The sequence below is a fragment of the Hyphomicrobium zavarzinii ATCC 27496 genome, from assembly GCF_000383415.1.
In the GTDB taxonomy this organism is placed as follows: Bacteria; Pseudomonadota; Alphaproteobacteria; order Rhizobiales; family Hyphomicrobiaceae; genus Hyphomicrobium_C; species Hyphomicrobium_C zavarzinii.
Genome location: NZ_KB911260.1, coordinates 159,255 through 242,936, shown reverse-complemented (window position 1 = coordinate 242,936; position 83,682 = coordinate 159,255). Strand labels below are relative to the sequence as shown.

The following is an 83,682-nucleotide window of genomic DNA, read 5'->3' as shown; positions in this document are numbered from 1 at the left end:
CGCTTCATTCATCAGGAGCCTGATCCCGCGCCCCGCGAGCGCTTCCATCAGGCCGTCCCGCAGATCCTCGTCGAAGCCGCGCAGCACCTTGTCCCGGCGATGAACCAGCGTCGTCTCCACGCCGAGCCCGGCGAAAATCGAGGCGAACTCGACCGCAATATAACCGCCGCCGCACACCACGATGCGCTTCGGCAGATCCTCCAGCTCGAACACCTCGTTCGAGGTGACGATGTGATTGGCGCCCGGAATATCGCCGTAACGGCTCGGCCGCCCGCCGGTCGCGATCAGGATAGTCCGCGCCGTGATCCGCTGCCCGTCGGAAAGCTTCACCGCACCGGGGCCAATCAGCTCCGCGCGCGTCTTGAGCGTCACCACGCCCTTGGCCTTGAGATTGCTTTCGTAGATCTGCTCCAGACGGGCGATCTCGCGATCCTTATTGGCGATCAGCGTCCGCCAGTCGAACGTCGCAGGCCCGCTCGTCCACCCAAAGCCGCGCGCATCCTCGAACTCGTCGCCGTAGCGCGACGCATAGACGAGCAGCTTCTTCGGCACGCACCCGCGGATGACGCACGTGCCCCCGTAGCGGTCCTCCTCCGCGATCGCGACCTTCGCTCCATAGCCGGCCGCGATGCGCGCCGCGCGAACGCCACCGGATCCGCCACCGATGACGAAGAGATCATAGTCCGTCGCTGTCATGTTTTAAGGCTCGGGCTCATGGGTCCGTAAGTCGGCGTAAACCTGACTGAACTGCGCCACCCGCGCAACCTGCCCGGCCGCCGCAGCGCCGGCCAAGACCGGGATCAGACCGCCTCTTCGTGGCTCTCCCCGTAGCTGGCCTCGATCACCGCGACCCCGTCGGGACCGCCGATGATGGCCGCATCGGCAATGCCGAGGAACAAGCCGTTCTCCACCACGCCCGGAATGAACTTCAATGCCTCGTCGAGGGATTCGGGATCGTCGAGACGCCCGAAGGCGCAGTCGAAGATGTAGTTGCCGCCGTCCGTCACGAACGGCTGTCCATCCGCACCCAGACGAAGCCTGATCTCGCCATGGCAGCCCGCGTCTGCGGCCAGCATCTCGATCATGTTGCGCGTGGCCGTCACACCGAAGCGGACCACCTCGACCGGAAGCGGGAATGCTCCGAGCTTTTCCACGCGCTTCGAAGAATCCGCGATCACGATCATGCGGTCGGACGCCGTGGCGACGATCTTCTCACGCAGCAGTGCGCCGCCCCCGCCCTTGATCAGCCGCAGCTCGCCGTCGAGCTCGTCCGCCCCATCGATCGTGAGATCGAGCAGCGGCGTCTCGTCGAGCGTCGTCAGGGGAATGCCGAAGCGCGCGGCCTTGATCCGCGTCTCCTCCGAGGTCGGCACGCAGATGACGGAAAGTCCCTTCTGAACCTCCGCGCCCAGCAGCTCTACGAACAGTGAAGCCGTCGAGCCCGTACCCAGGCCGAGCCGCATCCTGGGCTCCACGAAGCTCAGCGCCCGGCGCGCTGCGTCCAGCTTGTAGGTATCGACCGACGACATTCCGTTGTCCTTCCGAAAATACCTTTGTCTGCCAGCCGATCAGCGCGAGGGCAAGCTTGAAGAACGGCCGGAAGAGGCTCAGACGGAAGAATGCGGCGGATGTGCGCCTTGCGAGCCCTATCTTAAGCGCATAAACGAGGACCATGCAAAATGCGACCCTCGTTTTCGACCTGGACGGAACGCTCGTCGATACGGCGCCCGATCTGGTCGCCGCCACCAACCACGCCCTCGCCGACCTCGATCTGCCTCCCATCCCTGCCGAAACGCTGCGTCACGCCATCGGGTTCGGCGCCCGCCGCATGATTGTGGAGGGGCTGAAGCAGACCGGCCTCACGCTGCCGGACGCCGAGCTGGACCGCCTCCTGGCGCTCTTTCTCGATTACTACGAGCCGAACATCGCCCGCGAGAGCCGCCCCTTCGAAGGCGCCGTGGAGGTGCTCGAGCGCTTGAAGGGAGAAGGCGCCCGCCTGGCCATCTGCACCAACAAGCGCCTCGCGCTCGCCGAGCGCCTGCTGCGGGAGCTGCGCATCGATGGCCTCTTCGCCGCCATCGCAGGGCGAGACAGCTTCCCGGTCTACAAGCCCCACCCCGATCACCTGACCGGCGCCGTGCGCATGGCGGGCGGTGACGTGAGGAACGCGGTCATGGTGGGCGACACCAGCATCGACATCGCAGCCGCCCGCGCCGCCATCGTGCCGGTCATTGGCTGCACCTTCGGCTATTCGGATGCGCCGATGGATACCCTCGCGCCGGACGCCATCATCACGGGCTATGGCGAGTTGGAACCCGCCGTCCGCGCGCTCCTCGCCAATTTTTCCGCGGGAGCCGCGGCCGGAGCTGCAAAGCCACAAATTTAACAGATGGCACGCCTAGGACGTTTGCCGTCGAGGAGGCGGTCAGGGGCTGGCCTGGCGGCACAACGCCGGGCTGTCAGGGACAACGAGACAACTCAACACGTTAGAATGCGCCGGCGCCATACGGCCGCGTTCGAGACCTGCGACAGGTCACAAGGACAAAGGATACGTCATATGCTGAAATCACTGACTGCCGCTCTTGCGATCTCCGCGGCCCTCGCCACTGCGTCGTTCGCGGCCGATGCGCCGAAGGACTCGGACGAGTGCCTGAAGCGTGCCATCGACCTGGCCGAATCCGCCGAGCAAAAGAAGCTCCCGGAGGACAAGCTGGCCAAGATCGAGGATCTGCTGACCAAGCTCGAAGGCCATTGCGAGCAGAGCCAGTTCACCGAGGCCGCCGCCGTCGCCACGGAGATCGAAGGCGCGATCGGAAAATAATCCTCCGGGCGCCATCGCCGGAGCGAAAATATCCAATGATTTCGGGAGAGCGGCCCCTGTGCCGCTCTCTTTATATTAGGGCTTTGGAAAGGCTCTGAGACGGTAGGCCGTTTGACAGCGGGCCGATCCTCTCCCATGTTCCCGGCCCGAGTTTGAAGCATGGAACCGTCCCGCGCAGCGCACCGCGTCGGACAATTTAAAGTGGAGCGCGGCGGGAAATCCCAGGCGCCGGAACGGTCAAGGCCCGCAATATTATGAACGTCGTTATCGTGGAATCGGCCGCCAAGGCCAAAACGATCAACAAATATTTAGGCAGCAACTACAAGGTGCTGGCGTCCTTCGGTCACGTCCGCGACCTGCCGTCGAAGGACGGCTCCGTGGTCCCCGACAAGGACTTCGAGATGACCTGGGAGATCGACGGCGGCTCCCAGAAAATCATCCGCGAGATCGCAGACGCGGTCAAAAACGCCGACAAACTGATTCTCGCCACCGACCCTGATCGCGAGGGCGAGGCCATCTCCTGGCACCTGCTGGAGATCCTCGGCCAGAAGAAAGCCCTCAAGAAGGGTCTCGAGATCGAGCGCGTGGCTTTCAACGCGGTCACCAAGCAGGCGATCCTCGCCGCACTCGCCGAACCGCGCCAGATCGACGAGCCTCTGGTGGACGCCTACCTGGCCCGCCGCGCCCTCGACTATCTCGTGGGCTTCACGCTCTCTCCTGTGCTCTGGCGCAAGCTGCCGGGCGCGCGCTCTGCCGGCCGCGTGCAATCCGTGGCGCTGCGCCTGGTCTGTGACCGCGAGGCCGAGATCGAGGCCTTCAAGACCGACGAATACTGGACCATTGAGGCCACCCTGGCCACTGCGAAGGGCGAGGAGTTTCCGGCTCGCTTGAACGCGATCGGCGGCGAAACGCTGAAGAAGCTCGGCATCAAGGACGAGGCGACCGCGTTCGCCATCAAGCGCGCCATCGAGAAGGGCGAGTTCCGCGTTGTCTCCGTCGAGAGCAAGGACGTCAAGCGCAACCCCTATGCGCCGTTCGCGACCTCCACGCTGCAGATGGATGCCTCTCGCAAGCTCGGCTTCTCCGCGAAGCAGACCATGCAGGTCGCCCAGCGCCTCTACGAAGGCGTCGACGTCGGCGGCGAGACGGTCGGCCTCATCACCTATATGCGAACCGACGGCGTCACCATCGTGCCGGAGGCGATCAACGCCATCCGCGGTCTCGTGGCGCGCGAATACTCGCAGAAGTACGTCGCTCCCTTCGTCCGCGAGTACAAGACCAAGGCGAAGAACGCGCAGGAAGCACACGAGGCTATCCGCCCCACCGACGTGACGCGCAAGCCGTCCGATGTCGCGCGCTATCTCGACAAGGACCAGGCTCGCCTCTACGAGCTTGTCTGGAAACGCGCCGTCGCGAGCCAGATGGCCTCGGCGGAGTTCAAGCAGACAACCGCCGATATCGAGATCAAGGGCCGCGACGGCAAGACGTACACGCTGCGCGCAACGGGCTCCGTCATTCAGTTCGACGGCTTCCTCAAGGTCTACGACGAAGGCCGTGACGATCGCGTCATGACCCTGAACAAGGGCAAGGAAGATACCTCCGAGGAGGAGGATACCAGCCGCCGCCTGCCCCAGCTCCGCGAGGGGGACCGCGTCACCGACCGCGCGATCGAGGCCGAGCAGCACTTCACGCAGCCCCCGCCGCGCTACTCGGAAGCCACCCTCGTCAAGAAGATGGAGGAGCTCGGCATCGGGCGCCCCTCTACCTACGCCTCCACGCTCGCCGTGCTGCAGGAGCGCGACTACGTCCGCATCGACAAGAAGCGCCTCATCCCCGAGGACAAGGGCCGCCTCGTCATCGCCTTCCTCGAAAGCTTCTTCCGCAAGTATGTGGAGTTCGATTTCACCGCCGCGCTCGAGGAGAAGCTCGATCTCATCTCCTCCGGAGAGATGGAGTACAAAGAGGTGCTGCGCGATTTCTGGCGCGATTTCACCACCGCCATCGACGGCATCAAGGACCTGCGCGTCGGCGATGTGCTCGAAGCGCTGAACGAGATGCTCGGGCCGCACATCTTCCCCGCCAAGGAGGACGGATCCGATCCGCGCGCCTGCCCCAAGTGCGGCACCGGCCGCCTGTCGCTCAAGATCTCGGGCAAGTCCGGCGCTTTCATCGGCTGCGGCAACTATCCCGACTGCAAATACACCCGCCAGCTCACGGGCGATGCCTCGGGCGCTACGGGTGACCGCGAGCTTGGCTTCGATCCCGAGACCGGGCTCCCCGTGCTCGTCAAATCCGGCCGGTTCGGGCCCTATCTCCAGCTCGGTGAAGCCGAAGGCGACGAGAAGCCGAAGCGCTCCTCGATCCCGCGCGGCATCGATGCGGCCACCATCGATTTCGAGAAGGCCATGCAGCTTCTCTCTCTGCCGCGCGAGGTGGGCATCCATCCGGAGACCGGCACGCCGATCCTCGCCGGCCTCGGCCGTTACGGCCCCTTCGTGCAGCACGACGGCACCTATGCCAACGTCGACAGCATTGAGGATGTCTTCACCATCGGCTTGAACCGCGCGGTCACGCTGATTGCGGAGAAGCGCGCGGGCAAGGGCAATCGCTTCGGTCGCGCGGCAGCCAAGACCGTCTTGAAGGATCTCGGAGAGCATCCCGGCGGCGGCGGCAAGATCCAGGTGCTGGAAGGCAAGTACGGCCCCTACGTCAGCCACGACAAGGTCAACGCCACGGTGCCCAAGGGCACCGATCCCGCAACCCTCACGATCGACGACGCGATCCGCCTCTTGCAGGAGCGCATCGCCAAGGGCGGCGGCAAGAAGCCTGCGAGGAAGGCAGCTGGCAAGGCGAAGTCTTCAAAGACAGCCGCGGCCGACGCCGAAGCGGAGGGCGAGAAGAAGCCCGCCAAGGCCAAGGCTGCAAAGCCCAAGTCCTCAACCGCCGCCAAAGCCAAGCCAGCCGCCAAGAAGAAAGCCGCCTCGAAGGCCTCCACCGAAAGCTGATGGCGACGAAGATCTCCGCATAAGGTCAGTCATGGCACGCAAGCCGCCCACGCGACGCTCGATGCCGAAAGGTGGCAAAGGGTTTCGCAGAGAGCCCGTAAGGCGGCAGCGCGACGAGGGTTTGCCCTCGCGCGAGGAGATCCTTCAGTTTCTGCGCGAAAGCGACAGCACTGCGGGCAAACGTGAGATCACCCGCGCCTTCAACATCAAGGGCGAGGCGCGCATCGGCTTGAAGCGCCTGCTCTCCGAAATGGCAGCCGAAGGCTTGCTCTCGGGCACCCGCAAGGAGCTGCGCGAGGTCGGCAAGCTTCCTCCCGTCACCGTGCTCGAAGTGACGGGCCGCGACAGCGACGGCGATCTCATCGCGCGCCCGGCCGTCTGGAATGCGGCCGACGGCGAAGCCCCCGCCGTGCTCGTCCTCACCCATCGCGCACGCGCCGAGGAGCGCGACGCCATCATCGGCGTCGGCGACCGCATTCTTGCTCGCGTGACGGAGCTCGCCGAGCCCGATGTCGAAGGCCTCAAATACGAGGCCGAGCCCATCAAGGTTCTCCCGCGCGACAAACGCCGCATGCTCGGCATCTATCGCACCCATGCGCGCGGCGGCGGCACCATCGAGCCCGTGGACCGCCGCGAGCTGCGCGCCTGGCAGGTGCGCCAGGGCAACGACGGCAACGCGAAGGACGGCGACCTCGTCCGCTTCGATCTTTCGGCGCGCAACCGCCAGTCCGTTTCCGAAGCGCGCGTGCTCGAAAGCCTGGGCAACCCGCACGACCAGCGCAAGATCAGCCTGATCGCCGTCCACGCCCACGGCTTGCCAGACGATTTCCCCGCCCCCGTCATGGCGGAGAGCGAAGCGCTGGAGCCGTTCTCGGCAGACGACCGCACGGACCTGCGCTCACTGCCCCTCCTCACCATCGACCCCGTCGATGCGCGTGACCACGACGACGCCGTTTACGCCGAGCCCGATGCCGATCCGCGCAACCGCGGCGGCTTCGTCGTCATCGTCGCCATCGCCGACGTCGCGCACTACGTCCGCCCCGGAACCCGCCTCGACAAGGAAGCCCAGCTTCGCGGCAATTCGGTCTACTTTCCCGACCGCGTCGTGCCCATGCTGCCAGAGCGCATCTCGAACAATCTCTGCTCGCTGCGCGAAGGCGAAGACCGGCCCTGCCTCGCCGTCCGCATGATCTTCAACGCGCACGGCCAGAAGCGCCGCCACGAGTTCCTGCGCGCGGTGATGAAGAGTGCGGCCAAGCTCAGCTACCAGGAAGCCCAGGCTGCCATCGACGGACGCGTCAGTGAGAAATGCGCCCCTCTCATGGAGCGCGCGCTCGCGCCGTTGTGGGAAGCCTACGGCGCGCTTGCCCGCGCCCGAGACCAGCGCCAGCCGCTCGACCTCGATCTTCCGGAGCGCAAGATCCTTCTCGATCAGGAAGGCCGTGTGGCCCGCGTCGTCGTACCCGAACGCCTCGATGCCCACCGCCTGATCGAGGAGTTCATGATCCAGGCGAACGTCGCGGCCGCCGAGACGCTCGAGCAGATGAAGACCCCGCTCGTCTATCGCACGCACGACGTGCCCTCGAAGGAGAAGCTCAAGAGCCTGCGCGATTTCCTCGAAACGCTCGACATGAGGCTGCCCGCCAGCAACGTCCTCAAGCCTGAGGCGTTCAACAAGATCCTCGCGCAAGCCAAGTCGCTACCCGTGCCGGAGCTCGTGAACGAGGTCGTCCTCCGCTCTCAAGCACAGGCCGAATACACGCCGCAGAACATCGGCCACTTCGGATTGAACCTAGCGAAATACGCCCACTTCACCTCGCCAATCCGCCGTTACGCCGATCTCATCGTGCACCGCGCCTTGATCCGCGCGCTGAAGCTTGGCCCGGATGGCCTCGATGACCAGGAGATCACGCGCCTCGCCGATACCGCCAAGGAGATCTCCGACGCCGAGCGGCGCGCCATGGCCGCGGAACGCGAGACCGTCGACCGCCTGATCGCCTCTCACCTGGCCGAGCGCATCAACGCGACGTTCGAAGGACGCATCGCGGGCGTCACGCGCTCGGGTCTCTTCGTCAAGCTGAAGGAGACGGGCGCCGACGGCTTCGTGCCGGTCTCGACGCTGGGACAGGACTTCTACAACCACGTTGAGGAAGCCCACGCCCTCGTCGGCAGCCGCAGCAACGAGACCTATCAGCTCGGCGACGAGGTGACGGTGCGCCTCGTAGAGGCCGTGCCCACCGCCGGCGCCCTGCGTTTCGAGATGTTGACGCCGGGTAAGAAAGGCACGCTCAGCCACCTCAAGGGCGCCCACAAATTCCGCAAGCGCCCTCGCCAGCGGCGCAGATGAGGCGGATAAGAGAGACAATGCCACGTTGAGAGCGAGCATAGGCCCGCTTAGAGTGAGCAGCGAGAGGTCACCGAGCCCCTGCCGGGGATCCCGCCTCCGCCCCCAGGAAGACGTACCATGATCGAATTCGACACCGCCTCCCCGCAGCCCGGCTCACGCCCGGCAGAGAGCGCCGAGCCCCGTTCCGTCACCACCGCCATGATGCGCGGCTTCGCACAGAAATGCCCTGCCTGCGGAGAAGGCGCGCTGTTCCACAAATACCTCAAGGTCTCGGATGTCTGCCCCGTATGCGGCGAGGAATTGCACCATCAGCGCGCAGATGACGCGCCGCCGTACTTCACCATGGTCGTCGTCGGACACGTGGTGGTGGGCGGCGTGCTGGCGCTCGAGCAGACTTACGCACCGCCGAGCTGGGTGCACCTCGTCATCTGGCTGCCGACGATCATCATCATGAGCCTGCTTCTGCTCCCGCGTGTCAAAGGCGCGCTCGTCGGCCTGCAATGGGCGCTTCGCATGCACGGCTTTGGCGGCCACGCCGACGAGGTCGAGCCTCTGCCCGATCCCGAGCGGCAATGACCGGCCCGAGACGAAACGGCATGCCGAAGCCCGGGCGCGACACCGGCGATACATCGCGCGCGCATCAGAGGCCGCGAGACGCCGCCACCCTCGTCATCGTCGATCGCACAACGTCCTCCCCTCGCATCCTGATGGGACGGCGCAGGCCCGATCAGGTGTTCCTGCCCAACACCTTCGTGTTCCCAGGCGGACGCGTGGAGGCAGCCGACCGCGCATTCGCGCGTCACCACGCACTCGCACCGAGCGAGACGGAGCGCTTGAAAATCGCCATGCGTGGACGCCCCACGGACACGCGCGCCGCCGCCCTCGCACTTGCAGCCATTCGCGAGACGTTCGAGGAGACGGGCATCGTTGTTGGAGAGGCCGCAGGCGCAGTCCCGCAGGACCCTGAGGGCGGCTGGAGCGATTTCCTGGCGGCAGGCTTCCGGCCGCGTCTCGACAGGCTTGCGTTCTTTGCACGGGCCATCACCCCGCCCGGGCGCCCACGCCGTTATGACACGCGCTTCTTCATCGTCGATGCCTCGGAGGTCGCCCATCGCGCCGAGCGCGTCGACGGCGAGTTGCTCGACATCGATTGGTACACCATCGAACGCGCGAAAACGCTCGATCTCCCGTCCATCACGCGCCATGTGATGGAGGACATCGCGACACTCGTAAACATGCATGGAAAACATCGTCAAAAGAACGGTGTTCCGTTCTATGTGGAGCGCCACGGCCGCCTTGAACGCAAGATTATCTAACGCGCCCATTCTACAGCTTGACACTCAAGGCGCGGTCAGTATGGTGCCCAATCCGAATTTAAGAGTTATTCCACTTCGAGGTCTCTAGGCCAATGGCTAAGCAGATTACCCAGAAGATCAAGCTGCTCTCCACGGCGGGAACCGGCTTCTTCTACGTGACGAAAAAGAACCCGCGCACGTCCACCGAGAAGCTCGTTTTCAAGCGCTACGACCCCGTCGTTCGCAAGCACGTCGAGTTCAAAGAGACGAAGATCAAGTAATGCGCCGCCGCTCGCCTTCGAGCGGCGCAAAGGCCAGACGCACGATGGCCCGGCCCCCGATCAGCGCACGGGATGCCAGCAGGCTTTGACAGATCTGATTTCGGAAAAGGCCCTCAACCAGGGTCCGTAACCGCTCGGCAGCGGGGTAAGCATTCCGAGATAGCCACGGACCCTGGCCTAGTGACCAGATGGCGTCAAAGAGGGCGTTGACTTACCACCTGGTGTCGTAGTGGACCCAGAAACGGTGTAACTGAGGAGGTGACTCCAAGCCGTCGCGGACCCCACTACAATTTCCCGCTCCATCAGGAGATGCGGCGGACCCAATGGGCTGCGGGAACCGTTGGGCTTGAACGATCGGCAAAACGCAAACTCGCGCCAATCGGTATCAAGACCAATATTGTGTGATCTCCCTCCACTAAATATAAGTCTGGCAGAACAGATCGGCGATTGCAAGTTTAGAGCTTGACCATTGCGTGGCAACCACGGCCACAATCCGATTCGGAGTTAATTCCCCCGAAGGCTGATCGAGATAGCAGATTATAGTCCGTGGACTGCACTTATGCGCACAGCAGCATTGAACATTGCTCGCTTATGCAGCAATCCAGTTTTCTGAAATTCTTTAAAAGGGTTGTCGCCTACGGCTCTCACGCCGCATCCGCGACGACCTGATTGCGCCCCTGCCTTTTGGCAGCATAAAGAGCATTGTCTGCCCGTTTGAAGAGCGCTTCGGGGGTATCCCCGTCTCCCTCCCAGGTTGCAAGCCCGACGCTTGCGGTGACCCAGATTTCGCGATCTTGCCCAATTTGGAAGGGCTGGACTGCGACACACTCACGCACCCTCTCCCCCACTTGACGGGCAAGGATCTTGTCGGTGTCGGGCATGATGATCAGAAATTCTTCTCCGCCGAGCCGGCACGCCATGTCCACGCCGCGGGTATAGCGGCGGAAGCGCTCAGAGAATTCCTTTAGCACCAGGTCGCCGGCATCGTGGCCATAGGTATCGTTGACGTTCTTGAAGTGATCGATGTCGGCGATCAGCACCGAGAGCGAGCGGCCGGTGCGTTTCGCATCCGTAATCAGCGTCTTCAGATGGCGCTCCATGTAGCGCCTGTTGTGGAGCCCCGTGAGCGGATCGGTGATGGAGAGCTCCACGCTCTCGCGGATCTGGTTCCTCAGATAGTCCGAGAAGCGCTTGCGACGGATCTGCGTCTTCACCCGCGCCAAAAGCTCGTGCCGGTCCACCGGCCGCATCAGGTAGTCGTTCACGCCCATGTCCAGGCCGCGCAGCAGACGCGCCTCGTCGCCGGGATCGACCATGATCAGGATCGGAAGATGGCGCGTGCGGTCCAGGGAGCGAACCTGCGAGCAGAGCCTCAGCCCATCCGAATGCTCGAGATTGAGCGCCACCACGAGAAGGTCGAACGGCTGATCGGCAAGATGCAGAAGCGCCGCCTGCGGATCCGTCTCGATGTAGGCATCATGCGCCTTGGCGAGCGCAGACATCACGCGCTGAGACGAGCGGGGATGGTCGTCCACCACCAGCACGCGCCCCGGCCGGTCGGCCAGGATGCGCCCCAGCGTGTCCTCGTCCGCGAGCCCCATCTGCCGGCTCGTCGTCACGCGCATCAGCATCTCGTCGTTCAGCATCTTGAGCCGCGCGAGACTCTTGACGCGTGTGACGAGCGCGATGTCGTCCACCGGCTTTGTCAGAAAATCGTCGGCGCCGCTGTCGAGGCCCTGAATCCGGTCTGACGCCTGGTCCAGCGCCGTCACCATCACCACGGGAATGTGCAGCGTCTGCGGAGACGCCTTGAGCCTGCGGCAGACTTCGAAGCCGTCCATGCCCGGCATCATCACGTCGAGCAGCACCACGTCGACGCGCTCACGCTGACAGATCTCGAGGGCGTCGCGCCCGTTCGTTGCCGTGACGATCTCGAAGTACTCGGCTTCGAGCCTGGCCTGCAGAAGTTTGATGTTGGCCAATATGTCGTCGACGACAAGAACTCTGGCAGTCATGACTAACTCTCAAAACACCGACGCCCGTTCCGCAATCCACGCGCGGATCAAGCATCCCCCACGAAACGCCGCACCGTATCGAGAAACACCGCGACCGAGATCGGCTTCGAAACGTAAGCCTCACATCCCCCGGACCGAATGCGCTCCTCGTCCCCCTTCATGGCAAAGGCCGTCACCGCAACGACGGGAATGTCGCGCAGCTCCTCGTCTTCCTTCAGCCATTTGGTCACCTCGAGCCCGGAGACTTCCGGAAGCTGGATGTCCATCAGAATAAGATCTGGCCGGTGCACCCGGGCGAGCGTCAGAGCATCGAGCCCATTGCGGGTTTGGACGGTGAGATATCCATAAGCGTCGAGCAGGTCGTGGAAGAGCTTCATATTGAGCTCGTTGTCCTCCACGATCAGCACGGTCTTCGCAGCACGACGAACGCCCTGCGTCTGGCCCTCGACGGCCATTCTCGTCTCCTGATAGGTCATCGTCGAAGGTCTTCACCTTGCCCCGCCTTTAACTGCACCGATTCTGCGGGCCATATGGAGAGCAGTGTGCCCGAGTTAGCTTAAGCAACTGTTGAAACATGGCGCCTAGAGACCGATGGTGCGCTAACTAGCGGAAAATAAAAGAAAAGGGAGAAAGCGCAGGAATGAGAAAAACGGGCTCGAAACCGACGGCCGAAAGCGCCTCGACACTGGCTCTGACGGGCCTCTCCTTCCTCGCCGAGGACGGCCCCCGGCTTGGCCGCTTCCTCGCCCTCACCGGCATCGGCCCTGACCAGCTCCGCGCCGCGGCAGGAGCCCCCGAGACCCTGCTCGCAGTGCTCGACTACCTGCTCGGAGACGAATCCCTTCTTCTTGTATTTACAGCGTCCAAAGGCTTCGCGCCGGAGAGCGTGGAGCCGTCGCGCGCCGCGCTGGCGCAATCGCTCGGCATCGAGGCCGCCCGTGAGTAGCCCGGTGATCCCGAGCCTCCGCATCGGCATCGATCTCGGAGGCACCAAAATCGAGGGCCGCGTGCTGGCCGTCGATGGCGAGGAGATCACCCGCTACCGTATCCTGGCGCCCCAGGGCGATTATCAGAACACGGTGACGGCGCTGACGGACGTTGTCCGCCACCTTGAGGCCCAGGCCGGCTCCCGCGCCACCGTCGGCATCGGCATGCCGGGCTCCCTCTCCCCCACCACCGGTCTCGTCCGCAACGCCAACTCCACCTGGCTCAACGGCCGCCCCTTGCGTCAGGATCTGGAGGCCGCACTCGAACGCGAGGTGCGAATGGCCAACGACGCCAACTGCTTCGCGCTCTCGGAAGCCGTCGACGGCGCGGGAGCCGGCGCCCGAACAGTCTTCGGCGTCATCGTCGGCACCGGATGCGGCGGAGGCATCGTCATCGACGGCCGTGTTCTGGAAGGAGCGCGCGGCATCGGCGGCGAATGGGGCCACAATCCCCTTCCCTGGTCCGAGCCGGACGAGCATCCCGGCCCCGAATGCTGGTGCGGCCGCAAGGGCTGCATGGAGATGTGGGCCTCCGGGACCGGCCTTTCGGCCGACTACAAGAGACGGACCGGCGAGCTGGTGTCGGGCCACGAGATCGTCTCGCGCGCCGAGCTGGGAGAGGCCGCCGCGCAGACCAGCCTAGACCGCCACGCCTCCCGCCTCGCGCGCGGGCTCGCGCACATCGTCAACGTCATCGATCCGGAAATCATCGTGCTCGGCGGCGGCCTCTCGAAGCTGCCGCACCTCTACGAGGTGCTGCCCCGCCTCGCGGCGCCCTACGTCTTCTCCGACGTCGTAGCCCTCGACATCCGTCCCCCCAAATGGGGAGACGCCAGCGGCGTGCGCGGCGCCGCCTGGCTATGGAACACGTGAGAAGAGTGCCTCAGGGCGCAGGATGCTTGCAGGGCGACGGCGGGAAGTAGGTGAGCTCCTTGAGCTCGCCCGCAATGGCGAAATCGCCATGGTTGATGCGCAGACTGCCCGTCACGCCGTTTTCGTGGAAGCGGTACGACATCTCGTAGAGCGGCACCGCATCGCCCGGCTCCTGCGTGGATGCAAAATAGCTGACCGAGATCGGCCACGACGGCACGCGGTCGAGACCATCGACGCCCTTCGCGAGCGAGACCACCGGCCCCGTGCCCGGCTTGATCTGCCGGCCGATCGCGGTCGAGGTGGAATAGATCTTGTCGCCGGTCTCGGATCCGTCGAACAGGTCCGCGGCAAGGATCGTCCGCCCAGCCCGCGCCGCCTGGATGATCGCCATCGAATGCTGGATCGGGAAGTAGATGTTCCCCTTGAGATTGGCTTTGCGCTCGTTGGGGCGCGTTAGCTCCACCGTCGCGGGACCGTTCGGCTGCGCGCGCTTGGCCATGCCCTGCGTCTGCTCCGCCGGCATCTCGTTCTGATAGGTGCTCGTGCTGAACCGCAGCTTGCGCGCCGGCACCTCTTCCCAGCTCGACGTCCTGAGGTCCGTCGTCTGCATCTCGCCTTCTTGATTGAGCGTCTGCGTCACGAACCGCATGCTCTGCGCATAGCCCTCGCAGGCATTGCCGCTGAGCTCATAGACGATGCGCCCGGTGACGCCCGCCACGCCGGAGCCGGACTTCGCGCCGTCGAGCGACAGATCGTAGACAGCCCGATGGGGCGCGAACACGACCTCCTTGAGCGCGGCCTGCGCATAGGCACCCGTTACAGGCACGGACCAAACCGCGAACGCCATAAGTCCCAGCGCCGACGCCGCATTCAAGACGCCGCCCGCCCGGCTTCGAGTCCGATCCTGCATTCTGCTCATCCTGTTCATCGCGAAGGCGGCGCGAGCCGCCCTGCCCTCAGTCCCTGGAATCTAGGGTACTGTCAGGCCGTTGCAAAGTCCGTTCGACGCGGTAACAAGGAACCCTGACCATTCTGCGGCCGGTGCCCCCGAAAACGGCACCGGCGCACCGTTTCACCCGCCCGTTAACACCCGGAGACACGTTCCCATGACCGGAACCATCGAAGCCCGCCTCGCCGAGCTTGGCCTCACCCTGCCCGCAGCGCCCAATCCGGTCGCCAACTACGTGCCCTTCGCTATCTCCGGAAACCTGCTGTTCATTTCCGGACAGATTTCCAAGGCCGCAGACGGCACCGTCGTCACCGGCGCCCTCGGCCGCGACGTCAGCGTCGAGATCGGCCAGCAGGCCGCGCGCCATTGCGCCCTCAACATCCTCGCCCAGGCCAAATCCGCCCTCGGCAGCCTCGACCGCATCGGCCAGGTGCTGAAGCTCACCGGGTTCGTCAACGCCACCGCCGACTTCGCCGACCATCCTAAGGTCGTGAACGGCGCATCCGATCTTATGGTGGAAGTGCTCGGCGACAAGGGACGCCACACCCGCGCCGCCGTCGGCGTATCGAGCTTGCCGCTCAACTGCGCCGTCGAGGTGGACGCCATCATCGCCATCGCCGGGTAAAGTGGATGCTCGACCGCGCGGCTTTCCTGCGTCCCATCGCGCATCGCGGTCTCCACGACGCGGCGAAGGGCGTTGTCGAGAACACGAGGCCCGCGTTCGAGGCGGCCATCGCCAAGGGCTACGGCATCGAATGCGATCTGCAGCCCGCCGCAACTGGCCTGCCGCTCGTCTTCCATGACCTCGAGCTTGATCGGCTCACGCGCGGCAGCGGCCTGATCACGGATCTCCAGCCCGCCTGCGCGGCCAAGCTTCCGTTCAAAGGCGCGGACCTGACCGGCATCCTGACGTTTGCCGATCTGCTCGCGCTGATCGCCGGACGCGTGCCGCTGCTCGCCGAGGTGAAGAGCGAATGGGACCCGCCGGACCGCATTTTTCTTGCCGAGATCGCACGTCTCGCCGCGGGCTACGAAGGCCCGCTTGCACTCATGTCGTTCGACCCCGGCGTGATGGCCGTGCTGAAAGACCTCGCGCCCGCCGTGCCGCGCGGCATCGTCTCGGGCTCCTATTTCGAGGACGATGGCGAAGGCTGGTGGCCGGGCTCGTCGCTCACGGACGAGCGTCGCCGCAGCTTGGCGCGTCTGGAGGAAAGCGCCGCCGTCGATCCCGCATTCTATGCGTATGAAATCGCCGCGCTGCCCACGCCCGAAACCGAGCGCGCCCGCGCCTCAGGGCTTCCGCTCTTCACCTGGACTGTCCGCACGGACGAAGACCGCCGCATCGCGGCCCGCCACGCCGACGCGCCGATTTTCGAAGGCTTCGAACCCTAGATCAGGCCACGCACTCGGCCAGCCCTGCGCCTACCTATCGATCTCGCCGAACACGATGTCGAGCGAGCCGAGGATCGCTGACACGTCGGCCAGCATGTGGCCGCGGTTCAGGAAGTCCATGGCCGCGAGATGCGGGAAGCCGGGCGCACGGATCTTGCAGCGGTACGGCTTGTTGGACCCATCGGCCACCAGATAGACGCCGAACTCGCCCTTGGGAGCTTCCACCGCCGCGTAGATCTCGCCGGCGGGAACGTGGAAACCCTCGGTGTACAGCTTGAAGTGATTGATGAGCGCTTCCATGGAGCGTTTCATCTCGCCGCGCCGCGGCGGTACCACCTTGGTGTTGGGAGCCGTCACCGGCCCCGCGCCATCGGCGCTTTTGAGCTTCTCGCAGCACTGCTTCATGATCTTCACGCTCTCGCGCATTTCGAGAATGCGGATCAGGTAACGATCGTAGCAGTCGCCGTTCTTGCCCACCGGAATATCGAAATCGAGCTCCGCGTAGCATTCGTAGGGCTGCGACTTCCTGAGATCCCAGGCCGCGCCCGAGCCGCGCACCATCACGCCCGAGAATCCCCACGCGAACGCGTCGTCCAGGCTCACGACGCCGATGTCGACGTTGCGCTGCTTGAAGATGCGGTTCTCGGTCAGAAGCCCTTCGATGTCGTCGAGCACCTTCAGGAACGGGTCGCACCACGCATAGATGTCGTCGATCAGCTCCGGCGGAAGATCCTGGTGCACGCCGCCGACGCGGAAATACTTGGCGTGCATGCGGCTGCCCGACGCGCGCTCGTAGAACACCATCAGCTTCTCGCGCTCCTCGAAGCCCCACAGCGGCGGCGTCAGCGCGCCAACGTCCATGGCCTGCGTCGTCACGTTGAGAAGATGCGAGAGGTGCCGCCCGATCTCGGAATAGAGCACGCGGATGAGCTGCGCGCGGCGCGGAACCGTGATGCCGAGCAGCCGCTCCGCCGCGAGGCAGAACGCGTGCTCCTGGTTCATCGGCGCCACGTAATCGAGCCGGTCGAAATAGCCGATCGCCTGCAGATAGGTCTTCGCCTCGATCAGCTTCTCGGTGCCGCGATGCAGCAGCCCCACGTGCGGATCGACGCGCTCCACCACCTCGCCGTCGAGCTCGAGCACGAGGCGCAGCACGCCATGCGCCGCCGGATGCTGCGGGCCGAAGTTGATGTTGAACGGGCGGATCTCTGTCTCAGCCATGTCGCAGTCTCACTTGGGTTCGTCGCCGGTATAGGCCGACATCGCATCCGATCCGCGCAGCTTCTCGGTCGGATTGGCAAACTCATAGAACGCGGGCTTGTCCTCGACGAAGATTTCCTTCGTGAGGATAAGCCCCGAGGGCGTATCGAGCGATCCCGCCGTGAACGTATAGCGATCCTCGCCCGCAACCTTCCAGAACAGCACCGAGCCGCAGCGCTTACAGAAGCCGCGCTCGCCGACATCGGACGACTTGTAGATGCCGATCGACTCGGCGCCTTCGATCACGGGCGCCCCCTCGACATCGAAATACATCAGCGGCCCGCCGGTCCAGCGCCGGCACATGCCGCAGTGGCATACGCTGACGTCATGCGATACGGCCGTTGCGTTGTAGCTCACGGCCCCGCAGAGGCAGTGCCCGGAGACATCAAGGGAGGCGGCCATCGTCAGCTCTCCCCTCCCTTGCTGGCCTCGAACGCCGCGACGACTTCCACTCCCGTCAGTTTCGGCGTGTCGTTGGCGAACTCGTAGAAGCCGGGCTTCTCGTCGATGAAAATCTGCGAGGTCAGCACCAGCCCGCTCTGGTCGTCGAGCGTGTTTGCCGAGAGTGCATAGTGATCGGTGCCGACGAGATGCCAGAAGAGCGACGTCCCACAGGTTTGGCAGAAGCTGCGCTCGCCCCACTCGGACGAGCGATAGGTGGCGAGATGATCCTTGCCCGTGATGCGCAGCTCGCCGTCACAGGAAAGCGCGATGAACGGCCCGCCAGCCCAGCGCCGGCACATGCTGCAGTGACAGGCATCGACCTCGAGCTTCGCCACGTCCGCCGAGAACGCGACGGCCCCGCAGAGGCAGTGCCCTTTGACCGTGTGACCTGCCGACGCCATCGCTCAAGCCCCCACGCTTTCGACGGCGGCAATGGGCGCGGCTCCCGCGCGCTTGGCCTTCTCGTTCACCCGTCCGACGAAGCGATCCCACGGCACGATCATCCGCTCGTGACTGCCCGCGCCGATCACCTCGACGCCGTCGTGCGCCGTGACCTTGAACGCCACCCTGCGCCCGGCCACGCTCGTGCATTCGGCATCCACCGTCACGGTCTGCCCCGGCACGGTCGCCGCGCTGTGCGAGACGTTGATGTGAATGCCGAGCGAGCCCTCCCCCGCATCGAGATGCGGCTTCATCGCCTCGAGGCAGGCCCATTCCATGAGCCCCACCATGAAGCCAGTGGCGAACACGCCCGGCATGGCGCGAAAGTCAGGCGATTCCGGATAGAGATTGGGCACCGTCTTCTCGGGCGGCACCGTGAACACCAGTTGCGCCTTGGCGCCGGGCTGAAGCGTGGCCTTCATGACCGCTCCCCTGCCGGCGCGGCGTCGCGCAATCCTCCGACCGCGATGTAGCTCACGGCCACCGTATAGAAGCTCAGGATCGACTCGCCGCCCGCAACGCCCATGTCGAACTGCTTTTCGACCTTGGTGAAGGGAAAGACGATATCGCCGTTCGGAAAGGCGACGCCCAAGCCGCCGGCCTCGTCTTCGACCCACTGTCCATTGGTCTCGGCGATGATCGCCTCACCGAGATAGCTGCCGATCAATCCGATGAGCCCGCTCGGCACGCCACCGTCCACGCCGACGTAGCGGCCACGCGCGCTCTCGATGAAGCCCTCGACCCACGCAACCGAATCTGCGTCGAGCGAGACATCCTTGTCAGCCAGCTCGCGAAACTCTTGCAGGGCAAATTCGACGTTCGCCTTGATCTGCGCCAGACGCTCCGCCTCGAGGGTCATTGCGGTCCGGCCTTCTCATCGCCCGGAAGCACGTAATGCGGCCCCTCCCAGGGGCTCTCGAAATCGAACGAACGGAAGTCCTGCACGAGCTTCACCGGCTCGTAGACCACGCGCTTTGCGGCGTCGTCGTAGCGAACCTCCACATAGCCCGTCAGCGGGAAATCCTTGCGTAGCGGATAGCCCTGGAAGCCGTAGTCCGTAAGCAGGCGGCGCAAATCCGGATGGCCCGTAAACAGGATGCCGTACATGTCGTAGGCTTCCCGCTCATACCAGTTGGCAGCCGGATAGACGCCGATCACGCTCGGCACCGGCGTCTCCTCGTCGGTCAGCACTTTCACGCGGACACGCTGATTGAGCCGCGGCGACAGCAGATGGTAGACCACGTCAAAGCGCTGCGCCCGCGCGGGCCAGTCCACGCCGCAGATGTCGATCAGGACCTCGAAGCGGCACCCTGCATCGTCGCGGAGGAAGGTGAGCACGTCCACGATCCGGTCGCCGGATACTGTGAGCGTCAGCTCTCCAACCGCGATCCGCCGGTCGAGAACCTTGTCGCCGAGCTTGGACGAAATGTGCGCGTCGAGTTCGTTCAGCATGTCAGATCCTGGGCAACAGGCCTTAAGGCAGTAGGCAGTGCGTGATCGAAGCAGGTGAGGCCCTACTGCCGCCTATCTCTCAATCGTTCCCGTGCGCCGGATCTTCCGCTGAAGCAGCAGCACGCCATAGACGAGTGCTTCCGCCGTCGGCGGGCAGCCCGGCACGTACACGTCCACCGGCACGACGCGATCGCAACCGCGCACCACCGCGTAGGAATAGTGGTAGTAGCCACCGCCGTTGGCGCAGCTTCCCATGGAGATGACGTAGCGGGGCTCCGGCATCTGGTCGTAGACCTTGCGCAGCGCCGGGGCCATCTTGTTGGTGAGCGTGCCAGCGACGATCATCACGTCGGACTGGCGGGGCGAAGCGCGCGGCGCAAAGCCGAAGCGCTCGAGGTCATAACGCGGCATCGACGCCTGCATCATCTCCACAGCGCAGCACGCGAGGCCGAACGTCATCCACATCAGCGAGCCCGTGCGCGCCCAGTTGATGAGATCGTCGGTCGTGGTGACGAGGAAGCCCTTGTCGCCGAGCTCGTTGGAAAGCTCCGTGAAGAACGGATCACCCGGCTTCACCAGCGCGCCCTGAGACCCGCCAGCGCCTTCCTTGGCGCGGTCGAGCTGAAACTCCGGCGGAACGATCAATCCCATTCGAGCGCTCCCGTTCTCCACTCGTAGATGAAGCCTACAGTCAACACCCCGAGGAACAGCATCATCGACCAGAAGCCGAACAGACCCACATTGCCGAAGGCAGCCGCCCACGGAAACAGGAACGCGATCTCGAGATCGAAGATGATGAACAGAATAGACACGAGGTAGAAGCGCACGTCGAACTTCATGCGCGCATCGTCGAAGGCGTTGAAGCCGCACTCGTAAGCCGAGACCTTCTCGGGGTCGGGGTTGCGAACGGCGACCAGGAACGGCGCGATCATGAGCGCTGCACCTATAGCGAGCGCGACGCCGATGAAGACGGCAAGAGGCAGGTAGTCAGTGAGCAGCTCGTTCATGAAGTCCCGTCCTTCCGGAGCCCGCACGTCCGCTTTTGCGAGGACTTATCGCGACGCAAAATCACGCCCTTGGTGTTAACCCATAGCCCGTCGGACACGCAACAGCTACCGAGGGAAATCCTGGCTCTCTGCCGGCCTTTTTTGCCGCGAACCAAAGGCCAGGATGCGGGGACCATGGCGGCTCCGAATCCCCCAGTCTTTGATCTGGGTTGAGCCCTGCGAAGAAATTTGCGGATGAAGCGAGCCCGGCCACAGCTCAGGCGCCAAGCAGGCTCGAAGAGCCGCGAGTACGCGTCACAACCCCAGGTGCGGCCCAGGGCGAGATCGGTCATGGCATCGAGGTTCGGAAAAATGGCGCGAGAGACGGGACTTGAACCCGCGGCCTCCGCCGTGACAGGGCGGCGCTCTAACCAACTGAGCTACTCCCGCAATCCGCGTCCCGGCACGACTTGGCGGCCGAACGACGCAAAAGCGAAGGGTGAGATACGTGTTCGCGTGGCCTAAGTCAAGCGAAGCGAACGACCTATTTTAGGTGTTTTTACCGGAGGGCGCCATTGCCGCAGAGCGCAGCGGCGGCCGAGCACCGTTCCGCCCCTCACCCGATCCGCGACAGCACGAAGCGCACCCGCTCCGCAACCGGCACCCGCGGCAGTGGCACGAGGCCGTACCCGCAGCGCTCATAGGCGCCCGCGAGGGCATGATAGGTTGCTTCCGCCTCATTGAGCGACTATTTGCGCTCGGCGTCCTGCGTGAAGATCTCGGGCCAAGGCGGCGCAATGAACACCTCACGCCGATAGCGGTGAAGCTCTGCCGCACGCGCGACGTGATCTCCGACAGGAAGCCCGCAGAGCGACAGATAGCCGATCACGTCCGGCACACCGCGGTCGAACACGACAGGCCCATAGTGCGCCTGCGCCTCGCGGTAGGAGCGCAGCTCCCAGCCGAGCATCAGCTCGGAGAACGCAAGCCGGTCGGCCCAGGGAAGGGCCGCCCCGCCGATCGCCACCTGGTCCTGAATGATCGCGCGCCCCGCTTCGGGCATGGCCTGAAAGCCTTGCGCCCGAAGCGCATCGATCAATGTCGTCTTCCCAGACCCAGGTCCGCCGGTCACCACGAGAAACCGCTCAATCCCGCCGCCGCTGCTCACAGCCTGCAGCCCCTTACGCGGGAGGCATGCGCCGCATGAAATCGCGCTTTCCGATCTCGAGCCCGTTGTGGCGCAGGATTCCGTAGGCCGTGGCGCAGTGGAAATAGAAGTTGGGAAGCGCGAAGTGGAGCAGATACTCGCGCCCCGTGAACGTCAGCTCGCGCGGACCCGCCTTGATCTTCACCTCCTGGTCCGCAGCGGCTTCCATCGGCTCGGGGCGCGCGGCCTTGAGCACCGCAAGCGTCTCCGCGATACGCGTCTTGAGCTCCGCGAACGTCGTCTCGCTGTCGTCGTGCCCGGGAGCCGAGATCCCCGCGAGACGCGCCACCGACAGCTTCGCGAAATCGCAGGCCGACTGCACCTGCTTGGTGAACGTGTACATGTCCGGATAGAGCCGCGCCGAGAGCAGCGCGTTGGGATCGATCTTCTTCGCCTCTGCGTAAGCCGCCGCCTTGTCGAGGATCGCGTCGAGCGCCTCGAGATGCTTGGTAAACGACGGAACGGCGATTTCGTGCATCGTGATGGACATGCGTTTCCTCATGGTTAGAGCGCCTTTACCATCGCACGCGATCGGGCCGCCGCGCACGTGCCATGGTCATCTTCTGTGCCTAGTCTCGACAGCGATCATCATCGGGAAGGACCGGGCATGCGTATATCTGTACTCCACCTGCTTTTTGCCATCACAGCCGGGACGGCATTTTCGACGGCCCCCCCCCGCGCGCAAGCCTCCGACGCCGCACGCGCCGTTGAAGTCACGGTCAGCTACAACATGTCCGTTCCCCTCAAATCCGACGATCCGGAGGTCCAGAAGGACGCGATGGAGAAGGGCCGCCGGATGCTCTACGAGATGGCCGGAAACGAATGCACCAACCTGACCGCGACGATCGCGGACACATGCGAGCTCGCGCGACTGAATGTGCAGGTCAACGCGCTACGGGGATCACGTGCTCAGGAGTTCGCGTCGGCCACGGCGAACGCATCCTATCGTATTCGCTTGAAGCAGGCGAAGTAGGGAATGGTGGGCGGTGAGAGGGTCGAACTCCCGACATCTTCGGTGTAAACGAAGCGCTCTACCACTGAGCTAACCGCCCCAACTCATCTCCTACAGGCCAAGGGCCTTGGCCGCAAGGCGGCTCGGCGCAAGCGCCGCCCCCGCGGAGCGCGCCCGGTCGCGAAAGCGAACGGATCAGCGCGCGTGAGCGATAAAAGATCAGCGCTCTACCACTGAGCTAACCGCCCGACACGCATTCCATAACGGCACGCGACGCAATCGGCAATCGCCAATCGGTCCGCAAGCTCGAATTGCCGCCTGCTGCCGTTGTCTGCTGCCGCAAATGAAAAGCGCGCCGCAGACCGACCGCGACGCGCTTCCTCAAACCGGTTCGAACGCGCTTAGTTCAGCGCGTCCTTGAGGCCCTTCGAGGGGCTGAACTTCGGAACGCGCGAAGCGGGAATCTTGATCGTGGCGCCAGTCGCGGGGTTGCGACCCTCGCGCGCCTTGCGCTTGGTCACCTTGAACGTGCCGAAATCGGGAATGCGCACTTCCTCGTCGTTCTTGAGCGAGTTCCTGATGTGCGCGAGCACTGCATCGACTGCCGTCCCAGCCTTCTCCTTGGTCAGCTCGGTTTCCTTGGCAACGGCGTCGATCAAATCTTTCTTGCTCATTTTTCCGTCCTCGTGACTGGAATAAATTTGGATTGGCTTGGTCTCTGGATCTCGCGCCGCTGGCGCACACCGATGCGGTTCAATTCTTACTTTTGGAGACCGTTGCATCGGCGATAGTGGCCGCACAAAAGCCCCTAATGACAGGGCGCGTCAAGGGGCAAAACGCCCCTTTAGGCCTTAAAAATCGGCGCATCCGAGCATCGCTGAGGCAGCGCACTGCGTAGAAAATACGCACACGATTAACCAAAGAAGTGCGGGCGCTTTCGAGGAGTGAACCATCGAAAAACACCCGCACGCCGTTCATTCAAATTTGCGTCTGCTCGCTAGGACAAATTTATCCTCAAAGAGAGCATCGGCATTCGGATCAATGCGCGACGCCGGTCAATGCGCCGTCACGCGAGGTCCGCCGGTCGAGCCGTCGGAAGGAACCGTCGTCGCCTCCGCCTGCTCGTCCCACTGGATCGGCTCGGGCACGCTGACGAGCGCGGTCTTCACCACGTCCTCCATGCGCGCCACAGGCACGAGCTCCAGCTTCTTCTTCACCTCTTCGGGGATCTCAGCGAGATCCTTCACGTTGTCCTCGGGGATCAGCACGGTCTTGATGCCGCCGCGCAGTGCCGCGAGCAGTTTCTCCTTCAAGCCGCCGATCGGAAGCACGCGTCCGCGCAGCGTGATCTCGCCCGTCATCGCCACGTCCTTGCGGACTGCGATGCCGGTGAGCACCGAGATGATCGCAGTCGCCATCGCGACACCGGCCGAGGGACCATCCTTCGGCGTCGCGCCTTCCGGCACGTGCACGTGGATGTCCTTCTTCTCGAACAGGCTCGGATGGATTCCGAACTCGACCGAGCGCGAGCGCACGTAGGCGTTCGCGGCCTGGATCGACTCCTTCATCACGTCGCGCAGGTTGCCCGTGACCGTCATCTTGCCCTTGCCGGGCATCATGACACCTTCGATCGTGAGCAACTCGCCGCCGACTTCCGTCCAAGCGAGGCCCGTGACGATACCCACCTGGTCCTCGACCTCGGCCTCGCCGAAGCGATACTTCGGCACGCCGAGATAATCGCTGACGTTGGCAGCCGTCACGACGACCTTCTTCTTGTCGGACGTCAGGATCTCCTTCACCGCCTTGCGCGCGAGCTTGGCGACCTCGCGCTCGAGCGAGCGCACGCCGGCTTCCCGCGTATAGCGGCGGATGATCTCGAGCAACGCGCCGTCCTCGACCTCCCACTCGCCGTCCTCGAGGCCATGGGCCTGACGCTGCTCGGTGAGCAGATGGCGCTTGGCGATCTCGACCTTCTCGTCCTCGGTGTAACCCGCAAGACGGATGATCTCCATGCGGTCCATGAGAGCCGGCGGAATGTTCAGCGTGTTGGCCGTCGTCACGAACATCACGTTCGAAAGGTCATAGTCGACCTCGAGATAGTGATCGTTGAACGTGCCGTTCTGCTCCGGATCGAGCACCTCGAGCAGAGCCGCCGCCGGATCGCCTCGGAAGTCCTGGCCCATCTTGTCGATCTCGTCGAGAAGGAACAGCGGATTGGTCCGCTTCGCCTTCTTCATCGACTGGATCACCTTGCCCGGCATGGAGCCGATGTAGGTGCGCCGGTGACCGCGGATCTCCGCCTCGTCACGCACGCCGCCGAGGCTCATGCGAACGAACTCGCGGCCCGTAGCGTTGGCGATCGACTTGCCGAGCGAGGTCTTGCCCACGCCGGGCGGGCCGACGAGGCACAGGATGGGACCCTTGAGCTTGTTGGTGCGCGCCTGCACCGCGAGATACTCGAGAATGCGCTCCTTGACCTTCCCGAGACCGTAGTGCTCGGCATCAAGCACCTGCTGGGCCTCTTCGAGGTCCTTCTTGACCTTGCCCTTGATGCCCCACGGGATCGAGAGCAGCCAGTCGAGGTAGTTGCGCACCACCGTCGCCTCGGCCGACATCGGGCTCATCTGCTTGAGCTTCTTGAGCTCGGCAGTGGCCTTGTCCTTGGCCTCCTTCGACAGCTTGGTGTTGTCGATCTTCTCCTCGAACTCCGCGATGTCGTCGCGCTCTTCAGTGTCGCCGAGCTCCTTCTGAATGGCCTTCATCTGCTCATTCAGATAGTACTCGCGCTGCGTCTTCTCCATCTGCCGCTTCACGCGCGAACGGATCTTGCGCTCCACCTGCAGCACGGAGATTTCGCTCTCCATGAGCGTATAGACCTTCTCGAGACGGTCGGAGACGACCGTAGTCTCGAGCACGTCCTGCTTGTCCGCAATCTTGACTGCGAGATGCGAGGCGATCGTGTCGGCGAGCTTCGAGTAGTCCTCGATCTGCGCGACGGTGCCGAGCACCTCCGGCGAGATCTTCTTGTTGAGCTTGACGTAGTTCTCGAACTGAGAGACCGCCGAGCGCGCAAGCGCCTCGATCTCGGCCTTGGTGCCGATCGTCTCCGAGATGCGCTCGACCTCGGCTTCGAAATAGTTGGCGTTGTCGGTGTAGCGCAGCACGCGTGCGCGCGCCGTGCCCTCGACGAGCACCTTCACCGTGCCGTCGGGCAGCTTGAGGAGCTGCAGCACCGAGGCGAGCGTACCGACCTGATAGATCGCATCCGTCGCCGGATCGTCGTCACCCGCGTTCTTCTGCGCGGCAAGCAGGATGTGCTTGTCGGCGCGCATCACTTCCTCGAGCGCGTTGATCGATTTCTCGCGCCCGACGAACAGCGGCACGATCATGTAGGGGAACACGACAATGTCGCGCAGCGGCAGAACGGGATAATGATCCCGCGCGCCCGGCTTGTCCTTTGTCTGTTTTTCTTCGCTCATCATCGTCACCCATTCGCGTTGCGCTGCGCGGCCGTTGACCGGCCTTCGAAGCCCACTGTAGTCCCCAAGGCTCGCGCCATTATGGCCGAAACCGGGAAACCCACGCCGCATCTTTCATTTTGAAATCCCCAGAACCGAGCCGGCCCATGGGAAGCGTCGCTGAGGAAAGATGGGGACGGTCCCCGGCCTAATCAATAATGAGCCTCGCCTCCCCCGCCGCACCACGGGCACAGAGGTGCCCGCGGCCACATATCCACGTCAGACGCCTTGTTTCAGGGCAGCCCGCCGGCTTAGGAGGCTGTGGAGCCCTTCTCCTCGGCCCTGTCCGAATAGATCCGGAGCGGACGCGCGCCGCCCTCGACGACCTCCGGCCCGATCACGACCTCCTCGACGCCCTTGAGCGCCGGCAGATCGAACATCGTGTCGAGCAGGATGCCTTCCATGATCGAGCGGAGACCGCGTGCGCCCGTCTTGCGCTCGATAGCCTTGCGCGCAATCGCCCGCAGCGCATCCTGCGTCAGCGTGAGCTTCACGTCCTCCATCTCGAAGAGGCGCTGATACTGCTTCACGAGCGCATTCTTCGGCTCGTTGAGGATCTGCACCAGAGCCGCCTCGTCGAGATCCTCGAGGGTGGCGATGACGGGCAGACGGCCAATGAACTCGGGAATGAGGCCGAACTTCAGCAGATCCTCGGGCTCCACCTCGCGCAGCACCTCGCCGGTGCGCCGCTCGTCGGGACCCATCACCCGCGCGCCGAAGCCGATCGACGTCCCCTTGCCGCGACGCGCGATGATCTTCTCGAGACCAGCGAACGCACCGCCGCAGATGAAGAGGATGTTCGATGTATCGACCTGCAGGAACTCCTGCTGCGGATGCTTACGGCCGCCCTGGGGCGGCACGCTGGCAACCGTGCCTTCCATGATCTTCAGAAGCGCCTGCTGCACGCCCTCGCCCGAGACATCGCGCGTGATGGACGGGTTGTCGGACTTGCGGCTGATCTTGTCGATCTCGTCGATGTAGACGATGCCGCGCTGCGCCCGCTCGACGTTGTAGTCGGCGTTCTGCAGAAGCTTGAGGATGATGTTCTCGACATCCTCGCCCACATAGCCCGCTTCCGTGAGCGTCGTAGCGTCGGCCATCGTGAACGGAACATCGAGGATGCGCGCGAGCGTCTGCGCGAGCAGCGTCTTGCCGCAACCCGTGGGGCCGACCAAGAGGATGTTCGACTTCGCGAGCTCGACGTCGTTGTTCTTCGCCGCGTGGTTAAGGCGCTTGTAGTGGTTATGGACGGCCACCGACAGCACGCGCTTCGCGTGGAACTGACCGATCACATAGGAATCAAGCACCGTGCAGATTTCCTGCGGCGTTGGCACACCGTCGCGCGACTTGACGAGGGTGTTCTTGTTCTCCTCGCGGATAATGTCCATGCACAGCTCGACGCATTCATCGCAGATGAATACCGTCGGGCCGGCGATCAGCTTCCTGACCTCGTGCTGGCTTTTTCCGCAGAAAGAGCAGTAAAGGGTGTTCTTTTCCTGAGCCATTCTGTTCTCTCACCCGCAGTCAGGAAGTACGCCCGGAAGATCCGGATTAATTAAGGCCGGCAAAGGCCTTTCGGAGCGTCTACGGCGTAGCCCGCCGCGAGGTACACGAAACTGTTACACCCGATCTCAACACGCTAGCGTTCCCGAGATCAAGATTCGATTAATGCCTCTCCCGTCCCCGTCTGAACCTTTCGGCCTGATTACCACAGAGTTGATGCCGAAAAGTCGAACGGATCAAACCGGTTAAGAGGGCAACAATATCCTGCCAACCTTGCGTGGACCCAACCCGGGGCCCGGCACGGTCGCCGCGGCCGGTGGGCCTGTCTCGACCAAGCATAGCAAAGTCTGCAAGGGGTGGCCGGAAACCGGGCCGGGTGCGACGGTGGGGCACACCGCCGCTCCCAAACCCCTGCAAACAAAGACTATCAGGTCGTCTTGGCCTCGTCAGCCTTGGTGTCCACATCGTCGCGCTTGTTGAGCACGCGGTCGATGAGACCGAAATCCTTGGCCTGATCGGCAGTCATGAAGTAGTCGCGGTCCAGCGTCCGCTCGATCGTCTCATACGGCTGCCCCGTATGCTTGACGTAAACTTCGTTCAGACGCCGCTTCATCTTAATGATGTCTTCGGCATGCCGCTCGATATCCGAAGCCTGGCCCGAGAACCCGCCCGAGGGCTGGTGAACCATGATGCGCGCGTTCGGGAGCGCATAGCGCATGTCCTTGTTGCCGGCGCAGAGCAGCAGCGAGCCCATCGAGGCGGCCTGGCCGATGCACAGGGTCGCGATCGGCGGCTTCACGAACTGCATGGTGTCGTAGATCGCCATGCCGGCAGTCACCACGCCACCAGGCGAGTTGATGTACATGGAGATCTCTTTCTTGGGGTTTTCCGCCTCCAGGAAGAGAAGCTGCATGCAGATCGACGCGGCCATCTGATCCTCGACCGGACCCGTCACGAAGATGATGCGCTCCTTGAGAAGCCGCGAAGGCAGGTCATAGCCCCGCTCGCCGCGAGCCGTCTGCTCGACGACCATGGGCCAGAAGGAACCGGTGAGAGTAGCGACGGGATCGCGCATGGGGTCTTAGCTCCTCAGAGTGCTTCGGGAAAAGCCTGTCCCGGCAAGGACCGGAATGGAAGCGGTTTTCCGACAAGAAGCACGATCAAACTCAGATTGCTTCCAGAACACCAGCCCCTCTCGAGGCAGCCCGGCATTCCGACAAGAAGCCCGATCAAACAAAAGACTAGGCCCCGCTCGAGGACGAGTCGAGGCCCGGCACCGCCGAATCGGCCGGCAGCAGAGACATCAGATCAGCATAGCGGAGCGTGACTTCAAGCCCCCCGGCGGCATGTGGTGTGCGCAACGGTAACCCACGCAGAAGGCACGCGCGCCTCACGGAGGCAACCACCTCAAAATCACAGGCGCAACGCTCGGGACGGGACCGTCCGGAACGTAGCGCCTGCAATCAAGTCACAGCCTATTTCCCGCTCGCCTCGGCGCGCGGAAACAATCCGCCTCAGGCGTTGCTGACCTTCTCGAGGCTGTCGAGCAGCTCCTGCCGCGACACCTTCTTCTCGGCCGGCTTCGCGAGTTCGATGACGAAATCGATCACCTTGTCCTCGAAGATCGGCGCTCTCAGCTCCTGTAGCGCGCCCGGCGTCTTCTCGAAGTACTCGTAGACGTTCTTCTCCTGGCCTGGGAAGCGGCGGGCGTGCTCGATGAGCGCGCGGCGCATCTCGTCCTGCGTGACCTCGATCTTGTTCTTGTCGCCGATCTCACCGACCACCAGGCCGAGGCGCACGCGGCGCTCCGCGATGGTGCGGTATTCGGCCTTCGCCTCGTCCTCTGTCTTGCCTTCGTCGGCGAACGTCTTGTTCTCGCGGGCGAGCCCTTCGGTCACCTGCTTCCAGATGGCCTCGAACTCGCGCTCGACGAGCGTCGGCGGCAGCTCGAACGTGTGCGCCGTCTCGAGCGCGTCGAGCAGCTCACGCTTGAGCTTCATGCGGGAGGCCTGATCCAGCTCGCGCTTGATCTGCGCCGAGATGAGCTCCTTCAGGTTGTCGAGCCCTTCGGTGCCGAGAGCCTTGGCGAACTCGTCGTTGATCTCGGTCTTGACGGGCTTCTCGACCTCTTTGACCGTGATCGCGAACACGGCATCCTTGCCGGCAAGATCCGCCACCGGATACTCGGCCGGGAACGTCGCCTTCACGTCGCGGCTCTCGCCCTTCTTGGCGCCCTTGATGCCTTCCTCGAAGCCCGGGATGAACCCGGCATTGCCGATCACGAGCTGCAGGTTCTCACCCTCGCCACGCTCGAAGGCAACGCCGTCGATGGTGCCCTTGAAATCGATGGTGACGCGATCGCCCTCTTCGGCGGCGCGGCCTTCCTCGGCGGCGAACGTCTGGTTGCGCTCAGCCAGCTCGCCGAGCGCCTTGTCGAGCTGCTCGTCGTCGACATCCGCAACCAGCCGCTCGAGCTTGAGCGACTTGAGATCCGTGAGCGCCACCTCGGGCAGCACCTCGAAGCTCATCTCGTAGGCGAGGTCGGCCTTGCCCTCGACCACGCTCTCGATCGCTGCTGCGTTCTCGGCGAGCGCGATGTCCGGCATCATGGCCGGGCGTTCCTTGCGGTCGACGATCGCCTTGTTCGAGGTCTCGCGGATCGTCTCCTGCAGCACGTCGTTCATCACCGAGCGGCCGAACACCTTCTTGATGTGCGCGATCGGCACCTTGCCCTTGCGGAAGCCCTTGAGCTGCACCTGATCCTTGATCTTGTCGAGATGTGCGCTGAAGCGCTCGCCGAGCTCATCGGCCCCGACCACGACCTTGAGCTTGCGCTTGAGGCCCTCTGAACTCGTTTCCGTAACCTGCATGACGTCCTGCTGCCTTCGCTCGCTCGTTCAACTCTCGAATGCCCCTCGCGGGGCGAAACCCTCAAAATCCTCGCTTCCGACCCTGGTGCGGGCGGAGGGACTTGAACCCCCACGACTTTCGCCGCTGGAACCTAAATCCAGTGCGTCTACCAATTCCGCCACGCCCGCCTAGAGCTTGATCGCCTGAGATCGTAGCGACCTCGAACATGAAGTCTACGCAAAATCAATCGCGTAGCTCACGTCAACCGAGCGCCGGGAACCTCACGGCCCGGCCCGGAAGGACCAGCGTTAACAGGGATGCCGGCCCGGTTCGGGAGCCAAAGGCCGCGCCAGGATGGGCACATATACTAGGGGCGGCGGTCGGAGATCAAGCTTTCCCCTCGCCCGCCCGGCCAGGAGGCGCCGGTCACTCGGCCGCCGTGCCCGCCGCCTCGTCCGCCTTGCTCCCCCGCCCGGCGAGCTTGCTGGTCACCACGTAGAATACCGGCGTGAAGATCAGGCCGAACAGCGTCACGCCCAGCATGCCGGAAAACACAGCCGTGCCGAGCGACTGGCGCATCTCCGCGCCCGCGCCCGTGGCCAGCACCAGCGGCACCACGCCGAGAATAAAGGCGAGCGATGTCATGAGGATGGGCCGCAAGCGGGTCCGCGCCGCGCTCACCGCCGCCTCGTAGCGGCTCATGCCCGCGTCCTCGGCTTGCTTGGCGAACTCGACGATCAGGATCGCATTCTTGGCAGCGAGACCGACGAGCACCACGAGGCCGATCTCGACCAGGATGTTACGGTCGAGGCCCATGTAGTTGACGCCGAGCATCGCCGCGAGAATGCACATCGGCACGATCAGGATGACGGCGAGCGGCAACAGCCAGCTCTCGTAGAGCGCGGCCAGCACCAGGAACACGAACACGACCGCAAGGCCGAACGCCACCACCGCCGTGCTTCCCGCGAGCTTCTCCTGCAGCGCGATCTCCGTCCACTCGAAGCCGAACCCGGACGGCAGCGCCGAGTCGACGATGTGCTCGATGGCCTGGATACCCTGGCCGGACGAGTAGCCGCGCGCGAGCCCCACCTGCACCTCCGCAGCCGGGAACAGGTTGTAGCGCGGAACGCGGTAGGGACCCGTCGTATCCGAGAATGTCGCTACGGAGCCGAGCGGCACCATGTCGCCGGAGGCACTCCGCGTCTTGAGGTTCGCCACGTCGCGCAACGTCTCGCGGAACGGATTGTCCGCCTGCGCCGTCACCCGGTAGGTGCGCCCCAGGATGTTGAAGTCGTTCACGAACGCCGAGCCCATGTAGATCGAGAGCGCATCGAACACGCGCCCGATCGGCACGCCGAGCTGCTCGGCCTTGGTGCGATCGATATCCGCCCAGATCTGCGGCGTGCGCGTGTTGAAGAGCGTGAACGGCTGCACGATGCCCGGCACCTGCCCGGCGCCGCCCGCGACCGTCCAGGCCGCGCCTTCGAGCGCGTGATAGCCGCGCCCGCTGCGGTCCTGCACATAGCCCTTGAGGCCGCCGCCCGTGCCGATGCCCGGCACCGAAGGCGGCTCGAGCACGAACGCGAAGGCTTCCTTGATCGTCGCCATCTGCCCGCGCAGGTCGGCCAGGATCTGATCCTTGGTGATGCCCGCCTTGAGCCGCTCCTCGAATGTAGCGAGCCGCACGAAGATCACAGCCGTGTTCGGCGCATTGGTGAATGTCGCGCCGTCGAAACCCGCGAACGCCACCGCATCCGAGACGCCCGGCCGCTTAAGCATCAGCTCGGAGGCTTTGCGCACCACCGCGTCCGTACGATCGAGCGTAGATCCCGGCGGAAGCTGGAACACCGTAATGAAGTAGGTGCGATCGAGCTGCGGGATGAGGCCCGTCGGCGTTTTCGCGAGCCGGTCGTAGGTCAGGAATAGAAGCCCGCCGTAGAGCGCGAGCAGGATCAGCGGCAGCCGGATCAGCCGGCCAGTGAGGCCCGCATACCCATGCGAAAGGCCGTCGAATGCAGCATTGAAGCCGCGGAAGAAGAGGCGCACCGGCGCGCCCAGAATGCGCGCGAGAAGCCCCTGCTTCTCATGATGCGAGGAATGCGGCTTGAGCAGCAGCGCCGCGAGCGCAGGCGACAGCGTGAGCGACACGAAGCACGAGATGGCGGTCGAAGCCGCGATGGTGATCGCGAACTGCTTGTAGAAGGTGCCTTGCAATCCGGAGATGAAGGCCGTCGGCAGGAACACCGCGATCAGCGTCGCCGTGATCGCGATCAGTGCGCCACCCACCTCGTCCATCGTCTGATGCGCGGCCTCTTTCGGCGCGAGGCCTTCCGCGAGCCGCCGCTCCACGTTCTCGACAACGACGATCGCGTCGTCCACCACGATGCCGATCGCGAGCACGAGCCCGAACAGCGAGAGCGAGTTGAACGAGATCCCGAGCGCGCCCATCACCACGAACGAGCCGATGAGAGACACCGGAATGGCGATGATGGGGATGACCGCCGCGCGCCAGGTCTGAAGGAACAGGATGACGACCAGCACCACCAGGATCAGCGCTTCGATCAGCGTCGCCACCACGGCGTCGATCGAGTACTGGATGAACTCTGTCGGGTTGTAGACGATCGTGTAACCCACGCCCGGCGGAAAATCCTTCGCCAGCGTCTGCATCTCGGCCTTCACCGCAGCAGCCGTCGAGAGCGCGTTGGAGCCGGGACGCTGGAATAGCACCACCGCCGTCGCGACCTTGTTCGAGAGATAGGCGTTGACCGTATAGTCCTGCGAGCCGAGTTCCACGCGCGCCACGTCCTTGACGCGCACCACCTCGCCGCCCTCTTCCGCACGCACGACGATGTTCTCGAACTCCTCGACCGTCGAGAGACGCCCGAGCGTGTGCACAGAGAGCGTGAAGGCGCCCGGCGAGGACGCGGGCGGCTGGTTGATGGAGCCCGCCGCGACCTGCAGGTTCGCGGCCCGGATCGCCGCCACGACCTCCGAGGCCGTGAGATCGCGGGAGGCCACCTTCGCCGGATCGAGCCAGACGCGCATCGAGTAGTCGCGCGCGCCGAACACGCGGCTGTCGCCGATGCCGTCGATACGCGCCAGCCTGTCCTTGATGTAGAGCGTGGCGTAGTTCGAGATGTACTGCTGATCGCGCGAGCCGTCCGGCGAGATCATGTGCACGACCATCATCAGGTCGGGCGAGGCCTTGAGCACCGTGAGGCCGAGGCGCCGCACGTCCTCGGGCAGGCGCGGTTCCGCGATCGACACGCGGTTCTGCACCAGCACCTGGGCCTGGTCGATGTCGGTGCCCGGCTTGAACACCACGCTGATCGACAACCGCCCGTCACCGGTCGATTGCGACACGACGTAGAGCATATTGTCGACGCCGTTCACCTCCTGCTCGATGGGCGCGGCCACGGTCTCCGCGATCACCGCCGCCGACGCACCGGGATAGGAGGCCGAGATGTTCACCGTGGGCGGTGCGATCTCGGGATATTCTGCGATCGGCAGCGCGGCACCCGCGATCACGCCCACGATCGTGAGGATCACCGAGAGCACGGTGGCGAAGATCGGTCGATCGATGAAGAAGTGAGAAAAGCGCATGAAACTCTTCCGCGGGCACCCGCCCCTAGATCTGCTCGCCGATCCCCCGAAGGATCTTCGCAACGCGCCGGAATGACGAAAAAAAGACGACGGCCGTGTCCTTACGGAACGGTTTTGATCTCCCCGGCCTGCGTCACGACTTTCGCACCCGGCCTTACGAACGGGCTCGCGAGCCCGTCGAGCACGACCTTGTCCGTCGCCTTGATGCCGCCCTTCACCACCCGCAAGCCTTCGACCAGCGGACCGAGCGTCACCGGCGCGGCCTTCACCACCCCGTCGTCACCCACCACGAACACGATCTTCTGCATCTGGTCGGACACGACCGCGCTGTCGGGCAGCAATAGAGCGTCGATCTCGCCGCCGAACAATCTCAGCCGGGCGAAGATGCCTGGCGAGAACAATTGATCCTTGTTGGCGATGATGGCGCGTCCGCGCATCGTTCCCGAGCGCGGATTGAACTGGTTGTCGAGGAAGTCCATGCGGCCTTCGTGCGCCCAGTCGCTCTCGTCGGCGAGCCTGATGCGAACCGGGCTCGCCGTGTCGCGCGAGGACGTGCGCTCGCCCGCGAGGCCGAGACGCGCATACCTGAGATAGTCGGCCTCCGACGTATCGAACACGAAGTGAATGGGATCGAGCGAGACGATGGTCGTGAGCAGCGTCGTGCCCTGCGATCCGCCGATCACGAGGTTTCCGATGTCGACCTTGCGATCCGATATGCGTCCCGAGATCGGCGCCGTCACAACCGTCCACTCGAGATTGAGCTCGGCCGCCTTGAGATTGGCTTCCGCGACCTGAAGCTGAGCTTCCGTCACGTTGAGGTTGGCGCTGCGCTGCGTGAAGTCACGCTCGGTCACCGCGCCCGACTTGACCAGCGGCGCCGCGCGCTCCACCTCGCTCAACGCCAGCGCGACTTGCGCCTTGGCGCGCGAGATCTCGGCGCGCGCGCTCTCCACTGCGATCTCGAACGGCCTGGGATCGATGGTGAATAGCGGATCGCCCGCTTTGACGATCTGTCCGTCCTTGAAATGTACTTTGTCGACGAAGCCGGAGACGCGGGGGCGCACCTCGACGGTTTCCACCGCTTCGAAACGGCCGGAATACTCGTCCCAGGTCGTCGTCCTTTTCGCGAGTGGCGTTGCAACGGTCACGGCAGGGGCCGGCGGCCCCTGGGCGAACAGCGGTGCGGCGCACACAAAATTTGCCACAGTCAGCACCAAGACTGCGCGGAGCACCTTGAAGTAGCGGCTCATGACTCCCCTCGTTGCCCCCCAACCCGTCGGTTTCTCTATCCTTACGGTCTTCATCTATAAACAGTCCAGTGTTGCGATGCACAGGCGATTGCAAGGTCTTAGTCGTCCGTGCACCCTCGGTCTCGCCACGTCCGGCTGCACATTTTTCGGGCTGCGCCCCTCCCCGGCGGCAGGCGGCGGAGGGCCAAATGCCGCGGCCGCCGCTGGCCAGCCTCCGCGTTCTGCGGTAGGGAAGCCGGGGGAAACGCTCAACGACGACACAAATAAGAAAGTATGACTGTGAAGCGCTCGGAGCTCGATCGGCGGCAGATCCTTGCCGGAGTGGCAGCGGCAGGTTTGACCGCAAAACTGAATGTCGTCGGCACGGCCAGCGCCGGAACAGCCGACGCAGGCACAGCAAACAACGGCTTGAGCCTCGACGCTCCTAAACCGTTCTCGTTCGCGATCCTCCAGGACCGCGCGAAGGACATGGCAAAGGCGGCCTGGGAGCCGACGCCGAAGGTCGTGCCCGAGATCCTCTACCGGATCGACTACGACGCCTATCAGGCCATTCGCTTTCGCCCCGAGATGAGCCTGATGCTCGATCCGGCGCATCGCCTGCCCGTCCAGCTCTTCCACCTGAGCCGCATGTCGCCCGATCCGGTGAAGATCCACCTGGCGCGCGGTGGCGAAGCGCAGGAGGTGCTCTACAGCGCGAGCCTCTTCGACAGCCCGCCCGATCACCCGGCCCGCGAGCTGCCCGACGGCGTCGGCTTCGCCGGCTTCCGCGTCATGGCCCCTGACCAGAAGACCGACTGGCTCGCCTTCCTCGGCGCGTCCTACTTCCGCACGTCCGGGCCCTTCAACCAGTACGGTCTCTCCGCCCGCGGCCTCGCCATCGACACCGGCATGCAGACGCCGGAGGAGTTTCCGCGCTTCACCGAGTTCTGGCTCGACAGCAGCGCTCCCCAGGACGACGGCCTCACGCTCTACGCTCTACTCGACAGCCCGAGCGTAACCGGCGCCTACCGCATCAAGGCGCGGCGCACCACCGACAAGCGCGACGTCGCGCGCATCGACATGGAGATCGAGGCCGAGCTGTTCGCCCGCCGCGACATCGCACGCCTCGGCATCGCGCCGTTCTCGAGCATGTACTGGTACGGCGAGACGAGCCGCCGCCAGGTGGTCGATTGGCGCCCGGAGATTCACGACTCGGACGGGCTCGCCATCTGGACCGGCGCGGGCGAGCGCATCTGGCGCCCGCTCAACAATCCGCCTCGCGTCATGGTCAACGCCTTCGTCGACCGCGACATCCGCGGCTTTGGCCTTCTGCAGCGCGACCGCGACTTCGTCCACTATCTCGACGACAGCGTCTTCTACGAGCGCCGTCCGTCGGTCTGGATCGAGCCCATCGAGAGCTTCGGCGAAGGCGAGGTGCAGCTTCTCGAAATCCCGACAGACGACGAGATCCACGACAACATCGCCGCCTACTGGTGCCCCAAGGAGCCGTTCCGGGCCGGTGAGCAACGGCGCTATCACTATCGCCTCAAGTGGGTGGACGAGATTCCGTTCCCGAGCGCGCTCGCCAAGGCAACCGCAACCTGGACCGGCCTCGGCGGCCGTCCGGGACACAAGCGCCCCGAAGGCGTCACGAAGTTCGTGATCGACTTCCAGGGCACCGTATTCCGCGGCATCGGCCGCAACGATGGCGTGGAGCTGGTCGTCACCCCGTCGCGCGGAGAGATCAGCAACGCCTACAGCCATCCGGTCGTCGATCAGCGGGAACGCTGGCGCGCACTGTTCGACATCGAGGCGAAAGGCTCCGAGCCCGTGGACATCCGCGTCTTCCTCCGCCAGGGCGAGCGCGCCCTCACCGAGACGTGGGTCTTCCAGTTTTTCCCCGAGGCGTAGCCGCCGGGCTCAACGAAGCCGCGCCGCTCTCTCCGAGAACAGGGGACACGTGAGCGTTTTCTGAAGCGCCTCGATCAGCTCGTCCTTGGTACCGGCCGTGAGCGACACACCGCCCGTCTCCGCGGCCATGCAGGCGGATCCCGTCCCGCTTTGCAGCCACGTGGAGCCGCTGATCTTGAACTGGATGACATGGATAGTGAGTGCGCTCGCCTCGGCCTTGAGCTGGCGCGCAAGCTTGCAGGGATCGCCGCCGCACGTCTCCTCACCGTCCGTCAGCAACACCACGACCGCGGGCTTCTCGCGAAACTTGAGCTCCTCCGCCGCGCCTCTCACAGCCGCCGTGAGCGGCGTCTCGCCTGCGGGCACCACACTGTTGACCTCACCCATGATGGTCTCGGCGCTGTTCGGGCCGGGCTTGAGGCGCAGGTCGATGTTGCTGCATTTCGCGCGCGGGCCCGGACCGTAGACCATGAGCCCGAGATGGCGCCGCGGCGTCACCGCCGGCAGCACGCTCGCGAGCGCCTCGCGCACCTTGGCGATATGCGGGCGCACGGCATTCATGTCGGTTCCTGCCATCGAGCCCGAGGCGTCGAACACGAGCATTGCATCGTCCAGGCAGCGCACCTCGCCGGCAGCCGAGGCAGGGCCGGATGCGAACAAGGCGAACGCTGAAACGGCAGCAACAGAGAGACTGCGCATGAGACCGTCCTTCGACCGGGCCAGGACCGAAAAAGCGCGCGGACTTGGGAGCCCGCGCGCTTCTCACTTTAAACGGAACAACCGAAACGGAAAACAGACGCGCCCTTGAGCTATTTCGCGGGCCCCGTCTCCACCTGCGTATCGAGCGCCTCCTGGCCCCACTCTGCCCACGCGCCGTCATAGACGGCAGCGTTGTCCTGGCCGATCACGCTGAGCGCCAGCGACAGCATTGAGGCGGTCACGCCCGATCCGCACGTGGTCACCACCGGCTGCTGGGGATCGATGCCAACGTCGCGGAAGATCTTCTCGAGCTCCGCCTTGGACTTGAGGGTCCCGTCTGCATTCAGGATGGTGGACGACGGCACGTTCTTGGAGCCGGGGATATGTCCGGCGCGCAGGCCCGGGCGCGGCTCGGGCTCCGTGCCCTCGAAACGTGCCTTCGGCCGCGCGTCGACGATCTGCGTGCCGCCCTTGGCGACATAGCCCTTGATGTCGTCGAGATCGCGCACCAGCGAGTTGTTGAGGAGCGGCGTGAAGTGGCGCGCCGTGCGCGGCACCGGCGCCATGTCCTCGAGCGGACGCCCCTCGGCCTTCCACTTCTTGAGGCCGCCGTTCAGCACCGCCACGTCCTGATGCCCCATGGCGCGGAACGTCCACCACACGCGCGCGGCGGAGAACAGGCCATAGGTATCGTAGATCACGATGCGCATGCCGTCGCCGACGCCCATTTTCTTCATCCGCGACGCGAACTTCGGCGTGGGCGGCAGCATGTGCGGCAGCGGCGATTTCTCGTCGACCAGATCGTCGATGTCGAAGAACAGCGCACCCGGAATATGCTCGGCGAGATACTCCGCCTTCGCGTCGCGGCCCGAGTTCGGCAGATGCCAGGAGCCGTCGAAAACAATGAGGTCGGGCGCATCGAGATGATCCGCCAGCCAGTCCGTCTCGACAATCCAGTTCTTGGCGCTACCCGGCACGAAATCCTCCTTGGACACTTGTGGCATGCGGCTCTGAGGCAAGCGGAGTGCCAGCCGCGAAGATCTTGGCTGTGAGGGACGAACCCGAGAACCTACGGGATAGTGTGGCCCGGAGGGCAAAACCTGCCCTGCGTCGCACTCGAACCACCCAGCGGAGCGTACCCTAATGGCGCCGTGTGACGCCCGCAAGTGGCGGCAAGGGCGCGCGGGCCTGGATTTCCGAGCGTCGTCCGTGGCTTTCGCCCGTCCTTCAGGCAGGTCGCGCCCAGCCGCGGCGTTTCCGGGCAAACCACCCCCTCATGCGGCAAAAAAGCGATATGATGCCCCCGTTCTGGATCAGGACGAGAGGGCGCGGTCCGGTATTCCTTCGAGGCACAGGAGGACGTGATGACTTTCCCTTATCGCACCACCCTTGCAGGCGCCCTTGCGCTCACGGCGGCCTTCCTTCTCCCGCCGCCGGACGCTCGCTCCCAGCCGGACGAGGAGCAGATCTCCATCGAGGAGCTCCTGAAGTCCGGCTGGCAGGTCGCAGGCTTCACCAGCGGATACGACAACCGCGCCGCGCTGCTCCTCTTCCGCCATCCGACGGAGACCTCGCTCGTCCAGTGCCTGTCGGGCTACGACGTCACCCGCACGCCCCGGACCTACTCGAACTGCTACCGCCTCAGGTAGGTCCAAGCGCCGAAAAGGCCTCACGCGCACCCTGGCCTCCAGAAATTTCGGAGCCTGTTCCGGCTGGAACAGCCCCGCAGGGGCCGGACGCGCATGATCAATCCCGGGACGAATACCAGGTTAGGGCGCGAAACCTCGGGAGGCATCAATGACACGGACCATTCTGGCCATCGCCACCTCACTCATCGCTTCGGCAACGCTTTTTGCTTCGGGCGCTCAGGCTTGCATCTCCTGCGAATACACCCCGGAGGTCGTCCGGCCCCACCTGACGAACCAGGCTAAGCGCCCGCAAAAGAAGCGCGTTTACGTCGCTGAGACGCAGCAGAAGCGCCTCCCCGCACCCCAGAAAACCCGCGTTGCCAAGGCTGATCCCGCCCCTGCCGCCAAAACCGCGCCCACCAAGGTCGCCACCGCGGAGGCCCCTGCCGAGGAAGCCCAGCCCCAGCGCGAAACCCCGGTTTCGACCGCGATGCTCCTGGAGACCGGCCGCCAAACCACGAACGCTACCCCCGAACCCGCGGCGGAAGTCGGCTGCAAGAAGTTCTTCCCCGCCGTCGGCAAGACCATGACCGTCCCCTGCGAGTAAACGCCAGAGTACGCCGTCCCCCGCGTCCCCATTGCGTCCGGCAACAGCCGGACGCAAACGCGTCCCAGAGACCCGCGCTGGTCCTTAGTCGATTAAAGCTATTGAGAAATTTTGGTGAGCCGGGAGGGAATCGAACCCTCGACCCCATGATTAAAAGTCACGTGCTCTACCTCTGAGCTACCGGCCCCAAGCCGTCTCACGCAGTGCGTGCGGACGGCCTCATGGAGAGAGCGCTTTCTAGTGTGGTTCCGGACCAGTGTGAAGCGCTTTTCCGACATGAAGCACGAGAATTAACGCAGCAAACGGGGCGTCGGTCGCCCAGTCCCGGAAAAAACGCTCGGGAAACGCGCGTGAGCGCCACAGGGCTTCCCGGGCATCGCAAAAGCAAGCCGGTCTCGGGCAGGGCAGGATCAGTTACGACGCACAGCGAAAATGCCGCGCCTCCTCCGCAATTCCGTGCATTAAGACGGGGCACATGCTTAAAGCCTGATCGTTCGCGATGCGCTGAGGCGCGCCGAGCGCGACAGCCGCCACCGGCACTCGGCCCTTCGGCGACGAGAGAAGCGCGCATCGAACCCGGCCCGCCATGAAAGACGCTCCCGATAGTTCCAATGACACCGATGCCGCCCGCCAGCGGCTCAAGGCCATCGGCCTGATGGTGGCCGCCGTCGTGCTCTTTTCGGGTCTCGACACCACCGCGAAGTATCTCGTCACGCGCGACGGTCTCACCGTCGGCCAGGTGGTGTGGGCACGCTTCATCGGCCAGTTCGTGCTGCTGCTCCTGCTCGTGCCAGCGTTCGGTATCATGAGCGCAAAAGCGCTCTTCACCACCAACAGGCTTGGGCTTCAACTCGTCCGCTCCGTGCTGATGGTAGGAACCACCGCTTTCAACTTCCTTGCGCTGCAATACATGCGCCTGGACCAGACCATCACCATCGTCTTCCTCGCGCCCCTCATGGTGGCGCTGCTCGCAGGCCCGCTGCTCGGCGAATGGGTAGGCCGCCGCAGGCTCGTCGCGATCCTGGTGGGCTTTATCGGGGTTCTGATCGCAGTGCGGCCCGGTTTCGGCGTCATCCATCCGGCCGTGCTCTATGCGTTCGCGGCCATGCTAGTCTATGCGCTATTCATGCTGCTCACGCGCCACATGGCGCATTTCGATCCGCCGCTCGTCACGCTGTTCTATTCGATGTTCGTCGGCACGTTCGCTGGCGCACCCATCGCATACGCCGGCTGGCAGACGCCGCCCGACGCGATCGCCTGGGTGTTGCTCGGCGCGCTCGGCATTCTCGGCGGCGTCGGCCACTGGCTGTTCCTGCACGCCTACCGGCTCGCGCCCGCCTCCTCCATCGCGCCCTTCATTTACATGCAGCTTCTCACCATGGTGGCCTTCGGATATGCGGTGTTCGGAGACCTGCCGGATCTGTGGACGCTGGCCGGCGCAACGCTGATCGTGGGCTCGGGCGTCTATCTCGTCCACCGCGAGCGCAGCATCGCACGCGAGATGGTGGACGCCGCTCCGCCGTCCTGATCCGCACTTCCCTGGCAGTGAAACCTACGCGGCAGGCTTGGTGACGATGCGCGCCTTGGTCTCCTCCGCCCAATCTGCGAACCGGCCCTCCTCGATGGCGGCTCGCATGCGCGCCATCAGGTCCTGGTAGAACACCGTGTTCACCCACGAGAGGATCATCGCGCCGAGATACTCGCCCGAGCGGATCAGATGATGCAGATAGGCGCGCGAATAGTCCCGCGCCGCAGGGCACGAGCTTTCCGGATCGAGCGGCGCGGCATCGTCGGCGTTGACCGCGTTGCGCAGATTGACGGGGCCGCCCCACGTATAGGCGAGCCCATGGCGCCCGTTCCGCGTCGGCAGCACACAATCGAACATGTCGATGCCCCGCCGCACCGCCTCGATGAGATCGAGCGGCGTGCCGACGCCCATCAGATAGCGCGGCTTGTTCTCCGGCAGGAACGGCAGCGTCGCTTCCAGCGTGGCAAGCATCAGGTCGTGCCCCTCGCCGACCGCAAGGCCGCCCACCGCATAGCCCTCGAGATCGAGACCGACCAGCGCCTCGGCCGAGCGCCGACGCAGGTCCGTGTCCGTACCACCCTGCACGATGCCGAACAGCGCCTGGCCCGGCCCAGCGCCGCCGCTCGCGCGCTGCCCCAGAAACGCCGTGCGAGACCGCTCGGCCCAGCGCAGCGACAGCTCCATCGCGCGCTCCACCTCGCGCCGCTCCGCCGGAAGCTCGATGCACTCGTCGAACTGCATCTGAATGTCTGAGCCGAGCAGGCACTGAATCTCGATCGACCGCTCGGGCGAAAGCATGTGCCGCGATCCGTCGAGATGCGATTGGAACAGCGCCCCCTCCTCCGTGATCTTGCGGATCTTGGAGAGGCTCATCACCTGGAAGCCGCCCGAATCCGTGAGGATCGGCTTCTCCCAGCGCATGAACTTATGCAGGCCGCCCAGCTTCGCGACGCGCTCCGCGCCCGGCCGCAGCATCAGATGATAGGTGTTGCCGAGCAGGATGTCGGCGCCTGCATCGCGCACCTGCTCCGGATAGAGCGCCTTCACCGTCGCCACCGTGCCAACGGGCATGAACGCGGGCGTGCGGATGATCCCGCGCGGCGTCACGATCTCGCCCCGGCGCGCCAGTCCGTCCCGCCCGAGCGGACGATAGTAGAATGCCTCAGTCATGACTGTCCTTGTGGTCGGCGGGAGCCGGTGCCGCTTTGAACAGCAGCGACGCATCCCCGTAGGAATAGAAGCGGTATCCGGAGGCCACCGCATGCGCGTACGCGGCCTTCATGGTGTCGAGCCCGGCGAAAGCCGAAACCAGCATGAACAGCGTCGAGCGCGGCAGATGGAAATTGGTGAGCAGCACGTCGATGGCGCGGAAGGCATAGCCCGGCGTAATGAAGATCGCGGTATCACCCGAAAAGGGATGGATGACGCCGTCCGGGGTGGCCGCGCTTTCGAGAATGCGGAGCGACGTCGTCCCGACCGCAACGATGCGCCCGCCCGAGGCGCGCACCGCGTTGAGCGCTGCCGCCGTCTCCGTCAAAACCACCCCGTACTCGGAGTGCATCTTGTGCTCGCGCGTGTCGTCCGCCTTGACTGGCAGAAACGTGCCCGCCCCCACATGCAGCGTCACGAAATGGCGGGAGATGCCGCGCTGATCGAGCGCCGCAAACAGCTCCGGCGTGAAATGCAGCCCTGCCGTCGGCGCGGCCACCGCCCCTTCCTGCGCGGCGTAAATGGTCTGATAGCTTGCGCGATCCCGCGCGTCCGGCCCGCGCTTCAGCGCGATGTAGGGCGGAAGCGGCATCTCGCCCACGCTCTCGATCGCCCGGTCGAGATCTGGGCCCGAAAGATCGAAGGCCAGCTCCACCTCGCCAGCGTCCAGTCGCTCCGTCACGGTCGCGTCGAGCGCCGCCAGCAGGCAGGTCATGCCCTCCGCCTCCGTGCCGAACCGCACCCGGTCTCCCACGGCGAGCCGCTTGGCGGGACGCGCGAGCGCCCGCCACCGCGCCCCGTCCACGCGGCGCAGCAGATTGAAGGCAACGCGCGAGCGCAACTCTCCCCTGATGCGCACGCCCTCAAGCGCAGCCGGAATGACGCGCGTATCGTTGAGCACCAGCGCATCGCCCGGCCGCAAGAGATCCGGCAGATCCCGCACCCCGAGATCGGCTAGCACCGGCACGCGGCCGGGATCGACCACGAGCATCCGCGCCGCATCCCTCGGCTCGGCCGGATGCAGGGCAATGCGATCGTCAGGAAGGTCGAAATCGAAAAGGTCGGTGCGCATCGCGCTCTCATAGAGGCTCCCGGCCCGGGGCGGAACCCTCTGCGACGACGACGCGTTCGTTAAGTACATCTCTGTCCAGCGAGGACCCGCCCGTGCCCGGCCCGAACAAACCGACGCGATCCCCCGGCGATCCGGACCCGCACAAGCCGCCAGAGCCGATGAACCCGGATCCGACAAAGGAGCCGGTGCCGCCACCGGACAAGGAGCCCGAGCCCAAGATCGAGCCGCCCGTAGGGCCATCCGAGCCGCCACCGAAGTGGGTCTAGCCCCTGCCGCGCGCCGAGAAAGCCCCGCGCAGACCGCAGAACGCTGCCACCACCCAGGACAGGATCAGCAGCGAGCCGCCCGTGGGCGCCGCGAACGGAAACAGGCGCTCGCCGGTGAACGCGCGCACCACGAGGTCGCCTGAGAACAGCGAGACGGCAAAAATCATGAGCGAGGCGGCGGCTAGAAAGCCGGTACGCCGCTCGCCCCCCGCACCGAACGCCGTCAACGCCAACGCCGCCGCCGCATGGACAATCAGGAACTGCGAGGCCGTCGCGAGCTGCGTGTCGGATACGCGATGGGCAGCGACTGCGGCGAGCGCCACGCCCGCCGCACCCAGCAACGGAGCAAGCCCCGCGTTCCAATAAGCCCAGCGCCCGTCCGACATATGAGCCCTTTCCGGTCTCGCCTCAGGCCGCGTCCGCAGCCACCTTCACCGACACCATCTTGTCGGGGTTCTGCACCGGCTCGCCGCGCTTGATCTTGTCCACGTTCTCCATGCCCTCGATCACCTGTCCCCACACCGTGTACTTGCGGTCGAGGAAGGTCGCATCGTCGAACACGATGAAGAACTGGCTGTTGGCGCTGTCGGGAGATGCCGCGCGCGCCATCGAGCACACGCCGCGCACATGCGGCTCGGCGTTGAACTCGGCCTTGAGGTTCGGATAGCTCGACCCGCCCGTGCCCGTTCCCTTGGGGCAGCCCGTCTGCGCCATGAAGCCGTCGATCACGCGATGGAACACGATGCCGTCATAGAAGCCCTCGCGGACGAGCTGCTTGATGCGCGCCACGTGGTTCGGCGCCAGATCCGGGCGAAGCTCGATGACGACGCGCCCTTGCGTCGTATCGATGATCAGCGTGTTCTCGGGATCCTTGATCTCGGCCATTGGGAAAGCTCCACTTGAAAGGGTGAAAGGAAAAAACGCGTCCACCGCCCGGCGCCCGTAGGCCACCCGGGAGGAGGAGCTGCGATCGAAACGTCGATCAGGGTGCGGCCGTTGCCAGATACATCTTCACGATGACGTCGGGCTTCGGCGGCGGCTCGCCCTTGGCGATCTGGTCCACGTACTGCATTCCGTCAACCACCTGGCCGAACACCGTGTACTGCCCATTGAGGTGCGGCGCATAGGTGAAGCAGATGAAGAACTGGCTGTTCGCGCTGTTGGGGTCCGAGGTGCGCGCTGCGCCGAGCGTGCCGCGCTCGAAAGGCGTCGGCGTGAATTCGGCCGGCAGATCCGGCAGGTTCGAGCCGCCCGCGCCGGTTCCCTGCGGATCGCCCGTTTGGGCCATGAAGCCCGGGATCACGCGGTGGAACTTGAGGCCGTTGTAGAAGCCCTGGGCCGTGAGCTGCTTGACGCGCTCCACATGCTTCGGCGCCAGATCCGGCCTCAGCCGGATGGTGACCTTGCCGGTCTTCAGTTCCATGATGAGGGTGTTGGAGGGATCCGCGGCGACGGCCCCCGTCGTCACCATGCTGCCCGCCGTCGCCGGCTGCGTCTTGTCGACCACCTGGATCTGAGAGCTGTTGCCGCTGCAGGCCGTCATGACGAAGGCCAGCGCCATCAAGGCCGCCCCCTTCAGCGAGACGAGCCACCTGATCGTTCCCATGCGCGCTCCCCAAATCCGGTTTCCTATCGCGGCAAGACCGCCGCTGCCCGAGCCGCCGTTATGGCCTTTTGCGGCCCTCGCGGCAACCCGATGCTGGAAAGTTGATCTATCCCAGAGCGTTACCGCTTGGCCTTTGCCTTGTCCACGAGCCGCAGCGCAACCCCTGTGGACACGAACGGCGTCACGTCGCCGCCCATCAGCGCAATCTGGCGCACGAGATTGGCGGCGATATGCCGAACCTCCGGCGAGGCCGCCACGAACACGGTCTGCACCGCGGGCGCCATCTCCCCGTTCATGTTGGCCATCTGCATTTCGTAGTCAAAGTCCGTCCCGTCGCGCAGCCCGCGAAAGATGACGCTCGCACCCACCCGCTGCGCCGCCGTGACCGCGAGATCGGAGAAGGTGATCACGTCGATGTCGATCCCGGCAGAGGTGGCAATGGCCCGCGTCTCCACCTCCAGCATCTCGACGCGCTCCTCGTCGGAGAACAGTGGCGCCTTTGCGGGGTGCACGCCGATGCCGATCACCAGCCGGTCCACCAGCCGGCTCGCGCGCGCGATGATGTCCGTGTGCCCAAGGGTGACGGGATCGAACGACCCCGAATAGAAACCGGTTCTGCTCATGGACTCACTGTAGCCGGGCGCCAAAGGCGAGAGCAAGCAGCCAGCAGAGCCGTCTCGTGAAAGAGCCCGGCCGGCGCGTCCCAAGTTGCAGATGGTAAAAAAAGGCCCAGCTTGCGCCAGGCCCAAGTGTTCCGTCGCAACGGACAACGGAAAGGAATGCGGGGCTGCTCCGGAAGGCCGGAGCAGCCTGCTGTCTATTTGAGAGGCGCGGCTTCACGCCGGCCGAACAGGTCGTCGAGATTGAAGCGGTAGCCGAGATTCGCGGTCGCGATCAGCGGATCGATGTCGTGATCGGCCTTGATGGACGTGCCGTTGGCGAACTTCCAGGTCACCTCGGTGTCCTCCCACACCTTCTTCACATCGAGACCCAGCGACCAGCCGCCGCCGAGGTCGAAATCGACGCCCGCCTGCAGCGCAAACCCGAAGCTGTCGTCGAGATCCACCGAAGCCGCACCGAGACCGTTCTTGCCGACCTTGCTGTCGAAGTAGTGGATCCACTCCACGCCGGCGCCCACGTACGGGCGAACCGCACCAAATCCGTCGAAGTGATACTGCAGCGTGAGGATCGGCGGGAACATCCACGTCTCCGCCAGCTCGCCGTTCCCGCGCAGAATGCCTTCGCCCACAACGCTGGTCTGGCCGAAGCAGCAGAACAGCTCCACCGCCACGTTGCGGTTGAAGAAATAGGTGAGCGTCAGCGTGGGCAGCACCATGTCGTCGGTCGAGGCATGAGCGCCCGCGGCCAGCAGATTGACACCCCCCGACGTGACCAGGCTGGTCGTATCGTCATCGGTCCACACGCCGGAGACGCCGGCCTTGATCTGGAAGTTGCCGTTGCTGTCTCCCGCCGCAGCCGGAAGCGAACCCGCCGCCATCGTGGCCAATCCCGTGGCCACGGCTGCCATAGCCCCCAAAAACTTCATCGTCATGATAATCGCGTCCTTCCGCCTGAAACCCCCGTAACCGACTCAATCGACGCGCCGGCACCTGATGCCTTGACTTTGTGCTGGGTCGGGGACTGACCTTAAGCGGCAATTCGCTGGGCGAGCTGACGTGCGTCAGGAGGAAAATCAATCCACTCGCTGCGTTGCTGCGCCGCCACGAGAGTGTTGACCTGGATCAATTTGGATGCGGCAACGGCGCCAGGCTCCGAAATGCCCCCTTTTGACTGCCGTCAAGGCGCTCCGTCCCGAAGATGTAGATGTGGTTCAGACGGTCGAGGGAGGAGGATCCGCACCGGATTCATCGTGACCGTCGCCCCGCCGCAAGGCGGGTGCAACAACCAGAATCGAAACGGACGGGATCCGCTAATCCGACATGAAACCCGCACCCGACCTCATCCTGCAGCAATTGGAACCGCACGCGGTTCGCATTGCTACGCGCAAGCGTCAGAAGATCGCTCTCACAGGAGAGCCTGACGAGACCCTGTATCTGGTCCGCAAAGGGCTGTTTCTCGCACGGGCATCCATGCCCCATGCGCGTCACCAGATCATGAGCATCCTCTATCCTGGAGACTGCGTGCGTTCGGCCGCCATGCCGCCGCTCGACGGCTCCGAGATTACGGCGGCGACGGAGAGCGGAGAGGTCTGGCGCGTCCGCTGGTCGGCCGCCAAGACCGCCATGGAGACCGATCCCAACCTCGCACGTTATGTTTCGGATCGCGTCGCGAACCAGACGGCGCGCCTCGCCTTGCACAACGCGATCATCGCCGGTCTCACAGGCGAAGAGCGCGTCGCAGCACTCATCACGGAACTCGTGCTCCGCATCGGCAAGCAGACGCCGGCGGGCTTCGTGTTCGACATGCCCCTTTCACGTACCGACATCGCAGAGCACCTGGCGCTCAATGCGGATACGGTCTCGCGCATCGTCTCGCGCATGCGCGCCAAAGGGCTCATCGCGGTCGCTGGCCGTAATCGTCTGGTCTGCCGCAGCATTGAGATGCTCGAAAGCGAATGCCCGCTGGCCACGACGCTCGAGCGCATGCACGGCACCGCGGTCCGCCAGCCGTTACCGGCTATCTGACCGAGACCCTCCTCTCTCACGAAAAAAGGCGCCGCCCCGCATAACGGGGCCGGCGCCTTCGTAATTCGATCGCAGACTGCGGGCCTTACTGGGCCGCCTTCTTCTGCTCGACCTCTTTCAGGTACTCCTCGACGTCCTTTTCAGTGACTTCCTTGTTGTCGACGAGCGCCTGCAGGCACTCCTTCGACAGCTCGGTCGCCTTGGACTTCATGCAGGAGCGCAGCTCGTCGCTGCCGACTTCGAGCTTGTCGCAGTGCTTGTGATAGTCGTCGCGACAGGCGTTCTTCACCGCGTCATTCACGGCCAGCGCGGCCGTTGCGGACATCGACAGCGACAACGCGGCCACTACGAATAGACCCTTCATCCAATTTCCCCTTTGCGAACCAACTTCGACAAGCAAGTCCCCGGAATCGCAGGCGATCCCGAGCGTGAATCAAAGAACACACAAGAGACGCCGAGCACGATCGCGTTTCAATCGAAAACGACCGCCCCTGTGAGCGGACAGCTCGCACGACAGCCCCGCGCGACTCGCCCCGTCTCGCACAGCAAACGGCTGCATTGAGTCAGAACGGCGAAGCCCGAACGTCCGCCCGTAATAATTTCCGCGAGTGTAACCCAAAGGGCATCTAGCCGTGCGAGGTGTCCGCCCGTGCACGTGAGAGAGCCACGTTGATAGCCTCCACCAACAGCCCCTCGTCGTGCGGCTTCCGCACGATCGGCACGGACGCCATGCTGCGGGGAATGATCAGCGAGTCCCCGTATCCGGTGGCAAAGACGAACGGGATTTTGCGCCTCGTCAGCTCTTCCGCAACGGGAAGAGAGGTGCCGATGCCGAGATTGATGTCGAGGATCGCGACGTCTGGAGCCGTCCGCGTCACGATCCGCAGGGCCTCGGCGGAGGTCGCTGCCGTGTCGATATACTGTGTGCCGTAACGCGACAGCACGGTTTCTACGTCCATGGCGATCACGAGCTGATCCTCCACGATCAGCACGCGAAGGCCCTCGAGCGTAGCCGATTGTTCGCCCGCTCCAGCCCGCACGGCACCCGTCTTTCCTCGCTCGACGCTGACCGCCGATACGAACTTGCTCGGAATGAGAAAGCGCGCGGAGACACCGCCCGGCTCGAACACCAGCTCGCTCTCACCGCCGAGATCAAACGGCACGCTCCTGTCGATCAGAACCATGCCGAAGCCGCGGCGCGCGGGCGCCGACATCCCCACCTTGCCTGTCTCGCGCCAGCGCACCCCGCAGTCAGCAGTCTCCGTCAGCGACCAGCGCACATCGAGGTGCCCGCCATCCACCGCGAGCGCGCCATACTTGGCAGCGTTGGTTGCCAGCTCGTGAAACACCAGCGCCATTACCGAATAGGCGCGCGCATCAAGCCCCACGCTCGGCCCCTCGATCGTGATCCGAGCCTTGCCACCCCCGTAGGGTCCGAGCTCCGCCTCGAGCAGATCCCGAAGATTGCCGCCTCCGTCGCTGCGGATCACCTGATCGTGGGCGAACGCGAGCGCCATAATACGCCCCTTGAGCGACACGACGTACTCGTCGAGCGAGCGCGCATCCTCCACCGGCCGCGAAACGAGCGACTTGATCAACGCCAGGATGTTCTTGACGCGGTGATTGAGCTCTTCGTTCAGCACCTTCTGGCGCACATCTGCCTTGCGCCGCTCGGCAGAGAGAAGCTCGGTCTGCCGCATGATCACTTCGAGCAGCGCGGTGCGCACCGCTTCGGCGCTCTCCCGGTCACTCGCCATCCACGGCAGGGATTGCCGCTCCACCGTCTGCTTCCAGATCGCGAAACTCTTGCGCGGCGTCAGCCGGTCGCCGGACGGTCCCGTCTGATACTCCTTGTCGGGATTGCCGGCCCACGACACCGTCTCCACCACCTCCTTGCGGAAGAAGAGGAGATAGTCGCGCGGCACCTGTGACAGCGGCACGGCCAGCACTCCCGAAACATCCGCCCGATAGGCTTCCGCCGCAGGCAGCAGCGACGAAAGCTCGTGCGTTCCCCACACCTTCCCCTCGGAAACGGACGCGACGAGCCGCGCAAGCGCAGGAATCGCGGCAGCGGGCGGCGTGGTGCCATGAGCCGTATAGGCGCCGTTGATCCAGAGCCCGACGCCGTCCGAGGGTATCAGATTGGCGAACGTCGCAATCCGCTCGCGCAGAAAGCTCTCGATGTCGCTATGATAGCTGACCTCGCGCAACAGGCCGTCGAGCACGCGCCGCGCAGCGACAGCCGCTTCCAGCCGGTTCTTCTGGTGCAGCGCCTCCAGGTGGAGCGAAAAGAAATCGCCGAACATCTCCGCCGCCACACGCTCCGCCATGGAAAGCGAGCGCGGCGAATAGTGATGGCATGCGATCAGCCCCCAAAGCTCGCCTCCGACGATGATCGAGATCGACATGGAGGCCGCGACGCCCATGTTGCGCAGATACTCGCAATGGATCGGAGAGACGCTGCGCAAATGCGCGTAGCTGAGGTCCAAGGGCTCGCCGGAAGCATCGAGATCCGGCAGGATCGGAATACGCTCACAACTCGCATCCGAGATGATGCGGATCGTATTCTTGAGATAGAGCTCACGGGCCTGCCGGGGAATGTCGCTCGCCGGAAAATACTGGCCGAGAAAGCTTTCGAGATCCTCCCGCTTCGCCTCACCCCTCACGCACCCTGCCCCGTCGTGGGCGAACTGGTAGATCATCACCCGGTCGTAATCGAGCAGCACGCGCAGCAGACGCGGCGTCTGCATCATCATCATGTCCACGCTGCTCAGATCCTTGAGGCGACCGATCAGCGCGCGCGCCAGCTCGAGCGGCCTTCCGGCGCGATCTCTCCGCGCGGGCTCGAGCTCGACGATGGCATTGCCCTTGTAGCGATGCACCGCGATATCGAAGGCGGAGCCATCCGGCACCGCCGCGCCCATCATGAGACCCGGCCGCGCCGCATTCGTCGACGTGGTGAGCACGTTGCGGATGTCATGTGCGCAGCGCGGCCCCACCAGCGTGTCGAGGCTGGCACCCATCAGCGAGTCTGCCTCGCGGCCGAGCAGCACCGCGGCGTTCGCCGAGTGCCGTTCGACCGACCTTAGCTCCGCATCGAAGGCCAGCAGGCAGCCATGAGGTTGAATGCTGCCGGGGATGTGGATCGGCTCGCGATCGCAATTGGTGAGGGTAACGCCTTCGGGGCTTGTCATCATCCAAACTCGGGAGGGATTCTCCGGCATCTTCGAAGGTCGCCGCCGCCACGCAAATCACGGAAACTCGACCCTTTGGGCGTGCACTCTAAACGCAATCGCACCCGTTCGGGTTTCCAGCACGAGTTTACTCTGCAAGACCTCCTCGACCCAGAGCCCCAAACGGATGCGGGCCGCGCAGCTTTCGCTACCCGGCCCGCATCCATCTGATTTTGCAAGATATACCTGCGCCCTGACGCGGCTGGACGAGGCGCCGCTCAGGCGTCGGCCGCGCCGCCGTTCTCGCCTGCTTCGCCGTCGGAGCCGTCGTCGGGGATGCGCTCCACCGAGACCACCCGCTCCTCCGCCTCCGTCTTGAAGATACGCACGCCCTGCGTGTTGCGCCCGGCGATGCGCACGTCGTGCACGGGGCAGCGGATGAGCTGGCCGCCGTCCGTCACCAGCATGATCTGATCCGAATGCTCGATGGCGAACGAGGCGACGAGATCGCCGTTGCGATCGTTCACCACCATGGCGACGATGCCTTTGCCGCCGCGCCCGCTCGTCCGGTACTCGTAGGACGAGCTGCGCTTTCCGTAGCCCTTCTCGGAGACTGTGAGCACGAACTGCTCCTTGGCGGAAAGCTCGGCGTACCGTTCGGGCGAAAGCTCCGCCGCAGCCTCTTCGCCCTCCTCGGCCTCAACCTCGGCTTCGGGTGCCTGCTCGGCTTCCTCCCCCGTCTCGCTTCGGCGGATCTGCGCGGCCTGCTTGAGATAGGCCGCACGCTCCGCAGGCGAGGCCTCGGCGTGCGTGAGGATCGCCATCGAGATCACCTCGTCGTCGTCCTCCAGCCGGATGCCGCGCACGCCGCTCGAGTCACGCCCCTTGAACAGGCGCACCTCGTCCTTGATCAGGAAGCGGATGCAACGCCCGCGCGCCGTGGTGAGCAGCACGTCGTCCTCCGGAGAGGCGATGGCGACCGACACGATGCGATCCACCTCGCCCGCCTCGTCGGCGTCGAGCTTCATCGCGATCTTGCCGTTGCGATTGATGTTCTCGAAATCGGTGAGCGCGTTGCGGCGCACGTTGCCGCTGCGGGTCGCGAAGATAAGCTCGAGGTTAGCCCACGTTGAGGTATCCTCGGGCAGCGGCAGGATCGACGTGATCACCTCGCCCTGCGCCAGCGGCAGCAGGTTGATCAGCGCCTTGCCCGACGATTGCGGCGTCGCAGCCGGAAGCCGCCACACCTTCATGCGGTAGCACATGCCGCGCGATGAGAAGAAGAGCACCGGCGTGTGCGTCGACGTGATGAAGATCTGCGTGACGAAATCCTCGTCCCGCGTCGACATGCCGGAGCGCCCCTTTCCGCCGCGCCGCTGCGCGCGATAGGTCGAGAGCGGCACGCGCTTGATGTAACCCTTGTGCGAGACGGTGACGACCACGTCCTCGCGCTGGATCAGGTCCTCGTCCTCGACCTCGCCTTCGATGTCGACGATCTCCGTCTTACGCGGCGTCGCGAACTCGTCCTTGATGGCGATGAGCTCGCCCTTGACGATGTCGACGATGCGCGCACGCGAGGAGAGAATGGCGAGGTAGTCCTTGATCTCCTCGGCGATCTTCTTCAACTCGTCGCCGATCTCGTCGCGGCCCAGCGCCGTGAGGCGCGAGAGACGCAGTTCGAGGATCGCCTTGGCCTGCTCTTCCGAGAGCCGGTAGGTGCCGTCCGCCGCGAGGCCGTGACGCGGATCGGCGATCAACTCGATCAGCGGGGCCATGTCCTTCGCAGGCCAGTCGCGCGCCATGAGCTGCGTCTTGGCTTCCGCCGGAGAGGGCGAGAAGCGGATCAGCTTGATTACCTCGTCGATGTTCGCGACCGCGATGGCGAGGCCCACCAACACGTGCGCCCGCTCGCGCGCCTTGAACAGCAGATGCCGCGTCCGCCGCGTCACCACGTCCTGGCGGAACGTCGTGAACGCCTCGATGATGTCGCGGAGATTGAGCTGCTCGGGCTTGCCGCCGTTGATCGCCAGCATGTTGGCGCCGAACGTGGTCTGCAGATCCGAATAGCGCCAGAGCTGGTTCAGAACCACGTCCGCAATCGCGTCGCGCTTGAGCTCGATGACGATCCGCATACCCTCGCGGTTGCTCTCGTCCCAGATGTCGGAAATGCCCTCGACGCGCTTCTCGCGCACGAGGTCGGCGATCTTCTCGATCAGCACCCGCTTGTTGATCTGATAGGGGATGGCCGTGACGACCAGCGCGTCGCGATCCTTGCGGATCTCCTCCACCTCGACCTTGGCGCGCATGATGATCGAGCCGCGGCCCTTGTGATAGGCGGCGAGCGCGCCCGCGCGTCCGAGAATGAGACCACCCGTCGGAAAATCGGGCCCCGGGATCACCTGCGTGAGATCGTCGATGCTCGTCTCCGGGTTGTCGAGCATGAGAATGCAGGCATCGATGACTTCCCCGAGATTGTGGGGTGGAATGTTCGTCGCCATACCGACGGCGATGCCGCCCGCGCCGTTGACGAGCAGGTTCGGGAACTTCGCCGGCAGCACCGACGGCTCCTCGAGACGGTCGTCGTAGTTCGGCTTGAAGTCGACCGTATCCTTGTCGAGATCGTCGAGCAGGAACTGCGCGATCTTGGAGAGGCGCGCTTCCGTATAGCGCTCGGCCGCGGGCGGATCGCCGTCCACCGAGCCGAAGTTGCCCTGCCCGTCGATCAGCGGCACGCGCATGGAGAAATCCTGCGCGAGGCGCACGAGCGCGTCGTAGATGGCGAGGTTGCCGTGGGGATGGAAGTCGCCCATCGTGTCGCCCACCACCTTGGACGACTTCATGTGCTTCTTGTTCCAGTCGAGCCCCAGCCGCTGCATGGCGTAGAGGATGCGCCGGTGCACGGGCTTCAGGCCGTCGCGCACATCGGGCAGCGCGCGGGAGATGATCACGCTCATCGCGTATTCGAGATACGAGCGCTTCATCTCGTCCTGAATGAGAACGGGACGAATGTCGCTCGGACCTGAGGCGCCGGGCCGGTCACTATTGTCTGTCAATGTCGGTGTCCTAGAAGCGGTGACGTGACGGCGGCGAAACCCCGGTCGTTTGAGAGGCAGGCGCGAGCCCACTTCACAAAGCACCCCGGGGCCATCGAGCAACTACCCAAAAACGCCCGTCCGCGTGCAGATTCGACGATAGGGGCGAGTTTAGCCGACCGATCCCCGCCCCTGCAATCCTGGCGCGGCGAAAGGCACGTCTCCTCCCCAATTATGTCCGTGATTCGAGCGCCTTGGCAGGATTTTCTCCCCTGTGCGTTTGGACGCACGCCTGCCAAAAAGTGGTGCTTTCTTGGAACCCGTGCTTGTAAGACGCGTATCGTCCCATCACGTACAAGACGCATACTGTTCCAAGGACCTGAAACCGCATGAAACACATTTCGCTTCTCGCTGCCGGCCTTCTCGTGGCAACCCCGCTGGCAGCCACCCTTTCCTGGGCCGATACCGTCTTTGTCCCCGCCCAGACCGATGCCCAGTACCTCGCGAAGGATCACCTGATCGGTGCGAAGGTTCACGGCAAAGAAGGCACCATCGTCGGCGACGTCGAGGATCTGATCATCAACGACCAGAATCAGGTCGTCGGCGTTGTTATGGGCACCGGCGGCTATCTCGGATGGGCCGAGAAGAAGGTTGGCGTCGACCTCTCCTCCCTGAAGTTCGAGGAGAAGGACGGAAAGCTCTTCGTATCCCTGCCGGACCTGACCAAGGAAACGCTCGACACCGCGCCGGAATTCCAGCGCAAGAAGCCTGCGAAGTCGCTGCTCGAGCGCGCGAAGGAGAAGGTCAACGAGTTCTCCGACAAGTCGAAGCCCCAGCTCGACGACGCCAAGCAGAAGGCTCAGGAGGCTCTCGACAAGGCGAAGGAGGCAGCCGCGCCCGCCATCGAGAAGGCCAAGGAGGCCGTCTCGGGCGCGATCGATTCCGCCAAGGAGGCGGTCGACAGCGCCACCAAGCCGAGCGAGCCTGCACCCGCTCCCGAGGCTCCGGCAACCCCGGCACCGAGCGAGCCAGCTCCGGCCACTCCGGCACCCTGATCGGCACTTGAGCCTTTAAGGTTTGCGAAGCCTGCCGCGTGTAACCATGCGGCAGGCTTTTGCATGAGGCGCCTTCCGGGCCGGCACAAACCGGCCTAAACACGAGCGAGAGCACGGGATCGAGGGAGAGGCACGTGGCAGCGGGTGGCTCGACAGGCGTCGTCGTCGTTGCACTGGTCTGCAATCTCGGGATCGCCGTCGCGAAATTCGCAGCCGCCGCGTGGACCGGCTCGTCGGCCATGCTATCGGAGGCGATCCACTCCCTCGTCGACACCGGAAACCAGGTGCTGCTCCTGCACGGCATCCGGCGCTCCGAGCGGCCCGCCGATGCCGTCCACCCCTTCGGCTATTCGAAAGAGCTCTATTTCTGGAGCTTCGTCGTCGCGATCCTGCTGTTCTCGCTGGGCGCGGGCGTTGCCATTTACGAGGGCGTCGAGAAGCTGCTCGACCCGCACCCCATCACCGACCCCATCGTCAACTACGTGGTTCTCGCCGTCGCCTTCCTCCTCGAAGGCATCTCCGCCGCGCGTGCCATCAAGGAGTTCAACCGCCGGCGCGGCGATACACCCGTATTCCGCGCGCTCCGCGGCTCGAAGGACCCCGCCCTCTTCACGGTGTTGCTGGAGGATGCGGCCGCGCTCGCGGGCCTCACGATCGCGACCCTCGGCATCTCCATCTCGCATCTCACCGGCTCGCCCACGGCCGACGGCTACGCCTCCGTCGCGATCGGCCTCCTGCTCGGCGCCGTCGCCGCCTTCATGAGCATCGAGATCCGCAGCCTCATTGTGGGCGAGGCGGCTTCCCCCGCCGTGCTGCACGACATCCGCGCCACCATCGCGGCCGAGCGCGGCGTCGGGCGCACCATCAGCGCCATCAACGAGATCCGCAGCATGCATCTCGGTCCCACCGATATCCTGGTGGTGGCCAGCGTCGATTTCGAGGATCAGGCGACCGCGGCCGCCATCGAGGAGGCGACCTCCCGCATCGAGCGCACCATCAAGGCGCAGCACCCGGCCGTTCGGCGCTTCTTCCTGGAAGGCCAGTCGATGCAGGATCACGCCCGCGCCGAGAGGGCGATGACCTCGCCCGGTGGCTCACCAGCCGAGACCGCCCAGGCTCCAGCCTCGCCAGCCCAAACCTTGCCGGCGAAGCAACCCGCCGCCCGGCCACAGGCACCTGCCGCGACACTCACCCTCGCGAGCGATCCCGCGCCCGTTCCCGCAAAACCGCTGAGCCGCAAAGAGCGCAAGCGCCAGAAGAAGCGGCACTAGCGCGTCTCCGGCGAAGGGGATGCCGGCTCGTCGAAAGTATTAGCGGCCGATCTAAAAACGAAAGCGCGCGATCCGAGCTCATCGGTTCGCGCGCTCCTGCACCGTTTCGACCATCTTCGGAGCCTCGGAAGCGGCGTATCAGCCCCCGTGCCCTACACTCTCACACGTGCTGCCTGCTTCCGGCTGCCCGCTGCCGTCCCATTAGAACGGAATCTCGTCGTCGAACGGCTTGTCCATGCCGCCACCGCCCTTGGAGCCGCCGCCGCTGCTGCGGGGCGAGCGCTTGGCTTCGCCGCCGCCACCGAACCCGCCGCCGCTGCTGCCACCGCCAAAGCCGCCGCTGTCCCCGCCGTAGTCAGACTGGCCACCTTCGGCGAGGCCGCTCCCGCCTGCGCGGCCATCCAGCATGGTGAGCTGGCCGTTGAAACCCTGCAGCACGACTTCCGTGGAGTAGCGCTCCTGGCCCTGCTGGTCCTGCCACTTGCGGGTCTGAAGCTGGCCCTCGACGTACACCTTCGAGCCCTTGCGCAGATACTGCTCGGCAACCTTGCAAAGGTTCTCGTTGAAGATGACGACCGAGTGCCACTCGGTCTTCTCGCGGCGCTCCCCGCTGTTTCTGTCCTTCCAGGTCTCACTGGTGGCGATCCGGAGGTTGGCGATCGGACGCCCGTCCTGCGTGCGGCGGATCTCGGGATCACGCCCGAGGTTTCCGACCAGGATCACCTTGTTGACCGATCCAGCCATATCGAACTCCTTGTTCTTTCGCTTGCGAACGCCTGCAGAGCCGGCGCATCGATGGCCGCCTCGCCGCGGCACCCTCTGCCCGCGACCGGCGACTCAAGTTGCAGCACCCTACCCGTAATAGTGACCCGCCGGGAAACCCGTCGGCGGTTGTCCCCAAAGCTTTCTCCACTGGTGCCACGAAGTTAGGACGGAAACGTTCGCACCAGTTCCGCGCTCGCCGTCGCTTTTCGACCACCCGCGCTGGCGAAATCGCCACAGTTCTTGTTACGTTCTACATCCCGAACGGCGTCTTGGCAACAGCGCAGCCCATCCGCGACCGCCAGTCAGCCTCCGCGCGCGATGTCGGCGGCCGCCGAAAGATCCTTCAGCGTTTTCGGTGCCACCGTCTTCGAAGCCGGGCAGTCCTCGGTCTTGAGGCGGTCGTAGATCGCCGTCAGGTCGCCGCGGAATTCCTGCCGCTGCGCGCGCCGCGCGACGCCCGTCGCCACCGAGCCGTTGCTCCACCGCGGGCGGCACTGCAGCCGCATCAGGTAGTCCGTGATACGCGTCCGGTAGGCATCCGCCACGGGCTGGGCGCCGTTGGAGGCGAGCCCCTGCCACTGCGCGAAATCCGGCGTCGACTCCCACTTGGCCACCTCCGGCAGGTTGACCAGCGGCTCCACCTGCTCCGCGACGCGCGCCTTCACACGCCGGCTCAGGATGCGCTCCAGCGAATACTTGATGTCAGAGACGTCGGTCTCCGTCATCGCCGTGACGGCAACGCCCGAAAGGTCCGCCAGCCCTTCCGGGTCGACGGTCGGCGGCACCGTCCGCCACACCTTGGCCTCTCGCAAGTCAGCGCCGGTGATGCTGGCGCCGATGAGATCGGCCCCGCGCAGAGACGCGCGATAGAGCACGGCCCCGTCGAGCTTGGCGTCACGCAGCTCCGCGAGATCGAGATGCGCGTAGCTCAGCACCGCGCCCGTCATGTCGGCGCTCGAGAAATCCGCCGCGAGCAGGTGCGCACCCGTGAGATCCGCCCCTTGCAGGTTGGCCACCAGGAAATTAGCGCCCTGCGCCTGCACGCCGCCCGTGAGATCCGCCTTGTCGAGCCGGGCCGACGAGAAGTTCGCGCCCTGCAGAAGCGAATAGGGAAGCTCCGCCCCTTCGAGGCGGGCTTCGTCGAGCTTTGCGCCGCGAAGGTCGACGCCGGTCATGTGTGCGCCGTCGAGCCGCGCACGCGTGAACACCGCCCGCCGCGCCGTCGTGCAATTCGCCGCCTGGCGATCCTCGGTGAGGATGAGCTGCATCGCATCCGCGCACGCGAGCCACGCGCCGCGAAGATCGGCGCCGATGAGAGACGCCCCGCGCAGATCCGCTCCCGTGAGGTCCGCCTGGTGCAGGTCCGAGCGGTCGAGCTTCGCGAAACGGAGATCGCGGTCGCGCAGGCTGATGCTGGGCTCGCCCGGCGTCTGTTCCTTGTCCACCACGAGATCGGTATCGATCACCTCGAGATTGCGCTTGAAAATGCCGAGCAGCGATCCTTCGGATCCGAACGTCAGCAGCGGCACCGCATATCCAGCCACGTAGCGCGGCCGCTCGCCCACCTCGTCCTCGTTGTTGAAGCCGAGCATGCGCTGCGTGGTTCGGTCGAGTTGCTCGCCCGGGATCGTCGCGAAGAAGAACGAGAAGATCCACACCGCCAGCAGCACCACGATGGTGGCGACAAAGCTCACCGGATGTGCCGACGTGGTCCGCAGGAACGCCTGCATGAACGACGTCTCGGCCCGCATCAGGAACACGCCGATGGAGATCAGCATGGCGATGTCGACCAGAAGCGCCACGCGATGCGTCCACGTGATGGCCACATCGTGGTACGGCAGGAACACCACCTGGATGTAGATGAGCAGCACCACCGGCAGCACCACCAGCGTCAGCCAGCTCATGCCGTGCAGGAACGCGCTCATCACGCGGCTCCGGTACGGCCCCGCGATCGCCTGCACGAAGAAGAAGTTGTTGAGCTCGAGCCGGAGCGGATGCGTGCGCTTGTCCGTCGCTTCGAGCAGCCGGATGGCGTAGTCGAACTCCAGCGTCTCGCGTGCGAGCAGCGTGAGCTGCGACACGAGCCCCAGGTGCATCAGCACGAGCACAATGGGCGCAAACTGGAAAAACTGCTTGAGCTGAATATTGACCTGAAGGATCGGCAGGGAAACCGGCGTTTCGAGCAGCAGATCCTTATGCGTGACGCCTGCTACAGCGATCACCAGGTAGGCCATGATGGCGAGGAAGATCAGCCAGCCCGTATGCGCGGTGTCGCTCGAGCTGTTCACCGCCTCGAGCAGACTGTACGGGTTGACCGGCGTTTCACCCTCTGGCGCGCCACGAGCCAAATCCGTCATTCCGGGAACCCTCGATAAGATACGGGTACTGACATGCGCCGACATTAAAGGAGAAAGTGTGTCCGGAGGCCAGGGCACCAGGTCCCAGCCTGCAGCACTTTTCTTTCGGATTGTTGCCCCCTGGACGCAAAAAGCACGCACCTCGAGTGCCTAGTCCTTTGGCAACACAGGCTTTGGCCGTTGCCGTGGGCGAGAAGGGGCGATAACAGGAAGAGAAGGGTGGTGGATGCGGGGCGCCCGAGGTTGCGCGCAGAGGAAGCCAAGCACGCCGGCCGCTCGCCCCCGATCACCCGTCAAGCCACAAACCTCGAAACGGATATCTCTCGCGTGTACGACTGTAAGAAGTGCCCCGGGTATTGCTGCTCCTACCCGCTCATTGCGCTCGACAAGCGAGACGTCGAGCGTCTCGCCCGTCATCACGGCATGGAGTTCGAGGAGGCCCGCCGCGCCTTCACGCGCGAGGCCCACGGGCGCAAGTACGCCATGAAGCGCAAGAAGGACCGCCACTTCGGCGCCATCTGCCGCTTCTTCGATACCGTGAAGCGCCGCTGCACCATCTACGAGGCGCGCCCCTCGGTCTGCCGCTCGTTCCCCGGCAAGGGCCGCTGCGGCTACTACGACTTCCTCACCTTCGAGCGCCGCTCACAGGAAGACCCGACCTGGGTTGCCGTAACAACGAACCGTTAAAGCTTGCTTCGTCGGGACAACAGAAAATAAACACGGAAAATCAAGCAAATGAATTGCAGAGATAACTCTGCATAGGAGCAATTTTAAGTAAATTGTTAAACATACATTATTTATGATGCCATCTACGCCCCAGAATGGTATCTGGCGGCCGCGCCCGCGGAAGGCCAACGGTTGAGTGAGCAACGGCCCCGCCGCATGACCAGGGAGACGACCATGAGCCTCATGACGCGCGCCGTAGCCGCTTTCGCCGTGCTTACCGTCGCGGCCATTCCGGTTGCAGCACTCACCATCAAGAACACCTCCGGCAAGGAGGTCTCGGTCGGCGTCGACAACGGATCCGAGGAGGCCGTCTATCAGATCCCGGCCGGCGGCTCCGTGGACGTGACGCAGGATTGCAGCTCCGAATGCGCCGTGACCGGCCCGTGGGGCTTCTCGCGCCTCGTCGCCCAGAACGCCACCATCTCCACCGATGGTGACTCGCTCGTCACCGCCACCGCCGCGCCGCCCGCCCAGGGCCTAGTTCCGCAGAACCCTGTCGCCGAGCCGGCAGACGCCCAGGCCACGGCCGCTACGGCGCCCGATGCCGCGCCCGCCAAGGCCGCCCCCGCGAAGGCCCGCAGCAAGCGCGCGAACAAGCCGCGCTCCTCGAAGCAGGCCCAGAAAGGCCCCGGCGCCGGCAGCTTCCAGATGCTCTTCGAGGGCCCCAAGAAGTAAGCGCGCGCCGCGAGCACCGCATAAAAAACAAATCCGCGGACCGGTATCCGGTCCGCGGATTTTTCATTTCATGGTGGGGAAGACCGCGAGGCTAGCCCGCGGCCGTGCACTTCGTTTCGCACGGCACCTCCTCGCGCTTGTCCACCGTGCCGCGCATCGGCGACATGACCTCGCGATAGCATTTGCCGCCTTCCTTCACCACGCGCACGAGTTGCGTCTTGCTCACGAGCGACTGGCAGACGACCTCGAGGCTCTGCGCAACGCGCACGCCTTGCGGCAAAGCGCCATCGGCACGCGCGGCGCCGATGAAGAGATCGATGAAGCTCGATGAGGGCGGCTCGCCCGGCTTCTGAAGCTGATTGTAGGCAATCCACTCGTAGGTCGCTTTTCCATCAGGCGTCGAGACCTTGAGCGAGATGTCGCCCGTGCTCGCGCACGCCCCCGCATCGACCTTCGTTCCCTGCGAGGTGGAAAGCGCCTTGTAGTCGATCTTGCAGTCGATGTTGCGTTCCCAGATCTCGTACTGCTGCAAGCGGTGCGAGACCTGCGTGAACGGAACCTTGTACTGCCAGGCATGATAGGCGGTGATTGCGGTCGGGACCGCGCCCACGATCGTCACCACCAGCGCCGCCGTCTTGAGAAACGGAACGAAGCGCTGCACCGGGCCAAGATGCTGATCGTCGCCCATAGCTCGCTCTGTCATCGGTATCGTTCCCTCGGATATCGTTGCTTGATACGTCATGCACGGCCTGCTTCGTTACGCGAAGTCTCACGCCGGGATGTGACACAGGCTCCCTGAACCGCCGTTGAGCGGAAAGTTCATCTGGCGTTCAGCCCGCCTCTAGGCAGGCGAAGTTAGCGCGCGCGGCGCGCCCTTACCATCGAGTTTACTTAAGCGTAAGGCGCCTTGCAGGCGCCTCGTCCGCGCATACCTGAAAAACATGGTTCCCCCTCGCCTGATCACCCCACAGGCCCGCCACCGAATGGGAGTTCGTCCATGCGCACATCCATGTCATGCCTCGCCCTCTTTCTGATGCTCGCCCCGGCGGTTCCACCCGCGGTCGCCGCCCCCGTGGTCCCGAACGATCCGGCCGTCGCCTCCTCGGACGACGGCAAGTATTTCGACGCTGCGGGCAATCCTACGTACAAGATCGGCAAGAACGGCGAGGTGGACTGGTACACCTTCTCGGGCTACCGCCGCTTCAATGGCTCATGCGAGGTCTGCCACGGCTTCGACGGCTCCGGATCGAGTTTTGCCCCGGACCTCACGGATTCCCTCAAGTCCATGTCGTACGACGATTTCGTGAAGACCGTCGTCGGCGGAAAGCAGGCCGTGAACACCGCCCAGGCGCTCGTCATGCCCGCCTTCGGCACGAACAAGAACGTGATGTGCTACCTCGACGACATCTACGTTTACCTGCGCGCCCGCGCCAACGGCGCTCTCGGCTCCGGCCGGCCGGCCGCCAACGCGCCGAAACCGAAAACGGCAGCCGACAATGAAAACGCGTGCATGGGACCATGAGCCCAAAAGGCTTTTAAATAGAAGCCAAAGCCTCCATTTCAACACGCAAAATCGCGTAGTCGCGATCCCGTAATGGCGCACGCGGACGGTGCCGTCCGCAATGGTGCGTGCTCTTCCTGCTCCTAGATACATGACAATCGCCGGCGCGCGCTAACACGCTGACGTGAAACACCTTCCGTGTCTGCGCGAGCGACAGGTGGCGCGCCTGGCGAGAGGGTAACCAAGAAACAATTGGAGAGGAACCATGCACCATCCCAAAGCCTCCTGGCTTGCCGCCGCTGCCTTCGCGCTCATCGCGTCTCCCGCAATGGCGCTCACCATCGATAACAAGGACAAGGCGGACCTGAAGGTCGGCATCGACGAAGGCAACGTCGAGCACGTGGAAACCGTCGCCGGCGGCAAGTCCGCGGATCTTTCCGCGAAGTGCAAGGACGGCTGTGGCCTCACCGGCCCCTGGGGCTTTTCCTGGATGGCCAAGTCCGGCGACAAGCTCACCTTCAATGACGGCAAGCTGAACGGCGCCACCGTCGTCGAAGGCACCGTGACCCAATAGCGAAGGCATGAAGTCGTTAGCCGCGCTCCCCCCGCGGCTTCGGGCCGGGTGCGAACGTGTGGTCTCTCTCGCGCGCCCGGTCCCTCCTTACGGCCGGAACATAGCAGTCGGCAAAAAAATTGAGCCCCGTCGCGCCTTCAGCCGACCGGGGCTCTTTTTGTCTTCGGTAACCTGCCCAGCTAAGCCGGGCTTATGAGGCGAGGCTCTGGCGCCTCGGTCCAGATCTTGACCGGCGTTCCGCCCTCGCATGAAAATGATCAGCAATGAGGTTTGAAAAACCTGGATGCGCGGAGCTTATGCTGCAGCGGCTCTCACCACCCAAGCTTGGACCTCGCTTGAGCGCGGGGTCCGGCGATGTAACCAGGTGGCGTCATGCTCCCTCCATTCGCTGTTGATCCGGCACTCCGAGGACCATGAGAGCGGAGGATCCAGTCAATCCGACGCAGCACACATGATCTGAACGAAGGACGACCATCCTCGCAACCGGGGGGTGCTGTCCGCCACGCGAAACGGACCATCCGGATCCGTCCCAGGGAAGCCACGACAGCGATAGCCGTCACCTATGAGAGTTGGTCCGATAGCCTCGTCTGTCAAGAGCCAAAGGCGTTGAGACGCGCATCCTGTGCCGGCGCTACCCAGCGCCGCGCTCGCACCACCACGCACAAAATCGGCCATCCCATGGAACTCCACGCCATGACGGCCATTAATGTTTGCGTGCGCCTCCAGCATTTTGCGACTTTCGCCAGCCCGCGGTGCGAGCACGCCTAGATCGCAACATCCCTGGACCGCCCGCGTGACATCCGAACACCTCGAAGACCTGCAGCGCCGCATCGCAATCCTGGAAGACGAGAACGCGCGCTTGAAATCGGTTACGGCCGCCGAGGGGGACACGAGAGACCCGCTCGATTTCAGTGCCGAACGCTACCGCACCCTCTTCGAGAAGATCGACGAAGGCTTCTGCATCATCGAGTTCTTCGACGGCCCGCACGGCCCGCTCAGCGACTACATTCACATCGAAGCCAACGCCGCTTACGCGCTCCACGCCGGCATCCAGAATGTCGTCGGGCAGAAGGTGCGCGATATGGTCCCGGACGAAGCCGACGGCTGGGTGGAACTCTACCGCGGCGTGCTCGTCACCGGCGAGCCGATCCGTTTCGAGCGCGAGCTGATCGCGACCGGACGCCACCTCGCTCTTTCGGCATTCCGCATCGAACCCGCGGGCCTACAGCAAGTAGCCGTCCTCTTTCAGGACGTGACGGCCCGCAAGCGAGCGGAAGAGGCGCTTCAGAGGCTCAACGAAACGCTCGAAGCACGCGTTGCCCAGGCGCTCGCCGAGCGCAAGGTGCTCGCCGAAATCGTCGAGGCGACCGACGCCTTCGTCCAGGTCCTCGACACGGATTACCGTTGGATCGCGCTCAACGGCGCCGCCGCCCGAGAGTTCGAGCGCCTGTTCGGCATGGAGCCCCGCGTCGGCGACAATCTTATCGATCTCCTCCGCGATTTTCCCGAGCAGCAGAAGGCCGCGCACGCACTTTGGCAGCGGGCGTTCTCCGGGGAGCCGTTCATGGAGATCGCCGAGTTCGGAGATCTGGAGCAGCGCACCTTCTACGAAATGCGCTTCAACCCTCTTTTCAACACCACGGGTGAACTGATCGGCGCCTATCAGTTCGTATACGACGTCACGGAACGGCTCAACGAGCAGGCGCGTCTGCGCACGGTCGAGGAAGCGCTCCGCCAGTCCCAGAAGATGGAAGCCGTCGGCCAGCTCACTGGCGGCATTGCCCACGACTTCAACAACATGCTGGCCGTCATCCTGAGCAGCCTCAGGCTCGCCGAGCGGCGCATGGAGCGGGGCGATTTCGAAATCCAGGAGTTCATCGGCGGCGCCGTGAAAGGCGCCGAACGCGCCGCAACGCTGGTCTCGCGCCTCCTCTCCTTCTCACGCCAGCAGCCGCTCTCGCCACAGCGGACCGACGCCAACAAGCTGCTCGGCGGCATCGCCGACGTTCTCCGGCGCACCATTCCCGAAAACATCACCATGGAGTTCGTAGGAGCGGGTGGGCTGTGGAGCATCCACGTCGATCAGCATGGCCTCGAAAGCACGCTCCTCAATCTCGCGGTCAACGCCCGCGACGCGATGCCGGAAGGCGGCAAGCTCACCTTTGAAACCGCCAATGCCTATCTCGACGACCCCTACGTCGCAGCACATGCCGACATCACCGCAGGCCAGTACGTGCTCATCGCCGTCACCGACACCGGCCATGGCATGGCGCCCGAGGTCATCCGGCGCGCCTTCGATCCGTTCTTCACGACCAAGGAGGTCGGCCTCGGCACGGGGCTCGGCCTCAGCCAGGTGTACGGCTTCATCAAGCAGTCCAATGGACACGTCAAAATCTACAGCGAAGTCGGCGTCGGCACGACGGTGAAGCTCTACTTCCCCCGTCTGGCCGACAAACGGGTCACCAGTCCCCCCGCTATCGAGCAGGAGGTCGTGCCCATCCGCGGACAGGGCAGGCGCGTCCTCGTCGTGGAGGACGACGACGACGTGCGCCGCCTCACCACGGAGATGCTGACCGAGCTCGGCTTCTCCGTCCTGTCGGCGAGCAACGGCCACGAGGCTCTGGCCCTCGCCGGCCGGCACCCGGAGGTGGTGCTCCTCATCACCGACGTCGTCATGCCGGGCATGAACGGACGCAAGCTTGCCGAGGAGGCCCTGCGGCGGCACCCCAGCCTCAAGGTGTTGTTCACCACCGGCTACACCCGCAATGCGATCGTCCACAACGGCGTGCTGGACGAGGGGGTCGAGCTGCTGCCCAAGCCGTTCTCGCTGGAAAGCATGTCGGCCAAGATCACCAAGCTTCTACACACCAAATAAAGCCACACCCGCCGCCGGCCTAGAACTGGACGTCGAGATTGGCGCGCACCGTTTGATCGACGAAGCCGGACGCGTATTGTCCGTTCGTCGACAGGCCGAACGAAGCGAAGGGCGACAGCTTGAAATCGAGACCGGCTTCCACGACGAACGCGTTGTCCGCGATCGGCACGCCGCCGACCACGAAGGTGTCCCCGCCGGCCGCGAAGCGCATCGACGACGACGGCGAAGTATCACCGAAGCCATGCCGCCAGCCGATCGTTGCCTTAGCCGTCGCCGACAGACCCGCAAGGGAGAAATCCGCAGCCGCCCGCAGGCCGAGCGTGGCGAACCCCGTATCCATGCTTCCGCTGGAAATCACAAGTACCGCCTCTCCGCCTGCCTCGCGCAGGCGATCAGCGTCGACACGGACGTAAGCAAAATTTCCGAACGGTTCGTAACGCACACCTCCGGCCCTGAACCCGTAGGTGAGTTCCGAAAAAATCTGCAGCGTTTCGGCATCGAAACGCCCGGTCGTTTGATCGGAGAAGCTTGGCAGCACCACGGCGCGCGAAACGTCGGCATCATGCCATGTGTACGCGGCGCCAGACCGCCACGCCAGCGCAGCCCACTGGCGGCCGCCGTAAAAGCCGAGCGAATAGTTTTCGCTTTCACCGGAGGAAGCCCGGTTGTCAACATCGAAATCGGTGCGGCTGTAACCGGCCATCGCCCCGACGCGCCACGCGTCGAACGCGCGCGCATCCACGCCGGCGATGACGCCCCCCGTCACGCGATCCAGCTTCGCCGCGTTTCCATCGCTATCGGTGTGCGCCCAGGATCCGAAGCCATGCCCCCATGAAGCCAGCGCATTACCGCCTCCGGCCGGGGCGCCATCATCGAGCAGCCGACGCAGGCGATCGAGAGCTGCCGCACGCACGAAACGGCTATCTTCCACGAACGCACTCTGAACCGACGCGTAGACCTCACCGGACAACTGGTCGAACGCGCGCTGCGCCTCGGGCGCCGTCAGATAGAGAACTTGATCATAGATCGGGTTTCCGAAACCGGTGCTGTCGACACCGGCTCCCGTCGCAATCTGGTTCGGTGTTGCGCCGACCGATCCGAAACTGAACGCGTTGCGCGTCAGCGTGAGGTAGGCGGCGTTGGCATCATAGCTCAGCGACGGATTGAGAAAGGCAAAATTGGAGCTGACGCTGTCGAAGGATCCCGCAAGCCCTCCTGCGGCGGTGACGATCGTGTAGGACGTCGAAGCGGCGTAGAGGCCTGCTTGCGCGAGCACCCGCACGTGGCCGCCGTCGAGAGTTGCAATTCCCGTCGCGTCGATGCGATCTGACTGGCCTGCGGCATCTACCTCCACCTCGTAGATCGAACCAGCGGCGAAGTCGATATCACCCGATATGTTGAGCGTTCCGATCGAAAGCCCCGGCGCCACCACACCGCCCGCGGACACGAACGTGCGTCCAACCGTTCCGTTACCATTTAGAACGCCATAGCTTCCGATGCTGATCCGCCCGTCGACAAGGCCGCCGTTCGAAACAGTAAGCTGTCCCTCCCCGCCCAGTCCGACAAGGAGAAGTTCGCTACCGAGATCCCAAACGGAATTGGCGCCCGTCACCAGCGCCGTACCCGACCCTGTTCCATAGCGACCGATGATACCGCCATTGCTGACGGCCTGTGCACCGTCTTGGATCGTGAGGGCGCCGTCGCCGGCCCCACCAACCCACAGATCGCCGGAGTTGGTCCACGTCGAACCGGAGCCGGATACCGTCACCGAACCCGACGAGTTTTCACCTTCTGCAATGAAGCCGCGATAGTTGGTCACCGCGGCTCCATTGGTAACGGACAGGGTACCCTGGCCCTCCACACCGACAGCCAGGTTGTTTGCGTTGTCCCATCTCGAGTCCGCGCCATCCACGCTGACCGAGCCTCGGGATCCAGCGTACCTGCCGACTAGGCCTGTGGAATTGCTGACAACGCCGCCGTTGGTCACGGTGAGAGTGCCCGTGCCTTCTCGCCCGACGAACAGGTTGCCGGAGCTGCTGAGCGCTGAACCGGACCCGTCCACGATCACCGTACCGGTGGACGCACCATAGAAGCCGAGCGTCGTAATCACCGAAGAAACTGTACCGCCGGTGTTCACATTCAAGGCGCCCGCACCTTGATATCCGACGAACAACTCCCGCGAATTCGTCCACGAGCCGCCGGTGGTGACATCGACCGTGCCGCTGCCGGCAGCCCGATTGCTGAGATAACCGTCCTGGCTCGTCACGGCGCCGCCGCTTTGGATCGTCAGCGTTCCGCTTCCCACAAACCCCAGTTCCATGTAGGTCGCAACCGCCCACAGCGACCCGGCCCCGCTCACAGTGGCCGAGCCGGTATCGTTGAGCCCAATATCCGCAGACAAGCTCGTGAGCGTTCCGGCGTTGTAAATGGAGAGACTTCCACCCGCGGCAGAAACACCGATACGAACCACTTCCGCATACGCGTTGGCACCGTTGATGACGGGCCAGCCCGCCCCCTCGGTGTTGATGAAGACCGAGCTCGAGCCCGTCGGAACGGTATTCGTGTCCCAGTTGGCGGCGCTGTGCCACACATCAGAAAACGCGCCGGTCCATTCGTCTGCCACCGACGGCCGTGCCATCCCCGCAACCGCAAGGACAAGCACGGACACAGAGCGAAGCCCCGCCCCTTTCGGCCAAGCCGGGCGGCCTTCACGTTTGAACGCCACGCGATTTGCTGACGACCTCGACTTCATCCTGCCCTCTTCTATGAACCCAGCGCGGCCACCGACTCGCGCACCCGCCCGGATGCAAGATAAGGATTGCCCCCTATCCGTATTGACGCCCGGCGACCTCGGGCTTGACGCCAGGCGACCTCCCGCGCGAATTCCTGCCGATGTGCTAAAAGCGTTGCAGTTTCAAAGAGAAATTCGCTGTGCGGGTTGATCGGGCAAACCCTCCGTGCTCATAGTCGGCATACCGAAGCTCTGAGATGCGCAATGGAACCAGACACCTCGCAACCAGCACCGTCGCTCGGCTTCTCCGCTGTCAGCGTCCCGGACCACAAGCGCCTCTCCGCGCTGCGAGACTACCTTTCCGACATGATGAAGACCGAGGTCGAGGCCCTGGCGCCCGACGCGCCGTTCGAATACACGGCCGGCCTGCGGATCGTTCCCGGAGCCAGCTGGGGAACCGCGATTTCGTCAGCGGTGGCAACCGCGCGCACGGCGTCGCTCGTCAAGGACGGCTGCGACGACCTCATGCTGGTGATGCCACAATCACGCATGACGGTCGTCGCGCCGGGCAGAGACGACATCATTCTCCAGCCCGGCGATGCGGTGCTTCTGTCAAAGGCAAGGGAGATGCGGCTCGTACTTCACGAGCGCAGCTCATGCTGGGCATTGAGCGTAGCCCATCGTGACATCGCGCGCCTGACATCGCAGATCGGCTCCGCGCCGATCCTGGCGATCCGCAAGAACGTCCCCATGCTTTCGTTGCTCGCCCGCTACGGGGGCTTGCTTGAGGCCGATCCGCTGGCGGGCACTGCGGTCCAGGCCATCGCCGCGCGCCACCTGCAGGACATGCTGGCATTGGCGGTCGGGGCCTCGGCGGAATTTCAGCAGGAAGCGGCACAAACCTCACTCGCTTCCATTCGTTTGAAAGCCCTCGAAGCCGACGTCTTCGCCAACCTGGGAGACACCAACCTAAGCCTCGAATGGATCGCCGCCCGCCAGAACGTCACCCCTCGCCATCTGCAACGGCTACTCGCCCGCAAAGGCACGAGCTTTTCGGACTTCGTGCGCCAGGCCCGCGTCGCACGTGCCCGCGCGATGCTGGAGAGCCCGCACAACGCCGGCCGATCGATCCTATCGATCGCGCTCGAATGCGGGTTTCCCGAGGCCTCCGCATTGAATCGCGCGTTCCGACAGGAATACGGGATGACCCCTGGCGAGGTTCGCTGGCGCCGCTGAGCGTGTTCCGGACACATGCCCCGCGTCGCGACGGGGTCTATCCGGCTTCCGGGCAGGCTCAGAGCGGATGCCATTCGCTGAACGCAGCGGCTTGGCCAGCCGCCGCTCCCTGGGCATCCGTCAGGTTCCACACCGCGGCGTTGGCGATGCGGAAACGCTTGCCTGTCGCGGACACCCGCACGCCCGCATAATCCGTAATGATGCCGTCGCGCGTGACCCGCTCGAGCAGACGCGCGCGCTCGTCGCGATGAAGCGGCTCGGCCGAGAGCCGCGACGGCAACCGCGTGAAAGCGTCGAAGTTCATTTCGAACAGCGAGAGCGCGGTTCGGTTGCCGAAGAAGAAGATCGGATCGGCCTCGGTGCCATGCGCGACGATCGCAAGCGGGGCCGACCACAGCGCGGCCGCCAAGCCGCTTCCGCCCGCGACCAGCGGCTGCCCCGTCAGCCGGGCGTAGCTGTCGGCGATGCAGGCGACGTGGGCACGCTGCGCGTCGTCGAGATCGGGCATTTGCATCGTGGAGACAGCCATCCGTGGCGAGCTACAGCCTTGAGCAGACAAGAGCGATTGCAGCAGACATAGAGCAACAGGGCGAGCCAGAAAATCTGAATTTCTGCTTGTCCCGCCTAAGCTTAGAGACCACTCCTCCAGCACACCCTCTGCGGGTGCCGCCGGGCATCCCGTGCCAAACCGGGATGTGAAGATCGACCGAGGCATCCTATATCCCGGCATTCACGCCAATATTTGCCGCCGCGCCGTTGGGTTGCATTGCCGCCGCCCAGCCGGCGCGCTACGTAGGGCGCCATGAGCAAATCCCCGAAGAAGTCCGCCCCCCGCCCCGGCTCCGAGTTGATGAAAACCATCCACGTCCGGGGCGCCCGCGAGCACAACCTGAAGAACGTGGACCTCGAGGTCCCGCGCGACGCCCTTGTCGTGTTCACCGGCCTCTCGGGCTCCGGCAAATCGTCCCTCGCCTTCGACACCATCTACGCCGAAGGCCAGCGCCGCTATGTCGAAAGCCTCTCGGCCTACGCCCGCCAGTTCCTCGAGATGATGCAGAAGCCGGACGTCGATCACATCGACGGCCTGTCGCCCGCCATCTCCATCGAGCAGAAGACGACCTCCAAGAACCCGCGCTCGACCGTAGGCACCGTCACCGAGATCTATGACTACCTGCGCCTGCTGTTCGCGCGCGTCGGCGTGCCCTATTCGCCCGCAACCGGCCTGCCCATCGAAAGCCAGACCGTCTCGCAGATGGTGGACCGCGTGCTCGCACTGCCCGAGGGCACGCGCCTCTACCTGCTGGCCCCCATCGCGCGCGGCCGCAAGGGCGAGTTCAAGAAGGAGTTGGCGGAGTTCCAGAAAAAGGGCTTCCAGCGCGTCAAAATCGACGGGAGCTTCTACGAGATCCCCGACGCGCCCAAGCTCGACAAGAAGTTCAAGCACGACATCGACGTCGTCGTGGACCGCCTCGTCGTGAAGGCCGACATCGCCAAGCGCGCGGCCGACAGCTTCGAGACCGCCCTCGGCCTTTCCGACGGCATTGCCGTCGCGGAGTTCGCCGACAAGCCGCTCTCGAAGGCCGAGACCGAAGGCGCCAACAAGAGCAAGAACGAGACGCACGAGCGCATCACCTTCTCGGCCCGCTTCGCCTGTCCCGTCTCCGGCTTCACCATCGAGGAGATCGAGCCGCGCCTCTTCTCGTTCAACGCGCCCGCCGGCGCTTGCCCGGAATGCGACGGCCTCGGCACCGAGTTGCAGTTCGAGCCCGACCTCGTCGTGCCCGACCAGACGCTCTCGCTCAAGGACGGCGCAGTCTACCCGTGGTCGCGCACCGGAAACACCTCGCCCTACTACGAGCAGACGCTCGAAGCCCTCGCCAAGCACTACAAGGTGCCGATGTCGATGCCATGGGAGCGCCTGCCCAAGCACGTGCAGCTCGCCATCCTCTACGGCACCGGCGAGGAGGAGGTGGAGTTCACCTACGAGGACGGGCTGCGCCGCTACAAGACCTCGAAGGCCTTCGAAGGCGTCATCGGCAACATCGAGCGCCGCTGGCGCGAGACGGACAGCGACTGGGTGCGCGAGGAGCTCTCCCGCTACCAGGGCGCCCACCCGTGCGACTCTTGCCACGGCTACCGCCTCAAGCCGCAGGCACTCGCCGTGAAGGTCGGCGGCAAGCACATCGGCGAGGTCTGCGATCTCTCCATCAAGGCCGCCAACCAGTGGTTCGCCGAGGTTCCGAAGACCTTCACCAAGCAGCAGACCGAGATCGCGACGCGCATCCTGAAGGAGATCCGCGAGCGCCTCGTCTTCCTGAACGACGTCGGCCTCGAATACCTCACGCTGTCCCGCTCCTCCGGCACCCTCTCCGGCGGCGAGAGCCAGCGCATCCGCCTCGCCTCGCAGATCGGCTCCGGCTTGACCGGCGTGCTCTATGTACTCGACGAGCCCTCCATCGGCCTGCACCAGCGCGACAACGACCGCCTGCTCGGCACGCTGCGCCACCTGCGCGACCTCGGCAACACCGTCATCGTCGTCGAGCATGACGAGGACGCGATCCTCACCGCCGACCACGTGGTGGACATCGGCCCGGGCGCGGGCGTCCACGGCGGCGAGATCATCGCGCAGGGCACGCCTGACGACATCATGGCGGATCCCAAGAGCCTCACCGGCCAGTATCTCTCGGGCGCCCGCCAGATCCCGTTGCCGAAACAGCGCCGCAAGCCCGAGAAGGGCCGCTCGCTCAAAGTCACCGGCGCGCGCGGCAACAATCTGCAGAACGTCACCGCCGAGATCCCTCTGGGGCTCCTCACCTGCATCACCGGCGTCTCGGGCGGCGGCAAGTCCACGTTGCTGATCGACACCATCTTCAAGGCCGTCGCCCGCAAGCTCAACAACGCGCGCGAGCACCCGGCCCCCTTCGACAAGCTCGAAGGCCTCGAGCACCTCGACAAGGTGATCGACATCGACCAGTCGCCCATCGGCCGCACGCCGCGCTCGAACCCGGCCACTTACACCGGCGCCTTCACGCCGATCCGCGACTGGTTCGCGGGCCTGCCCGAGGCGAAGGCGCGCGGCTACGGACCTGGCCGCTTCTCGTTCAACGTGAAGGGCGGCCGCTGCGAGGCCTGCCAGGGCGACGGCGTCATCAAGATCGAGATGCACTTCCTGCCGGACGTCTACGTCACCTGCGACCAGTGCAAGGGCAAGCGCTACAATCGCGAGACGCTGGAGGTCACCTTCCGCGAAAAGTCCATCGCCGACGTGCTGGACATGACGGTCGAGGAAGGCGCCGACTTCTTCAAGGCCGTGCCGCCGATCCGCGACAAGCTGGAGACCCTGGCCCGCGTCGGCTTGGGCTACATCCACATCGGCCAGCAGGCGACGACGCTCTCGGGCGGCGAGGCGCAGCGCATCAAGCTGTCGAAGGAGCTGTCACGCCGCGCCACGGGCCGCACGCTCTACATCCTCGACGAGCCGACTACGGGCCTTCACTTCCACGACGTGGCGAAGCTCCTGGAGGTGCTGCACGAGTTGGCCGACGCCGGCAACACCGTCGTCGTCATCGAGCACAACCTCGAGGTCATCAAGACCGCCGACTGGATCATCGACCTCGGCCCCGAAGGCGGCGACGGCGGCGGCAGGATCGTCGCGGCCGGCACGCCGGAAGACGTGGCAGCCGTGAAGGAAAGCTACACCGGCCGCTATCTCAAGGAACTGCTGGTCAGGCGCTCCAAGTCATCAGGCGGCAAGAAGCAGGCGGCGGAGTAGCGACCCGCGCGCCGGCCGCCTGCCCGGTCATTCCAACCAGCTCACTTGCCGCCTGGAGAGGCCTTCGGCTTCTCCTTCTTCGGCTTGCGCTTTTCCTTCTGTGCTCTTTGGCCTTTCGACATGACGGCTGTCTCCATGCTCTATAACCGCGCATGAGGTTAGCGCCGGATGCTCGCGATTCCCAGGCTCACCTCATCGTCGCGACCTCAACTGCCCACAACACCCCGCATCACGGACCACGAACCGGAACACAGACATGAGCACGCTCCCTCCCTGCCCCAAGTGCAACTCCACCTTCACCTATGAGGACGGAAGCGTCCTCATCTGCCCGGAGTGCGCGCACGAATGGAGCGCTGACGCCCCGCAAGCGTCCGAAGCAGCGGACGAAACCATGATCCGCGACTCCGCGGGGAACGTCCTGCAGGACGGCGACACCGTCACCGTGATCAAGGACCTCAAGCTGAAAGGCTCGTCCAAAGTCATCAAGATGGGCACGAAGGTGAAGAACATCCGCCTCGTCGGCGGCGATCACGACATCGACTGCAAAATCGACGGCATCGGCGCCATGAGCCTCAAGTCCGAGTTCGTAAAGAAGGCGTGAGGGGGGGGGCCTGGAGCGCCCGATACCGCCACCACTAATGTCCGTCATGCCGAGATTGCGGACGTCAGACATTCGTGGACAACGCACATATTGACGAGATGCTTGCGCGTCCGCTTTTCCCCAGGGAAACGACGTGTCTCTTCCCACTCAAACGTTTCGTGCAGCTAGACTGGCAGTCGGCGAAGTTGGGGGCAAGACGCCTCCACTTGGGGTGAGACAGATGCACTACGCGCACTCGACGGAACGCGAGGATCGTGCCGATTGGCAATCCCTCGTTGATCACCTTCGCGCAGTCGCCGAGCTGGCCGGCGATCGGGGCAGCAAGTTCGGTGCGCGCAAAGCCGCCGAACTATCGGGCTGGCTGCATGATCTGGGAAAATACTCCTCGGCATTCCAAACCTACATCGCCGGGCGGGGTCAGAGCGTCGATCACTCCACCGCGGGTGCGCGCGAGGCTATGAAGCTTGCAGCTCCGGGGACGATGGATAAGCTGATTGCAGAGCTTGTGGCTTACGCGATTGCTGGTCATCACGCGGGCCTACCCGATCGCCAAGGGGTCTCAGCCTCTCTGGATTCCCGCCTCAAGGACAAGAAGCTTCCCGATCTTGATCCTGTTTGGGCCAGGGAGATCGAACCAGAGAGCCGAGACCTTTTCCCCGCGCGTTTCATCCTTCAGCGAAAGAGCAGAGAGCAAGCGGCGTTTCAGCTCGCCTTTCTTGGTCGGATGATTTTTTCATGCCTTGTGGATGCGGATTACCTCGATACCGAGAACCACTACGCCCAAGTGAGTGGAGGACCTGTCGACAGGGAGTGGCCCTCTCTCAAGAATAACGTTGACGGGTTAGTCTTGGCGTTCGACGCCCACATGGAAAGGAAGCTAGCAGACATTCCACAGGCGGAGCGCGGTACACCGCTGAATATCCTGCGCAGCGATATTCTCGCTCAGGTACGCAGCAAGGCAGCGATGCCCAAAGGCGTCTTCACGCTCGAGGTGCCAACTGGAGGTGGGAAGACCCTAGCGTCGCTGGCATTCGCGCTCGAACATGCGAAGCGCTGGAGCATGGATCGCATTATTTACTCTATCCCGTTCACCTCGATCATCGACCAGACGGCAAAGATCTTTGGCGACGTGCTTGGCGAAAACATCGTTCTCGAACATCACTCTCAACTAGAGACGAACGCTCGATCTGAGGCAGACGATAGGTGTGAGGATCAGATGCCCGAGGCCAAGCTGCGCCGGGCCATGGAGAATTGGGATGCACCGCTCATCGTCACCACAAACGTGCAACTGTTCGAGAGTCTGTTCGCACATCGACCTTCCCGCTGCCGTAAGCTGCACAACCTCGCCAACGCTGTGATCATCCTCGACGAGGCGCAGACAATCCCCTTGCACGTCTTGCGCCCTTGCGTGGCGGCGCTGGACGAGCTGGCGCGCAACTATGGCTGCACGATCGTGCTCTGTACGGCGACGCAGCCGGCTTTGCTGGCGCCCTCGTTCGCGGGCGGTTTTGAGACAACGCAGGAACTCGCGCCTGACCCAGCCAAGCTACACGATGCCTTCCGCCGGGTCACGCTTCGTGTTGCAGGCGAGCTATCGGACGACGCGCTCATCTCCGAGCTCAGTCAGGTCGAGAGGGGGCTCGTCATCGTCAACAGCCGCCAGCATGCACTTGCTTTGTATCGCGCGGCGAAGATGAAGGGCTTGGAAAGTCTCGTGCACCTCACCACACGACAGACGGCTGCAGATCGAAAGAAAATTCTGGCCACAGTGCGGAGCAAGCTTGATGCAAAGGAGCCGTGCCGCGTCGTCGCCACGAGTCTGATTGAAGCCGGCGTAGACATCTCCTTTCCCCGCGTCTGGCGCGCAGAAGCAGGGTTGGATCAAATCATTCAAGCGGCCGGCCGCTGCAATCGTGAATGGGAGAGGCCCAAGGAGGATAGCTTCGTCATCGTGTTTCGTCCGACCGAGGCCGAGCCGCCAAAGGAGATCAAAGACTTCGCCGCCGCGATGACACGCGTCGCGCCAAGGCATTCGGACCTGTTTTCGCAGGCCGCGATCGAGCTCTATTTCAAGGAAGTCTATTGGCATAAGGGCGATGGGCTCGACCGTATTCCGGTGAAGAACTTGAATGGGGAGAACGTTAAAGGGTCAGTGCAGGAGTCTTTCGCCTTGGATGGCGGAACCACGAACTTCTCCTATCGTACCGTCGGCGAAGCGTTTCGTCTCATCAAGGACGGCATGGAGCCGGTGATCATTGCTATCGATGACAAGCCGAAGGAAGTTCTCAGCGCGTTACGGGGAGGGATGCCGGCAGGCAAAGCGGCGCGAGAGCTACAGGGTTATCTCGTGCAAGTACCGCCGAAACATCGCAACGCGCTAATTGAAAACGGCCATGCCGCATTCGTCGAGGGCTTCGACACGCAATTCGTGGTGCTCAAGACCGAGAGCTTCTACAGCCGGGAGGCAGGACTGGTCTGGGAAAAAGCGGATGAGTTGGGGATAGAGGGGAATACGATCTAGTTCTGCATTGTTTCCGCAATCACTGCGTGCAAACGTCCCCTCGCTCGCCTTGACGAGATGAACGCCGATGGGGGAACAGAGCCAATGTCTTATGGAGTTCGGCTACTGGTCAGCGGCAAGTACGCCTGCTTTACACGGCCGGAAATGAAAGTAGAGCGTGTCTCCTACGACGTCATGACGCCGTCGGCCGCGCGCGGGATCATCGAGGCCATTCACTGGAAGCCGGCCATCCAATGGATCATCGACGAGATCCACGTTCTGAAACCCATTCGCTTCCAATCCATCCGCCGCAATGAGGTGGGCGCGAAAGCTTCGGCCGCCGCTGCGCGAAAGGCAATGAACAGCGGGATTGTCGGCGATCTCGCACTCGTCGTGGAGGAGCACCGGCAGCAGCGCGCTTCGACCGTTCTGACAAACGTCGCCTACGTCATCTGCGCCCATTTCGAGCTGACGGCGATGGCGGGCCAGGGCGACAACGAGGGCAAGCACCTCGATACCTTCAATCGGCGAGCCCGCAAGGGACAGTGCTTCCACCAGCCGTGCTTGGGTACGCGGGAATTCACCGCGGAATTCGAGCCGATCGAGCCGGATGCTGAGATGCCTATGGTGTCAGAAGAAGACCGCAGCGAAAGCCTCGGCTTCGGCCGGCCGCGCGACCTCGGCTTTATGCTCTACGACATCGACCACGCGGGCGACCGCTCGACGATGGTGTTTCGCGCCACGTTGAAGGACGGCGTTCTCAAGGTTCCGCCGCCCAACTCGCCGGAGGTGCGGCGGTGAGCATCCCTATTTCGTTTGGCACGCCTAACCGAATCTCGGTATTTTTAGCAGGCAGCACTCGCCGCGTCGTGCCTCCGAGGCTATCCCTTGCGGGAAGGGTACGACCTGCAGTGAGCACATACGTGCTCAAGCTTGCCGTTACGAACCCTCACGTATGCGGATACGTGTATGGGTTTGGGCCACGAACAATACGCCATCGTCGTATCTCCGGGGTGCTAGGTTTAAGCCTAGCGCTCCGGAGCGCCCTTCCGCGCTCCGCCCGTTCCAGAGCTTTCGTGAGCTGCGACAGCGTTCGCGGCGAGTGCCTGAACCAATGTCGGCGATTCGGCGGAGCTTCGCAATGGTGGTATGGAATGGGCTGCAAACAGCCTCATTCCATTCATCGAAGTTCCATATCGACTTTTCATCGTATTTTACCTACGTTGGCGGCGGGCTCACCGCTCCAGTCGCCACTTGGCGTGGATCGAAACGATGATTGGAAAGACGCAGTAAAACAGCCCTATGGCGGTGAGCCCACCTCTCCCATTCGGAGACATGGCAGATGAGTATTCTCGCCTCCCTTGCCCGTCTTTATGACCGCTTAGCCGCGCAGGGCACAGCGCCCGCCTTCGGCTACTCGCAACAGAACGTTGGATTCCTCATCTCGCTGAATCCCGATGGATCGGCTGCCGGCGAGCCCATCGATTTGCGCGAAGGAGAAGGGCGCAAGCGCACCGCGCGGGCTATGGCCGTGCCGCAGCCGAGCAAGCGCACGTCCGGCGTCGCTCCCAATTTTCTTTGGGACAAGACGGCTTATGTGCTCGGCGTCACAGCACAGGAAGGCAGACGCACCGCTCAGGAGCACGAAGCTTTTATCGATTGCCACCGCGAGTGGCTCGCGGGGAGCAAGGACGAGGGCCTGCTCGCGTTGTTGCGCTTCCTTGATTTCTGGAAGCCCGAGAAGTTCGCGGAATTGGGTTGGCCGGACGAGATGAAGGACCAGAACGTCGTCTTCGCCCTCGAGAGCGAGCGGTTGGCAAACGTCCGCATCCACGACCGGCAAGCCACACGAGACCTTTGGGCGCGGCTCTCAGGGGAGGGCGAGAAAGCCGAAGGCATTTGCCTCGTGGATGGCAACAGGGGAACCGTCGCACGCCTTCATCCGGCGATCAAAGGGGTCTGGGGTGCACAGTCCTCCGGTGCTTCCATTGTCTCGTTCAATCTCGAGGCGTTCACATCCTACGAGCACGAGCAAGGTGACAATGCGCCGATCTCCGACCGTGCGGCTTTTGCATACACGACGGCGCTGAACCATCTTCTCGAGCGGGACAGCAAGCATCGCATTCAGATCGGGGATGCCTCCACAGTGTTCTGGGCCGATGCCTCCAATGCGGTGGCGGCAGACGCCGCAGAAAGCATGTTCGCTTTCTTGTTCGAGATCGACGAAAGCGTCCAAGGGGCGAAGATAGGTGACATTCTCGCGAATATTCGCGCAGGTCTACCCGTCGGGGATTTTCAGCCCGCGCTCGCGCCAGGAGTTCGCTTCCACATTCTCGGCCTTGCGCCCAACGCCGCGCGACTCTCCATCCGCTTCTATATCGAAGATGATTTTGGCGTGCTCGCAAAGCGCTACGCGGAGCACCACCAGCGCCTAAGCATCGATCCGCCACCGCGAGACGAAATTCCCACCATGTGGCGGATGCTGATCGAAACAGCTGTGCTCGGGAAATCTGAGAACATCCAGCCTAACCTCGCCGGTGAATGGATGCGCGCAATTCTGACCGGAACAACGTATCCATTGACACTACTTTCGTCGGTCATCATGCGACTGCGCGCCGATCATGACGTCAACGCATTGCGTGTCGCCATCCTCAAATCCGTACTGATCAGAAACTTCAGAGTGGAGGCCCCCGTGTCGCTCGACACCGACTTCAAGGATCCCGGCTATCTGCTGGGGCGGCTGTTCGCCGTCTACGAGCAGATCCAAGTGGCGGCACTGGGCACGAGCGTCAACGCGACCATAAAGGACAAGTTTTATGGTTCGGCGTCTGCCCAGCCGCGCAAGGTCTTCCACATTCTCGATGCTGGCTCCGCTAATCATCTGTCGAAGGTCGGCAAGCAGAGCCCTGGACGGCGGATCAATCTGGAAAAGGCCGTCGCCCAGATCATGGATCTGATGGAACCTGGACATGATCCCTATCCGGCGAGTTTGCCGGACAAGAGCCAGGCGCTATTCGCTCTCGGCTATTACCACCAGCGCAATGAGTTCTTCCGCAAAGCAGTAGACAAGAGTGAAGCCGGGGAGGCCGCCTGATGACCGCACTCGCGAACCGCTACGATATCGTCTTTCTTTTCGACGTCACGAATGGCAACCCCAACGGCGATCCCGACGCCGGTAATCTGCCGCGTATCGATCCGGAGACCAACTGCGGTCTCGTGACCGATGTTTCGCTGAAGCGCAAAATTCGCAACTACACCGAGCTCGCAAAAGGCGACCAGCCGGGTTACCGGATCTACGTGCAGGAAGGTTCGATCCTCAACGAGCAGCACCGCGAGGCCTACAAGGCCAAAAGGCCAGACGACGAGACCGTAGAAAAGGCACCGAAGCTCAATCCGAAAAACGGAGAGGAAGCGAAAGCCATCACCAAGTTCATGTGTGACAATTTTTTCGATGTGCGCACGTTCGGCGCGGTGATGAGCACCGGCATCAACGCCGGTCAGGTGCGTGGCCCCGTGCAAGTTGCCTTCGCCTCATCCGTCGAAAAGATCTTGCCCCTCGAGATCTCCATCACGCGCATGGCTGCCACCAACGAAAAAGAGAAAGCCGAGCGCGAGAAGAACGGTAGCGACGAGCGTACCGAAAACCGGACCATGGGGCGCAAGCACATCGTGCCCTATGGGCTCTACCGGGCCCACGTTTTCGTCAACGCGAAGCTTGCTGAACGGACGGGCTTCGGCGAGGCGGACCTCGCGCATCTGCTCGAGGCACTGAAAGTCATGTTCGAGCACGACCGCTCCGCAGCCCGAGGCGAGATGGCGTCGCGTCGCGTCATAGCGTTCAAGCACGCGTCGGCACTCGGAAATGCGCCAGCGCACAGATTGTTCGAGCGGGTGACGGTCCAGCGCAAGGTGGGTGATGATCTCTACGATCTCGGCAGTCCAAAGCTCGATAACTACCCGCCGGCCCGTGCCTACGCCGATTATACGGTTGCAGTGGATCGAAGCGCGGTCCCAGACGGCATCGAGATCGTTGACGTGCTCTAGACGCCATGCCAGACCTCGATGATCCCATCCCGATATCGGCATTGCAGCACGCGATCTTCTGCCTCAGGCAGGCCGCGCTCATTCATGTCGAGCGGCTCTGGGAGGACAATCGCTTCACAGCCGAGGGAAGCGTGTTGCATGAGGCAGCGCACGATCCTGGGAAGCGGACGCGAGGCCTTATCCGCCGTGTCACAGCACTTCCTCTCACCTGCCGCAGGCTCAATCTGGCGGGCGTCGCCGATCTTGTCGAGTTTCGATTGCTTGATGACAGGCGCGAGACGCCGTTTCCCGTCGAGTACAAGCGCGGGAAACCGAAACAGCATCGGGCCGACGAGGTGCAGCTGTGCGCTCAGGCGCTGTGTCTCGAGGAAATGACCGGAGAGCCGGTTCCGGAGGGTGCGCTCTTTTATGCCGAGACCAAGCGGCGCCTCTCCGTGCCCTTCGACACCGAGCTCCGGCAGCTTACGGAAGAGGTCACGCTCGCCTTCGGTGCCGTTCTTGCCCAGGGGATCACCCCGCCCGCCGACTATCGCGCCAATCGGTGCCGCGCCTGCTCGCTGATCGAGGTCTGCCGTCCCCAGGCGATCGGCCGTTCGGCGCGCGGATTTCGCGACCGCGCCATCACCGCCGCCCTCGAAAAGGTCGAACCCGCGTGAAGAAATTGCTCAACACGCTCTATATCACGACCGAGGGCGCGTCCCTCCGCAAGGAGGGCGAAAACCTCGTCGCCGAGGTCGAGGGTGCCGAGCGTGCACGCATTCCATTCCACATGCTGAGCTCGCTGGTCCTCTTCGGCGCCATCTTTGTTTCGCCGCCGCTGATCCAGGCGCTGGCACCGCTCGGCGTCTCCATCGTGCTTCTCGACCGTGGGGGACGCTTCCAGGCCCGCATCGAAGGACCTGTCTCCGGTAACGTGCTGCTGCGTCGCTCTCAGTATCGCGCCTCCGACCAACCGGACGAGATCGTGCGCAGCATCGTTTCGGCGAAGATCGCCAATCAGCGCGCTGTGCTTCAGCGTGCCCTGCGCGATTATGGAGCCGAGATGGCGTCTCCGCTCCGTGGTGAGGTGGAAGCGGTCGTCGAACGGCAGGCGCAGATTTTGCGACGCGTGGCCGTGACATCGGATGGTCTCGATGTGTTGCGTGGATGCGAGGGAGAAGCCGCGCAAGGCTACTTTGCTGTGTTCGGTGCGCTGGTTCGTTCGCCTGATGAGAGTATTCGCTTCCAGGGCCGCAGCCGCCGGCCACCTCTCGATCCCGTAAACGCGGTACTGTCGTTCCTTTACACTTTGCTGACGCACGACTGCCGCAGCGCGGCCGAAGGTGTCGGCCTCGATCCCGCGGTTGGGTTTCTGCACCGAGAGCGTCCGGGGCGCCCGAGCCTCGCGCTCGACCTCATGGAGGAGCTGCGTCCCATATTTGTGGATCGGCTGGCGCTGTCTCTCATCAACCGCCGGCAACTTCGATCGCGCGATTTCGAGCGCCATGAGGGCGGCGCCATCTTGCTCAATGACGAGGGGCGCAAAACCGTGCTCACCGCGTGGCAAGAGCGCAAAAAGGAGGAGCGGCGTCATCCCTTCATCGACGAGACGGCGCCGTTGGGCCTCGTACCGCACCTTCAAGCCCAGCTCTTGGCGCGGCACCTGCGCGGCGATCTCGACGCGTATCCTCCGTGGATTTGGTCGTGACGGCTTATAAGGGAGCGAAGCCATGCTGGTGCTCGTAACCTATGATGTGCGCACCAGTGAGCCAGGAGGCGAGAGGCGCCTCCGGCGTGTCGCGAAGGCCTGTCGAGACTTTGGCCAGAGGGTGCAGTATTCGGTGTTCGAGATCGAGGTCGACCCGGCGCAGTGGACGAAGCTCAAGGCCCGACTCGTCAGCTTGATCGATCCAGAGCATGATAGCCTGCGGTTCTACATGCTTGGCGCGAACTGGGAGCGCCGCGTTGAGCACATTGGCGCGAAACCGGCGGCCGATCTCAATGGTCCCCTGATCGTCTGATCTCCGCGAACCTCAAGCAAGCCAGAAACCTCGGCGAGGTTCGCGCTTGCGATAACTCATTGGTCAGAAAGAGCATTCCGGCGTCATTCACGCATGAGATTGAGGCATTTTCAATCTCAGCATCGCGGTTCGCGCTCCTGTCTAAATTTTCAATTTTCATAGAATGGGTTAGCTGTAGTCAGTCGCCTCCTGCGCGGAGGCGTGGATAGAAACT

73 protein-coding genes and 4 tRNA genes are annotated in these 83,682 nt (G+C 64.1%); 34 read left to right on the top strand and 43 right to left on the bottom strand.

Annotated elements, in window-relative coordinates; all coding sequences use genetic code 11:
- Together F812_RS0117600 and rpiA are read right to left on the bottom strand one after the other, a co-directional pair.
- Positions 1 to 696, bottom strand: a 696-nt coding sequence (locus F812_RS0117600) for an FAD-dependent oxidoreductase (RefSeq protein WP_020087309.1), incomplete at its 3' end; no start/stop codon positions are given.
- A gap of 104 nt (positions 697 to 800) precedes the next feature.
- On the bottom strand, positions 801 to 1,529 hold the full coding sequence (gene rpiA, locus F812_RS0117595) for a ribose-5-phosphate isomerase RpiA (RefSeq protein ID WP_020087308.1): 729 nt from the start codon (positions 1,527 to 1,529) through the stop codon (positions 801 to 803).
- A 143-nt stretch (positions 1,530 to 1,672) separates the two neighbouring features.
- Here rpiA and F812_RS24475 point away from each other — a divergent pair, with 143 nt between their 5' ends.
- The 7 genes from F812_RS24475 (at position 1,673) to rpmG (ending at position 9,749) form a co-directional block, all read left to right on the top strand.
- Positions 1,673 to 2,386: an HAD-IA family hydrolase gene (locus tag F812_RS24475; protein WP_020087307.1), complete on the top strand. Its 714-nt coding sequence runs from the start codon at positions 1,673 to 1,675 to the stop codon at positions 2,384 to 2,386.
- Positions 2,387 to 2,557: 171 nt separating this feature from the next.
- Positions 2,558 to 2,821, top strand: a complete 264-nt coding sequence (locus tag F812_RS0117585) for a hypothetical protein (protein WP_020087306.1) — start codon at positions 2,558 to 2,560, stop codon at positions 2,819 to 2,821.
- Between the two features lie 254 nt (positions 2,822 to 3,075).
- On the top strand, positions 3,076 to 5,826 hold the full coding sequence (gene topA / locus F812_RS0117580) for a type I DNA topoisomerase (RefSeq protein ID WP_020087305.1): 2,751 nt from the start codon (positions 3,076 to 3,078) through the stop codon (positions 5,824 to 5,826).
- Positions 5,827 to 5,857: 31 nt separating this feature from the next.
- Positions 5,858 to 8,173: a ribonuclease R gene (gene rnr / locus F812_RS24470; RefSeq protein ID WP_020087304.1), complete on the top strand. Its 2,316-nt coding sequence runs from the start codon at positions 5,858 to 5,860 to the stop codon at positions 8,171 to 8,173.
- A gap of 117 nt (positions 8,174 to 8,290) precedes the next feature.
- The gene (locus tag F812_RS24465; RefSeq protein ID WP_020087303.1) at positions 8,291 to 8,749 is read left to right on the top strand and encodes a DUF983 domain-containing protein; all 459 of its coding nucleotides are present in this window, start codon (positions 8,291 to 8,293) and stop codon (positions 8,747 to 8,749) included.
- Positions 8,750 to 8,769: 20 nt separating this feature from the next.
- Positions 8,770 to 9,489 (top strand): NUDIX hydrolase, encoded by a 720-nt coding sequence (locus F812_RS24460; RefSeq protein ID WP_020087302.1) that lies wholly within the window; start codon positions 8,770 to 8,772, stop codon positions 9,487 to 9,489.
- Positions 9,490 to 9,581: 92 nt separating this feature from the next.
- Entirely contained in the window at positions 9,582 to 9,749 is a 168-nt protein-coding gene (gene rpmG, locus F812_RS0117560) for a 50S ribosomal protein L33 (protein WP_020087301.1), read from the top strand.
- Positions 9,750 to 10,393: 644 nt separating this feature from the next.
- Here rpmG and F812_RS0117555 read toward each other — a convergent pair.
- Entirely contained in the window at positions 10,394 to 11,764 is a 1,371-nt protein-coding gene (locus F812_RS0117555; protein ID WP_020087300.1) for a PleD family two-component system response regulator, read from the bottom strand.
- 47 nt (positions 11,765 to 11,811) lie between these two features.
- On the bottom strand, positions 11,812 to 12,219 hold the full coding sequence (locus tag F812_RS0117550) for a response regulator (RefSeq protein ID WP_051113869.1): 408 nt from the start codon (positions 12,217 to 12,219) through the stop codon (positions 11,812 to 11,814).
- Between the two features lie 185 nt (positions 12,220 to 12,404).
- Between F812_RS0117550 and F812_RS0117545 the strand changes: the two genes are divergently transcribed.
- Together F812_RS0117545 and F812_RS0117540 are read left to right on the top strand one after the other, a co-directional pair.
- Positions 12,405 to 12,710: a DUF3572 domain-containing protein gene (locus F812_RS0117545; RefSeq protein ID WP_020087298.1), complete on the top strand. Its 306-nt coding sequence runs from the start codon at positions 12,405 to 12,407 to the stop codon at positions 12,708 to 12,710.
- Positions 12,703 to 13,623 (top strand): ROK family protein, encoded by a 921-nt coding sequence (locus tag F812_RS0117540; RefSeq protein ID WP_245257705.1) that lies wholly within the window; start codon positions 12,703 to 12,705, stop codon positions 13,621 to 13,623. Before F812_RS0117545 ends, F812_RS0117540 begins: the two co-directional genes overlap by 8 nt.
- Positions 13,624 to 13,633: 10 nt before the next feature.
- Here the strand turns inward: F812_RS0117540 and F812_RS24455 are convergent, their stop codons facing one another.
- Positions 13,634 to 14,533 carry a cell envelope integrity EipB family protein gene (locus F812_RS24455; RefSeq protein WP_198011224.1) on the bottom strand — a complete coding sequence of 300 codons (900 nt, stop codon included), beginning with the start codon at positions 14,531 to 14,533 and terminating at the stop codon, positions 13,634 to 13,636.
- A gap of 196 nt (positions 14,534 to 14,729) precedes the next feature.
- Here F812_RS24455 and F812_RS0117530 point away from each other — a divergent pair, with 196 nt between their 5' ends.
- Together F812_RS0117530 and F812_RS0117525 are read left to right on the top strand one after the other, a co-directional pair.
- Positions 14,730 to 15,197: a RidA family protein gene (locus F812_RS0117530; RefSeq protein WP_020087295.1), complete on the top strand. Its 468-nt coding sequence runs from the start codon at positions 14,730 to 14,732 to the stop codon at positions 15,195 to 15,197.
- A 5-nt stretch (positions 15,198 to 15,202) separates the two neighbouring features.
- On the top strand, positions 15,203 to 15,964 hold the full coding sequence (locus tag F812_RS0117525; RefSeq protein ID WP_020087294.1) for a glycerophosphodiester phosphodiesterase family protein: 762 nt from the start codon (positions 15,203 to 15,205) through the stop codon (positions 15,962 to 15,964).
- A 30-nt stretch (positions 15,965 to 15,994) separates the two neighbouring features.
- Here F812_RS0117525 and F812_RS0117520 read toward each other — a convergent pair whose 3' ends face one another.
- The 11 genes from F812_RS0117520 to F812_RS0117470 form a co-directional block, all read right to left on the bottom strand.
- Positions 15,995 to 17,185 carry an NADH-quinone oxidoreductase subunit D gene (locus tag F812_RS0117520; protein ID WP_020087293.1) on the bottom strand — a complete coding sequence of 397 codons (1,191 nt, stop codon included), beginning with the start codon at positions 17,183 to 17,185 and terminating at the stop codon, positions 15,995 to 15,997.
- Between the two features lie 9 nt (positions 17,186 to 17,194).
- On the bottom strand, positions 17,195 to 17,626 hold the full coding sequence (locus F812_RS0117515) for a GFA family protein (RefSeq protein WP_020087292.1): 432 nt from the start codon (positions 17,624 to 17,626) through the stop codon (positions 17,195 to 17,197).
- 2 nt (positions 17,627 to 17,628) lie between these two features.
- A complete protein-coding gene (locus tag F812_RS0117510) occupies positions 17,629 to 18,069 on the bottom strand; it encodes a GFA family protein (protein WP_020087291.1) in 441 nt (146 codons plus the stop codon).
- A gap of 3 nt (positions 18,070 to 18,072) precedes the next feature.
- Positions 18,073 to 18,531, bottom strand: a complete 459-nt coding sequence (locus F812_RS0117505) for a thioesterase family protein (RefSeq protein ID WP_020087290.1) — start codon at positions 18,529 to 18,531, stop codon at positions 18,073 to 18,075.
- Entirely contained in the window at positions 18,528 to 18,968 is a 441-nt protein-coding gene (locus F812_RS0117500; RefSeq protein WP_020087289.1) for a hypothetical protein, read from the bottom strand. The genes F812_RS0117505 and F812_RS0117500 overlap by 4 nt, the downstream gene beginning before the upstream one ends.
- Entirely contained in the window at positions 18,965 to 19,561 is a 597-nt protein-coding gene (locus F812_RS0117495) for an NADH-quinone oxidoreductase subunit C (protein WP_020087288.1), read from the bottom strand. Before F812_RS0117495 ends, F812_RS0117500 begins: the two co-directional genes overlap by 4 nt.
- A 72-nt stretch (positions 19,562 to 19,633) precedes the next feature.
- A complete protein-coding gene (locus F812_RS0117490) occupies positions 19,634 to 20,212 on the bottom strand; it encodes a NuoB/complex I 20 kDa subunit family protein (RefSeq protein ID WP_020087287.1) in 579 nt (192 codons plus the stop codon).
- The gene (locus F812_RS0117485; protein ID WP_020087286.1) at positions 20,203 to 20,568 is read right to left on the bottom strand and encodes an NADH-quinone oxidoreductase subunit A; all 366 of its coding nucleotides are present in this window, start codon (positions 20,566 to 20,568) and stop codon (positions 20,203 to 20,205) included. The genes F812_RS0117490 and F812_RS0117485 overlap by 10 nt, the downstream gene beginning before the upstream one ends.
- A gap of 352 nt (positions 20,569 to 20,920) precedes the next feature.
- Positions 20,921 to 20,997 (bottom strand) — tRNA-Asp (locus F812_RS0117480).
- A gap of 298 nt (positions 20,998 to 21,295) precedes the next feature.
- Positions 21,296 to 21,715 (bottom strand): AAA family ATPase, encoded by a 420-nt coding sequence (locus F812_RS24450; RefSeq protein ID WP_342446746.1) that lies wholly within the window; start codon positions 21,713 to 21,715, stop codon positions 21,296 to 21,298.
- Positions 21,716 to 21,728: 13 nt separating this feature from the next.
- Positions 21,729 to 22,256, bottom strand: a complete 528-nt coding sequence (locus tag F812_RS0117470; protein WP_245257704.1) for a DUF1993 domain-containing protein — start codon at positions 22,254 to 22,256, stop codon at positions 21,729 to 21,731.
- Between the two features lie 105 nt (positions 22,257 to 22,361).
- On the opposite strand from F812_RS0117470, the gene F812_RS0117465 reads away from it, so the two are divergent.
- The gene (locus F812_RS0117465; RefSeq protein ID WP_020087283.1) at positions 22,362 to 22,727 is read left to right on the top strand and encodes a hypothetical protein; all 366 of its coding nucleotides are present in this window, start codon (positions 22,362 to 22,364) and stop codon (positions 22,725 to 22,727) included.
- 4 nt (positions 22,728 to 22,731) lie between these two features.
- Here F812_RS0117465 and F812_RS0117460 read toward each other — a convergent pair.
- From F812_RS0117460 to F812_RS0117420, 9 genes are all read right to left on the bottom strand, one after another.
- A tRNA-Val gene (locus tag F812_RS0117460) sits at positions 22,732 to 22,806 on the bottom strand.
- 301 nt (positions 22,807 to 23,107) lie between these two features.
- Entirely contained in the window at positions 23,108 to 23,488 is a 381-nt protein-coding gene (locus F812_RS0117455; protein ID WP_198011223.1) for an HU family DNA-binding protein, read from the bottom strand.
- A 273-nt stretch (positions 23,489 to 23,761) separates the two neighbouring features.
- Positions 23,762 to 26,185 carry an endopeptidase La gene (gene lon / locus F812_RS0117450; protein WP_026868232.1) on the bottom strand — a complete coding sequence of 808 codons (2,424 nt, stop codon included), beginning with the start codon at positions 26,183 to 26,185 and terminating at the stop codon, positions 23,762 to 23,764.
- A 290-nt stretch (positions 26,186 to 26,475) separates the two neighbouring features.
- Positions 26,476 to 27,729 carry an ATP-dependent Clp protease ATP-binding subunit ClpX gene (clpX, locus tag F812_RS0117445; protein ID WP_020087280.1) on the bottom strand — a complete coding sequence of 418 codons (1,254 nt, stop codon included), beginning with the start codon at positions 27,727 to 27,729 and terminating at the stop codon, positions 26,476 to 26,478.
- A gap of 425 nt (positions 27,730 to 28,154) precedes the next feature.
- A complete protein-coding gene (locus F812_RS0117440; RefSeq protein ID WP_020087279.1) occupies positions 28,155 to 28,802 on the bottom strand; it encodes an ATP-dependent Clp protease proteolytic subunit in 648 nt (215 codons plus the stop codon).
- Positions 28,803 to 29,241: 439 nt separating this feature from the next.
- On the bottom strand, positions 29,242 to 30,597 hold the full coding sequence (gene tig, locus F812_RS0117435; protein ID WP_020087278.1) for a trigger factor: 1,356 nt from the start codon (positions 30,595 to 30,597) through the stop codon (positions 29,242 to 29,244).
- Between the two features lie 83 nt (positions 30,598 to 30,680).
- Positions 30,681 to 30,765: transfer RNA gene (locus F812_RS0117430), tRNA-Leu, on the bottom strand.
- Between the two features lie 238 nt (positions 30,766 to 31,003).
- Complete coding sequence (locus F812_RS0117425; RefSeq protein WP_020087277.1) at positions 31,004 to 34,180, bottom strand: efflux RND transporter permease subunit; 3,177 nt, start codon at positions 34,178 to 34,180, stop codon at positions 31,004 to 31,006.
- Between the two features lie 101 nt (positions 34,181 to 34,281).
- A complete protein-coding gene (locus F812_RS0117420; protein WP_020087276.1) occupies positions 34,282 to 35,430 on the bottom strand; it encodes an efflux RND transporter periplasmic adaptor subunit in 1,149 nt (382 codons plus the stop codon).
- Positions 35,431 to 35,703: 273 nt separating this feature from the next.
- On the opposite strand from F812_RS0117420, the gene F812_RS0117415 reads away from it, so the two are divergent.
- Positions 35,704 to 37,320 carry an OpgD/OpgG family glucan biosynthesis protein gene (locus tag F812_RS0117415; RefSeq protein WP_020087275.1) on the top strand — a complete coding sequence of 539 codons (1,617 nt, stop codon included), beginning with the start codon at positions 35,704 to 35,706 and terminating at the stop codon, positions 37,318 to 37,320.
- A 9-nt stretch (positions 37,321 to 37,329) separates the two neighbouring features.
- Here the strand turns inward: F812_RS0117415 and F812_RS0117410 are convergent, their stop codons facing one another.
- Both F812_RS0117410 and sseA read right to left on the bottom strand, forming a co-directional pair.
- Positions 37,330 to 38,019 (bottom strand): vWA domain-containing protein, encoded by a 690-nt coding sequence (locus F812_RS0117410; protein WP_020087274.1) that lies wholly within the window; start codon positions 38,017 to 38,019, stop codon positions 37,330 to 37,332.
- A gap of 110 nt (positions 38,020 to 38,129) precedes the next feature.
- On the bottom strand, positions 38,130 to 39,023 hold the full coding sequence (gene sseA, locus F812_RS0117405; RefSeq protein WP_051113863.1) for a 3-mercaptopyruvate sulfurtransferase: 894 nt from the start codon (positions 39,021 to 39,023) through the stop codon (positions 38,130 to 38,132).
- Positions 39,024 to 39,383: 360 nt separating this feature from the next.
- On the opposite strand from sseA, the gene F812_RS0117400 reads away from it, so the two are divergent.
- Positions 39,384 to 39,668: a hypothetical protein gene (locus F812_RS0117400; protein ID WP_020087272.1), complete on the top strand. Its 285-nt coding sequence runs from the start codon at positions 39,384 to 39,386 to the stop codon at positions 39,666 to 39,668.
- Between the two features lie 148 nt (positions 39,669 to 39,816).
- The gene (locus tag F812_RS0117395; RefSeq protein ID WP_020087271.1) at positions 39,817 to 40,254 is read left to right on the top strand and encodes a hypothetical protein; all 438 of its coding nucleotides are present in this window, start codon (positions 39,817 to 39,819) and stop codon (positions 40,252 to 40,254) included.
- 112 nt (positions 40,255 to 40,366) lie between these two features.
- Here the strand turns inward: F812_RS0117395 and F812_RS0117390 are convergent.
- Positions 40,367 to 40,441, bottom strand: a tRNA-Lys gene (locus tag F812_RS0117390).
- A 399-nt stretch (positions 40,442 to 40,840) separates the two neighbouring features.
- On the opposite strand from F812_RS0117390, the gene F812_RS0117385 reads away from it, so the two are divergent.
- A complete protein-coding gene (locus F812_RS0117385; RefSeq protein ID WP_020087270.1) occupies positions 40,841 to 41,782 on the top strand; it encodes a DMT family transporter in 942 nt (313 codons plus the stop codon).
- 24 nt (positions 41,783 to 41,806) lie between these two features.
- On the opposite strand, the gene tgt is transcribed toward F812_RS0117385, so the two are convergent.
- The 7 genes from tgt to F812_RS0117350 all read right to left on the bottom strand — a co-directional run bounded on the left by tgt (position 41,807) and on the right by F812_RS0117350 (position 47,487).
- A complete protein-coding gene (gene tgt, locus F812_RS0117380) occupies positions 41,807 to 42,952 on the bottom strand; it encodes a tRNA guanosine(34) transglycosylase Tgt (RefSeq protein WP_020087269.1) in 1,146 nt (381 codons plus the stop codon).
- Complete coding sequence (gene queA / locus F812_RS24445; RefSeq protein WP_020087268.1) at positions 42,945 to 44,063, bottom strand: tRNA preQ1(34) S-adenosylmethionine ribosyltransferase-isomerase QueA; 1,119 nt, start codon at positions 44,061 to 44,063, stop codon at positions 42,945 to 42,947. The genes tgt and queA overlap by 8 nt, the downstream gene beginning before the upstream one ends.
- Positions 44,064 to 44,325: 262 nt before the next feature.
- Positions 44,326 to 44,715: a DUF423 domain-containing protein gene (locus tag F812_RS0117370; RefSeq protein ID WP_020087267.1), complete on the bottom strand. Its 390-nt coding sequence runs from the start codon at positions 44,713 to 44,715 to the stop codon at positions 44,326 to 44,328.
- Between the two features lie 22 nt (positions 44,716 to 44,737).
- The gene (locus F812_RS0117365; protein WP_020087266.1) at positions 44,738 to 45,214 is read right to left on the bottom strand and encodes a peptidylprolyl isomerase; all 477 of its coding nucleotides are present in this window, start codon (positions 45,212 to 45,214) and stop codon (positions 44,738 to 44,740) included.
- Positions 45,215 to 45,311: 97 nt separating this feature from the next.
- Entirely contained in the window at positions 45,312 to 45,935 is a 624-nt protein-coding gene (locus tag F812_RS24440) for a peptidylprolyl isomerase (protein ID WP_020087265.1), read from the bottom strand.
- Between the two features lie 119 nt (positions 45,936 to 46,054).
- Entirely contained in the window at positions 46,055 to 46,558 is a 504-nt protein-coding gene (gene coaD, locus F812_RS0117355) for a pantetheine-phosphate adenylyltransferase (RefSeq protein WP_026868228.1), read from the bottom strand.
- A gap of 194 nt (positions 46,559 to 46,752) precedes the next feature.
- On the bottom strand, positions 46,753 to 47,487 hold the full coding sequence (locus F812_RS0117350; protein ID WP_026868227.1) for an OmpW/AlkL family protein: 735 nt from the start codon (positions 47,485 to 47,487) through the stop codon (positions 46,753 to 46,755).
- A 388-nt stretch (positions 47,488 to 47,875) separates the two neighbouring features.
- Between F812_RS0117350 and F812_RS0117345 the strand changes: the two genes are divergently transcribed.
- Positions 47,876 to 48,580 carry a Crp/Fnr family transcriptional regulator gene (locus F812_RS0117345; protein ID WP_020087262.1) on the top strand — a complete coding sequence of 235 codons (705 nt, stop codon included), beginning with the start codon at positions 47,876 to 47,878 and terminating at the stop codon, positions 48,578 to 48,580.
- An 85-nt stretch (positions 48,581 to 48,665) separates the two neighbouring features.
- Here F812_RS0117345 and F812_RS0117340 read toward each other — a convergent pair whose 3' ends face one another.
- From F812_RS0117340 to gyrA, 3 genes are all read right to left on the bottom strand, one after another.
- Positions 48,666 to 48,944: a hypothetical protein gene (locus F812_RS0117340; protein ID WP_020087261.1), complete on the bottom strand. Its 279-nt coding sequence runs from the start codon at positions 48,942 to 48,944 to the stop codon at positions 48,666 to 48,668.
- A gap of 262 nt (positions 48,945 to 49,206) precedes the next feature.
- Positions 49,207 to 51,777 carry an HWE histidine kinase domain-containing protein gene (locus F812_RS0117335; protein ID WP_020087260.1) on the bottom strand — a complete coding sequence of 857 codons (2,571 nt, stop codon included), beginning with the start codon at positions 51,775 to 51,777 and terminating at the stop codon, positions 49,207 to 49,209.
- A 254-nt stretch (positions 51,778 to 52,031) separates the two neighbouring features.
- Positions 52,032 to 54,806, bottom strand: a complete 2,775-nt coding sequence (gyrA, locus tag F812_RS24435; RefSeq protein ID WP_040498718.1) for a DNA gyrase subunit A — start codon at positions 54,804 to 54,806, stop codon at positions 52,032 to 52,034.
- A 368-nt stretch (positions 54,807 to 55,174) separates the two neighbouring features.
- On the opposite strand from gyrA, the gene F812_RS24430 reads away from it, so the two are divergent.
- Both F812_RS24430 and F812_RS0117320 read left to right on the top strand, forming a co-directional pair.
- Entirely contained in the window at positions 55,175 to 55,840 is a 666-nt protein-coding gene (locus F812_RS24430; protein WP_020087258.1) for a PRC-barrel domain-containing protein, read from the top strand.
- 134 nt (positions 55,841 to 55,974) lie between these two features.
- Positions 55,975 to 57,111 carry a cation diffusion facilitator family transporter gene (locus F812_RS0117320; RefSeq protein ID WP_020087257.1) on the top strand — a complete coding sequence of 379 codons (1,137 nt, stop codon included), beginning with the start codon at positions 55,975 to 55,977 and terminating at the stop codon, positions 57,109 to 57,111.
- Between the two features lie 201 nt (positions 57,112 to 57,312).
- On the opposite strand, the gene F812_RS0117315 is transcribed toward F812_RS0117320, so the two are convergent.
- Together F812_RS0117315 and F812_RS25670 are read right to left on the bottom strand one after the other, a co-directional pair.
- A complete protein-coding gene (locus F812_RS0117315) occupies positions 57,313 to 57,855 on the bottom strand; it encodes a single-stranded DNA-binding protein (protein ID WP_020087256.1) in 543 nt (180 codons plus the stop codon).
- 323 nt (positions 57,856 to 58,178) lie between these two features.
- Positions 58,179 to 60,233, bottom strand: coding sequence for a pentapeptide repeat-containing protein (locus F812_RS25670; RefSeq protein WP_020087255.1), 2,055 nt, complete (start codon positions 60,231 to 60,233; stop codon positions 58,179 to 58,181).
- 327 nt (positions 60,234 to 60,560) lie between these two features.
- Here F812_RS25670 and F812_RS0117305 point away from each other — a divergent pair, with 327 nt between their 5' ends.
- Together F812_RS0117305 and F812_RS0117300 are read left to right on the top strand one after the other, a co-directional pair.
- A complete protein-coding gene (locus tag F812_RS0117305) occupies positions 60,561 to 60,920 on the top strand; it encodes a YkgJ family cysteine cluster protein (RefSeq protein ID WP_040498789.1) in 360 nt (119 codons plus the stop codon).
- Between the two features lie 213 nt (positions 60,921 to 61,133).
- Positions 61,134 to 61,634, top strand: a complete 501-nt coding sequence (locus F812_RS0117300) for a hypothetical protein (protein ID WP_020087253.1) — start codon at positions 61,134 to 61,136, stop codon at positions 61,632 to 61,634.
- 91 nt (positions 61,635 to 61,725) lie between these two features.
- Here the strand turns inward: F812_RS0117300 and F812_RS0117295 are convergent, their stop codons facing one another.
- Complete coding sequence (locus tag F812_RS0117295) at positions 61,726 to 62,337, bottom strand: hypothetical protein (protein WP_156827502.1); 612 nt, start codon at positions 62,335 to 62,337, stop codon at positions 61,726 to 61,728.
- A gap of 330 nt (positions 62,338 to 62,667) precedes the next feature.
- Here F812_RS0117295 and F812_RS0117290 point away from each other — a divergent pair, with 330 nt between their 5' ends.
- The 3 genes from F812_RS0117290 (at position 62,668) to F812_RS0117280 (ending at position 66,584) form a co-directional block, all read left to right on the top strand.
- Positions 62,668 to 63,156: a c-type cytochrome, methanol metabolism-related gene (locus F812_RS0117290; RefSeq protein WP_425337470.1), complete on the top strand. Its 489-nt coding sequence runs from the start codon at positions 62,668 to 62,670 to the stop codon at positions 63,154 to 63,156.
- A gap of 244 nt (positions 63,157 to 63,400) precedes the next feature.
- The gene (locus F812_RS0117285; RefSeq protein WP_020087250.1) at positions 63,401 to 63,709 is read left to right on the top strand and encodes a hypothetical protein; all 309 of its coding nucleotides are present in this window, start codon (positions 63,401 to 63,403) and stop codon (positions 63,707 to 63,709) included.
- A gap of 793 nt (positions 63,710 to 64,502) precedes the next feature.
- The gene (locus F812_RS0117280; protein WP_020087249.1) at positions 64,503 to 66,584 is read left to right on the top strand and encodes a hybrid sensor histidine kinase/response regulator; all 2,082 of its coding nucleotides are present in this window, start codon (positions 64,503 to 64,505) and stop codon (positions 66,582 to 66,584) included.
- A gap of 19 nt (positions 66,585 to 66,603) precedes the next feature.
- Here F812_RS0117280 and F812_RS0117275 read toward each other — a convergent pair whose 3' ends face one another.
- The gene (locus F812_RS0117275) at positions 66,604 to 69,222 is read right to left on the bottom strand and encodes an autotransporter outer membrane beta-barrel domain-containing protein (RefSeq protein WP_198011222.1); all 2,619 of its coding nucleotides are present in this window, start codon (positions 69,220 to 69,222) and stop codon (positions 66,604 to 66,606) included.
- Positions 69,223 to 69,681: 459 nt separating this feature from the next.
- Between F812_RS0117275 and F812_RS0117270 the strand changes: the two genes are divergently transcribed.
- A complete protein-coding gene (locus tag F812_RS0117270; protein ID WP_198011221.1) occupies positions 69,682 to 70,551 on the top strand; it encodes an AraC family transcriptional regulator in 870 nt (289 codons plus the stop codon).
- Positions 70,552 to 70,609: 58 nt separating this feature from the next.
- Here F812_RS0117270 and F812_RS0117265 read toward each other — a convergent pair whose 3' ends face one another.
- Positions 70,610 to 71,065 (bottom strand): MEKHLA domain-containing protein, encoded by a 456-nt coding sequence (locus F812_RS0117265; protein WP_051113867.1) that lies wholly within the window; start codon positions 71,063 to 71,065, stop codon positions 70,610 to 70,612.
- A 288-nt stretch (positions 71,066 to 71,353) separates the two neighbouring features.
- Between F812_RS0117265 and uvrA the strand changes: the two genes are divergently transcribed.
- The 9 genes from uvrA to cas2 all read left to right on the top strand — a co-directional run bounded on the left by uvrA (position 71,354) and on the right by cas2 (position 83,468).
- A complete protein-coding gene (gene uvrA / locus F812_RS0117260) occupies positions 71,354 to 74,323 on the top strand; it encodes an excinuclease ABC subunit UvrA (protein ID WP_083929237.1) in 2,970 nt (989 codons plus the stop codon).
- Between the two features lie 256 nt (positions 74,324 to 74,579).
- Entirely contained in the window at positions 74,580 to 74,924 is a 345-nt protein-coding gene (locus tag F812_RS0117250) for a zinc ribbon domain-containing protein YjdM (protein ID WP_020087243.1), read from the top strand.
- A 220-nt stretch (positions 74,925 to 75,144) separates the two neighbouring features.
- Complete coding sequence (locus F812_RS0117245) at positions 75,145 to 77,445, top strand: CRISPR-associated helicase/endonuclease Cas3 (protein WP_020087242.1); 2,301 nt, start codon at positions 75,145 to 75,147, stop codon at positions 77,443 to 77,445.
- Between the two features lie 84 nt (positions 77,446 to 77,529).
- Positions 77,530 to 78,225, top strand: coding sequence for a type I-C CRISPR-associated protein Cas5c (gene cas5c, locus F812_RS0117240; RefSeq protein ID WP_026868225.1), 696 nt, complete (start codon positions 77,530 to 77,532; stop codon positions 78,223 to 78,225).
- A 541-nt stretch (positions 78,226 to 78,766) separates the two neighbouring features.
- Positions 78,767 to 80,518 carry a type I-C CRISPR-associated protein Cas8c/Csd1 gene (gene cas8c, locus F812_RS0117230; RefSeq protein WP_020087240.1) on the top strand — a complete coding sequence of 584 codons (1,752 nt, stop codon included), beginning with the start codon at positions 78,767 to 78,769 and terminating at the stop codon, positions 80,516 to 80,518.
- Entirely contained in the window at positions 80,518 to 81,468 is a 951-nt protein-coding gene (gene cas7c, locus F812_RS0117225; protein ID WP_020087239.1) for a type I-C CRISPR-associated protein Cas7/Csd2, read from the top strand. Before cas8c ends, cas7c begins: the two co-directional genes overlap by 1 nt.
- A gap of 5 nt (positions 81,469 to 81,473) precedes the next feature.
- On the top strand, positions 81,474 to 82,124 hold the full coding sequence (gene cas4, locus F812_RS0117220) for a CRISPR-associated protein Cas4 (protein ID WP_020087238.1): 651 nt from the start codon (positions 81,474 to 81,476) through the stop codon (positions 82,122 to 82,124).
- Positions 82,121 to 83,155 (top strand): type I-C CRISPR-associated endonuclease Cas1c, encoded by a 1,035-nt coding sequence (cas1c, locus tag F812_RS0117215; RefSeq protein ID WP_020087237.1) that lies wholly within the window; start codon positions 82,121 to 82,123, stop codon positions 83,153 to 83,155. The genes cas4 and cas1c overlap by 4 nt, the downstream gene beginning before the upstream one ends.
- A 22-nt stretch (positions 83,156 to 83,177) precedes the next feature.
- On the top strand, positions 83,178 to 83,468 hold the full coding sequence (gene cas2 / locus F812_RS0117210) for a CRISPR-associated endonuclease Cas2 (protein WP_026868224.1): 291 nt from the start codon (positions 83,178 to 83,180) through the stop codon (positions 83,466 to 83,468).
- Positions 83,469 to 83,682 lie beyond the last annotated feature (214 nt).

Bases quoted from the DNA above. Each gene is read 5' to 3' on its own strand.
- cas7c (WP_020087239.1), top strand. From the start codon at position 80,518: ATGACCGCACTCGCGAACCGCTACGATATCGTCTTTCTTTTCGACGTC.
- F812_RS0117545 (WP_020087298.1), top strand. From the start codon at position 12,405: ATGAGAAAAACGGGCTCGAAACCGACGGCCGAAAGCGCCTCGACACTG.
- F812_RS0117245 (WP_020087242.1), top strand. From the start codon at position 75,145: ATGCACTACGCGCACTCGACGGAACGCGAGGATCGTGCCGATTGGCAA.
- F812_RS0117395 (WP_020087271.1), top strand. From the start codon at position 39,817: ATGACACGGACCATTCTGGCCATCGCCACCTCACTCATCGCTTCGGCA.
- uvrA (WP_083929237.1), top strand. From the start codon at position 71,354: ATGAGCAAATCCCCGAAGAAGTCCGCCCCCCGCCCCGGCTCCGAGTTG.
- F812_RS0117520 (WP_020087293.1), bottom strand. From the start codon at position 17,185: ATGGCTGAGACAGAGATCCGCCCGTTCAACATCAACTTCGGCCCGCAG.
- F812_RS0117420 (WP_020087276.1), bottom strand. From the start codon at position 35,430: ATGAGCCGCTACTTCAAGGTGCTCCGCGCAGTCTTGGTGCTGACTGTG.
- F812_RS0117485 (WP_020087286.1), bottom strand. From the start codon at position 20,568: ATGAACGAGCTGCTCACTGACTACCTGCCTCTTGCCGTCTTCATCGGC.
- F812_RS0117385 (WP_020087270.1), top strand. From the start codon at position 40,841: ATGAAAGACGCTCCCGATAGTTCCAATGACACCGATGCCGCCCGCCAG.
- queA (WP_020087268.1), bottom strand. From the start codon at position 44,063: ATGCGCACCGACCTTTTCGATTTCGACCTTCCTGACGATCGCATTGCC.
- F812_RS24455 (WP_198011224.1), bottom strand. From the start codon at position 14,533: ATGCAGGATCGGACTCGAAGCCGGGCGGGCGGCGTCTTGAATGCGGCG.
- F812_RS0117340 (WP_020087261.1), bottom strand. From the start codon at position 48,944: ATGAAGGGTCTATTCGTAGTGGCCGCGTTGTCGCTGTCGATGTCCGCA.
- F812_RS0117350 (WP_026868227.1), bottom strand. From the start codon at position 47,487: ATGACGATGAAGTTTTTGGGGGCTATGGCAGCCGTGGCCACGGGATTG.
- F812_RS0117455 (WP_198011223.1), bottom strand. From the start codon at position 23,488: ATGCAACGGTCTCCAAAAGTAAGAATTGAACCGCATCGGTGTGCGCCA.
- F812_RS25670 (WP_020087255.1), bottom strand. From the start codon at position 60,233: ATGACGGATTTGGCTCGTGGCGCGCCAGAGGGTGAAACGCCGGTCAAC.
- F812_RS0117470 (WP_245257704.1), bottom strand. From the start codon at position 22,256: ATGAGGAAACGCATGTCCATCACGATGCACGAAATCGCCGTTCCGTCG.
- clpX (WP_020087280.1), bottom strand. From the start codon at position 27,729: ATGGCTCAGGAAAAGAACACCCTTTACTGCTCTTTCTGCGGAAAAAGC.
- F812_RS24430 (WP_020087258.1), top strand. From the start codon at position 55,175: ATGAAACACATTTCGCTTCTCGCTGCCGGCCTTCTCGTGGCAACCCCG.
- F812_RS0117285 (WP_020087250.1), top strand. From the start codon at position 63,401: ATGCACCATCCCAAAGCCTCCTGGCTTGCCGCCGCTGCCTTCGCGCTC.
- F812_RS0117440 (WP_020087279.1), bottom strand. From the start codon at position 28,802: ATGCGCGATCCCGTCGCTACTCTCACCGGTTCCTTCTGGCCCATGGTC.
- F812_RS0117345 (WP_020087262.1), top strand. From the start codon at position 47,876: ATGAAACCCGCACCCGACCTCATCCTGCAGCAATTGGAACCGCACGCG.
- F812_RS0117315 (WP_020087256.1), bottom strand. From the start codon at position 57,855: ATGGCTGGATCGGTCAACAAGGTGATCCTGGTCGGAAACCTCGGGCGT.
- cas2 (WP_026868224.1), top strand. From the start codon at position 83,178: ATGCTGGTGCTCGTAACCTATGATGTGCGCACCAGTGAGCCAGGAGGC.
- F812_RS0117525 (WP_020087294.1), top strand. From the start codon at position 15,203: ATGCTCGACCGCGCGGCTTTCCTGCGTCCCATCGCGCATCGCGGTCTC.
- F812_RS24465 (WP_020087303.1), top strand. From the start codon at position 8,291: ATGATCGAATTCGACACCGCCTCCCCGCAGCCCGGCTCACGCCCGGCA.
- F812_RS0117555 (WP_020087300.1), bottom strand. From the start codon at position 11,764: ATGACTGCCAGAGTTCTTGTCGTCGACGACATATTGGCCAACATCAAA.
- F812_RS24460 (WP_020087302.1), top strand. From the start codon at position 8,770: ATGCCGAAGCCCGGGCGCGACACCGGCGATACATCGCGCGCGCATCAG.
- F812_RS24475 (WP_020087307.1), top strand. From the start codon at position 1,673: ATGCAAAATGCGACCCTCGTTTTCGACCTGGACGGAACGCTCGTCGAT.
- F812_RS0117370 (WP_020087267.1), bottom strand. From the start codon at position 44,715: ATGTCGGACGGGCGCTGGGCTTATTGGAACGCGGGGCTTGCTCCGTTG.
- lon (WP_026868232.1), bottom strand. From the start codon at position 26,185: ATGAGCGAAGAAAAACAGACAAAGGACAAGCCGGGCGCGCGGGATCAT.
- F812_RS0117400 (WP_020087272.1), top strand. From the start codon at position 39,384: ATGACTTTCCCTTATCGCACCACCCTTGCAGGCGCCCTTGCGCTCACG.
- F812_RS0117415 (WP_020087275.1), top strand. From the start codon at position 35,704: ATGACTGTGAAGCGCTCGGAGCTCGATCGGCGGCAGATCCTTGCCGGA.
- tgt (WP_020087269.1), bottom strand. From the start codon at position 42,952: ATGACTGAGGCATTCTACTATCGTCCGCTCGGGCGGGACGGACTGGCG.
- sseA (WP_051113863.1), bottom strand. From the start codon at position 39,023: ATGCCACAAGTGTCCAAGGAGGATTTCGTGCCGGGTAGCGCCAAGAAC.
- F812_RS0117250 (WP_020087243.1), top strand. From the start codon at position 74,580: ATGAGCACGCTCCCTCCCTGCCCCAAGTGCAACTCCACCTTCACCTAT.
- F812_RS0117510 (WP_020087291.1), bottom strand. From the start codon at position 18,069: ATGGCGTCGGCAGGTCACACGGTCAAAGGGCACTGCCTCTGCGGGGCC.
- F812_RS0117490 (WP_020087287.1), bottom strand. From the start codon at position 20,212: ATGGGATTGATCGTTCCGCCGGAGTTTCAGCTCGACCGCGCCAAGGAA.
- F812_RS0117500 (WP_020087289.1), bottom strand. From the start codon at position 18,968: ATGACCCTCGAGGCGGAGCGTCTGGCGCAGATCAAGGCGAACGTCGAA.
- F812_RS24440 (WP_020087265.1), bottom strand. From the start codon at position 45,935: ATGGGAACGATCAGGTGGCTCGTCTCGCTGAAGGGGGCGGCCTTGATG.
- F812_RS0117530 (WP_020087295.1), top strand. From the start codon at position 14,730: ATGACCGGAACCATCGAAGCCCGCCTCGCCGAGCTTGGCCTCACCCTG.
- F812_RS0117295 (WP_156827502.1), bottom strand. From the start codon at position 62,337: ATGACAGAGCGAGCTATGGGCGACGATCAGCATCTTGGCCCGGTGCAG.
- F812_RS0117495 (WP_020087288.1), bottom strand. From the start codon at position 19,561: ATGCTGAACGAACTCGACGCGCACATTTCGTCCAAGCTCGGCGACAAG.
- F812_RS0117335 (WP_020087260.1), bottom strand. From the start codon at position 51,777: ATGATGACAAGCCCCGAAGGCGTTACCCTCACCAATTGCGATCGCGAG.
- coaD (WP_026868228.1), bottom strand. From the start codon at position 46,558: ATGAGCAGAACCGGTTTCTATTCGGGGTCGTTCGATCCCGTCACCCTT.
- F812_RS0117550 (WP_051113869.1), bottom strand. From the start codon at position 12,219: ATGGCCGTCGAGGGCCAGACGCAGGGCGTTCGTCGTGCTGCGAAGACC.
- F812_RS0117465 (WP_020087283.1), top strand. From the start codon at position 22,362: ATGCGTATATCTGTACTCCACCTGCTTTTTGCCATCACAGCCGGGACG.
- tig (WP_020087278.1), bottom strand. From the start codon at position 30,597: ATGCAGGTTACGGAAACGAGTTCAGAGGGCCTCAAGCGCAAGCTCAAG.
- F812_RS0117410 (WP_020087274.1), bottom strand. From the start codon at position 38,019: ATGCGCAGTCTCTCTGTTGCTGCCGTTTCAGCGTTCGCCTTGTTCGCA.
- cas8c (WP_020087240.1), top strand. From the start codon at position 78,767: ATGAGTATTCTCGCCTCCCTTGCCCGTCTTTATGACCGCTTAGCCGCG.
- F812_RS0117515 (WP_020087292.1), bottom strand. From the start codon at position 17,626: ATGGCCGCCTCCCTTGATGTCTCCGGGCACTGCCTCTGCGGGGCCGTG.
- cas4 (WP_020087238.1), top strand. From the start codon at position 81,474: ATGCCAGACCTCGATGATCCCATCCCGATATCGGCATTGCAGCACGCG.
- rnr (WP_020087304.1), top strand. From the start codon at position 5,858: ATGGCACGCAAGCCGCCCACGCGACGCTCGATGCCGAAAGGTGGCAAA.
- rpiA (WP_020087308.1), bottom strand. From the start codon at position 1,529: ATGTCGTCGGTCGATACCTACAAGCTGGACGCAGCGCGCCGGGCGCTG.
- F812_RS0117585 (WP_020087306.1), top strand. From the start codon at position 2,558: ATGCTGAAATCACTGACTGCCGCTCTTGCGATCTCCGCGGCCCTCGCC.
- F812_RS0117270 (WP_198011221.1), top strand. From the start codon at position 69,682: ATGATGAAGACCGAGGTCGAGGCCCTGGCGCCCGACGCGCCGTTCGAA.
- F812_RS0117505 (WP_020087290.1), bottom strand. From the start codon at position 18,531: ATGAAGGCCACGCTTCAGCCCGGCGCCAAGGCGCAACTGGTGTTCACG.
- cas5c (WP_026868225.1), top strand. From the start codon at position 77,530: ATGTCTTATGGAGTTCGGCTACTGGTCAGCGGCAAGTACGCCTGCTTT.
- F812_RS0117365 (WP_020087266.1), bottom strand. From the start codon at position 45,214: ATGGCCGAGATCAAGGATCCCGAGAACACGCTGATCATCGATACGACG.
- rpmG (WP_020087301.1), top strand. From the start codon at position 9,582: ATGGCTAAGCAGATTACCCAGAAGATCAAGCTGCTCTCCACGGCGGGA.
- F812_RS0117425 (WP_020087277.1), bottom strand. From the start codon at position 34,180: ATGCGCTTTTCTCACTTCTTCATCGATCGACCGATCTTCGCCACCGTG.
- F812_RS0117265 (WP_051113867.1), bottom strand. From the start codon at position 71,065: ATGCAAATGCCCGATCTCGACGACGCGCAGCGTGCCCACGTCGCCTGC.
- F812_RS0117300 (WP_020087253.1), top strand. From the start codon at position 61,134: ATGAGCCTCATGACGCGCGCCGTAGCCGCTTTCGCCGTGCTTACCGTC.
- F812_RS0117290 (WP_425337470.1), top strand. From the start codon at position 62,668: ATGCTCGCCCCGGCGGTTCCACCCGCGGTCGCCGCCCCCGTGGTCCCG.
- topA (WP_020087305.1), top strand. From the start codon at position 3,076: ATGAACGTCGTTATCGTGGAATCGGCCGCCAAGGCCAAAACGATCAAC.
- F812_RS0117275 (WP_198011222.1), bottom strand. From the start codon at position 69,222: ATGGCACGGCCGTCGGTGGCAGACGAATGGACCGGCGCGTTTTCTGAT.